This window comes from Streptomyces sp. NPDC046727 (genome assembly GCF_040645635.1).
Taxonomy (GTDB): domain Bacteria; phylum Actinomycetota; class Actinomycetes; order Streptomycetales; family Streptomycetaceae; genus Streptomyces.
The window spans coordinates 170,659-284,249 of the sequence record NZ_JBEYYR010000005.1 but is presented as its reverse complement, the minus strand read 5'-3'; the positions used below and the strand labels follow the sequence as shown (position 1 = coordinate 284,249).

Sequence of the window (113,591 nt, the reverse complement as noted above, 5' to 3'; positions counted from 1 at the left end):
CCGCTTTCATGAGCGAAGCCAGCAGGCGCGACTCGTACAGTCCCGGCATGTCGAATGACGATGCAGGGCACCCTGGGCCCGCCAACAGGCTGGTCACAGGCCCAGGCCCGGCCCGAAGGCCAGAGCCGGCCGAATACGGCGTGGGCCTAGAGGGTCAGTTGCCTGTGTACCGGGTGCCGTCGAAGTGGTACGGCAAGCTCACCTGGGCAGCGATCGACACTTCATGGGAGCCCACCGGCACCTTCAGCACGATCATGTTGAGCTGGCTCTGGGTCATGGCGGCCCAACGGATGCCCGTGGTGCCCGGCCATCCGCTGTAGGAGAGCTTGATGTACCGGCCAGGCCCCATGTCGATGGCTGTCTTGGTCACGTCCACACATGCCACCAGCGCCCCACCGTCGACGGTGCGCCAGACCGGACCGAGGTGCGTCGGCTGCGGGTCGCTGTTGAGGCTGATCGATGCGGGGTTGTCGAAGTCGGCACGCAGATGCGTCTTCGCTGACTTGAACGAGGCCCGTACGGTACGGATGTCCTTGCCCCACAACGCGTCGTCCGCCGCGGTACCGCTCTTGCCGGTGATGTAGTCGTCGTACCGGCGACAGACGGAAGACGGCGACGCGGCCAGCTTCGAGACATCGCCCGACACCACAGCCTGACCATCGTGGCCGGTGGCCGGCGCGGGCAGTGCGGAACGTGAAGGCGCCAATGCCAGGAAGGCTCTGCGCCAACCCTCACCCTTTTGCTGGTGGTAGAGCGACCAGTACAGGCGTGCCGAGTTCTCCGTGTCCCCGACTGACGCGCTCCGCGCCTCGTAAGCGCCGAGGATCCATCGGTCATCAGCAGGCCCGGCAGCCGCCCATGCGTGGACCCGTGACGAGACTTTGGGCGAGCCCGTCGGCTCCGGCTCGGTACCGGCGCCGTACTTCTTGTGGTTGTCCACAGCGGCGAGGCGCTGTTCCAACCATGGTCCCTCCGCGGTCTTCCGCCAGAATGCCGCGTCCCAGTTTTCAGTGTCCTCACGCTGGTTCACGCTCACGACGGCTCGGCGTACCTCGCTGGCGGTCATCGGTCGCGCCGCGCCGGCCTGACCGGAGGTGGTGGGCCCTGCCTGCGCCTTCGTGTCGGACTGCCCATCACAACCCACCGCGGTGATCAGTATCAGCGCGGCAACGGCAGTGGCAGAACGCTTCATCTTTCCCCCTGGAAACATATGGACCGGCACCTGATCATGCCTCAGTACCGGCGAAGGTGAGACCGCGTAGCACGTCAGGCACTTCCCGCCGCGGCACCGCCCGCTCGGCCTGCATCGCGGACGCCGGCGGCTGACCGAAGCGTGCGCGCCCGCGCACGCATCGGACCACGTCGCTGGCCAGCCGTTTTCCCACGTCTGTCGCTCCCATGCACCGAGCGCAGGATCGTCACCACAGAAGTTGTGCCAGAACCCGTTCTCGTGGACAGAGCCAGTGACGAGGGTGAGACGTGAAGGTGCGGCCCTCGAAGTGGTCCAGGCCCAGGCCGTGTTTGAGTTCGCGGTGGTCGTGCTCGATCCGCTCAAGGCCCCGCAGTACTGGGGGCCACCCCAGGGCTCCGTCGTTCTCGCGGTTGGTGCCGGAGCCGCGGGTATGGACCCGAGCCCAAGTCGGCGGTGGCGGCGGGCTTCTGACGGTCGGTGGGTACGCGTGCGGGGCACGGCTTCCGGAGATCACGGAGTGTCGAGTTCGCTGATCACCACTACGGAAGACCGTGCCTGCTGCGCCATCATCACCCGTCCCCGTCGGCTGGGCCAACTCGCGGGCTGCGATCCGGCCTGTCCCGACGAACTGCCCGACCTTCTGGCCCGGCTGTCCCACCTGCCCGACCCGCGCCGCCGCCGGGGCCGCCGTCACCCACTGCCGTATGTCCTGGCGGTCGCCGCCTGCGCGGTCCTGGCCGGAGCGGAGTCCCTCACCGCGATTGCCGAATGGGCTGCCGATGCCTCTGACCGGATGCTGTTCTGCTGCGGGGCCGCGCTGCGTGATCCGGACCGGCCCTGCCAGGCGCCCAGCGAGGCGACCGTGCGCCGGGTGCTGCAGCGCACTGACGGCGACGCGTTCGACGCGGCGATCGGCGGCTGGCTCATGGGCCGTGCCGCCGCCTCCCGCGCCGCCGACCAGGGCAGAAACCCGTCGGCCCGCCCGGTGCGGGCAGCGGTCGCGGTGGACGGCAAATCCCTGCGCGGAGCGATTCGTGCCGACGGCCGCTGCGTCCACCTGATCTCCGCTCTGCGGGACGACGGCATCGTGCTGGCCCAGCGTGAGGTTGACGCCAGGAGCAACGAGATCACCGCATTCCGGCCGCTGCTGGACCCGCTGGACCTGACCGGCGCGGTGGTGACCTTCGACGCGGTGCTGACTCAGACCGACCACGCGAAGTTCCTGGTCGAGGAGAAGGAAGCGCACTACATCGCCGTGCTCAAGGGCAACCATCCGAGCCTGCACGCGCTGGTGAAGGAGCTGCCATGGAGGGAGGTTCCGCTGCTGGACCGCACCCGGGCCACCGCGCACGGCCGTGCCGGGATCCGTCGGCTCAAGGCCGCCACCGTGCCGCGGCTGCCGTTCCCGCACGCCGACCAGGCACTGCAGATCGTCCGTCGGCGGCGCGCCCTACGCACCGGGAAGGTGTCGATCGAGCGCGTCTACGCGATCACGAGTTTGACGGTGCACCAAGCGAACGCTGCTGACCTGGCGGATGTGACGTTCGGGGAGGACGCCTCGCGGGTGCGGACCGGCGGCGCGCCGCGGGCGATGGCCTCCCTGCGGAATCTGGCTATCGGCGCGCTCCGCCTGGCCGGGTGGGACAACCTCGCCGAGGGCCTGCGCCATCACGGGCGGGACATGACCCGGCCGCCGGCCGCCCTCGGACTCACATGATCACTCCGCGCCGATCGCAAGAACGACAGAGCCCTGGGCCGCGGAGCGCTACTTCTTCGCGGCCCGAAGGAGCTGATCGACTGTGCGTTCAGTCAATTGGGTTTCTGTGGTCATTCCATATGGTTCTTGCTCTGAATCGCTCAGTCTTTCCTTTCCTTCTGAGTCTCGAAAAATGGAGACGTACAGGTAGGGGTTGGTGTCCCCCTTGGCTACATCGATTCCCCCTTTCGGAAACACCCACCAACCCGTGGCATATTCCGTGGAATGCGTCAGGTTCAGCATCTCGCTGCTATGGTAAATCTTGGAGTGGAAGCGATAGAAATCGTCTCCTTTCTGCGTGAGCCAGTCCGGGGCATCCTGAAGATGCTTCCCGGTTTCCGGGTCCCACGAGACTTCCTGCGAACTCGCATAGCTGTTTCCCAGCTTGCCTCGGTCGGCTCGGACGAAGGAGGTGGTCGCGTCGATCTCGACGCGACCGAGCCCGGATCGCAGCGGAACATCGATGACGAAGTCGTTCGAGAAGTCCATCCCCGGGTCAAGGCGATCGCCCGGTTCGGCGAAATTCCCGGTGCCCAACATGCGCGAGAAGCCATACTTTACGTGCCTGAATGTTCGGTCGTAATTCAACGTCTCCCACTTCCAATCGCTCTCCCCGATACCCTTTTCCGAGTATTGAGTCGGCCACCCTAGGACCGTCCACATGGTGCCGACGACATAGACCCTCACCGAACCGGTGTTGCGGAACTCCACATGTGCCGGAACGTGAAGCGCGGTACCGTCCGCACTTAGGGTGGATTCGCCGAACGAGACACTGAACGGGATTTTCACGGGAGTGGAGTATGGGAGGTACATCTGTGAATAGGTCAGGCTCACCAGCCCGATGACTCCGGACACCACGACGCTCAGTGCGATGCCCCTGGGATGCTGGATCGCCTGCCACACCTTCTGCCGTGTCAGAGTCCACAGGGCCCAGGCCACCCAAAGCACCAGGCCGATCCACAGCCAGAGGAACGGGGTGTAATCCCGGCCCTGGATCTGTGTGATCAGGAACATCAGATCCGTGACCAGCACGGTGCCGACGCCCGCCAGGACGACCGGGCCCGAGTATCGGATGGCCCTCTTGCCCCAGTAGTCGCACACGGCCAGCGCTGCGACCGCTTCAGCCAGCGCCGCGGCGATGAAGGCGACGCCCACGACGCGACCGCCGTACGCCAGGGCGTTGAACGCGTCCGTAGCACCCACACGAAAAAGGACCGCGGCCGAGACCAGGAGGCCCAGCGCCATCAAGGCGCCGGCGGCCCATCTTCGCCATGGGCAGTCGGGCCAGGAGGACTCGTCCGCCTCCCAGTAGACCCGGCCGGGGGCGTCGACATCCAGGTCGCCGGGAGGCAGGCCCGCCCGCCGGAGAAGGCGTCTCAGCCCGCGCGCCGACCAGACTCGTCCGATGGTCTCTCCTCGCACACGCACGGCCCGCAACCCCCGTGCGTCCGGGGCCTCCACGACGATGAGAGGGTGGGTGCTCACGAACTCAGGGTGACTGTGTCGGAACGACCGTCTCGGAAGCGACACACCTGAGTGGGACAACATCGCCGAGGCTTGCGTCATCCGGGGCGGGACATGCCCCGGCCGCTGGCCCGAGCTGCTGCATGGCCTGCATGTTGCCGTCCCGCAGCCGCAAAGCCATTGACTGAGCCTGCCCTTTTCCAACGGATTTCCTTGATCCGATAGGCGCGCCTCAGGGTTGCGAGACTCAAGACAAGGGACAATCGGCAATGAGGCAGGCCGAAGGAGCAACCAGCAGGAGATACCCGTCGTGATGACCGGTGACAGTTTCAGCAGCACCTTTTCCATCGAACTGGACAAGTCCCAAGTCGAGACGGTCCAGAGCGTGTCCGGGCTGCAACTGGAACAGGATGTAGTAGAGGTCCGGCAGGTGTCCCCGGCCGGGGAGCTGATCGTGCGCAAGCAGCCGGGTTCAAGAAAGAGCGGCGAGATCACGATCACCCGCGGCATGGACAAGAGCACCGCATTCACCGACTGGATCAAAGCGACGCTGGTCAACACCGGTCTCGACGGCGCCCGGCAGAATATCGCCATCGCTCTGAAGGACGCGAAGTAGCAGACGGTTCGGCGTTTCCACCTCAACAACGCCTGGGCGTCACGCTGGGAAGGCCCCTCATTGGGGGCTTCCGAGTCCGGGACCGCAACCGAGCAGGTAACGATCACCTACGAGGACATCACCGTCGAGTAGGCACGACTGACTCACCGTTCACGCCGCACGGGTCACGAACGAAGCCAAAGGCGCATCGGGTGGGTACAGCGCGGAACCCCTTGAGCGTTGATCGTTCGGTCGACTTGGTTGCGACGCTTGTAGGTCGCGTTGTCGAAGCCGACGGGACGGCCGCCCGCGCTACCACGGCATCCAAGGAACCGCGGACGGGGCCGCGCTTTGGCAGTGCCATTGCAGAGTGCTCAACGGGATTCTGCTTGGGCAGCGGGCCGGCTCGGCACGGATCGGATGAGGCCCTGGGCCGTTCGGGGGGACTGACCTGCAAGATCCACCTTGCCGGTGGGGGCGGGCGACGGCCGCTCGCCCTCATCATCACCCCGGCCAGTGTGGCCATGCTCCTCAGGCGATCCCCGTACTTGAGCAGCTCCGCGTTTCTCGACCAGGAAGCGGACGCGGGCGCCCACGCACTCGGGCCCGACCACCTCGGAGGAGACAAAGCCTATTCGTCCCGCCAGGGCCTACGGCCAGGGGACGGTCACCGTCGCCGCGATCCGGCTCTGGCTTCCCCCGCAGGGCGCAGCCAGATAGCTGGCGGATTCGCCACGGCTTACCGCATGATCGGACGGTTGGCGGAGGTGTACTCGTCCGCGACGTCGAAGACGCTGACACAGCCCGGGCATACCGCCCTACCGAACAGGTAGGAAATTCCGTCGGCGAGCGCCTCCCGTCCATCGCGGACAGCCGTCTCATGCATCCACCTACCGGTTCCGGTTGGTTCCTCGGCGGCCACCGGCCGGAGGTCCCGTCGCTCCACGTCACCCGAGTCCCAGTCCCGGATCGCGGAGTACCGCCCGTAGTCGCCGATGGCGATCGTGACCTCTACGCCACAGTGAGGACAGGTCACCGGATAGAAATCACCCTTGAAGTCACCCAGGACCGCCGCCCAGTGGTACTCCTCCTCGGCCGAAAGCAGGGCACGCAAGGACACGAGATAGTCAGCCGGTCGCGACCGCAGGTGCCGGTCCAGCACTCCCCGGAACTCCGCGATGATGCCGGCGCAGTCCGCCAGGAGATCGTCGCAGCCATAGTGCCCTGCTGCACGCTCGAGAATCTCCCCGCCAGGGCGCGCGCCTCCGCGCTGTGCGGCGCGAGGCGCACCAGGCGCGGCAACGCAGCGAAACTGGCCGGGGACACCAGGTCGTGCTCAAGGACGAGCCGCCATCCCAGCTCCTTCCACGCGTCTGCGTCGTCATCGCGCTCGACCCGCTCCAAGAGTTCCGGAACACGATCAGCCTCGAACCAGCAGTCACGCATCTGTGCCCAATCCACCACTCCGGCATTGAACCCTCCCGAGGTGGCTAGGGGCGAGTCAACATGCGCAGCTCAGGCATGACGGCTCCTCCGGGCGACCCCGTCGAACATGCCCTAGACCCAGTCAGAACCTGCTACCTGGCCATTGCGTGCCTCTGATGGCCGGTGTGCGTGATGCGCCGGGGGGCTTGGGGCCCGGGTTGCTTCTGCGGTAGCGATGGCCCGGGCCGGAGTGTCAGTGGCGGGACGTACGGTCCAGGCATGACTGATCAGTGGTGGGTGGACGTACGTCAGCGGGTTGAGGCGGCTGGTGCAGGGCCTGCGGGCAGCAAGGTCTTCGGAGCATGGGGGCACAAGTGGGTCGTGGAGGACCCGCTCACCCAGGGCGAGCTTGCCGAACTCGAGGCTCAGATCGGCGTGCGACTGCCGGAGGAGTACCGGAACTTCCTGCTTCACGTGGGCGCGGGCGGCGCGGGCCCCGCGTACGGCCTGTTCCCGGTTCGGCGCGTGCAGGGCCGTTGGCGATGGGAGGGCGACGGCGCGGACATGGCTGACCTGTCGAGGCTTGCCGAGCCGTTTCCTGACCAGGGTCCGGACCCGAAGTTGCTAGACGATGTTCTCGCTCAACGTCCCGAGGAAGAGGACTTCGATGACATCGAGGACTTCGACGACGCCATCGAGGCGTGGGACGAGCGGTGGGAGGCCGTCATGTTCGCCCCGGAGCGCACCGCCGGCGCGATCGTGATATCCCACCTGGGCTGCGCCCAAAGAGAGTGGCTGATCATCAGCGGCAGCCACCGCGGCACGATCTGGTCCGACTGCCGGGTGGACGACGTCGACCTCGCCCCGCTCCTCGACGACGACGGTGCACCGGTGAGGTTCGCCCGCTGGTACACCGACTGGTTGGAGAAGGCCGAGCGCACAGCCCTGTCGATACCGTAGGTCGCCCTCCTGTGCTGCTGAGGGTTGTAGTTGGCGAAGCGGTCGAGGTATGGGGTTGTGACCTCGCTTCCGTGATGGCTGCGGCTGGAGGAGGACGCGGGCTCTGAGCAAGGGGGGCGAGCGGGGCTCGGCCGTACATCTGCCGAGCATGCGCGGGGGCCTGAGGCCGAGGCGACAAGTTGTCGAAGTGGCGCTGTCCGTTGACCATGAAGTCGCAGCTTCGCGGATAGGCGTTGGCTCGGACGCTCGCACCGAGGACACCTGCCTGACGGGCGAGCGGCACCTTGCCGCGTCGACAGCCAAGTGGTCCTCGACGGCGATGAGCTGCCGCGAGTTGAGGCTCGTACCCGGCAGCAGAACCTCTTCAAGGTTCTCCACCCGCATATAGAGGGCTCCCCTTGGCAGAACAGCCCTGCACCCAAGGCGGTGCCAGTCCCGGGCGCTGCGGTCGACATGCGGCTCCCAGGGCCCGAGCGGCCGGTTGAGTCGCCCACCCTCGTGACCGGTGCGTGCAGCCGGACTCCTCCCGCCGTCTGCCTGACCCCTGATCGCCTTTCGCGCCCTGCCGAGCGGGAGCTAGTCTTCGGCGCAGCGAGTGACTCACGAGGAGCGAAGACATGGTCGGTCGTCCGAGCACGCGTTGACTTTTGAGGCCGTGAGCGGCCTGTCATCGCGTGCTGCCATTGATGCGCGGCACAGCGAGCCTTCCCTTCCCGCTGCCTGAAATGGTCGGTGCACCCGCCGTGCACCGGTCGGCAGGTCTCGTCTTCGGTCATCCGAGGGGTCCCTGTGCCGTCCTCCTCTTCCGCTGTATCCGATTCCGGTCGACCTGTTCCGTCAAGTCTGTGGCGGGACGGCGACTTCCGCAGTCTCTGGGTGGGCCAGACGGCCTCCCAACTGGGCGAACATGCAAGCCTGGTGGTTCTGCCGCTCTTCGCGGTCCTGACACTCAACGCAGGTGCCGGCCAGCTGGGCGCCCTGCGCGCGGTGGGGCAGGCGCCGATCCTGCTGCTGTCGCTCTTCGCCGGCGCGTGGGTGGACAGATGGCGGGCCCGCACGCTGATGGTGCTGACGGACGCCGGTCGAGCTCTGGTACTGGGCGCCGCCGCCGTGGCCGGCCTCCTCGGTGGGCTCGGCCTGCCCGCGCTGCTCGTGGTCGCCTTCGCCGTAGGAGCTTTGTCCGTGTTCTTCGACGTGGCATACCAGGCGTCGTTGGTACGACTGGTGAAGCGCGATCAGTTGATGCGGGGCAACAGCGCGCTCGAGAGCAGTCGGTCCGCTGCGCAGATCGGTGGTCCTGCCCTTGGCGGTACGTTGGTTTCTGTGCTGTCGGCGCCGATCGCTGCCGCCTTCAGCGCAGTGTTCTTCGCGCTGTCGTTCCTGTCGATACGGCGGATCGGTCGCCGTGAGTCGATCCCGGAAGGCTCGGAACCCCCTCTTCAGGTCTGCCGGCGGATCCATGAGGGCCTCCGCTTTGTCGCCGGCGACACCTCGCTGCGGACCGTGTGTCTCGCATCAGCCGCCTTCCAGTTCTTCTTCGCGGCTGTGATGACCGTCTATCTGCTGTTCCTGCCACGGGACCTGCATCTGTCGGGCACCGCCGTCGGGCTGGCACTCGCGGCGACGGGGCCGGGGGCGCTCCTGGGGTCGCTGCTGGCCGCCCGCCTACCGAGCCGCTTCGGATATGGCGCTGTGGTCGTGTCCGCGACTGCACTCGGCGACGGCGTGTTCCTCTTTGTGCCCGCGCTGCACGGCTCCTCCGCGGTGACGGTTCCCGCGCTCCTCACGGTCAACTTCGTCTTCGGGACCTTCAGCCAGCTGGTGAACGTCACGGTCATGGCCGTCCGGCAGATCGTGACTCCGGACGGCGTGCAAGGCCGCGTGGCCGCGACGATCAACTTTGTCGGCATGGGGCTGACCCCGCTCGGCTCGCTGCTCGGCGGCTTCCTCACGGAAGTGTGGGGAACGCGCACCAGCCTCCTGCTAACAGCCGCAGGCATGCTGCTGTCGCCTGCCCTGATGGCCCGGTCCCCACTCGCCCACCTGGGACGGACGCTTCCCATCCCGCCGCAGACTCCGGACCCGTCTACGTAGCGCGGAACCCGGCATGGCATGCGCATGGGCCATGACCGACTGGCCAATGAACGTGCCAGACACACTAGTGCGCAGAGCGGCACCGGGCTGTGACAGTGCCCGGGGTCACGTGCTGCGTCACGGCTGCGCCCCTGGTCAGGTGGGCTCCAGACCGGGAACCAAGATCGATTGTCAGTGGTGGGTGAGAACGTAGAAGCATCGAGTCGGAATGAGGGGGAGCTGTCATGTCCGGAAGCCAGAACTACATCAATCACGTCGCCCTTGTCCTGGATGCCAGTTCGTCCATGTCGCACCTGAGCCGCAAGGTCGTCGAAGTCGCCGACCAGCAGATCGCCTATCTTGCCCGCCGGTCGAGGGAGCTGGACCAGGAAACCCGCGTCACGGTGTATGTCTTCGCCGACAAGGTGGAGTGCGTCATCTACGACAAGGACGTGCTGCGGATGCCTTCGCTGAAGCAGCTGTATCGGGTCGGCGGGATGACGGCTCTGCTGGCGGCCGCACTGAAGTCGCAGCGGGAGCTGGCGCTGACCGCTCAACTGTACGGTGACCACAGCTTCCTGACGTTCGTGCTCACTGACGGGCAGGAGAACGCGAGTCATCGCTGCCCGGATGCCCCTTCCAAGGATCCTCGCGAACTGGTCGAGGCCGTGGCCGGGATGATCGAGACGCAGGAGGTCAACTGGACGCTGGCTGTCCTCGTGCCGGACCAGATGGGCAAGCGCGAGGCCATGCAGTGCGGTTTCCCGAAGGACAACATCGCCATCTGGGACGCCACGAGCACACAGGGTCTGGAGGAGGCCGGGCAGGTCATCCAGCAGGCCACCGAGAAGTTCATGGTGGGCCGCACCCAGGGCATCCGGGGATCGCGGGCGGTGTTCTCCACGGGTGCGGAGGCGGTCAACGAGGACACCATCAAGGCAGCCGGCCTCCCCCGGCGGATCCGTCGCAGTACCAGCTGATCCCGGTTTCTCGTGACGCGGCGATACGGGACTGGGTCATCGAAAGCGGGCACACGTACCGTACAGGTGGCGCGTTCTACCAGCTGAGCAAGTCGGAGAAGATCCAGGCGCGGAAGCAGATTGCGGTGCTGGAGAAGAAGACGGACCGGGTCTACACGGGGCCCGAGGCGCGAGCCCTGCTCGGGCTGCCGGACGTAGAAGTCCGCGTCAAGCCGGACCACAACGACGACTTCACGATCTTCGTGCAGAGCACCAGCGTGAACCGGAAGCTCGTGGCGAACACACGGCTGCTGCTCATGCTCTGACACCTTGGTGACGCCTCGGAAGCTCCGTCGGGCCCCAGAAGCTGCGTCGTTCCCACTACCCCATCAGCAACGGAGTCGGCGGCCGCGGGCGCGGGGTTGGAGCACTCGGAGCTGGAGCGGTTGGGCTCGGGGGCCGCGGCTTTCGCAGTGCTTGCCGACCAGTTGGCGAGGCTGGCCCGGGTGTGCGCCCGGGCCGAAGGCACCGCTGCTGGAGCGGACCGCTGAGCCGAGGCGTATGGCGGTGCTCACCGCGGTGAAGCGGCTCCTGGAGGTGGAGGCGATCGATGAGGCTCTGGACCTGTTCCAGGTTGGCTCGTGGCCACCGGGCGGATCCGTACGGCGAAGCGCAGGCCCCGGCTGCTGCAGGGCAGGCGTCATGGCCGCCACGGAACCGGGAGCCCCCGTCACTTGTCCGGGGGCGGTGCGGTGGCACCCAGAGTCCGCCGGGCCTCCAGCCATACGCTCTCGAACTCCTCGGCGGAGATCGTGCCGGCGCGCGGTGCGTCCTCCCATCCGGTGAGCCTTCCCTCGGCGACGAGGCCGTACCGCTGCTTGTATCGGCCCATCGTGGCGGCGTCCGCACGCTCCTGATATCGGAGAACCTCCTCCAGAGAGGCAGCGGTCACTGGGGTGCCGTCGTCGGCTCGCAAGTCCACTTGCCGAAGGACCCATCCCTCCTCATCACCTTCGAAGTACTGCCACAGGTCCAGGGCCTCGTCATACGTGCGGATCCACATCACCATGGCACCACGTTCGCGCAGACAACGGGCTGCGTTGGTGCGGCACGCGCGTGACTGTGCACGGATCACCCGTCGCCGGGCACCGGGCGATCTCACCCACACCATCCCCTCATGTCATCTCTGGCTCAACGCGTTAGACGCCCTGGAGACCGTGGGGCTCCCGGCCCCCCGGACCGCCCAACAAGCCGTCCCGCGCCTTCCGCCGCGTGGGTGACGGTGACCCGCTCCCCATGTCCGACAAGCGGCGTTGCCCGCTCATGGACGTCTGGCGCAGGCACCGCCAACTCCACGACGGCGGCCGCCTCCGGTCCGAGGAACCTCGGGCGCTGGAGGAGTGAACGGCTTCTACATACGAGTCCGCGGGCATAGCCGCGGACATGGAAGCGGCCCGCCCTTCAGGAGCACGTCAGAGCCGCGTCAGAATCGCGTCAGAGCGCTCTGCCACCATAAAACACGTGAACGGCACCGCGGGACACCGCAAGGGCCGTGAGCAGGGAGAGGTGCCCGGAGCGGCTTATCGGGGACCAGGGCGACAGCCCGAAGTCGGATCCCATGTGGGTCCACGCAGGTTCGAATCCTGCCCTCTCCGCAACACACCACACCAGCCCACCGGACACCAGACATTGTCCGGATCCGGGCTCTCTCCCGTTGCGCATCGAAGAGCCGACAGGCCGACTCAGGGACTTCGAGCGGACGGTCTCCCGCGCATCCGTAGGCGCCGTCCGGCGTCGAGCGGGGCTCAGTAGGCCGCTGGGTTGCCCTGGTGGGTGAAGGCGGCCCACAGGTGGATCTCGTGCAGGTCGGTGCGGGCGGCCTCGCGGTGCAGCGGGTCGCCCAGGCCGGGCGGGGGCTGGCGGTCCGGGTCGAGCATCCAGAGCTGGGCGGCGCGCAGCGCGTCGGCGGGAGCGAGGTCCTCGCCGGCCAGGAAGTGGTGGAAGACTGCCATCATCAACGCGGTCGCGCTGTCGTTGACGGCCCAGCGGGAACCGACCACGTCGGCCGCACCCCGGGCGACCAGGGCGGTGGAGAGGGTCAGTGCCTCGTCGTGGTCGCCCGTGCTCAGGTCGGTCTCGCAGGCGCTGAGCACGACCAGCGGGCCGCCCGGGCCGGGCGCCGCGGCGTGGTCCAGGATCCGGGCGACGGTCAGTTCGCCGTCGGCCAGCGACAGCGCCGATCGCGTAGGACTCGGGCCGGCCACGCCGTGGCAGGCCACGTGCACGACCGCCGCCTGCCGGCCACCGCCCGGCAGCACGGCCAGGAGGTCGTCGCGGCTGCCCGGCGCGTCCGGCACGCCCTCGGCCGCCACGAACTCGCCATAGCGCCGGGCGTCCGGGTAGCAGGCCGAGCGCAGCGCCTCCGTCTCGATCTCGGCCCACACCAGGCTGAGCTGTGGGTCGGTGACCAGCACCCGGTGCCCGGTGGCGGGCAGCCGGTCGCGGGCGGCGGCCCGCAGGAACTGCGCGCCGGACGGGGCGTAGCTGAACACCGCGTCCTGGCAGGCGTACCGGTATCCCCCCAGCGGGATGTGCTTGCGCGCCGCGTGCCAGGGGACGGCGCCGAGGGGCCCGCACGGGACCAGCACGACCCTCGGCGGCCGGCCGAGAGGTTCCAGGGAGTCGAGGACCGGCCCTACGGCAGCGGGCCAGGCCCAGTCGCACAGCTCGCTCAGCGCCGCCTGCCATTCCGTCTCGGCGGCCTCCCGCGACACGCGCGACGCGTCCGGGTCGGCCGCCTTACGGGAACGGTCGGCGGCTGCGGCGAGGTACCGCTCCAGCTGGTGACTGCCGGGTGAGAGCAGCAGCGGCAGGGCGAGTACGGCCGGTTGGGCGCCGCCCGGGCGCAGGATCAGCGCGCATCCTGGGATGTGCGGGCGAAAGCCCTCTCCGGGGACCAGGTAGACCAGCGCGTCGGCTCCCGAGGCGGCCAGGGCGGCGGTCAGTGTGGCGGCGTCGGGAGTGCCGAGCAACTCCCGTGCGCCGGTGCCGTTTCCCAACCCCAGTGCGGCGAGCGCCTTGCGTCGCAGGCTGCTCGGTAGCTCACCTCCGGGGGCCAGGGCCACCACGGCCGCTGTCCTCGACCGGAGCGGATCCCCCTCGACCGGATGCGCCTCGCCCGCGTCCCCGTCCACCGGGTCCCCCTCGCGCGGCCCCTGCTGGAGTGGGTGCTGCGGTGCCTGTGCCCGCCACCGCTCGGCCAGGTCGGAGTGACCCCGGTCCGCCAGCAGCCGGGGCACGCCGTGTGCGGCCGCGGCCGTCTGGAGCACCAGGGCCCGGCCCAGCTCCAGCGCCTCGACGGCCTCGGCGGGGCGGAGCTCCTCGGCGCATCGCAGGGCCAGCCACAGCACGTGGCCGGTCGTGGCCCGGGCCACCGACAGGGCGTGCTCGGCGCCGAGTTGAAGCAGGACATCGGCGGCCATCAGTTCCAGTGCCTCACGGCGCGTGTCCAGGCTCGCCTTCCAGTCCTCACTCGCGCGCCCGCCACCGGTCACCGCGCTCATCCAATAGGCCGTGGACAGCTCCGTCAGGACCTCCACGCTCAACGGCAGGCCCTGGCCTTCGGCGGCCAGGACGCGGACCCGGCTCAGCTCGGCGATGCACGGGTCCAGCAGGCTGAGGTCACTGCGGTGGGTGGTCGCGCGGAGCATGGCCTGGCCGAGGGCGAGCCGCAGCCGGGCTTCGTCCCAGGGCGACGTCCGCGACGTTTCGATCACTCGATGGACCTCGGCGACGGCGCGGTCGATGACCTCCCGACGAGGGTCGGCCCTGGCCAGTTCGGTCATCAGCTGGGCCCGCACCGTGGGGAAGAACGGTGCGTACAACGGCGGGACCGTGGCCGGATCGATCTCCACCGCCTCCCGCAGGTACCGGGCGGCGGCTCGGAGGTCGGCCTGGTCTCCGGTGCGGCCGGCACGTTCGCCGTGGGCCAGGCCCAGCGTACCGACGATGACGAAGCGTGCGCCCGCGTCGGGTGTGGGCGAGGCGTACCGGTCGCTGAGCGTCTGGATCAGGTCCTCTGTCGCGTGGGCCAGCGCGGCCTGGTCCCGGCTGCGGCGGGCCAGTTGGAATCCGGCCCAGAGGCTGAACAGCGCCTGGACTTCGTCGCGTTCGTCCGTGGCGGACAGCTCCTTGGCCATCGACTGGGCGGCAGCTCCGTCCTGGAGGCTGCCTCCGAGTGTGGCGGCGGTGCCGATGCGATAGGCGAGGAGAGCGGTCAGGAACCGCCGGGCGGTCGCGACATTCGCCCCGTCCGCAGGGAGGGCGTCGATCCACTCCCGGAGCCAAGCCGCGCTGCGCTCCACGCGCGCGATCTCGCCGTTCGACACCCATAGGTTGTCGATCGAGGTGGACAGGATCAGTTCCAGGCTCAGCTCTCGCCGCCAGACCGAACGCGCCGCGGGGTCGGGGTCCGGCCGGATCATGGCCGCGTCCACCTCGCCGAAGTCCAGCGTCTGGGGCATCCGGAGGTTTCCCGCCACCAGCAGGGCCGCGTGGAACTTGGCGACGCGGATCCGCTCGGGTGCGTCCGCCGGCAAGGCGAGCAGCGCCTCCCTCAGTGCCTGCGCGGCGCTGCGGAGGCGTTCGGCGAGCAGACGGGGATCGTGGCCGCCCGATCTGAGCGCGGTGAGCAGCTCGTACAGCGGCGCGAACCGCGGCTGGTCCAGGCCCAGATCCTCCAGTTCCCGGCCGGCGTCCGCCAGGGGGACACGGGGATCGTTCAGGGTGACGCACAGCCACTCCAGGAGGCGTGCGAAACGCACCGCGTCCTGGCGCGCCCAGTCCACCAGCCCCTGGACGGCGTCGGCCGGCGCCTCCTCCACGGGCCCTCCACCGACCGGCCCCGCCGCCTCCTCACCATCGTCGCCCTCCTGGGGCAGAGACGGCACTCCTTCCTCCCCGGGCGGGCCGGGGAGCGAGGAGAGCATGGTCGCGACCTGCTCCATGACGGCCAGCACACTCTCCCTCATCGTCAGGTCCCCGGCGACGATACGGGCGAGAACGTTCAGGGCCTCGGTCAGCTGCTCCCGTAGGGATTCGACCAGGGGCGTCGGCCATGAGCCGTCGCGTGCCTCCGCAGGAATGCCGGGCGGGATGAGCAGATCGGCCAGGCTGCTCCGAGCCTGCATGGCGAGCCGGTCGCTCAGCGGCCTGGCGCGGTCGGTCCACCGCAGATGGCTCAGGACGGCCTCCCGCTCCCGCGGATCGGCGTCCGGTCGGCCCTTGAGCCGCGCCCGCATCAGCAGCCCGAGCCAGGGCACGACAGCCGCCCGGGCCGGATCCTCCGCCGGTAACAGCCTCTCGACGGTGGCCAGATGCTCGGTCACCCACCGCGACGCGGCCAACTGCGGGTTCTTCTGCACGTGGGGCCACAGCTCATGTGCCTGGCGAACTGCGACGGCAGCCCAGGCCCGCAGCCCCGCGACGTCCGCCTCGCCGTGGTCTTGCTGCTTCTCCTCGGCCATGCGTCCCCCCGGCGACCGATGGTCCCTGCCCGCTCCCCGCAATGATCCGCGACCAGGCAGGGATGGTCGCGGATCGAGGACAGGTTAGTGGCTGGTGTCGGAAAGCGGTCAAGCGCCGTGCGGAAAGCGGACGTTGAAAGCCCGGAGCCGGTGCGGATCGGCCATACTCGCGAAGCCCCCGGGCCCCATGCTCGGGGCTGCGTCGGTCGGGCACGTTCGCGTAGGTGGCACAGCAGAGCACACGAAGGAGAGAACCTCGAAGGGGCGGCCCGCCCTCGGCCGCGGAGAAGTCTCAGCCCGGACGTCTCCTTGGTGCGGACGGCGAAGCGCGTACTGATCGGTGGTGTGCTTTGCGAGGGGAACGTACCGGCCGTCCGTGACCTGGGCATGCCTGCTCTTCCCCTGGCCCAGAACAGGCCGGAGTCCCGTCGACCGGGCCGGCCGGGCTCCAGGCACCACGTGATCTGCGATGCGACCGGCGGCCCGCTCGCCGTGAGCCACCCGGGGAAGCCGTAACGACATCGCCCAGCCCATGCCGTTGCTGATGGCCATCGCGCCGATCCGAGGCCGACGGGGCCGACCACGGCGGCGGCCGACTCAGATCCTGGCTGACCGCAGCTACGGCCACGACTGCTACCGCCGCCACCTGTGGGCGCGAGGCATCCAGCCCGTGATTGCCCGCCGGGGCACACAGCAGTGGCTCCCTCGTGACGGGGCGTACTCCTCTCCTGCGTGGCACGGATTGGCTCCAGTGGTCGGCCGGTCGGCTACCAGCGGGCGGTGATTCCGGTGAGGATGAGGTCGATGCCGGCGAGGAACTCATCTCGGTCGTCGTGCTCGCGCAGTTGGCCTGCGACGCTTCGGGTGAACGGGTACTGGTCGGGGTCGAGTTCTTCCCACCTGGTCGCCACGGCGTCCAGGAACTCGGCCCGGTCCGTGCCCGGCTGAACCGCTCTGGTGTGGGCGGCGTTCTGGCCCGCCACTCCGAGGATGTAGCTCATCAGCGCGGAGGCTGCGGTGAACTGAGCGGCTTCGGGCACGTGCAGCGCCTGGACGTGGCGTCCGATGTGTTCGAAGACCCGCAGCATCCGTGGCTGTCCGGGTGTGCGGGCGAGGTACGTGCCGACCCATGGGTGGGCGTCGATGGCGTCGAACACGCCGAGTGCCAGGGCGCGGATGGCTTGCTTCGGCGTCGTGTCGGTGTCGTCATCGGCGACGGTGGTGGTGACGACGGCGTCGATGGCGGCGGCGAGGAGTTCGGTCTTGCCCGTGACGTGCCAGTAGATCGCCCCCGGGCCGGTCGCGAGGCGCTCGGCCAGCGCGCGGAATGTGAGCCCACTCTCGCCCACCGTGTCGAGGAGTTCCACGGCGGCGTTGACTATGCGTTCCCGGGAGAGCGGTTCCTGCCGTCGTTCGGGGCGGCGCGACCTGGTTGCCATGCCTTGATTCTAAACACCTTGGAACACCGTTCCACCTTGACAATCCCTGGAACGCCGTTCCACCCTGGATCTCGAATCCGCTGGAACGGCGTTCCAGGCGTGCCGCCTGCAGGGTGTCCGCCGAGCGGTCCCCGATCAGGAAGGAAGCACCATGACCACTCCGGTCACGATCATCGGCGCGGGACTCGGCGGCCTGACACTCGCCCGCGTCCTCCACGTCCACGGCATCGCGGCGACGGTCTACGAAGCGGAGACGTCGCCGACTGCTCGCACCCAGGGCGGCCTGCTCGACATCCACGAGCACGACGGGCAACTCGCGCTCAAGGCGGCCGGGCTGTTCGAGGAGTTCCTCGCCATCATCCACAAGGGCGCCGAGGCGTCACGGGTGCTCGACAAGGACGGAAAGGTCCTGCTGGACGAGCCCGACGACGGTACCGGCGGTCGTCCGGAGGTGCCCCGCGCCGCCCTCCGGCAGATTCTGCTCGACTCGCTGCCCGCCGGCACGATCCGGTGGGGACGCAAGGTCACCGCGGCACGCGCCCTCGGCGACGGCCGGCACGAGGTGACGTTCGCGGACGGAGCGACCGTGACGGCCGACCTGCTGGTCGGCGCGGACGGGGCATGGTCGAGGGTCCGTCCACTTCTGTCCCCGGCCAAGCCCGAGTACGTCGGCACGTCCTTGATCGAGACCTATCTGTTCGACGCCGACACCCGTCACCCGGCCAGCTCCCGGGTCGTCGGTGACGGCTCGCTCTTCGCGCTCGCCCCCGGCAAGGGGATCGCCGCCCACCGCGAGCCGGACGGCGTCCTGCACACCTATGTGACGATCAGCAAGCCGCAGGAGTGGATAGAGTCCATCGACTTCACCGACGCGGGCATGGCCAGGGCTCGCGTCGCCGCGGAGTTCTACGGCTGGGCCCCGGAACTCACCGCCCTGATCACGGACGGCGAGACCGCCCCGGTCCCGCGCACGATCAACACCCTGCCGATCGAACACCGCTGGGACCGCGTGCCCGGCGTGACACTGCTCGGCGACGCCGCCCACCTGATGCCCCCGTCCGGCGAGGGAGCCAATCTCGCCATGTACGACGGCGCCGAACTCGGCAACGCCCTCGCCGCGCACCGGGACGACATCGAGGCCGCGCTCACCGCGTACGAGGAGGCCCTGTTCCCGCGCAGTGCCGCGGCTGCGGCCGTAGCCTCCCGTATCCACCAGATGTGTCTCGACGACAACGCCCCGCACAGCCTGGTCAACTTCTTCACCGGCCACGGGCAGGTCGGGTGAACCACAACCGCCCCGCGCCGGCGAGACCGGGTGCATCGACACTGTCCGGGCCCCGACGCCGTGATGACGGCCACTGCCCATGAGTGCCCTCCCGGGCGGGGGCCACCCTTCTCCCCCACTGCTTCCGCGCTCACATCGGAGTCCCGAGGCGCCAGTGCAGTGGGGCCTTCCGGATCAGGAGCTTGTGTCCTCCCCGCCGACGGCGTCAGGGAGGAGTGGGGCGGATGCCTGCCCCGCGATGACAGTGACGCCCATGATCTGCTCCAGCCGGTTCAGGAGTGCCGCGGACAACTCCCCACGCGCCTCGTCAGCCGCTTTGAGTGCGCCCTGCAGAACCTCGGCCTGATCGGCGTCCATCGGCTCCCTCCTGATCACCGCCGCTCGGGTCAGTCTCGTCAGGCGGCCAAGCGCCGACAGTACCCGGAGCTGATCGGGGCCGAACGGACCAGAGGGCGCGGAGGGGTAGCCGTAGCCGGTCTGCTGGATCCAGATGCCGTCATGCAGTGCGTGGTCAAGGGCGGACTGCGCGCTGTTGCGGGCGGTGGTCACCGCTTCGTCGAATGCGGTGATGTCCACCAGAAGCCCGAGTTCGAGATCCTGAACGGTCCGCGCCAAGAGATCACGCCAGGTGCGCGTCGTGGTGCGCATGAGGATGATCCGCGTCGTCTCCGCCTCCCTGCGCGCCCTGCCTTCTGTCTTGCCGGCCTCCCTTCGCGCGGCTGCCGACAAATGCAAGGGACCCCAGTAGGCGGCGGCAGCTGTGATGAGTGACCCGCCCAGCGCGCCCAGTAAGCCGTAGACCGTCTCGGACATGGCCTGGTTCTTCCCCTGGGAGGGATGCCGCTATGCAAAACGGACGCTTCTTGATTTGGCCCGGCCACTGGTAGAGGAGGTATGAGCGCGCGGTGGGGGACGCGGGGAACTGCACCTGCGTGAGGGGTGCGCCCCGGCCCCCTTCATCCGTTCGGAGGTCTTCGCGCGACGCGCACGAGTGGCTTCGGGTGCACGGACTCCGCGGCGCGGGGACGCTCAAAGTTACGGCTTCGGCTTCGGCTTCGGCTTCGGCTTCGGCTTCGGGACTGATGGTGAGGGGCGATGATCGTAACGGTGGTGTCGATGCCGGAGGCGACCAGCGAGCGTGCGGGCGTCACGGAGGCACGCCGCCGACTCGACGCCGCCCGGTTCCTCCTCGTCGATGTCGAACTGGCGCAGGAGGGCGCGGAGGAGACCGAGCCGGTGGCCCGGCTGCTCGGGCTGGGGGGCGAGGAGCTGGACTGGTTCGGCCGTACGGACGAGCCCGTCCGTGCCGACTTTCTCGGAGGTCTCCTCGGCCTTGTCGTGCCGGTGGTCCACGACGAGCGGATCGTCCACGTCCACGCGGTGGCGAGCGACCGCTTCCTGGTCACCGCGCACCGGTACCCGGCGGTCCTGGCGGCGCACCTCATGGGAGACCTACGGCGGGAGAAGCCCGACGACTCCGTGGCCGTCCTCTTTCTCATGCTCCAGGAGGCCCTGACGACCTTCCGACGGGCCGCGGTCGCGGCGCTGCTGGAGGTGGAGGAGCTGGAGGACGACATGTTCCAGCAGCGGCGCCCCGAACAGGTGTACCGGCTGGCGCAGCTGCGCCGCCGCTCGGCCCTGCTGCACCACTCGCTTCTCCCGTATGTCCAGGTGGTGGACGAGGTCATCACCCGCAGGCTGATGAGTCGCGACTTCCCGGAGGAGCGGCAACGGCTCGCCCGTGAGTTCCAGCACGCGGCCCGTACGGTGCTCACGACCATCGAGACCCTGCAGGACGCCTCACGTCGGGCGTTCGCCAGCTACTCATCCCTCGTCGCGGGTGAGCAGAACACGGTGATCAACCGGCTGGCCATCGTGTCGGTGATCTTCCTGCCCCTGTCGTTCCTGACCGGGTTCTTCGGCATGAACTTCACTTTCCTGACGGACAAGCTGGAGACCAGGGACGAATTCTGGCTGATCGCCGTGGGACTGCAGGTTGCCGTCCTGTGCAGCTCTCTCTACGCGCTGCACCGCACCCGCATCTGGCGCCGGCTACAGGACGAGGACTAGCCGGTAGGCGCCGGTGCCGTGGGTCTCCTTTCGTGGCGGGTCGGGCGGTGTCTGGATCGGTCGTGGGACTGGTGGGGGACGTAGGAGGGCCGTAGGAGCCGTTGCCCAGCCGCAACGGCATGGGTGACGTCGGCTCCGTCCGTGCCCGCAACCGGGTCCAGGCCCTGTACGTGCGGCGCCAGCGCCAGGCGGGGCAGCATCAGCGTCATGAACGACGGCGACGCCTCGGTGCCGGTGTCGTCCCCGATCCGGGCTATGCCGGTTTTCGTCTCAGGGAGCGGGCGCAGGACTGCGAGGTAGTGGTGGTTGACCGCCGCACGGACGGCTGTGCGTGCGGCAGGTCGGATTCGAGGCTGGCCGACACGATGGTCCGATCCAATGTGTGACCGCGAGCCATCTGACCCCTTGTCACAAGAGGGATGAGCCATGTCCGCCTACGGTCACGACTACCGCGCGCGTCATCGGCGCCGGGTCCGCTGGCATCACCGCGGTGAAGGTGCTCGCCGAGCCAGGCATCAGAGTCGGCTGCGCCGAGCTGTCCGGCAAGCTCGGCGGCAACTGGGTCTGGGGCAACAGCAACGGGTGTCGGCCGCGTGCAAGTCGCTACACATCGACACGCCCCTGGAGCGCATGGAATTCAGCGACATTCTCAATACCGTCGCAGTGCCCGACTTCGCACGGCGCGACCCGATTGCCGCGTACGTGCGATACATCGCATCCGGGGACCGCATCCGCTTTCGCACCGGTGTTAAGCATGTACAGCCCGGGACGCCCAGGGTCGGCGCGATCAGCACCGACCTGGTTGCCATCGAGGCCCGTAAGGCCCTGAAGAGCGCAGCGGCCGAGCCGGAGGACGACCCGGCCGACGAGCCGCTCGACCATGGCGACGGTGGTGGTCAGGGCGCCGCCGACGACGGCGCGAAGGTGACCTCCCTGCATACCGAGCGGCTGCCTGCCGACCTGCGGCCCGGGCTGCCGGACACGAGCAAGTACGACCGGCTGCTCAAGCCGGTTGCCACCACGACGAGTACGGCGGCGACGCCGAAGAAGAGCACCAGCGCATGAATCCCACCGCCACCGCCGAGCAGCACGCGGTCGAAGTCCCGGCCACCAGGAGACCGCTGCCCGGCGACCCGGAGGACGCCGCGATCGACGAACTCTGCCGGGGCCTCAGGTTGCCGGCCCTGCACGAGCCGTTCATCGAGGTGGCCACCATCGCCCGCCGCGAGCAAGTGACCTACGAGCAGTTCCTGCTGGACCTGTTGCAGCTCGAACGCGATGACCGGGAACTTCGCCGCCAGCAGCCTGATCAGGGCCGCACGGTTTCCCCGCCCCAAGCGGCTGGAGGACTTCCGGTTCGAGAAGAACCCCTACGCCTCACCCGAGATCATCGGCGAGCTGAAGAGCCCGGCCCGGTCCAGGAGGGCCGTCCTCCGGTCCTGATCGGCGACAGCGGCACGGGGCAAGAGCCACCTGCTGATCGGGATCGGCGCGGCCATCGCCGACCGGATCGCCTTCCGCTGCACACTGATCCGGACCGGCACCGACTCCTACCAGTTCCAGGCCACCGAGGAGGAACGCGGCACCAAGAACGCCCCGTGACTTTGTCCTCGAACGTCCGGTCCGATCAGTTCAGCAGGGCAGCCGTGAACGTCTCGCGGTGGTCCACCAGCCATGTCTGCATACGGTCCCAGCGTTCCCATCCACCACGCTCGGCCAACGCCTGGAGATAGACGGGATCACCGTCGGCCACGCGGCGGGCGACGAAGGCCCGGCAAACCTCCGTGGCCTGCTCGATGACGCCGGGCAACTCGACGCGGTCCCCCGCCGAGAGGCCGTAGCTGTCGGCAAGAATCCGCAGCCGTGCGGGTGCATCCAGCCCGGAGGGGTGGAGAGCGGCCGCGGATCCGGGATCCAGCATGGGCACCCAATAGCGGGCGGTCATGGCGATGTCCCAGAGGGGACGGCCCGGGGCCGCCAAGTCGAAATCGATCAGGGCAGCGGCACGACCGTCGCGGAAGACGACGTTGTCCGGGCACACATCGTTGTGGCACAACATCGTTCCCCCCTCCGGGTCGGCCAGGTCCCGGGGCCACTCGGCACGGGTGTCGACCGCGACGGCCGCGCTGGTGTCATGCAGACGCCGCAGCAGGCTCCCCACCGATTCGAGGGCAGAACTCGTCATCGCCCAGTCCGGGAACGGCGGCAGAGGCACGTCGCCGGGGATGAAGGTCAGCTGCTCGCGGCCATCCGCGGTGAGACCGACAGGAGCCGGCGCCGCGTCGAAGCCGTGCTCCTTCAGCGCAAGGAGATAGGTATGCAGAGCGCGCGCGTTGCGCGGCGCCGGGCGCTCAACCAACGCACCCCGGCGGAAGACCGCCCCCGCGTTCGCCATCCCGCCGACCAGCGCCTCGCCCTCAGCCGTCATGACGATCACGCTACCGCCAGATCAACTCCGCGCGAGGCGGTCCGCTAACAACGGCTGACATAATGAGCTGAGTTGTCGGTGGGTGATCAGGCAGCAGGCGAGTTTGAGGAACGTTTCGTGGGATGTCGGCCAGGCGTTCCCAGCGGATCCGTAGGCGCCGGAAGCCGTGCAGCCAGGCGAAGCTTCTTTCGATCACCCAGCGGTAGGTGCCCAGGCCGGTGCCATGTCGTGTCCCGCGGCGGGCGATGGCGGGCATGATGCCGCGTTTGCGGCCTGGTCGCGGTAGATGTCGTGGTCGTAGCCGCGGTCGGCGAAGAGCGAGTCGGGTCTGCGACGCGGACGGCCGATGCGGCCACGGACCGGCCGGATCGCGTCGAGCAGGGGCAGGAGCTGGGTGACGTCGTTGCGGTTGCCGCCGGTCAGCAGGACGGCAAGCGGGGCGCCGTGTCCAGTCCCGCAAGCGGCGCCAGCAGGTCATGCCCGAGCCGAACGCTCAACTCCCGCCCGAGACACGGCAACCAGCGGCGATCCACCTCATTGTGTCAGCCGTTGTCATTGAGGTGGGCATCTCCGAAAGCCCTGACGGTGCCGAATACATCACGACAGATTTCGCAGGGTGAGATACCAGTGCCCTACGCCCAGCAGCCGTTGACCGTGGCGGCCAGGCCGTCGAGGGCGTCCTTGGTGGCGGCCGGAGCGGCTGTGGAGCCGTTTTCTATGAAGGAGAAGACCTTCCAGCGGCCGTCCTTGGCCTTCGTCAGTCCGCTGAGGCCGAGGGCGCCGGTGAGGGTGCCGGTCTTGGCCTTGACCTTGCCGACGGCGCACTGGGAATGAGCGGTGTCGAAGCGGCCCCACTCGGGTCCGAGGGTGCTGCCCGCCTCACCTGCCACGGGCAGTCCGTCCACGAGGTATCTCAGGGTGGTGCTGTGGCGCGGGTCGGCGGCGACGTCGAGGATGTCGGCGAGGGTCCGCGCCGGGATGCGGTTGGCGCGGGAGAGGCCGCTGCCGTCGTGGATCACGAAGTGGTCCAGGGAGACGCCGTAGTGGGTGAGCACCGCGCGTACGGCCGCCGTGCCGCCCTCGAAGGTGGCCGGATGGCCGGAGGCGAGTGCGGTCATCCTCAGCAGTGTCTCGGCGACGTCGTTGTCACTCACCTTGAGCATGTGCTTCACGATGACGGACAGCGGGTCGGACCGGTGCCGGGCCACGGGAACGTCTCCGGTGCCGGCGGCGCCGCGGGTGACCTGTCCGGTGACGGTGACGCCCTGGTCCGTGAGTGACTGCGCGAAGGATCGTCCGGCGTCCAGGGCGGTGTCCGTGACCTTGTGGCCGTCCACCACCAGGGCCCGCACCGGGGCAACGGTGTCCGGGTAGTAGCCGGTGTTCCAGCCCGTGGCGAGCGTGGGCTTGGGGAAGAGGCTGTCGTCGACCCGGACCTTCACCGAGGTGAGACCCGCGTTGCGCAGCCCCGCGGCCGCCGTCTTGGCGAGCGCGGCGAGGTCGGCGGTGGTCAGTGTGCGGTCCCCTCCCCCGACCAGGGTGAGGGTGCCGCCACCGTAGACGACCTGCGTGGTGAACCGGTGGCCGGGGCCGAGGACCGTCAACGCGGCGGCGGCTGTGCCGAGTTTGGTGTTGGAGGCGGGCATCAGAGCGGTGGTCGCGTGATGACCCCAGACGGTTTTGCCGGACCCGGCGTCTATGACGACACCGCTGAGCGTGTTGCCCAGCCGAGTGTCCTGAGCGCGTCCGTTGAGGTTCTTCGCGATCTTCTGCTCGGCGGAATCGAGTGCGGCGACCTTGGCCACGGGCTTGTCCGCGGCGAACGCCGACGGGGCGGCCAGGATCGACCCGGCGACGGGGGCGGTCAGCGCGACGAGGGTCGCTCGGCGGAGCGACGGACTGGGAGTTCTGGTCTTGCGGTGCCGTCCACGCGCGTTGGCCACGGAGGGGGATCTGAGCATGCGAGAACCTCGGTGCGCTGTACGGGGACGGGATGTCTGCTGTGGATCTTGGAGACGAGACTAACGACGAGGTTTTAGCTCGGGATGGCTGTTCGGTAAAAAGATCACCAGGTGGCCTCGGGGGCCACAGCCGAGAGTGTCCTCGCTCCCCTGCCGGGAACGAGGACACTTTCGTTCGGGTGATTGCACGTCCACGAAGTCGCCGGCTGCCGTGACGGCCGGGTGGTGGAGGTGTCTGCGAAGCCTGCCAGTCCGGCGACGGCCGTGAGTACGGCAAAGGCAGCGCGCTTGCGCATGTACCTCCGCACGGTGCCACTCTGATCCCCCGGTTACATCGAAATGGCTCAGGCACAGTCGTCACAGACTGTCCGCAGTGTCCGGCGCGCCTGTCTGCTCAAACGTCACCCGGACGTCGGCGGCCGTGACGGTGTCCGGGGCGCGCGAGTTCGCCGGTCGCTGTGGCGGTACCGTATGCGGCAGTCGATCGCGCGTTCTACGATCGCCGACCAACAAGGGGGTTTCATGGAACAACGCCGCCCGCGCCATCTTCGTAGAGAGATCGCCAGGACGATCGGCTCGGCGGGTGTGCTGGCTCTCGCTCTGGGTGTGGGGACGTCACCGGCGACGGCCGCCGGGAAGACGTCCGACAGGCCTGCGGCCGCCTCGGCCGGCCAGCCCGACGCGAAGGCACCCTGGGCGCCTGAGAACGACGAACTGCCGCTGCACCACAAGCCCGTACACCCTGAGGCGCTCACGTCCGCCCGCACGGCCGGGTCCGGTCTCCAGCTCACCATGCCTGCGCCGACCGGGCCGAACAGCGTGGGCATGGTCGGTCTGCACCTCGTCGACTCGTCCCGTACGGATCCTTACGTGGGTGGCAAGCGCGAGCTGATGGTGTCGCTCTTCTACCCGGCCACCGCCACGTCCGGGCACTACCAGGCGCCGTGGATGCCGTCGATCTCCGGCGCCCACTTCCTCGGCACGCGCGGGCTGTCGCCGCAGCAGGTGACCCTGCCGAAGACCGCGGGCCATGTCCTCGCCCCGGTGAAGACCTCACTCGGCAAGCTGCCCGTCCTGCTGTACTCGACCGGGCTGCACTCGGACCGTGCGATGGGCACCGCGCTCGCCCAGGACCTCGCCAGCCGCGGCTACCTCGTCGTCATCGTGGACCACACCCACGACGCCAACGAGGTGCAGTTCCCCGCCAACCGGCTCGAGCTCAACAGGATGCCGTCGGGCGCCCACTCCTCCGACACGCTCAAGGTGCGTGCGGCCGACATCAAGTTCGTCATCAACGGGCTCGGCAAGATCGCCAGTGGCGGCAACCCGGACGCCGGCAAGGCGACGCTTCCCTCCGGGCTGTCGAAGTCGGTGGACACCTCCCGTATCGGGATGTTCGGCTGGTCGCTGGGCGGCGCGGCGGTGGACACCGCCATGCAGCTCGACAAGCGGATCAAAGCCGGTGCCAACCTGGACGGCCAGTTCTTCGGGACGGCGCCGAGCAAGGACCTGGACCGCCCCTTCATGCTCTTCAGCTCCGGCTACCACAACCGCAACAACGACTCGTCGTGGCGCACGCTGTGGTCGCATCTGAAGGGGTACAAGGTCGACATCAAGCTGAAGGGCTCGGCACACCTGTCGTTCAGCGACAACGAGTGGTTGGTGCCGCAGTGGGCGCGCCTGCTCGGGATCTCCCAGGACCAGATCCAGAAGCAGTACGGCACGATCGCCCCGGACCGGGCGGTGCAGGTCCAGCGCGTCTATCTCGCCGCCTTCTTCGACCAGGAGCTGCGTCACAAGCACAGCACCCTGCTCGACGGGCCTGCCGGCAAGTACCCGGAAATCTCTTTCGTCCCCTGACGGGACAGCTGACCGGACCCCCGAAGGGCCGGCCCGTTCGCGGGTCCGCCCTTCGGCCGTGGGGGTCCCGCATGTGTCGGCGCCGCGCAGAGTTCCGCTGTCACGTACGCCACACGGAACGAGTATGTGATGGTTTTGCGAGCGCCGGGGGCTAAGATGATTGTCTTGTCGAACATTTGGGCGCTCGGCGCCAGTTGAGGAAGGATCCGCTCCCCTGTCCTCCGCATCCCGGGCGCCGCGCCGGCACCGCACTCGCCGCCGCGCCGATATGCCGATGCTTGGCGGGGTGCGCCCGCCGATAGCCTCACTCGTCGTACTCCTGCTGGTGGTCGCCGCCCTGACCGTGATCGGCCTCGACGGCGTCCACACCACGGGCATCCCGCAGGCCGTGCTGAACGGCGAGCAGCAGATCGCCGCGGACACCGCGGTGTCGATGCGCACCGCGATCGAAGCCGAGGCGGGCACGGTACGGCGTAAGGCCCACGCGTACCCGGCGACGAGCACATCGACCCCCACGACCGCGCTCAAAGCGCTGACCTCTGCCAGGAAGGCGTTCCTCGGCCGTGCGCTGCTCGACGCGCGCACCGGCAAACTGCTGGCGACCGGCGGCAGGACCGTGCCACTGGCCGGGGTGGACGTCGCCAGGACGGCATCCGGGCACGGGGAGATCCCGCCCCGGCTGGTGACGTCGAGTGGCACGCGGGAAATGCTGTACTTCGCCAGGGTCACGCTGCCCGCGCAGCAGGACGACCCCGACCAGGACCAGTACCAGGCGCAGAGCGGGCCCGAGCGGCAGTGGCTGCTGGTGGTCTCCGAGGCGCTCCCCACCCTCGCGGCGTACGGCGACGGACGCACCGCGGAAGCGCTGGACGCGAGCGGCACGGTGCTCGCCACCGCAGTCCGTGGCAAGGCCTCGCCGGCCGCCGCCCACAGCGGTCTGTCCGCGGCGGCGACCCGCGCGGCGAACAGGTCGGGCAGTGACGCCGACGCCTCGGGAAGCCTGCTGGGCGCCGCCACCGGCAGCCGGCGCACCGTGGCCGGCTGGGCCCAGGTCGCCTCGACGACCGGTCCGGGCGTAACCGACGACCTCGGCCTGGTGGTGCTCACCTCCCGCACGGTGCCCGTCACGACCACCGCCGCCGACTACTCGCGTTTCGCGCTCGAGGCAGCCGGGGCCCTGGCCGTGGTCGCGCTGCTGCTCGGGCTGGCGCTGTACTTCTTCGTGCAGCAGCCACTGCTGCGGCTGTATCTGTCCGCCGGCCGCCTGGCCCGGGGCGCGACCGGGGGCAGGCCGACCGCGTTGGAGGAGTTGTCCAGGCCGGTTCCGGTGCACGGCTTCGGGGAGTTGGCCCGGATCGGGCGGGCACTGGACTCACTGCGCGGGCAACTGCTCGGCGAGAGCGGCCCCCAGGAGTTCCCGGCCCGGCGCGGGCCGGGCTACCGGGCGCTGGCCATGGTCTGCCTGGTGGTCGTGGCCTGCTGGGCGGTTCCGATGATCTTCATGCTGAACCGGGCGGACATCGCGACCGCGGTTCCGGCTCCGGTCCTCGCCGACCAGCAGGCGCGCACCGAGATCGCGACGCATCGGATCCGGCAGTCCCTCGACCAGTCGTACACCGACCTGAGCGACGCGGCCGCGAGTCTGGCGGGCAGGAGCCGGGACGCCCAGACCGAGGTGCTGCGGCAGTCGCTCGCGGACCACAAGCAGTACCGCTCGCTGTATCTCCTGGACCGCTCGGGGGGCATCACGCTGAGGGTGGGCGGCACACCGCTGCGGACCCTCGTCCACGTGCCCCGCGGCGGCGGGATCACCACCGTCAACACCTCGGGCCGGATCCCGGCGATCGCCGCCTACGCCCAGGTCCGGGCCGTCAAGGGCAAGGCCCCGGCGGCCGGGGTGGTGCTGTTCGGCGAGATCGACGTGAAGGCGCTCAACTCCATTCTGCCCAGGCCGAAGCTGGGCAGCGTCTGGGTGACGGACGGCCATGACAGGGTGCTGGCGGCGAGCGTGGGCTACCGCGCCTTCCAGTCGCTGCCCGACTCCGGCCTGACCCGTCTCGTCCGCACCACCCAGGGCGCCCCGGGCACCACGGGCACCGCCGCGTCGGCGGTGCACGGCACCTCCTCCGGACCATCGGTCGACGCCGCCGCGCCGCTCGCGCAGAGCGGCCCGACGGCCCACCTCGGCTGGCACGTGGTGACCGCGGAGCCCGCGGCTGCGCTCCAGATCCCCGCCGTGCAGGCCGAGCAGCGCACCATGCTCGCCGGCATCCTGGGCCTCGCCGTGGGCGCGGCCTGCCTGGGCTGGCTGCACGTCGTGGTGATCCGGCCGCTGCGCGCGGTGGCCGTGCTCGTCGAGCGGCTCGCGGGCGGTGACCGCCGCACCGTGCTGCATCCGGTCAACCACGACGAGATCGGCTCGGTCACCCGCGGCCTGGAGCTGGTGCGCCAGACCCTGGCGGAACACGACCGGGCGGCCAGGTCCGGCCACGCCGCCGGGCCGCCGCGGTCCCTGCGTGAGAACACCCTCCAGCGGTAGAAGGACGGAATCGGCGTGCTCTTCCTCTATGTCATCGTCCTGCTGTGCTGCGCCGGACTGTGGATCGCCGGAGCCCTGGAACAGCGGCGGCACTTCGACTCGCTGGAACAGATACCCACGCGGGTGCTGGTCAACGGCATCCGCGGCAAGAGTTCGATCACCCGGCTGTGCGCGGGCGCGCTGCGTGGTGGCGGCCTGGTCACGGTGGCCAAGACCACCGGCACCGCGGCCCGGTTCATCCATCCGGATGCCACCGAGGAGCCGATCTACCGCAAGTTCAACATCTCCAACATCGTCGAGCAGATCGGCATCGTACGGCGGGCGGCGACCTACCGGCCGGACGCGCTGGTGATCGAGTGCATGGCGGTGATGCCCGCGCTTCAGGAGATCAACCAGGAGAAGCTGATCCGTTCCACGATCGGCGTGCTCTGCAACGTCCGCGAGGACCATCTGGAGGAGATGGGGCCGACCCTTGACGACGTCGCCCGCTCGCTCTCCCGCTCGATGCCGGTGGGCGGGGTGTGCGTGACGGCGGAGAAGGACCGGCTGCACATCCTCCAGGAGGAGGCCGACAAGCGGAACTGCTGGCTGATCGCGGTAGATCCTGAGTCGGTGACCGACGCCGAACTACGCGGCTTCAGCTGGTTCACCTTCAAGGAGAACGTGGCGATCGCGCTCGCCGTCGCCGAGCTGCTCGGCATCGAGCGGCAGACCGCGATGCAGGGCATGTGGGACGCGCCGCCCGACCCGGGCGTGCTGTCCGTGGAGCGCTATATCACCCCCGAGGGCAAGCGGCTGCGGTTCGCCAACGTCTTCGCGGCCAACGATCCCGAGTCGACGCTGATGAACGTCAAGCAGCTGGAGGATCTGGGCGCGATCAAACGGCCGATCGGCGTGGTCATCAACTGCCGCCCGGACCGGGTGGAGCGCAACGGCCAGATGGGCACGATCGTCCCCGACCTCGCCGCCGAGACGGTGTTCCTGATCGGCCACCCGACCAGGAGCGCCGCCGATGCGATACCGGCCGGCTTCACCGGGCGGGTGGTGGATCTCGGCGGCGACCGCCGGGACCCCGAGGAGCTGACCGCGGCGATCCTCGCGGAACTCGGCCCGGACTCCTCGCTGGTGGCGATCGGCAACATCCACGGCCAGGGCGAGCTCTTCCTGGAATGCCTGGCCGAGCTGCCGCTGGACGACTCCGAGGACCCCTTCGACGCCGTTCCCCACGGCGACGGCCTGGACCAGGAGACCATGCAGATCGCCCTGCCCCGGCCGCGGGTCTCGGTGGCCCGGCCGCCCGAGCCGGAGCCGTACAGCTGGGTGGCACCGCTGGAGACACCGACGTACGCCTTCCGCATCCCGGATCAGCGCGAGCTCGCCCGCCGGGCCGCCGCCCGCCAGGGCCGGTCCGACGACCGGAGCACCGCGGACGACCAGCACCACTCCGACGACCAGTACCAGTTCACGAGGAACCCGTGATCCCCGCCAATCTCAACGCACAGACCGCCGCGCTCGGGATCGCCCTCGGGCTGATCTTCTCGCTCGTCTGCTATCTGACCACCAACCTCTCCCCCGGGGGGATGATCACCCCCGGCTGGATCGCCCTCACGCTCGTCACCGACGTGCGGATGGCCGGGCTGATGGTCGCTGTGGCGACGGGAACGTACTTCCTGACGAAGCTGGTGCAGCGCACGGTGATTCTCTACGGCAAGCGGCTGTTCGCCGCCGTCGTGCTGTGCGCGGTGCTGATGCAGACCACCGTGATGCTCGCCCTCAGCCACGAGTTTCCGCTGCTGTACACGTCACAGACCCTTGGCTTCATCGTCCCCGGACTGATCTCCTACCAGATGGCCCGCCAGCCGCTGGCGGCCACGGTCATATCGACCACCGCGGTGACCCTGGCCACGTACGTGGTGCTGGTCACCGGTCTGCTGATCGGGGCGCTGCCGACCGGCTGACCCGCTCACCATCCGCTCACCTCACAGTTCAAGGAGGATCGCTCATGCACTCCGCACACGACGGCAGGCGAAGCGGCCCGACTCGCCGCGCCGTGTTCCGGACGATCGCGGGCGTGGCGGCCGCCGGTGCCGCGGGCGGGTTCGCCTGGGACCGCTTCGGGCAGGGCAGCGACGACTCCGGCGGTACGGCCGCCGACCCGAGCGCCCGGGCCACCGGGCCCCACACCTTCGAGCGGCTGTCCGCCCCCGACCGCACCGTGGTCCGGGCCGGCGACGGCGGCACGCTCGCCACTTTCACCGACGGCGCCCGTACGGCCGTACTCACCGGGCCCAGCCGCACCTTCAGCGAGCCGCGCACCACCGAGGCCAAGGTGACCACGGACGCCTGGGTGCGGGTACTGCCGCACGCGTGGCAGCGGGGCACGGAGAAGTCCGCCTGGTTCAAGAGCTGGTTCAAGAAGGCGCTCGTCGACAGCAGCCCGGACGTCTTCGCCGTGGCGTTCCAGTACAGCAGCGCCGGGGCACCCGACAAGCGCAACGCCAAGGGCGTGCGCTACGCGGGCACCGCGCACTTCGGCCCGCGCAACTCCGCGGTCAAGAACCCGCTGGACTTCGCCTACTACGACGAGCAGTCCGACTTCTACGACTATCTGGGCATCGACTGGACCTTCCCCGACGGCACGCGCGCGCAGCCGGAACAGGCCCGGTACGGCGATGTCGACTGCTCCGGCTTCCAGCGTCTGGTGTGGGGCTACCGCATGGGCATCCCCATGCACAACACCAACACCAAGGGCCCCGGTCTGCCGCGCCGCGCCTTCGCCATCGCCGCCTACGGTCCCGGCCACATGGTGATCCCCCACACCGGCACGAAGCAGGCCACCGACCTGGACGTCCTGCAACCCGGCGATCTGGTCTTCTTCGCCATCATCAAGGACAAGCCGGACTTCATCGACCATGTCGGCATGTACATGGGCCTCGACGACCAGGGTCGGCACCGCTTCTACTCCAGCCGCTCCGCCGCCAACGGTCCCACGCTGGGCGACCTGTCGGGCCACGCGCTGCTGGACGGCACCGACTTCTACGCCCGCGGTTTCCGGGCGGCCCGCCGCCTGTGACTCCGCCGCGTGTGATGTCGCCGCGTGTGATGTCGCCGCGTGTGCACCGCCGCCTCACCTGACCTGCTGATCCGAGGACCACTGCCATGACCGCCATCCCCGCCGCCCAGCCCACCGGAGCGCAGCGAGGCCGTCCGGCGGCGAACAGCCGCTCCGACCGGCCGGAGGACGCCCCGCGCTGGGAGCGCCCGGCACTCGCCGCGGTGCTGGCCGTCGCCACGGGGCTGTACTCCTGGGGCATCGGGCACGCCGCGCTCCACCCCTTCTACGGTGCGGCGATACGCTCGATGGCCAGCAGCTGGCGGGCGTTCTTCTTCGGCGGGCTCGACGCCGCCGGCTCGATCAGCATCGACAAGCTGCCCGGCGCCTTCTGGCCCGACGCCGTCTCCGTCTGGCTCTTCGGCCCGCACACCTGGGCGGCCGCGCTTCCGCAGGTCGTCGAGGGCGTGCTCACCGTATGGCTGTTGCACCGGATCGTACGGGCCTGGGCCGGTCCGTTCGCCGCGCTGATCGCTGCGCTGGTGCTCACCCTCACGCCGGTCACCGTGGCGCTCAACCGGGCCACCATCCCGGACACCGCGCTCACTCTGCTCCTGGTGGCGGCCGCCGGAGCGCTTCAGAAGGCGGTGCGCACCGAGCGGCTGCTACCGATGATCACCTGCGGGATCTGGGTCGGACTCGCCTTCCAGGCGAAGATGCTTCAGGCGTGGCTGGTACTGCCGGTCTTCGCCGCGGTGTACCAACTCGTCGCTCCCGGAAAGCCGTTGCACCGGGCTGTGCGCGTCCTGGTGGGCGGGGCGGTCGCGCTGGCGGTCTCCTGCTCCTGGATGCTGATCGCCTCGGCGACACCGGCCGCCAACCGCCCGTACCTCGACGGAACGTCCGACAACGATCCGTTCGCCCTGGTCTTCGGCTACAACGGCCTGAGCCGCTTCGGCAGCGATCCCACCGCGTTCGGCGCCGTCGCCGGCACCGCCGCCAGCCGCACCACCGGCAACACCGGCTGGGACATGCTGATCAACCAAACGGTCGGCCCGCAGGTCGCCTGGTTCCTGCCGCTCGCCGTGCTCGCCGCGGTCCTGGGCGTCGCCCGGCGCGCCGGGCGACCGCGAACCGACCTGCCGCGCGCGGGATTTCTGCTGTGGGGTGGCTGGCTGGCCGTGCACGCCCTGGTGTTCAGCGTCTCCAACGGCAACCACGCCTACTACACGGCCGTCATCGCCCCGGCGCTCGCCGCGCTGGCCGGCGGCGGCCTCGCGCTGTTCCGCGCGGAGTACGAGGCGAAGTACGCGCCGGAGCGGGAGGCGGAGCGCAAGCCGGAGCCGGCGACGGAGCACGAGAGGGAGCGGAAGGCGGAGCGCGAGACGGAGCTGGAGACGACGTACGCGCTGAGGCTGCCGACGACGTACGCGCCGGAGCGGGACACGACGTACACGCCGGAGCGGAAGGCGGAGCACGAGACGGAGCCGGATGCGGAGCACGAGGCCGCCGGCCGGCGGCACCTGGTGCTGCCGGCGGCGATCGCGCTGACGGCGGCGTGGGCGCTGATGCTCGACTGGCCGACCCGGTTCGTTTCCTGGCTGCTGCCGGTCGCCGTGATGCTCGCGCTGTGCGGCGTGGTCGGACTGTGGAGCCGCGGACCGCGCACCTCCCCGCGGATGGTCCATGCCGCCCTCGCCGCCGGGATCGCGGCCACCCTGGTCGTACCGGCCGGCTGGGCCGTCTCCGGCCTCGAACCGCTCTACGCGGGCGCGACCACCTCGCCGATGACCGGTCCCGTCGGCAAGTCGTACAACGAGCATCCCCATCACGCTCCGCGCAGGATAGGACTCGACCGGCCCAGCGCCCGCGACACCGCCCTGCTCGACTACCTCACCAAACACCGCCGCGGCGAGAAGTACCTGCTCGCCACCCAGGCCGCCTACACCGCCGAGCCGCTGCTGCGCGCGAAGTCCGAGCCCATCCTCGTCATGGGCGGCTTCACCGGCAACACCCCCTTCCCGAGCGCCCGGCAGCTCAGCAGCCTGGTCGCCGCCCACCAGTTGCGCTATGCGCTGCTCACCACCCGGCGCCCCACCACTCCCGCAACCACCTGGGTGAAGTCCCACTGCACCCACGTCCGGCCCACCGCCTACGGCCTCCGCACCGACGGCAGCTTCGCCCTCTACGACTGCGCCGCCCGGAGGTGAGGCGACGGCCCACCTTCTGTGCACGGTCCCGTCGGCTCCAGCGTGTGAGGCATGACAGTGATGTGCCGAGCCTGCGGGAGTCCGATCGGGAGTGGTGGCGGCCGGTCGGCGTGCCCGTGCGGGAGCTGATATCCGTGCTTCGACGGCGACGAGGTCGACTTCACGGACGGACGGCGGGTGCCGGCCGACCTGGTGGTGTTCTGCACCAGCTACAAGATCACCTTCCCGTTCTCGACCGGAGTTTCTTGACCCGTCCCAGGACAACGAGATCCGTCTGCATCGCCACGTCTTCCACACCGAGGCGCCCGGCCTGCACTTCGTCGAGCTCGTGCAGCCTCTCGGCGCGACCGTGCCGATCGCGGAACGCCAGGCCCGGCTCATTTCCGATCATCTGCCGGGCCGCTACCGGCCGCCCGGGCATGCCGCTTTGGTCCTGGGGATCGTCGCGCACCGTATGGCGATCCAAGGCGCTACGTCGCCTCCGAACGCCGCACCATCCACGTCGACTTGGATGACTACATGCGTGATCTGCGCGTTGAGCGTCGCCCGTGGTGCCCGGCGTCACCCCGCGGGCGGCACCGCTGTCGACCGTCCGGTGGTCAGCGCAGCCGCACCCCGCGCCCGCGAGGACGGCTATCCTCAAGCCGATCAACCGTGTTCCATGAGCAGGAGGTTGAAGGTCCTGATGACAGTGTCGTCTCGTGACTCGATGCTGGAGCTGTTGTCGGCATACGGTCCGGATCCGGACCACGCGGAGGCGATGATGCTCTACGGCCGGCTGGTCGGAACGTGGAACATCAGCAACCGGTACCGGTTTGGGGATGGTCAGTGGCGGACAGCGGCGGGCGAGTGGCGTTTCGGCTGGGCACTGGGCGGGCGGGTGGTGCAGGATGTGCTCTTCTGCCCGGAGTTCCACGACCGGTACCCCGGCACCACCATCCGCATGTACGACGTCACGACCGGGCTGTGGCAGATCACGTGGATCTCACCGAAGCTTCCCTCGTACTTCTCCCAGGTCGGTCGGCCTGACGGTGCCGGCGGGATGATCCAGGAGGGCACCGACTCCCAGGGCACACGCTCGCGGTGGACGTTCACCGACGTCACGCCGACGTCGTTCCACTGGCAGGGGTTCAGCGCCGCCCCCGATGGGGAGTTCGAGTTGTTCCAGGAGATGCACGCGACTCGCCGATAGTGCGGCATCGGCCGCGCATGTGGCGTGGTCTCGGCAGGCTGCCCTGGTGGCAGAGCGAGTAAGCGTTCGTGAGATCGATGCCGACGAGGGGCTGCGCATGCCGCGGCCCATTCCCAGAGGCACCGGGTCGGTGGTGCCCTGGCGGTGGGCCGAGAGGGTGCTGATGTCCGCGAGGCGGGGCGAGTTGGGCCGTAGTGATGTGGGCGGCTGCGGTGTTGCTGTCCACGATCACCACCTGCCCTGAGGGGGTCCTGGGGCCGCTTCACCGGCCAACCTCCCGACATATTCGCGGATTTCAGCCTGAGCTGCCTGTACCGCGTGAAGGACCGTGGGCACCTCGGCCAAGCTTATTGGCCCTTGAGCGGTGGGGAGCGCCGCGTGCGAGGATGCTGCCGTGCTGGATGAGATCGACGCGGTGGACTGGGGTTCCATACCGGGCCATCCCGACTGGTACGAACCGGGACGTGCCGCCTGCGGTCTGAGTACCCTGGCCGAGGCAACGAACCTGGTACAGGCCGCGGAGTCCGGCTCGCGGCTTGCCGGCGGTGGAATTGTTCATGGTCACAGTGCCGCTGTCTTCCCAGCGGCTGTGGTTGCGACCCCGCTGCTTCTGGACATCGCGCAGCAGGGTCATCCTGCGGCGAGGGACACCGCGTTGGGACTGCTTGCTGAGGCTCTGTCGTGCTATCCGCATGCCGGGTACACGCGGGTGATGGCTCCTGACGGCACCGCGGTTCCCATCTGTTGTGCCATCGCCCACCATCTGCGGGCCCGCACCGATTTCCTCGTCGGGCTGGGCAAGAGGGCCAAGTCATTGCTGGCTGTCGCGGCCGAGCACTGGCGCTTCGAGATCCGCGAGTGTATCGCCGACAGCGGCGGCACAGCAGCCTTCGGCATCTTGGCCGGCTGTCTCCCCGACGGCGTGCATGCAGCGGAAATGCATCTTGCGGGTGCCATTACCGTGCTGAGCGAACTCACCCTCGAATACCCGCCCGTGGAGGACTCTCTCGAAGCATGCCTGCGGGTGTTCGCCCGGCATCCGGGCGAACTGCCACCAGGTGCCATGCTGCTTCCGGCGGAGTGCGGGGAGCGCGTGCACTGACCGGCTCCAGTGCTTCCAGGAAGTTCTGGTGCACGGACTGGCTGCCGTCAGCGACACAGCAAGACGCCTCCAGCAGATCAGGGCGCATCTGAGGGTGAGGAAGGCTTCGTGAATGTCGTCGCGGATCTCCCCGCGGATCCGCGGTCGGCGGGACCAGTGCGGGTGGGCGGACACACGTGACCCAGCGTGGGGTGCCCGGGCCGGAGCCGTGCTCTGTGCCGTAGCGGGCGATCAGCTGCTTCACGCCGAGGTCCCAGACCGGGCGGCGGTACTTGTCGTGGTCGTAGCCCTGGTCGTGCCACGACCACGTCTGGTCGGCAGCGGGGCCGGCCGCGCTCGCCCCGCACCGGCGGCATGGCCTGGAGCAGTGGGATCAGCAGGGTGACGTCGTTGCGGTTGCCGCCGGTGCGGGCGGCGGCGAGCGGGATGCCGGTGGCGTCGGTGATCAGGTGGTGCTTGCTGCCCGTCCCGACGTGATGCTTCACAGCCGCCGGACGCGCAGCACGCCGGTCAGCATCGGGAGAGTGAACTCGCCGTGGGCGGTCTCCGGTCTGCTGGCGAGGAAGGCGCGGATCCGGCTCAGCGTCACTTGTTGTTCCTGTTCTGGCATGACCAGCAGCCCCGCGCGCGGGCCTGCTCTGGCGGCGGGCGGGCACGCCAGTCTTGGGAAGGTGCATGTCGGCTGTCTTGGCTTGCCAGCCGGCGGGCGAGTCGCGCGGGCCGATGGCGGCGCTCCCGCTGACCCGCGCGAGCCCGGCAACCCACTCGGCCTGGTCGTCCATGAGGTTCCACAGGCCGGCCAGGATGCCGCTGGGCGCGAGGATCCCGGCGGTCTCGGGCACCGCGACGGCCATGGCGAACCAATGCATGGCGTTGCCGGCCAGCATGGCATCGACAGAAGCGTCCGGCAACGGTATCGCCTCGGCACTGCCCGACAGGGCACGGACATCCGGCAGTGAGCGGCGCAGCTCAGTCAGCATCCCCGGGTCGGGCTCGACTGCGACGACTTCGGCACCCAGTGCGACCAGCGTGGCGGTCAACTTGCCGGTTCCGGCGCCGAGGGCGAGCACGCGCGGACCGGACGCGGGTTCAAGCGCCCAGCGCACCGCGGCTTGCGCGTAGTCCGGACGGTGTTCGGCGTACGCGTCCGCCACCGCGCCGAACGACGAGGCCTGGAGTAGCCGTTCATCCTGATCCACACGGTGACGCTGAAGGGTGTTGCAGGCCGCCGGCTACCCCGCCTCGCCACTTTCGCGACGGCTACCCGATAGCGCTACGAACCTCGCGCTGTCGACGGGCCGTCGGCCACTCACGTGTGGAGGCGGGGAGCCGTCGTACCAGGTGCCGTCGTGGGGCGCGTGAATCCCCCGACAGGGCGTATTTTCGCTGGCCATACGGAGTAGCGCAGCGGTCGGAGGGTTGCGCCCTCCATACAGAGTGGAGGGATGGAAGAAGACGCTGCGGCGAGGCCGGTGAGGTCTCGCAGGAGGCGACGATTCGAGGCCGTGCACACGTGGTCTGCCACGGTTGCCGCTGTCGTCGCGCTGGCCATTTCTTTGTACAACTTCTTCGAGTTGCAGCGGTCACCAAACGTCGATGTGACACTTCCTCATCTGATTCGTCTTGAAAAGGTGGGCCACGGCGTGCGGTTGTATGTGCAGCCGACACTGGCCACCAGATTCAAGAGCGAGAAGGTCGAAGTGATCCGCGACGCGCGTCTACGGCTCATCCCTACCGGCTCCCTCACCTCTTCGAAGAAGCCTAATTTCTATTGGAGAAAGAGCGTCGAGTGGAAGTACGACCCCACCACGGGCACCGTCAATAACACCTGGAGTAGCGATCCCGCACCGATTATCGTCAGCCAGGACAAACCTCAACAGCCGTCATTCGAGTTCCGGGCCCAGAATTGGATGTACCAGGCAGGCCAGTACGATGGCTCCCTTGAGCTGCGTCGATCAGCGGATCGCGTTCCCTTGACCAAAAAGTTCTGCCTCATCATTTCCGAGCCAGCCGTCAATGAACTACAAAATCCACAGCCACCGAACCTGACGATTCGCTTCTTCCGCAACGACCTGCCCAATTTCGCCTCCTCCCCATCTCCGGACTGCTACCGAAGGGACACCGACACGGAGGACTGAAGCCTGGTACCACCAACGGCGCTTGTGTTGATCACTGGGCGACTTCATGGACTGTGTACCCGCCACTCATAACGTCGATTCGAACTTCGGTGTTGGCGTTTGCGCCGCCAGTGTGACCCGGTCGAGAGCCCCGCGGGTGACGACGATGTCGTGCCGAGTGATGGCCATGGCATGGAAGACACCGGCTCCCCTTCCCGGGGAGCGCCCTTGGACTTCTCTTTTGAATCGGCGTGAGGACCACAGGAAGACGCCTGCGAGGTGGAGTCCGGCCAGGTAGACGGTGGCGGTCTGCTCGTTGCGGGCGGCGATGCCACGCCATTGCCTGAGGCGGTTGATGCACCGTTCGACGGTGTTGCGCTGCTTGTAGGCCTCGCGGTTGAGTGCCGGGGTCCGCCGCCCTGGCTGCCGCGGCGCTTGCGGCTCGCGCTGCGAACAGGGCGATAGGAATGACTGATTCGCAGCCTGTCCGCCTCACCTGAGTTCCAGTCAGGATGGCACAAGTTCCGACGATCGCAGCCAGTCGGTAGCGCGCGATCGAACCTCAACCGAGAGCGAGAAGATCCACTGACGTAGGGGAGGAACAATGCGCCTGTTATCCCGGAGAGCAGTGCGAGAGCTATTGGGACGCAGAAAGCTGTGGCATCTTGGCGCTGTACTGGGCGGTGTCATGCTCACAGTCGCAACGTTGGATACAGCTGCGGCACGGGAGGTCCTGCAGGCTGACAGCACCAAGGCGAGCTTCATCGCGCAGGCCAGGGCAGCGCACCTGAGCAGCGCCGAGGCCAACGCGCTCCAGGCGAAGGTAGACCGCTTCATGGGGAGGGTCAATGGGACGCAGGTGGCGCCCAACCTGATCAACCTGGTTGGCGGCGGGACCGTGTACGTGGCAGTGCCCGGCGAACCCCACTTCCGCGACCTGACACCCGGAGACAACACGACTACCGCTGATCCCTGCGCCGAGCCAGCAGATTATGGCTACTTCTGCGCATACGAGGGCACGTACTACACCGGCAGCTCAATTCCCATGTACGCGTGCCACTCCTACAACGTCCCATTCATTGGGCCTGGTTCGTGGGACAACAATCAGTCAACCGGTACCAGGGCCAGGATGTACACCGGGAGAGACGGCGGCGGCAGCCTGAGCTACACAACCCAGCCCGCGCACAGCTGGGACGCCGTCGGCAACTGGACGCCGGTGGGTTCGGTGGTCAATTGCTAGTCCGCTCGGCAAAAGCACTCGCTTCAGTTCCCTTCGGATCACCTGATCTTTGGTCTGCTGTGCCGTTGACGGATGCCCAGTGGGCGCGAATCGAGCCGTTGCTGCCGGACCGGACTCCTCGGCGGGGTGGCCGGTGGCGTGATCACCGAGAAGTGATCGACGCGATCGTCTGGAAGTTCCAGACGCGGGTCTTCACCGCCCTGCTCGCCCAGGCCGACGCCGAGGAGGACCTGGAACGGGTCGTCGGGGTGGACTCCACCGTCGTGCGCGCGCACCAGCACGTGGCCGGGGCCCCGCAAAAAAAGGGGCCCCGGCAAGCGAGCCCGATGACCATGCCTCGGACGTTCCCTCGGCGGTCTGACCACCAAGGTTCATCTCGCGGCCGATGGCCGATACCGGCCGATAGCCTTCGTGCTCACACCGGGACAGGCCGGCGACGCACCCGCCTTCCAATCCGTCATGGCGGCCCTTCGAGTGCCCCGGCCCCGTGGACGGCCCAGGACTCGCCTCTTCAAGCCCTGGCGGGCAGGGCGTATTCGTTCCCGCGCCATCCGCAGTCACATACGGCGGCGAGGCATCCGGGCCGTCATCCCAACCCCCGCAGACCAGCGCGCGAACCGCAGGCGCCGCGGCAGCCAGGGCGGCCGACCTCCGGCACTCGACCGCGAGGCATACAAGCAGCGCAACACCGTCGAACGGTGCATCAACCGCCTCAAGCAATGGCGCGGCATCGCCGCCCGCTACGAGCAGACCGCCACCGTCTGCCTGGCAGGACTCCACCTCGCAGGCATCTTCCTGTGGTCCTCACGCTGATCCAAAACAGAAGCCCCAGTGGGTCCAGCTGGTGGAGACCCACGTGATGGCACAGGGCTTCGACGTCGGCGCCGAGCCGGTCGAAGCGCCGGAAAGCCGACGTACAGACCGGGCAACTGCGTTCAGGCGGAGCCGCGTTCATGTGCGGTGCATGAGCGTCATCGGAGTTGCCGATGCTCATCAACCCATGCGGCTCAGACGACGGGCAGGCCGCGTTCGCCCCAGCCGCCGTTCAGGCGTGGACGAGTGCCAGTGCCTCGTGCAGGTTGTGCTCGGCGATGGCTGCCATGGTCGCCCGGTCGGGGAAGTCCCCGTCGAGCAGCCGCAGTGGGCCCGCCGTCAGCGAGAGCCGCTGTGCCAGCAGGTAGAGCGCGAGCCGGTCCTCGTCCAGTCCGTCCGCCTCCAGCGCCCCGTAGGCGTCGTGGAAGCGGATCCGTAGAAAGACGTGCTCCCACTCGGCGTCGAAGTACATCGAGCCCTCGATGTCGATCACCACGGGATGCCCGTCCGTGTCCACCCGCACATGGTCGGGACCCAGTTCGCCGTGCACGACCGCGTACTGGGTGCGGGGCCGCACCGCCGCCGCCAGATGCAGCAGCCGCTCCTGAAGCCGGTCGCGGGCGCCCGCGATCCGCGGGTCGCGCGACGCCGCCTCGGCGAGGTCGCGCAGCGCACGGTCCAGGACGACCCCCTCGCACGACGTCCCGCGCGAGGAGCCTCCCGCGTCGACCACGGCCACCTTGCCGTACGCAGGCGCCCGGTGACGTCGCATCGCCTCCAGTGCCGCCCCGAGCCGCTCCATGACCGCGGCCGCCGCGCGCGGGTCCCGGGCGAGCAGCGCCTCCAGGCTCTCGCCCGAAAGGTCCTCGACGATCGCCAGGCCGGCCGGACAGTGGGCGCCGTCGCGGTCGAGGAGACGGATCGCCGGGACGCGGACGCCGAGCGCGTCCAACCGCGCGTGCGCTGCCTCGAACAGGTCGAGCCCGAGAGCGGGAGAGAACGGATCGGTGAGGTCGTCGTCGCCCTCGGCCGCCGGCCAGTAGTTCTCGGTGTCGTCCCACAGGTAGGCGATCGCGGTTGTTGCGTCGCCCATCACCAGGCGGTACACGCCCTTCTTGCTGCCGCCGGCGACCCGCTCGATGCCCTCCAGCCTCCGGCCACCGCCCAAAGCGGCCCGTGCCGCACCCGCCAGCTGCTCCCGCGTCACCGCACCGGGCGCCACCTTGACCACCGTCTTTCTGCGCCAGATCGACCCGCGCACCCTACGGGAGCAGTGGCGCGCAGAGCGACCGGTTTACCTCCGGAGGGGATGGTGTCCGTCCCGGTCCACCGTGGGGTCCGGAATTTCCTGGCGTGCCGTAAGTGACTTCGGACAACGTGAGGGCGTACCTGCTTGAAGGCGGAGGCGGACGGGTCTGGAGCGCGCTGGGTCACGCGGAGGCGCCGGCGGACAGGTGCGCGCGTCGGCCTCGGTGTCCTGGATGGAGCGGCGGCCAAGGTGGTCGGATGCGCCGGTGTCTGCCGAGGCGTCACGCCGGCTGGTCGGAGTCGCAGGCAGATGAGTGGGGCTGCGGAGGCCGGCCCGGTCCGGGGCGCCGGTGAACAGCCCGCCGAACGGTCCGTCACAGCGCCTTCGCGGTCTGCCGCGCAGCCGGTCTGTCCGGCGGCACCCTGCCTGGGGGGCCTTTCCGTGGGGGAGTTCATGAGCTCCCCCACGGGGACATGGGCTGTGGCTTCAGTAGCCGATGGTGAAGCGACGCTGGAGGAAGCGGGGCAGTTCCGCCTCGTCGATCAGGGCGACGGCCGCGTCCTCCACCGAGATGCGGCTGCGCCCCTCGGCGTCCAGGACCGGCTGGTCACCGCCGATCCTGAAGCGACCGGTGCGCTCGCCGGGGGCGATCTCCTCCGCGGGGCTGAAGTAGGTCCACAGCCGGTTCGAGGCCCGCAGGACCTGGAGGGCGTCCCGGTGACCGCGTACCGCCGCAGCGTATTCCCGGGGCAGTCCGAGCTGGTCCAGGGCAGCGTGCAGCAGCTCATCGGAGTCGGCGCGCACCACTCCCGGTGCGATCTCGAGGCTGCCGGCGCCACCGATCACGATGAGCCGGGTCCGCGGGTGGCTCTCCAGAGCCTTCAGCAGAGCTCGCGCCGCTGTCCCGTAGACAGTCGGGTCGGCGATCGAGCGCCGCACGGTCTCAGCGAAGTCCTGGGCGGCGTTGCCCGGCTGGTACCCGCTGATCAGAACGTCGAGGCCGGGCAGTATGCCTGCGATGCTCTTCTCGTCCAGGACGTCGACACTCGCCCACGTGATGTTGTCCCGGCGCTCCTCACGCTGCGCCTGCTTGGCGTCACGACTGAACGCCCTGACCTGGTGACCGCGTTCGAGGGCCTCGGTGACGACCCGGCTGCCGATGGTCCCCGTGGCTCCGATGACTCCGATGTGCATGGTTCTCCCCTGTGCATGCAGACGTGGGACGCCCTTGAATGTAACGCCGTGCAGAAACTATACGCCGTGAAGTCTAGATACGCGGTGAAGTAAATAAACGCTGTAGAGTGTCTGCTGTGACAGTCACGGGCAGCAGGGGACGACGCGAGCGGCTACGGGCCGAGACCACGGCCGAAATCAAGAAGGTGGCGCTGGCGTTGATGGCCTCGAGCGGGCCGGACGCCATCACCCTACGGGCCATCGCCCGCGAGATGGGCATGACCGCCAACGCCATCTACGGCTACTTCGCGACCCGGGACGACCTGGTCACCACGCTGATCAACGACGTGTACACCGCCTTGGCCGACGCCGTGGACACTGCCTGGGAAGCCGCGCCCGCCGCGGATCCCGCCGTCCGGATCGAGGCTTGGGCCAACGCCTTCCGGGCCTGGGCCCTGGTCAACCCCCAGGGGTTCCGCCTCATCTACGGCGACCCAGTCCCCGGCTACCAGTCCCCCGAGGGAGGCCCCGCCCCGGATGCCGCACGCCGCGTCTGCACCGGGCTCACCGCCCTCGCGGCAGCCGCCTGGCCCTACGCCCGGCACCTCTACCAGGACAGCACGTTCGACTGGCCCGACTTCGACCCCGGTCTCCTCGACAAGGTGCGTCCCGCCTTCCCCGACTTGCCGCCCGCAGCCGTCGCCCTCGCTCTGCGCATCTGGGGACATCTGCACGGACTGGTGTCGCTGGAGGTCTACGGCCACATGCACGCCCAGACCACCAGCCCGGAGAAGCTCTTCCGGGAGGAACTCGCCCAGCTCATGCAGACGCTGGGCATCCCGCGTCGGCGCTGACGGGTTGGTGCGTGACAGCGGACGGGCATGCTCGTGTCGTAAGGAGCATGGTCGATCGGGCGGTGTCGGCGCATCCACTGTTCCCGGGCCTGTGGATCGTCTGGTGGCCACGCTGATTCATCTGCGGCACGACCTGCCGCACGCGGTCTCGGCAGTGCTGTTCGGTGTCGATCGCTCGACCGTCACGCGCCCTGACGGGGAAGTTCGTGCGCTGCCGGCCGAGCGGGGGCGTGCTGATCCCGATCGCCCATGCCGGCCACTTCGGACGGGGACGGCGTGTTTGCCGATGCCGAAGCCGAGGTGTCGAACCGGGTCTGGACGCCGCCAAGGTCCAGGTTCGTAGGCCGGGGCGGAGGCGTGACGCGACCGACGCCCGCGCGACGGGCGTCACCGGCTGCTTCGACCACTTCGATCGTCAGACGTACGGGCGAGCCTGTTTCCCGCTGCTGAGAACCCGTGTCCTCAACCAAGAGACGCGTGGTCCGGTGCCCCTGGCCCCTGGTTCGCCGGAGACACCCGTGTCGCCCCTGCCGGCGCCTGCAGGAGCACGCCTGCGGGCAGTTCTCCTGGACCCGGCTCTCGGCCAGCTGCATCGGGGAACCCCCTGGTGCCCGGCCCGAAGCGCGGCGGCGGTTGGGCGGCTCGACATCTCTGAGGAACGGAGTACTGCTGTGCCCTTGACAGTCGAAACGGTGGAAGCCGAACTGGAGGCAGCGAACCAGGAAGGCGACCCGGCCGCCGACGCACTCGTGTCCGACCTCATCGACAACCGGGAGGTGGACGGCGTCAACGGCCTGTTCCGCACGATCGGAACGCTCAAGCCAGGCATGGACTTCTCGAACCTGCCCGAGCGGCTGACGCGGTTCCTGCACGAGGCCGCGCCCGAGCTGCCGGGCTGGAGCGATGCGGACGTCAAGGCCGCCGAAGGCTTCTTCGACCACCACCACGGCGTGGCCTCCATGCTCCAGGGCACCGTCGGACTGATCGGCACCTACCTCTCCCCCACCGGCGCCTTCACCCTCCGCTCCACCGGCCGCCTCGGCGGCGTCGACGGTCCGGGACGACGACTGTCGCAGTCCTCCCGCCTGTTCATCGACATGGGCAACAGGAACGCCCTGCGCGACGGGACCCTCGCGGCGAACGTCACCAAGGTGCGCCTGGTCCACGCCTCCGTCCGGCAGCTGCACAAGAAGAGCGGGCAGCGGGACTACGCCAAGTGGGGAGAGCCGGTCTCGCAGAAGTACACCAGGACGTCGACCTGGTCCGGTGGCTGCTGTGTGGAGGCGGCTCGCCTTGGGTCCGGCAGGCCGGTGGCCACTGGCTCGGCCGGGGCGATGACGACCGCCACACCCGTGGTCCGGCCGTCGGGGCGCGTGGGTCACAGGCTGGTGAGGAGGTCGTCGAGCGGGGCCGGTACGCGTTCGGGGTCGAGTGCTTCGACGAGGAGGCGGCCGTAACGGATCTTGCGGCCCTTCTTCGTTCCGAGGAAGCGTCGCAACTGCTGCCGGCGGGACCGGCCGTGGTGTGCGGGCTGGTGCTGGAAGGTGCGCCAGGCGCGCAGGTCCCCTTCGGCCTGGATGATCTCTTCCACTGCCGGCGCGCCCAGTGCACGGATGAGTTCGTCTTCCAGGTCTGTGACGCAGACAAAGAAGCTGCGGTGCGGCGTGTGCGTTTGGTGCAGGCTGCGGTCGTAGAAGCGCTGTTCCCCTTCGTCGCACAGTCCGGTCAGGTGCAGGTCGAGCCCGGGCGGGCCGAGGACGGCGGCGTAGCGACCGATGCTCATGGCTCCGCCCACCGGCATGACGCACACTCCTTCTGCGGCGAGGTCGCGGTCGTGCCGTGCGGCCAGTGCCTCGACGGCCGCGAGGTCGCTCGGCCCTTCCAGCAGCACCGCTGTCCGTACGCGCAGCCGCACGGCAAGGTCTTGCGCCGGTTCGCCCGGGCCGCCGTTCGCCCAGGCGGTGACTGCTTCTCGGAATGCCCCCATGTCTGCCATGGAGGGAGTGTGCCTCTTCGCCGGCGGCGTGGCGAGGACGCCGGAGGAACCCTGCATGCGCTCCTTCGGGCGTCGATGAGTGGCGCCGCCGGAGGCTCCCCCGTCACACAGCCTCCGGCGACACCGGCACGGACACCGTCTGGAGCATCGTTCGTCCTCTGACGCCGTCCTGCTCTGCGAGTCTGGTGCGGGCACCTGGCGCAGAGGAACTGTATTAGCCTGCGGCTTAATGGTTGCGACGCTCAATTTCCGGCTTGAGGTCGCCGACCTGTCGGCAACCTCCTTCGCTTGCAGTCCGCTCACCGAGACGGTCCTGAGCCTGCGGACGTGGGTCAATCCCCCGGCGAAATATCCCTGGCACCAGCCGTGGCTTCAGCGCATGCGCCCGCAGGTCGCGGCGCTGGACAGTGAACTCCTGCATGCCCTGATCGCGCCGCCCGGGTACTCTCCGGATTTCCTCACCCCTCGGCCCACCCGTCCGTGGATGGGGTTCGGTGAGGGGCTGGACATCCTTCACGCGACTTCACCGGACGTCGTCCGCCACGACATCGAGGCCGCCTACCACGGCGCCGGCCACCCGCTGCCCGCCGTGCTGCAGGATGTCCGTACCAGGCCCGGCGAACTCCTCCAGCGCATCTGCACGGCCCTCCGACAGTACTGGGAGACATGCCTGGAGCCGGCCTGGTGGCCCAGGGCTCGTACCGTTCTGGCCGCCGACATCGTCCACCGGGCACGGATGCTGGCGGAGCGCGGGGCCGACGGTCTCTTCGCTGATCTGGACACCCGGGTGAGCTGGCACGACGGGATCCTCACCCTTCGCGACCAGAACCTGCCGCCGGACTTCTATTCTCCGGGCGCGGTGGACGTCGCGGGGCGCGGACTCGTCCTGGCTCCCTCGCTGTTCGCCCGGGGAGCGTTCTCCGACATCGTCCCCGACGGTCCGCCCTGCATCACGTATCCGGCACGCGGGCTCGGGGTCGTCGCCGAGCGCACGACGGACGGGGGCTCGCCGGCTCTGCGCAAGCTGCTGGGCGCCGCCCGGGCACAGCTGCTCGCCCTGCTCGGCGAGCCGGCCACGACCTCGGATCTCGCGCACCGGCTCGGTGTCACCCCCAGCGCCGTCAGCCAGCATCTTTCGGTGCTCCTGGCAGCCGGGCTGGTGACGCGGTCACGGCACGGGCGGAACGTCCTCTACGAGCGCACACTCCTGGGCAGTCAACTGTGCCGACGTGACACGTGAGTGCGTCGGCGTGCCGGCGGCCGGTGATCGACTGAATCATTCCGCCCACCACGGCTGCGTTCCCTGTACGGCGATGAACTCGTGGAAGTCCATGTTGCCGATCTCCAGGTTGCACGCCATCGATCCGACCTCGCGGCAGGGAAGGACCGTGGACCGACCCGGGGTGTCGTACAGGTCGACGACGGTCAGCGGCCGGCCGGGCTCGGTGAACGTCCGGGCGTCGGCGAGCGCGACCAGTGTGGTGTGCTCCCCAGGCGGGACCAGCACGGGGACCTGACCCGGCCGCAGGCCCTCGAAGGCGCGGTCGTCGACGACCAGCGCCTCGAGCGGGTAGTGCTCGATGTCGATCTCGTCCGGGTCCAGGTCCGCGCCGACCCAGCCGTCCTCGTCGGCCCCGCCGAGGTCGTCCAGCAGGGCTCGCCAGCCCTCCTCGTCGTCGAAGCAGGTGCGTACGAGCAGAGCGGCGGCGGTGGCGGGCAGCGGTGGGAAGGAGCGGTGCGGTACGGCCGTCGTCGGCGTGGGGAAGGCCGGCCGGCCGCCGTCCCCTTGGTACATGCCGTACCGGTCCATGGCGCGGACCAGGTCGTCGAAGGCGAGCGTGCCGTCCAGCACGGCGGCCAGGACCTCGCCGAGCCGGGCCGGCGCAACCCTGACACCTCGCCCGGGCAACGCCGCCAGGTCCACCAGCAGGGGGCCGTCGCCGTAGGCCGCGGGGAGGTCCGCCAGGACGGCGACCGGTGGGCGGAGGCCGGTGGGCGGGAGGAGGGCGGGGACGTTGCCGCCGTGCAGGTGGTCCCATCGGCGGTCTTCGGCCGGGCGGAGCCGTACCCCGCCGGGCTGGAGGACGAGCACGTCGTCTTCCCGGCGGGCGTCGATCCGGTCGAGCAGTCCGCCCCACCGGGCCGCGCCGTCCTCGTAGCAGGTGGAGATCAGCAGTACGTCGCCCGGCGCGGGCTCGGGAAACCGGGGAGGGGGCATGGCTCTCCTTGGAAGGGGCGGCGCGGGCGGCGGGCAGGACAATACTGGGCGGGCGAAGGCGCCGCCATTCGGATCCATGTAGCGGAGATCGTTTTCTCAACGCAGGCAACGGGCGTGCAGCGTACGGACATTGGATGTCACGACTTGGCCAAGCCCTTCCTGCACGTTGGTCGCATGTTCACCGTCCCTCCCTGATGCGCCCCGCCGTCCTGCCGGGCCGGCCGTCACGTCCGAACGAGCGTGCACCGCTCAAGAAGGGTCCGTCATGGCTGAGTTGACACGTCGTAGACTTCTGGGTTCGGCGGCGGGTGCGCTGGGTGGCGCCGCGGCCCTCTCCCTCCTCCCGCCGAGCGTCCAGAAGGCCGTGGCCGCCGGGCCGCCCGCGCAGGGCTCGCTGCGCGACATCGAGCACGTCGTGATGCTGATGCAGGAGAACCGGTCCTTCGACCACTACTTCGGCACCCTGTCCGGTGTCCGGGGCTTCGACGATCCGAACTCCCTGCGGCTCGACACCGGGCGCAGCGTCTTCCACCAGCCCGACGCCGTCAACCCCAGGGGCTACCTGCTGCCCTTCCACCTCGACACCCACACCACGAGCGCCCAGGCCATCCCGTCCACCAGCCACGCCTGGTCCGTGCAGCACCAGTCCTGGAACGGCGGCAAGATGGACCAGTGGCTGCCCGCGCACCGCAAGGCCGACGGCGTCAACGGCCCCTATGTGACGGGGTGATGTGGATGACCGGCACGATCGACCCCGGTGGCACCCGGGGCGGCCCGGTCATCAACAACACCGCGCCCACCCCGTACCGCTGGACGACGTACGCCGAACGGCTCCAGGCCGCCGGCGTCAGCTGGAAGGTGTACCAGCAGGACGACGACTACGGCTGCAACACGCTGGAGCGGTTCGCCGCGTTCAAGAACGCCCAGCCCGGCTCCGACCTGTACGAGCGCGGCGTACGGCCCCAGCCCGAGGGCACCTTCGAGGACGACGCCCATAACGACCGGCTTCCGGCGGTGAGCTGGATCACGCCGACGAGTCACCAGTCGGAGCACCCCGACTACCTCCCGGCGGCCGGCGCCGACTTCGTGGCCTCGAAGATCGAGGCGATCGCGTCGAACCCGAGGGTGTGGCCCAAGACCGCGTTCATCCTCAACTACGACGAGAACGACGGCCTGTTCGATCACGTGCCGCCGCCCACCGCGCCCGCGGGCACGCCCGACGAGTACATCAAGGGCCTGCCGATCGGTGGCGGCTTCCGTGTCCCGGCGATCATCATCTCGCCCTGGACGGTGGGTGGCTGGGCCGAACCGAACATCAGCGACTGGCGGCGCGCCACGTTCGGTGACTTCACCAGCGCCTTCCGCTTCCGTGACGCCCGCCCTCGGCCGCCGCGGCTGCCCGAGGACACCGCCGAGCAGTTGGAGAGGGCGAAGGAGGAGGTGGCGACACTGCCGAGGCCGGCCCTGCCGGGGGCGGAGCAGACCTTCCCTCGGCAGGAGAGGGGGCGCCGGCCGCACGTGTGACACCGGACGACACCATGCGGAGCCCTGTGCCGTCCGTCGTGGACGGGTACTGGTGCTCATGCCCGTAGCAGGGATCCGCACCGTCCGTTCCACACGGTGATCTCGAATCGGGCGAAGCCGCACGGCCAGTCGTAGTCCAGTGCGTCCAGCGAGGTCGCGGTGCCACAGCAGGGGACCTGGACCGCGAGAGTGGTGAATCCCTCCTCGTGGGCAGTCGACGACGGTGAGGGCGTCGTGCCAGGTGATTGTCCCAGACCAGGGCGACAGATCCTGCGGCTGGAGGCGGGCGCCGGACGGCGGGCCGGGGGGCCATGGCGCCGACAGGGTGACGGGGGCGTGCTGTTCCGGCTCTGATCGGTGGGGAGCGCTTAGCGTGAACCGTGCAGTCCGCCCGTATCGTCTCGCTGCGTGCGGAACCGCGGGCTGCCCCGTGCGGCCGTCCTTCCACTCCCCCGCCTGTCGTACCGCCCACCGAGGGAACCGAACCATGCGGACAGACACCCACCCGCGCGCGGAGCGGTCCGAGGTGCAGCCCCTGAAGGTCTGGCGAGGTGCGCTGTCGCTGCCGGACTGCCGCGGCGTCGTCGAGGCGATGGCGCGGTCGGCGACCGTCGCGGGGCCGGTGTTGCGGCGCAGCTGTGACATGGTCGATGCGCGTGTGCGCAGCTGCGCGGAGCACCAGGCCGGGCCTGACGAGGTGCGCCCTGTCCTCGCCGCCATGCGCGCGGTCGCGGGCCAGGCCGTCGGGGGCACGGGATGGCCGCGGATGGCGCTGGACGGTCCCAAGTTGTGCAGCTACTCCGCGCGGGGCTTCTTCCGGGCCCACCGGGACCGCTCCGAGGATCCGCTGGATCCTGCGGTGGTGCGCAACCGGCGTCTGTCTCTCGTGTGCCTCCTGAACGACGTGGCGCCGCGCGACGGCTTGCCGTCCTTCGACGGCGGAGCGCTCGTCGTCTACCTTCCACGGCCCGACGGATCCGTGTCGCCGCACACCGTGCGGCTAGACGCGGGAAGCATCGTCACCTTCCGCTCGGACCTGCTGCACGAGGTGCGCCCTGTCCGAGCGGGCGTGCGGTATTCCGCCGTGGGCTGGCTCTACGACCTGGACGACACCGACGAGGAGGACGGACGATGCCCCATCTCCACAGTGAGCTGAACGACCGTCTGGAACTGCGCGTGACCAGTGATCTGATGGTCGAGTTCCGGCCCGAGCTTGCCACGTTCCTCAGACAGCTCGGTCTCGGTCACCTGCTCGAAGAGGTGCTGGACCCGCTCGCGGCAACGTCCCGGACCAGGTCCGTGGTGGCGTTCGAGGAACGCCCCTGGCCGCCCTCCGGTATCGGCGCGCGGATCGTGCGCGCCCTGGCGGTGGCGGTGCGGGGTACGGACGGGCAGGCCCTGTACACCCCGGCGTTACTGTCCGCGCGGCACGCCACCAATATCGGGCTGGCCGCTGCCGTGACCAAAGTCGTCTTCGAGGACCTGGCCGACGACGGCGTGGAGTGGGTGTCGCTCTTCGTCAACGTGGGGTCGGCGGTCGTGTCCGGTGAGCTGAGCCGTGTGGGGTTCGTACCGCGCCAGGCCCGGGTGATGACCGGGGAGGCCGAGTTCACGGCGTACACGGCGAATCCGTCCGCCGCGCTGGAGGCGCTCGGACTGGACGGCGTGCGCCTCGGTGACGTGCTCGCTCTCCACCTGGACCCGGGGCACGTCTCCCGGCTCACCGCCTTCCATCTCGCGCTCACGGCGGGGATCGCGGCCCACTGGGCCGGCGACACGCGCTGGGCCGATCTGTTCCCGGGCTTCGACGAGTTGCTGACCACGCTGCCGCCCGGCGGCATCACCGGCACGCCCGGGCCCGCCGCCCAGGCCGAGCCGATTGCCGTGACCGACTAGCGGTGCCCCGCCGTGACGAGGACGCTCGACATCGTCATCCGGTCCTTCCACCGCGACAGGCGCTGGCTGGCGCTCGCCCTGCGCTCCATCGCCGTCTTCGCCTCGGGACACCGGCGGGTCGTGGTGGTCGTCCCGCGATCGAGCCTGGGCCGTATGGACCGGGAGGAGATCGAGTCGGACCGTGTCCGGCTGCGCGTCTGCCGTGACTACGCCGACGACTACCTCGGGCAGCAGATCACCAAGCTGCACGCGGATCTCTACACGGACGCGGAGGTGATTCTGCACCTCGACTCCGACCAGGTGTTCGTCGCACCGTGCGATCTCACGGCGCGGCTGTTCGACCACGGACGACCCCGCATGGCCTTCGACTCCCGCAGTACCCGGCCGGCGACGGACGGCTGGCGGCAGTGCCCCGCCGCCTTCCTGGGCGAGCCCGTCGAGCCCGACGTGACATCGCCACCGCCGGTCGTGGTCCCGCGCGACGTGTACGCCGCCGTGCGGGGCTGGTGCCGTCACGCGCACGGGATGCCGATCGACCGCTACGCCCTGACCGCCGGCGTCGGTCTGTTCTGCGAGTTCGCGCTGCTGCGCGGTTTCGCCCTCACCCGGGAGAGGGAGCGGTACGCGTGGGTCGACACCGCCCACGGCTTTCTGCTGCCGGAGTGCCAGAACTTCTGGAGCAGGGCCCAGACGCCTGCCTCGGTGGCCGGCACGCTGCCCCCGGAACTGGCGTCCGCCTGTCCCACGGGCCCGCGCAAGGGCCTTGAAGTGCCGTGAACTCCTGCGCTCCCGTCTCCGTGGTCATGTCCGCCTTCCAGGAGGGCGACTCGGTCGCGCAGACGGTCGCCTCGGTGCAGGGCGCGGCCGTCCGGCCACGGGAGATCGTCCTCGTCGACGACGGGAGCACGGACGGCAGCTGTGACCGCGACTGGCCGCCAGGGGTGCGCGTCCTGCACCAGGACCACGTCGGCATCGCCGCCGCCCGAAACCTCGGAGCGCGCTCGGCGCGGCAGCCGGTCGTCGTCTTCCTCGACGCCCACTGCGCCGTGGACGACCAGTGGCTGGCACCGCTCGTCGCGGTACTCGACCGCGAGCCGGACGCACTGGTCGGCCCCGCCGTACGCGACCACGCGGACCCGCGCTTCGTCGGCTGCGGGGCGGAGATCGTCGACCCGCTGCTGGCCTACCGGTGGCGGCCCGTGACCGGCACCGGGGGCGAGGTCGGCCTGGTCCCCGGCGGGTGCCTCGCCGTCGTACGCGACCGGTTCCTGGCGCAGGGAGGCTTCGCGCCCTTCACCGGACACGGCCTCGAAGACGTGGAACTGGCCCTGCGCTGGTGGCGCCTGGGTCGGCCACTGCTCGGCGCCGCGAAATCCGTTGTCCTCCACCGCTTCCGGAGCCTTGCCCCGTACCCGGCGGACCACCAGGCGTGGCTCCAGAACGTCCTGCGCACCGCGCTGCTCCACCTGCCGAGCCCCTATCTGCGGGCCAGCGTCATGGCCTGCTCCCGCCTCCCGTCCTTCCCTACCGCCATCGCCACCGTGCTCGCCGAGCCATGGGTGCCCGAGCACAGCAGGCTCCTCGACATCGAAGCCCGCACGGTCACCGCCTATGTGGACCGCTGGGCGCCGCGCGCGTTCGGGCGGACGGACGGGTGACAGGCCGTCAGTATGACCGCGGGGGACCGCCGACGCCGTGACGCGCGCAGCGCTGCGCCCGGACACACGGTGAGGCGGACGCGGGCGCGTGCGGGTGCCCGTGGCGGCTCAGACCTGCCGTCCGAGGAATGCCAGCAGCCGTACATGCGCTGCCGCACCCTCCGGCGCCGTGGTCTCCGGCCCGAACATGCCGGGCCGGCGGAACGCGTCCAGGCCCGTGTGCCGCATGTGCGCGAGCAGGTCCTCGCACAGTCGCTGATCGACGAGGTCCGTGCGGCCGGCGGCTGTCGCCAGGTCCACCCCGTGGACGAGTACCTCGGTGAGGTGGATCAGAGCGGCCATCGGCCCGGGAACGGCGCCGAACCCGAGCCGTACCGTCACCTTCGCAAGATCCGCGTCGGTGAGGGCCGCGTGATGCCAGGCCGCGCGGTCGGTCTCGGCAGCCTCCGTATATGCGTGGACCGGGTCGGTGCCGAGCCAGTCGTCGTGGTGCTCGCCGCCGGGGTCGGTGCCGGTCAGCTCGGCGGCGAAGATCCGCATGCCGCCGACGACGTGATTGAGCGTGGTGCGCGCGTCCCACCCCGGGCAGGGGGTGGCGGCGGACCACGCGTCGCCGTCGATCGCCTCCACGACAGCGGCCGTCATGGCGAGCGCCTGATCGATGCGCCTGATGACCGTGGGGCGCCGGGCCATCGCCCGGTCCAGCCAGTCGTAGATCCGCGCGAACGCGAGGCGCTGGGCGCCGGATTGGCAGTGTGCGTCGGCGCCCTCTTCCCCGGTGAACGTCATGAAGGTCTTCTCGCACGTCAGGTGGGAGTACAGCTTCTCCGGCTGTCCCTCGAAGAAGCCGTCGTGCTCGCCGGAGCAGACCAGCACCGGGCAGGAGATCCGCTCAGCGATGCCGTCGCGCAGGTGGTAGTCGAGGTAGGAGGCGGCGAACGCGCGCGGGGTGTCGACACCCATGGCGTACATGCCATGTTCCATGGCCCACTTGATGGCGGGGTCGGCGGCCATGGCGGCCTCCACCATCGCGTCCATGCCGGGGTCGTGCGGGAGCCGGAGTCGCCGCTCGGCCTCCTGCGGGGGCACCGGGACGGCGGCGGTGCTGATGTCGCCGAGGTCGTAGACGCCGTCGAGCGCGATGACGGCTGCGATCCTGCGGTCGAACGCGGCGGCGCGGGGCGCGAGGTAGCCGCCCATGCTGACGCCGAGGAGGGCGATCCGGTCCGGGTCGACCCCCGGGAGCTTCACGGCGTGGTCGAGCACCGGTGTGACGACGTTCTCCCAGTCCGGCCGGAACGTCAGCCCTTGGCGGTGGCGAGTGCCGGGCTGGCCGGGGCCGTCGAAGGCCAGGACCGTGTACCCGCGTTCGACCGCCGCCACCGCACCGAAGAAGTGCATCTCCTCGGCGGTGCCGTCGAAGCCGTTGAACATGACCACGGTCGGGCGCGGCGCGTCGGAGTCGTCGGGGCGGTAGAGGTACCCGGGCAGGGTCGTGCCCTCGTAGGGGATCTCGACCGGTTCGACGGCGGGGGTGAACAGTGCGGCGGCCTCGCGGAAGCAGCGGACGGAGGCGTCGTAGGCGCGACGGATGCGCGGGTCGGCGCTGTCGCCGTGCAGGAAGAACTCGGCGCACCGGTAGTAGTTCGAGGCGCGCAGGAACCCGTCGCGGGCGCTGGTGCGGTGGCCGCCCGCCAGGGAGGTGCGCGCCTGGCCGGCGATCCGGTCGGCGGTGGCCAGCCAGTGGTCGTGCCAGCTGTCGTAGTCGCCGGGGGTGATGCGCCGGGCGGTGACGGCGACCTCGCCGAAGTCGGCGCCGCCGTAGGCGATGTGACCGAGCGTCCGCAGGGTCTCGTACCAGAAGGAGGGGTGGCCGGGAAAGAAGACCGGTTCCATCGGAGAACTCCTAACGCAGTAGATGACTGCTTTAGTGAGACCGTAGACCTGGCCACCACTCAAACGCAACTGTCAGCTGCGTTAAGCTGGTTGTCGTGAACGAGAACCCCCAACCGCCCACACCGCCGGTCCGGCCCGCCACCCGCCGCCCGGGCGGACGCAGTGCGCGGGTTCGCGGCGCCGTCCACCAGGCCGTCACGGACCTGCTCGCCGAACGCGGCTACGGCACCTTCGCGGTGGCCGAGGTCGCCGCCCGGGCCGGGGTCGCCGACAGCAGCATCTACCGCCGCTGGGGCAGTCTGGAGTCCCTGCTGATGGACGTGGTCGTCAGCCGTCTCACCGAGCACTCGCCCATGCCCGACACCGGCAGCCTCGCCGGAGACCTGCGCGCCTTCGCCGCCAAGGCCGCCGCCGACGTCTCCGGGGCGGACGGCTTGGCACTGCTGCGAACCGTCGTCACGGTGCTGACCGCCGGTCCGTCCGGCGAGGCGGCCCGCGACCGGTTCCTCGGCGCCCGCTCCGAACAGCTCCAGGGAATGCTCGACCGGGCCCGCGCACGCGGCGAGGAGGCTCCCGACGTGCTGGACGTGCTGGACGTCGTCCTGGCGCCGATGTACATCCGGGTGCTGTTCGGCGTCGGACCGCTGACACCGGACTATGTCGACGGCCTGATCGATCGCCTGCTCGCACGCTGACCGCGGCAACCGCTCATGCCTGGTGCGTCCGCGACGGGCCAGGTGTCCGGCCTTCCTCACCGGCAGGCGGCGGCGTTCACGTGGCCGAGCACCTTCCGGTTCGCCGCTGAGCCGCTTCGGGCCGGTCCGCACAGTCGGTCCCCGCGCACGACATCTTCCGCGGACACGCTCGCGTACTCACTCTCGACGAAGAGGTGCCGGCCGGTGCCGAGCAGGGCCCGGCGGTGTTCTCCGCGTGCTTCTGTCAGATGCACTCCGCATGAGAGGTGCCGGTGATGGAGAAGTCGGTGGACGTGGTGGTCGTCGGGGCCGGAGTGGCGGGCCTGGTGGCCGCCCGCGACCTGGTTCAGGGCGGGACGGACGTACGGGTGCTGGAGGCGCGCGACCGGGTCGGTGGCCGCCTGCTGAACGACGAACTGCCCGGCGGTGCCCCCATCGAGGTGGGCGGGCAGTGGGTCGGCCCGGGGCAGGCTCACGTGATGGCGCTGGTCAGGGAACTCGGCCTGCGTACCTATCCCACCCACGTCGACGGCGAGCACATCGCCGAGGTCGGCTCGTCCCGCTCCCGGTACACGGGCCGTATCCCCAAGTTCAACCCGCTGGTGCTGGCGGACATCGGGCAGGCCCAGTACCGCCTGGACCGGATCGCACGCCAGGTCGCAGCGGCCGATCCGTGGCGGGCGCCGCACGCCGAGGAGCTGGACCGTCAGACGTTCGACACCTGGCTGCGCAAGACCGCCCGAACCGCGGGCGGCCGTGCCTTCTTCCGGCTGGTGACCGAGGCGGTGTTCTCCGCCGAGCCGGAGGACATGTCCGCGCTCTGGGCCGCCTTCTACGTCGGCAGCGCGGGCGGCCTCGACCCGCTGATCAACGTCACCGGCGGAGCGCAGCAGGACCGAGTGGTCGGCGGGACGCAGCGCATCGCGCTGGAGCTGGCCGAGGAACTCGGTGACCGGGTCGTCCTGGACGCGCCGGTGACCGGCATCGACCGGCAGTCCTCCGGCGTCCGGGTCGTCACGTCCAGCGGTCTGACGGTGCGCGCCCGCCGGGCCGTGGTCGCGGTGCCACCCCCGCTCGCCGCACGCATCCGCTTCACCCCGGGTCTTCCGGGCGACCGCGACCAGCTCGTCCAGCGGATGCCGATGGGCAGGGTCATCAAGGTCAACGTCGCCTACGACGAGCCGTTCTGGCGCCACGCGGGCCTGAGCGGCCAGGCGAACAGCACCTACCGTCCCCTGGGCACCGTGCTCGACAACACACCGTTCGGCGGCTCTCCCGGCGTGCTCGTCGGCTTCCTCGAAGGCAGGCACGCTGATGCCGGCTCGCGCATGCACGCCGATGAGCGGCGCGCCCAGGTGATCCACGACCTCGTCGGCTACTTCGGCCCGCGGGCCGGACACCCCATCGCCTACATCGAACGCGACTGGGCGGAGGAGGAGTACAGCCGCGGGTGCTACGGAGCGTTCACCGCGCCGGGCACCCTCACCCGCTTCGGTCCGGCCCTGCGCAAGCCGGTCGGTCCGCTGCACTGGGCAGGCACCGAGACCGCGACCCGGTGGGTCGGCTACATCGACGGAGCCGCCGAATCCGGGCACCGCGTCGCGGACGAGATCCTCGCCAGGCTGACCTGATCCCCGCCCTGTGAGGGAGGCATCACCGATCAGAAGACCAACCGACGTGCTCCTGGAGTTGACCGACTCCGTGGCGGCCGTGGCCGGCCAGTTGACTCATGACCGCAACCGAGATCAGCGGCTCCGCCCGGCCTCGCGCGCTCGTATCCCGGATCACGGCAGGAACGTCACCTCCGGAAAGGCGCGGGACGGGCCGTCGAGCAGGTGTCCGTGCCGGTGCCTGAGGTGCTGGTCGAAGAACGCGAGCGGGTACGCCTGCTGGATGCGTACCGCCCGGTCCGGGTCGAGAGTGCCGATCCAGCCGCGCAGTTCCTCGTCGCTCATCCCCACCGCCTTGGCCAGTTGCGGGACCAGCACCTGGTTGTCGCCGTAGGAGGAGTGGACGGCGCCCTCGGCCTGGATGTCGAGCCGCCAGCCGCGCAGGTGTGTCCAGAACTCGGCGACGCTGGGCTCCTTGGCCCGGGTGAACTCGGCGGTCAGCATCATGAACGGCCGGTCGAGGTCACTGGTGATGGCAGGCAGCATCGGGCCGTCCAGGCTCAGTCCGGCCCGAACGCGCGGATCGTCGAGCATGACGCGGGCGGTCGCCGTCCCGCCCTTCGACCAGCCGAACATGCCGATGCGCCGCGGATCGATCGCGCCGGCCAGGCCCTGGGGCAGCGGCCGGCCGTCGGCGTCGGGACTGCGCCCGGCGGCAAGGTCTTCGACGCAGTCGAGGACGAAGCGGATGTCGGTGGCGAAGTCCGCCGGTCCCATCGCGTGCTGCGGGTCCCTGAGCGGGGCGAGGACCCGGCCGTCGGGGAACTCGGTGAAAGCGTCGTGCGTGTGGTCCACCGTCACCACCGCATAGCCGTGGCTGGCGAGTTCCTGCACCATGACGGTGTGGTCGGCACGGTGGCTGTGCGCGCCGTGCGAGAACACCACGACGGGCAGCCCCCGGCCGCCGCGCCGCGCGGGGGCGCCGTGGTGGCCGGCGGTGAGCGGCGCCTGTGCCGCGTCGGCGGCGAACCCCGCGGAGGTGAGCAGTTCCCGCAGCGTGCCGGCGGACATCCACGGCACCGGCGGGTACCGCTCGACGTCCCGCGCGGGGTACCAAAGGCTCGCCATCAGTTCCCGGTGGTGTCCCGGGCCCGCCACGGGGTCCGGGCGGGCGGTGTCGACAAGGTGCAGCGCCACCGTGCCCACCGGGTCCGGCCCGGTCGGCGCGGGCAGGGTGAGCTGCGCCGGGGTCGGCGTGCCCGAGGCTGCCCGGGCCCGCCCGGTGAGGCCGAGCGGTAGGGCCGCGCCGGCCGCCAGGGCGGCTCCCAGCAGGCGACGGCGCGTCATGGTGTCTCGGCTGGTGAACGGTGTGGTGTTCACGGCCCCTCCCTGAGTCTCCTGGACGGAAGCCGGGCTCGGCTGCCTGATCGTCAGCCGCGCCCGGGCTCGCGCATCGGTGTGCTGTATTACGACCCGTGCGCCTGGGCAGAACGCTGTCATCCGGCGCGGCGGGGCCACATCCGTCCGCCGATGCAATCCACCGCCCCTGTCAGCCCACGGGTGTACGTCCGCAGACGGGCGTCGGCCACCGCGCACCCCGGCAATCGTTGAACGGCTCGTCGCAGCGGGCCGGTGGCAGCCCGGCGAGCCGGACATTGTCATCGTCACGGACACCGGATACGACGTCACCCGCCTGGCCTGGGTGCGGCAAGGCCGGCACGAAGAACAAGCGCCCGGCGCCCCGCTATGACGTGGGCGAAACCGTCCGCCGCGAGAAGACCCTCATCGCCCTGAACCGGTTGACGGGCTAAACGGCACCGGCACCGGTCCGGATAATGACGGCATGGAATTTGCCGTCTTCATGACCTTGCCCGGACTGGTCATCCTCCTGACCGTCGTGGCCTTCGCAGACCAGCTGCTTCTCCGTGCCGGACGGGCCGGACTGCTGCCATGGCGGAACAGCGTCCGGCAGGGCCAGATATCGGCGACCGGATTCGAGCAGCTCCACGCGAGCATTTCGCCCGGGAAGCAGAACGAACTCAAGGAGCGGCAGTCGGCACTGGTGATGCGGGACGACGAGGAAGACAGCGCGCCGCCGAACCGGACGAGGATAGACCTGGAGAGAGGGACCGCGGTCGTCCGGATGCCGCAGGCCGATCAGTAGCAGGCCACCCATCACCGTCAGACCGCATGACCTTGTTCTCTGAGCGGTTCCGGGATCCGCGCAGCACCGAGTACGACTTCATGCCGCGACGTCTGGTCTGCCCCAACAGGCCCGGTCCCGGCCGACCGCCCGGCTCGCGGAACCGGCACCCCGCCACCCGCTACGACCTGGGCGAAACAGTCAGACGCTCCGAGATCACGGCCGAACGCGACCAGCTCGGACGCTCAACACCGCTTCAGAAGGGAACGGCCAGCCCGGCTTCTCGCAATCGAAGCAGCGCTGTGCCCATACACTCGGCGACGGAGGCTCCGTCTGCCCTCATCCCGCCGTCCAATGGCCCACCAGAAGCGGCAAATGTCCATGCCGGCCGCCCCTCACGCAAACGCTCCGCGTCGACTCTGATCATGGCACCGACACCCTGCTCACCGAGCCATTCCAGGACGAGCAGCGTCACGTCCTCGACGCCGCTGTCCAGGTCCGCCTCGGGCCGCCGCCCCATTCCCTTGGCCATAGCCACAACCCTACTCAGCGTCCGGTCGGGCCTCGGCACACGCTTTCAAGGCGACTCAGACCTTGGAGAACAAGCTGGACTCCTCCGCCGGCCATGGGCACCAGACCGTGTGCTGCTCATCCACTCGTCCGGGTGGATTCGTGCCCAGGAGGTACGCAGGACGCGACCGGACAGGTGACTCTTCCGGAGTGGACATGCGGGATCCAGACAGCACCGACACTGGCGACGAACCTCTGGATCTGACCGATGAGGGGCTGGTCAGAGACCCTTTCACCTCCTATGCACGTATCCGCGAACGCGAGCAGATGGTGCGCGGGCGCGTGCCCGGCGTCGACCCGATGTGGGTCGCCACCCGCCACGACGACATCCGTACCGTCATGAGCGATTCCCACTTCACCATCGACGCCACGGCCGTCCCCGGCGCACCGGTGGCACACCGTACCGAGCAGACCTGGCAGGCCCGCGGCATGTACCAGGGCTACGAGAAGTATGTGCGCGCCGGGATCTTCGACGCGGACGGCCCCCACCACCGCCGCCTGCGCGGCCCGGTCAGCGCCGCGTTCTCCCCGCGCCGCGTGGCCGCGCTGCGCCCCAGGATCGAGGCCATCGCCACCCAGCTGCTCGACCGTCTGCCGGACCATGCCGAAGACGGCGTGGTCGACCTCGTCGAGCACTTCGCCAGGCCACTGCCCATCACCGTCATCTGCGAACTCATCGCCGTCCCCGAGGCCGACCGCGACCGCTGGCGGGCCCGCAGCGCCACACTGGTCGCCGGCGTCTGCGGTGACGAACTCGGAGACGCGCTCGCAGGCATGGTCGACGACGCGATCGCCCTCGTCGACCACCACACCACCCACCCCGGAAACGACCTCATCTCCGACCTGCTCGCCCCCGACCACCAGGCCCGGCTGAGCGCAGACGAGCTTGTCACTCTCATCGCGAACCTTGTCGTCGCCGGGCATATCACCACCGTCAACCTCATCGCCAACGGCACCGAAGCCCTTCTCGCCCACCCCGGCCAACTCGCCCTGCTGCGCGAGGACCCCACCCTCATGCCGCACGCCGTCGACGAACTCATGCGCTACTGCGGCCCCGTCGTGCGCGCGCTGCCCCGCTACGCCCTCCGCGACACCACCCTCGGCAGCACCCCGGTGAAGGCCGGGGAAGCCGTTCTCCCGATCGTGTCCGCGGCCAACCGTGACCCGGCCGCCTTCACCGACCCCGACCGCCTCGACATCAGCCGCACCCGCCACAGCCGGGAACAACACCTCGGCTTCGGACACGGCGCCCACCGCTGCCTCGGCGCACACCTCGCTCGCGAGGAGACCGCCATCGCCCTGACCGCACTGGTCAACCGTGTTCCCGACCTGCGGCTCGCCACCGATCCACAGCACCTGCAGCGCGGCACCAATCCTGTCAACTGGCACCTGAAGGCCCTCCCCGTGCGTTTGTAGCTCCGGGACGGGTTCGAGCGGGAGAATAGCTCCGTGGCTCATGTTCCGATCGCTGGTCATCTGCTCCGCGCCAGGGATCTCGCGGACGCCCGCTACTCCGAGGCACTCACGGTGGCCGACATGGCCGCGGCCGCCGCGCTGTCGCCGGTCCACTTCAGCCGCCGCTTCAAGGCCGCGTTCGACGAGTCACCGCACCAGTACCTGCTGACCCGTCGCCTGGAGCGGGCCGCCACCCTGCTGCCGGCCACCGACTGGACGGTGGCCGAGATCGGGGTCGCCGTCGGCGTGCGGAGCATCGCTTCGTTCACGACGAGTTTCCGCAGGATGTACGGGATGCCCCCGCAGGCGTACCGGGCGGCGCACCCGCCGGCCGCACGGCATGTGCGCATCCCCCGCTGTGTGGCGATGGCCTACGGGCGGACGTGGCGATGGAGGCCTGGAGCTTCCGTTGGCTGTGCGTCGGGCCGCCCGGCGGGGTCGGTCCGGCGCTGGTGCTGATGCCCGTACCGGGGCCGCCGATGCTGGACAAGGCGAGTAGTGCCTGGCTGTCGGATCTGGTGGCCAAGGGTGCGGGCGGCACGCTGTTCCTGGAGACCGACGACTGCCAGGCCGCGTACGACGAACTGTCCGCCCGTGGCGTCATGTTCAACGACCCACCGACGGCGCAGCCCTACGGGATCGACACGTCGCGGCAATCCCTTCCGCCCACGTAGCAACGCAGTCCCTCTGACGGCGTTCGACGGCCAGGCCGGCGTGGGCAAGTCGGACCCGACCCTCCGGAACGGACAGCGGTACGCGGTCATCACGGAACAGCGGTCTCAGGGCTTCCGGACTCGGCCCGCATATGGCCCCTGCGTTTGCCAGTCGCCGTGGCCGGCAGGAAAATATTGATGTCAGCGTGGGCCTGCCGCTGGAAAAGGGGCCGGTGGGTGCCATCGCTTCTCCTGCTGTTGCCGCACCAGTGCAGACGTGCCCTCTTTCTGCGGTGGCCGCATATCCATCCCGATCTTCTCGGGAGAGCCTGTGACAAAGCTGCGACTGGCCACGTTCAACGTCGAGAACCTCTTCGCGCGCTGGCGGTTCAAGGACGGCATCGACCCGGCGACCGCCAACTCACGGGGATGGATCGTCGACCAGACCCAATTCGAGGAACTGGGGATGGATGACAAAGCCATCACGGGGGCGGCGGTACGGGAGCTGGGTGCTGACCTGCTGTGCCTGCAAGAGGTGGAGAACGTCGATACGCTCAAGCATTTCCGTGCTCAGGCGCTGGGCGGGCGCACCCAGTACCCGTATGTCGCCGGAGTGGACGGTAACGATCCGCGGCTGATCGATGTCGCGGTGCTGTCGAAGTGGCCGATCACGCGTATCCGCTCGTACCAGCATCTGATGGATCCCGTGAGCCCGACGGCACCGCTGTTCTCCCGTGACTGTCTTGAGGTCGATATCGAGGTCGAGGTGGGACAGGGGCGGAAGACTCCTGTGACGCTGTTCGTCAATCATTTCAAGTCCATGCTCGGCGGACGTGCGGAGACCCGGGAGAAGCGGGAACGGCAGGCCGCGAAGGTGATGGACATCGTCACCGACCGCTTCGGGCACGCGTCGCCGGGTGACCGTCCATTCGTGGTCCTGGGCGATCTGAACGACTATCTGGACCCGGGCGGCGGCGGAGATTCGGGGATCGAGCAGGTCGTCAACTGGGACCAGGTCGAGAACGTAGTGGCCCGCCTACCCGAAGACGACCAGTGGACGCACTACTGGGACGACGGCGACGAATACCGGCAGCTGGACTACCTCCTGCCGTCGACCTCGCTCGCCCAGGCGGCCCCGCACGCGCTGCCGGAGATCTTCCGCAAAGGAGTCCCGCTGCGTGCCGTCAAATACACCGGTCCCCGGTTCCCCGGCGTGGGGCAGGACAAGCCGAAGGCATCGGACCACTGCCCCGTCGTCTTCGAGCTGGAAGTGCAGTAGGCAGTGACATGAGAATCCGCGAACCCGCGATCAAGTGACCGACGATTCATCACCGCTCCTCTTCAACAGGAGGTTTCCCATGAGCAGGGCCCGCCGCGTCAATTGCATCATCCCCCCGCACCTTCTCGACAAGCTCCTGGAAAACGACGACACAGAAGTACGCAAGGCCGCCCTGGACACCCTGCTGACGACGACGCGGCTGCGGGGTGAGCGCTCGGTGAGGGCGTCCTTCACCGGCGCGGCCGCCCCCGGCAATGGCCGGCGGACGGTCTTCGACTGCCGGCAGGGCAGGTTCCTGCCCTTCGCCGTTCTGGCCCGGACCGAGGAAGGGCCAGAGGCCTCGGACAAGTCCGTCAACCGGGCGTTCGACGGACTCGGCACGACGCGGGACTTCTACCAGAAGGTGTTCCAGCGCAATTCGCTCGACGGCATGGGAATGCGTCTGGACGGATACGTCCACTTCGACTCGAACTACAACAACGCGTTCTGGGACGGACGGCAGATGGTCTTCGGTGACGGAGACGGAAGGATGTTCACCGACTTCACCGGATCCCTCGACGTGATCGGCCACGAACTGACCCACGGAGTCACCGAGTTCACCGCGGGTCTCGCCTACCACCACCAGGCCGGGGCGCTGAACGAGTCGATCTCGGATGTCTTCGGGTCGCTGGTCAAGCAGTGGTCGCTGAACCAGTCCGCCGAGACAGCGGACTGGCTGCTCGGGGCCGAGGTGTTCACCCCGGGAATCGACGCCGACGCGCTGCGGTCCCTGAAGGCTCCGGGCCAGGCGTACGACAACGCCATGTTCGGCAAGGACCCCCAGCCCGACCACATGAGCAAATTCGTCAACCTGCCCAACACCGAGAGAGGCGACTACGGCGGGGTGCACATCAACTCCGGTATCCCGAACAAGGCGTTCTACCTGACGGCGGTGCGCATAGGCGGATTCGCGTGGGAGGCGCCCGGACTCATCTGGTACGAGTCGCTCAAGGCATCCAGCGCCGAGACCAAGTTCCAGGATTTCGCGGACACCACCTACCAGAAGGCCGAGGAACTCTACGGGACTGACAGCGCGCAGCAGCTGGCCGTGCTGGCGGCGTGGCAGGACGTGGGGATCCAGATCAGCGGGGTCCCGTCCGGACTCGCCCGGGCGCGCAGTCTCGCGGCCGGCCGGAGCGGTGGTGCGGGCCGGGACGACGGCCTGGCGGCCCTGAGCCAGCAGGTCGGTGCGCTGGCCTCCCAGGTCAAGGAGCTGGCCCAGGACGTGACCGCGCTGAAGGCGCCCAGGTGACCACGGGCGGTTGACGCGCGGCCGCCCGGCTACGGGGCTCGTCCTCAGGTCAGGCGATCGTCACGGCAAGCAGGGGCGGCCGCTCGGCCGGCCGGGAGGTTCTGCACGATGAAGGTCACTCTGGCCAGGCACGGCGGGCTGGCGGCGGCGATCCGTCTGAGCCTTCCGCCCGACGTGGTGGACACCGATGCCCTGCCCGAGAACGACGCGGCGGAACTGGCCCGGCTGGTGGCGGCGGCCCTCCCGGCAGCCGTCCCTGGCGGGGCCGGGCCGGACCGGCCCGACCCCGCCAGGGACGCGATGAGCTACACGATCACCGTGGAGGACGACGGCCGCTCGACCGTTCTCACCCAGTCGGACACCGCCATGTCCCCGGAGTTCGCGGCCCTGCTCAGCTGGCTGGAGCAACACCTCGGGCAGCAGTGACACACGCTCCACGGACGCGGACCCCGAGCACTTCGTGGCCTCCGCACGCGTCGGCGCGCCCTGTCATCTGTGTCCCTCTGCCGCGTCCGGGGACGGCGTACGTCCCTCGGGGGCCGAGGCGGTCCAGCTGCTCAGCAGGGTGAGTGCCTGGGCGGTTTCGGAGCCTGGCTCGACGTTGTAGACGCACAGGGTCTGCTCGGTGTCACCCGGTACCTGGAACGACTCGTACGCGAAGTGCAGGTCCCCTACGAGGGGGTGGTGGTAGTGCTTGCTGCCGTGGGTGCGGCGCAGCACGCGGTGGTCGTTCCACCAGGTGGAGAACTCCGGTGACTTCAGGGTGAGTTCTCCGACGAGGTCGGCGAGCCGGCGGTCGTGGGGGTGACGGCCGGCTTCGAGGCGGAGGATGGCGACGGTCTCGGCTGCGATCCGCTCCCAGTCGCCGACCCGTTCCCGGGCCGCAGGGTCCAGCAGGTAGTAGCGGGCCAGGTTGCGGTGGAGTGCGGGCAGGGCGTCGAAGTCGGTCAGGACCTCGCGGGCGAGCCGGTTGGAGGCCAGGACGTCGGTGCGCCGGCCGAGGATGAAGGCGGGCACGTGGTCAAGGGTCTGGAGCATCAGATGGAGGCCCGCACGGACCCGCTGCGGGCCGGCCGGGGCGCGGCGCGGCGTCGCGGGGCGGGCCAGCAGGTCGGTGAGGTGCTCGCGTTCGGAGGCGTCGAGCCGGAGGGCCCGGGCCAGGGCTTCGACGACCTCGGGTGAGGGGTTGCGCGCGCGGCCCTGTTCGAGCCGGGTGTAGTACTCGGTGCTGACGCCGGCCAGTCGGGCGGCCTCGTCACGGCGCAGGCCGGCCACGCGGCGGGCCCGGCCGTCGGCGGGCAGCCCCGCTTGGTCAGGGGTGATCCGGGAGCGGCGTGTGCGCAGGAAATCGGCGAGGTCGCGACTGCGGTCTTCCATGCGTCCAGTGTGTCCGGCGGAGACGGCGTACGCACCGGTCCTGGGTGGTCCTGCCAGTACCTGCCTTGCCGGTACCGGCCTCGTCAGGGCGCCTTCCGGCGCCCCGCGGGGGTCGTGCGGATGGTGTTGTGGTGAAGGAGCCGACGGCGACACGGCCGGCGGCCCTCATCTCATCCGCATCGAAAGGTGTTCCCATGACCACGCACTCCTCTGTCCGTCCCCTGGCCGGCCGCGTCGCGGTCGTCACCGGAGCCTCCAGCGGCATCGGTGAGGCGTCCGCCGAGAAGCTGGCCGCCCTGGGGGCCCACGTCGTCGTGCTCGCCCGGCGCGCGGAGCGGCTGGGCGACCTGGTCGCCCGCGTCGAGAAGAACGGCGGACAGGCCCTGGCGATCGCCGTGGACGTGACCGACAAGGCGGCCGTCCAGGCCGCCGCCGACCGGGTCGCGGCCGAGCTGGGCGGCGCCGACCTGGTGTTCAACAACGCCGGCGTCATGCTGCCCGCCCCGATCGAGGAGCTGGCCACCGACCAGTGGCAGCAGCAGATCGATCTGAACATCACCGGGCTGATGAACGTCATCGGCGCGTTCACCCCGCAGCTGGTCGAGGCCGCCGCGGAGCGCGGCGTGGCCGACCTGGTCAACACCTCGTCGATCGGGGCGCAGAACATCTTCCCGACCTTCGCCGTCTACACGGCCACCAAGGCGTACGTCACCCACCTCTCCCGTCACCTGCGGGTCGAACTGGGCCCGAAGAACGTACGCGTGGCGGCGATCGAGCCGGGCATCGTCGGCACCGAGCTGCAGAGCCACGTCACCGACGAGGGCGCCCGGGCGTGGCTGGCCGGGGCCAGGGAGACCATGGAATGGCTCACGCCGCAGGACGTCGCCGAGACCATCGGCTTCCTGGCCACGCTGCCGCCGCGCGTGAACCTTCAGCAGGTCACGATCATGCCCACCGGCCAGCCCAGCTGATCTGCGTACGACGGAAGCCTCGCTCCGAGGTCAGCGGGACCTCCTCGAAGCGAGGCTGACGAGGACGCCCCTCGGGACAGCCCGGGCCGCTCAGGGCGGTGTCACCTTCTTGGCCCGTCGGCGCCGAAAACACTCACTCATCTGCGTGCTGCGGGACAGCCGTAGGCGACGGCGCTCCGAAACCCTTGCGGGACGGTGGTGAGCGGGAACAGTCGTTCTGCGCCGCATGTTCTGAACGGTCCGGCAACGACTCTCATACGCCACGGAAGGGGGAACCGGTGAAGAGGGGATGCGCCGAAGGGGAATCGGGTGGTTCGAGAACGACACGTGGCGGTCCGTGGGCCGCGTTCCCCCGCCGCCTCGGCGATGAGCTGCGCAAGGAGAACAGGACTGTCGCATCAGAGATAATCCACGAGATCAGGTCCCAGATCCCCGAGTTCTCGCGGCCGCTCTCCGGGCAGTTCGGGGCGGCCATCCAGCAGGGTGTGGAAGCGGCTCTTGAGGAGTTCGCCGACCGGGTCGTCTCGGCGCGCGGCTCCCTGGACGCCGCCCGCGTCCCGGTCTACCGCGCGCTGGGCCGTGGGGAGTTGGTCGAGGGCCGCAGCCTGGACGCGCTGCAGGCCGCCTACCGGCTCGGCGCGCGCGTGGCATGGCGCCGCTACGCGCGCGTGGCCCGCCGCCTGGCCCTGAGCACCGAGGCGGTGGCGCTGCTCGCGGAGGCCGTCTTCACACACATCGACGAGATCGCCGCGGCTTCCGTCCAGGCCTACGCCGACGCCCAGGCCGATGCCGCGGGCACCACGGGCCGCCGTCGGCACCACCTGCTGCTCCTCCTGACCACCGGCAGCCCCGTCCCCGACCCCGAAGCGGTCCGCCGCGCCGCCGTCGATGCCGACTGGCCGCTGCCCGACACGGTGGCCGCGGCCGCGCTCGGGCCGCTGTCCGGCTCCCGTACCGGTGGTGGGGAGCGCACCGCGGCGGGCGGGTCCCTCGCCCTCGGTGCACGGGGGCGTCACCGCCTTCCCGAACCGGTGCTCGCCGACCTTGAGGGCTCCTCACCGTGCCTGGTGATCCCCAGCCCGCATCTGCTCCTCGCCGACCCCCGCCTGCAGCGGCTGCTCCGTGACACCGCCGGCGTGGTGGGCCCCGCCGTCCCTCCCGTCCAGGCCGCCGACTCCCTGCGCTGGGCCCGGATCCTGCGCGACGCGGGTGCCGCGGGCGCCGCCGCCCTGACCGACCCGCCACTGGGCCGGCTGCTCCTGCTGGCCGACCCCGCTCTGGTACGCCTGATGGCAAGCCGGCACCTCAAACCCCTCGCCTCCCTCACCTCCAAACAACGCGCCCGCGTCGCCTCCACCCTGTTGGCCTGCCTCCAGACCCGGCACGGCACCGCCCCGGAGATCGCCGCCCGCCTCGGCATCCACCCTCAGACCGCCCGCCAGCGCCTCCACCAGGTCAACCACCTGTTCGGCGACCTCCTGGCCGACCCCGACGCCCGCTTCGAGGCGGAGGCCGCCCTCCGGGCTGCCCTCACCGACCGCGAGAGCGACCCGCGGACCAGCTGAGGGCACACCCCGGCGGCCTTCGCCGGCCCCCGATCACGCCTGCGGGGCGGCGGCCTCCAGGTCGGCGATGCTGCCCGACATGATCGTCCGTACGTGCTCGGTGATGTGCTCGGCCAGCCAGTCCCACCAGGCCACCGCCAGCAGCCGGGCGATGTCCTCGTCGTTGTAGCGGGTGCGGATGAGGCGGGCCGGGTTGCCGCCGACGATGCCGTAATCGGGTACGTCGGCGGTGACCACCGCGCCGGTGCCGATGATCGCGCCGTGACCGATCCGTACGCCGGGCATGATCGTCGTGCCGTGGCCGAACCAGACGTCGTTGCCGACGACGGTGTCCCCACGGTTCGGCAGGCCGGTGAGCAGGTCGAAGTGCTCGGACCAGGAACCGCCCATGGTGGGGAAGGGGAAGGTCGACGGGCCGTCCATGCGGTGGTTGGCGCCGTTCATGATGAACCGCACGCCCGTGCCCAGCGCGCAGAACTTGCCGATGACGAGCTTCTCCGGGCCGTAGTGGTAGAGCACGTTGCGCTGCTCGAACGCGGTCGCGTCGTCCGGGTCGTCGTAGTACGAGTATTCCCCGACCTCGATCAGCGGGGACGTCACCAGCGGTTTGAGCAGCACCACCCGCGGCTGCTCGGGCATGGGGTGGAGGACCGTCGGGTCGGCAGGGACAGGGATAGAGCGTGAATCCTTCAGCGGTTACGGGTCAGACCCGTTCGTGATCGCTGTACCGGGCGGTCCAGGACACAGGATTTCTCGCGCCCACGAACGCCCGCCGGCTGCGCCACCGGCATTCCGTCCCTCACGACGGCATGCGATCGACTGCCAGAACCCCTTCGCCCCGGGCCTCGTCCCCTGTCCGTACCCTCGTCGGCGGACGGTGCTGTTGATGTTCGAGAGGCGACAGGGCATGAGTAAGTTCGGGGCCGCGGCGGGGACCGTGCCTGGCCAGACGGTGAGCGGGAAGCGGGTGCAGGGTCGGGCTCGCAGGGCGGCCAACTCGGCGAAGTGGGCCGTGGCGGTCCCGGTGCTGCTGCTGTTCGGAGCCGGGGTGGCGCAGTGGGTGACGCTGCTCGGGGTGGTGGTCGTGCTGGCCGTCGTCGCGGTCGCGACGTTGCTGGTCGGCGGAGTGTGGCATCGGGCCGGGGCGGCCACGCTGGTGGCGGTGGCCGGCTTCGCGCTGACGCTGTTCGCCGGGCCGGCGGTGTACGAGGGGTACATGCGGACCGTGGGCGAGCCGGTGGACGCGGTGGTGATGGACGTGGTCGACCTGCATCGCAAGCACGGCGCCGACATGGTGTGCACGGTCCGCGAACTCGGTGGCGAGAAGCGCACGTTCGAGGTCTCCCAGATGCAGAACTGCTTCGGGCAGACCGAGAAGGGCGACCGGATCGTGGTCCGCGAGGACCCGCTGGGGCTGCTCGATCCGTGGCTGCCGTACGGGGCGGAGGACCGGAACACCAGTGAGATCACCATGGCCACGACGGTAGGACTGACGTTGGTGGTCGGGGCGTCCGTCTTGTACGGGGGGCAGCGGCGACGCGACGGTTAGGGCGCGCGCTGCCGCTCAGGTCAACGGTCGGGCTCCAGGAACTGTTCGATGCCGGCCTGGCGGGCCCAGTCCCCCGTGGTGCACCAGGACGTGCCGACGGGCCAGATCAGATCCGCCCCCATGTACCGGGCGAAGTCACGCAGTTCCTCTCCCGGGTTGCCGGGAAGCAGGATGGCCTTGCGGAGCACGCCGGGCAGATGGCGGGTGTACTGGCCGAGCTGTCCCGTCGCGTACCGCACGTCGTCGGTCGGGTTCTTGCCGGCCTTGGCCTCGATGAGCAGGCGCAGTTGTGCGACCCAGGTGTCGGTGAGCAGTGGGGCGCACTGGGCTGAGTGGCGGATTCCGATGCGATGCACCGCGTAGCCCTGGCTCAGCAGGTAGCGCTCGAATGACTTCGAGAGGCGGGTCTCGGGCCGCTCGTTGCCCAGAGGGGTGTCGAGGACGTCGCGGCACAGGAGGTCTGCTCGTTCCACTCTGCGGACATCGACCCTGCGGGGATCTCCTGGAGGGAGCAGCCGGCCGGGGTGGTGGGTGAGGTGGTCGATGGTGCGCAGCCGGTAGAGCGGGTAGCGCACCGTCTCACCGTGCCGGCCGGGGGCCGTGCGCTCCTCGGCGATGCCGTCGAGCACGAAGGAATCGACGAACCGCCACAGGCCCTGGGCACCAGTGCGGGGCGCCTGCAGCACCTGCAGGCGACGTCCGACGGCCCATGCCGTTTCGATCGTTTTGTTGCCCTGCTTGCCCTCCCATGAGCCTGTGCCGAAGCCGAAGGCACCGGAGTAGTAGAAAAAGCCGTCGTCCCGCCAGCCGTCGCCGAAATGGTCGCCGGCGCTGAAGAGGAAGACATGGGTGCTCCTTCTGAGCGGGACGATCCCTCCCTGACTGGAGCCGCCGTAGGACGCGCGCAGCATCCGGCGTGTAGTGAAGTCTCCCTGGGTGAGGACCCACCGGTCCGACTGTGTGACTGCCAATTCCCCTGCTGCTCCCCGTCTTGTTCGCGTGCCGACGCAGTCACGCTAGTCGCCGCCTGTGACAGCCGGAGCCACCGCGTTCCGGCGTCCGGTCCGGCCGTGGCGCCACGGCTCGCCGGACCGGCCCGTGCGAGGGGTGCACGGGCCGGTCAAGCAGCTGTGCCGGGCCGTTCGCCTACGGGTCTATGGACTTGATGGGTGTGCGCTGCTCATCGGCCGCCGGTCCGAGACTGTTCGCGTCACGGAGCCAGATCCAGGCATAGATCTCCTCCTTGCCCACCTCTGTGTCCAGTGCGTCGGCCTGTGCGGTGAACCGTTTGCGCCGGAATACCGATGGGCCCGACGCGTGGAATGTCTCCACCGGTGCGTACGCGGTGATCTGGTCGTCGTCAGAGGTGTCCTCCTCCCAGATCTTCACTGAGTCGTTGAAGAACAGGCCGATCTCGAACGGCTCGAAGTGGACCGTGTAGGTGATGAGGAATTCCCAGGAGCCGTCGGAACGCGGGAATGCGCTCTCAACGATTCGATCATTTGCGATCCGTGCCATCTTGATCACCTTCTCATATCGGTGTTTCTTGGGTTACCGGCCTGGTGAAGCCGTGTGTCAATTTCACCCGCACCGGGACCCCCGGTCATGCCCCTGATCTTCGGGACTTGACAGCCCAGCCCGGGAGCGGCCGGAGCACGGCCGGAAGGGCGGTGGTGGCAGTTGTCCCGCGGCTATGCGAGATCACGGTTCGGTGCCGACCGGGCTCACCGCCGTACCCCGTCGGCCCCGCCAGGCGTTGACCCGCGCATGCACGACGAACCCGGCTCGACCAGCACCGCCCGTCTGCTGGGCGCCTACTGGCTGGACTCCCCGTACTGGCATCGCCAGCAGCCCTGCTGCTGCTTCACGTCACCCCCGCGACGGCGGGCGCGCGGCGCGCTGGTCGCCCGCGCCGTCCTGACCGTGGCCGCCTACGTCCTCGTCCTGGCCGCTCTCGTCCTCGTCGTCGCCGGCTGACCGCCCCGAGCGGGGAGTGGCCGCCCATGCCTCCGAGCGGTCTCTGGGGCCTTCGCGTGGCCGGCGAGGCCGGGACGGCCGTGGTCGCTCAGCCGATGGCGACGACGCGTGCCCAGGGTGGCGGGGTGTCCGGGACGTAGTCCGGATCGTCCTCGTTCGCGGCGGAGCCCGGACGCGGGAAGAGACCGACGACGGTACGGCAGGGCGGCTGCGCGGAGGGCCACGGCGTCTGGCCGTCCGTGAGGGCGACGATCACGTCCGGGCGTGGCCGGGAGCGCAGCGCCCGGGCGAAACCCGAGCGCAGGTCCGTTCCCCCGCCGCCGATCAGTTCGATGCTTTCGGCACGGCAGAGCGGGACGGCGATCCCGGCCGCCGCGTCGCAGGAGATCACCGAGACCAGGTCGCGCCGCCCGCCCACGGCCCGCGAGATCGCCGCCACCTCCAGCAGCGCGCTGCCCAGCTCGGCGTCGCTCACCGACCCGGAGGTGTCGATCACGACGCAGACCCGGGGCGGTGTACGGCGCAGGCTCGGCAGCAGCACTCCGGGAAGGCCGGCGGAGCGCCGGGACGGGCGCCGGTAGCTGTGATTCTCGCCCACGCCCGGTGCGGCCGCCGCGGAGCGCAGCGCCGCTCCCAGCAGCTGCCGCCATGGCTGCGGTGGGTGGAACGCCTCGTCCGCCCAGCGGCGCCATCCCTCGGGCGCTTCGCCGGGCCGGCCCTTGATGGCCTCGGCGACCCGGAAGCGGACCGCGTCGCGCTGCTGTCTGCTCAGGCCGTGTGCGCCGTCCGCTCCCAGCTCCCACGGCCGGGCCTGCCCGTCGGCGCCGCTGCCGCAGTCCAGCCAGGCCAGGTCCGCGGTCGGTCCGGTCATGGACGCCGTCCGCAGGTACTCCTCCATCAGCAGTCCGTCGGGCAGCCGCAGCAGCGACGGGAGCACCGCTCCGGCGGGCCGGGGCAGGCCGTCACCGTAGATGTCGTCGTTGATCTCGAAGTCGGCGGCGATGTTGCGCCGCAGCCGCTCGCCCGGCCCGTACTCGCCGTTCTCGCGGGCGTACCGCTCGCTGCGTCCGTGATGGTCCCGGATGAGGTGGGAGACCTCGTGCACCCAGACACCGGCGAGGTCCTCCATCGAGGTGCGCGCCACGAAGCCTGGCGAGACGTAGCAGCGCCAGTGCGCGTCCACCGCCATCGTGGGCACCGACCGGTCCTCCACCACGTGCAGCGCGAAGAGCGCGCTGGCCAGGTAGGGGCGCACCTTGACCGCGTGCAGCCGGGCGGCCAGCAGCTTGTCCATGTCCAGCACCAGCCCCGGCCGGTCTTCCGGCCCGGCGAAGCCGGTCGGCGGCCCCGGCACGGTGGCCCGCACCGGGCGCGGCGGCGGAGGCGGGGACAGGGGGCGCGGCAGCGGGCGCGAGTGCTTGGCGGTCCCGGTCATCGGCGCGCCCTCGTCGCTCGGCCCGCGCCCGCGGTGGCCCGCTCCACGGACTGATCCGCCTGCCGGGCGAGACCGATCACCCCGGCCAGCCGCTCCACCGCCTGCGGTACCTCCCAGTCGTCGCGCCGCACCGAGGCGAGCGCTGTCGCCGGGCCGACCAGCAGGTCCGGGGCGCCGGTTTCCAGGGCCCTGACCAGGACGGCCCAGCCGGCCTCCCAGCGCTGCCGCGACGGGCGTGCGCCGACGGCGGCCACCACCGCCTCCAGCGCCGCCTGCCGCAGGTCGCCCCGCTCCGGCAGCTCGGCGCAGGAGGGCTCGGCCAGCAGCGTCTCCGGATCCGGCAGGTCCATCCGGTCCAGATGAGCGAGCAGCTCCAGACCCGGCCCGTCCCCCACCGCGCCCCGCACCAGCAACGCCAGCACCTCCCGGGAGACACCGGCCGCCGTGCCGAACGCCAGCAGGGTCAGTGCCGCCTCCCAGCTGCGGGGCGAGGGCCAGGCGCCACCGCGGCGGGTCTCGGTGCTCGGCAGCCGGTGGATCAGCGTCGGCCGGGCCTCCAGGAAGCCGCAGACCGCGCGCCGCGCGTGGGCCACCGCCTCCGGCAGCCGCTCGGGCACGAGCCGGGGCAGCTGGGCCCGGGGCCAGACCCCGCCCAGGCCGCGCACCACCACCTCCCGGTCGTGGACCCAGTGCAGATGCACGAACCGGTTGGCCAGGGGCGGGCTCAGCTCCCAGCCGTCGGCCGCCGACGCGCGCGGGTTGGCCGCGGCCACGATCCGTACGCCCCGCGGAAGTTGCAGCGCACCGACCTTCCGCTCCAGGACGACCCGGAGCAGCGCGGCCTGGACGGCCGGGGTGGCGGTGGACAGTTCGTCCAGGAAGAGCAGTCCCCGCCCGGCGCGGACGAGTTCCACGGCCCACTGCGGCGGCGCCATCGGCACCCCCTGCACCGCCGGGTCGTCGCCCACGATGGGCAGTCCGGAGAAGTCGGACGGCTCATGGACGCTGGCGATCACGGTCGTCAGCGGCAGGTCGAGGGTGGCGGCGAGCTGGGTCAGGGCCGCGGTCTTGCCGATGCCCGGCTCACCCCAGAGCAGCACGGGCAGGTCTGCCGCGACGGCCAGGGTGAGGGCTTCGAGCTGCTCGTCGGGGCGCGGCTCGGTGGTGGTCGTCCGCAGGAGGGTCAGAAGGTCGTCGGCGAGGGCGAGCTGGGTGCCGGTTCCGGGAGGGGATACGGGGGTGGGTGCGGGGGTGTCGGCGGCCGGGGCGGGCAGGAGGGTGCTGGGGGTCATGGGCATCACCTGGGGATGAGGAGGTACGGGGTACGGGAGGGCCCGTAGCGGATGGTCGTAGGGCGCGCGGCACGCAATGCGCCGCGGGAAGGTGGGAGTTGGGTGCGGGCCGACGGGCCCGAGGGTCAGCGGTGCAGGCCGGTGCGGGGCCGGGCCCGGCTGCTCTGCTTGCGGTGCATCGCGGCCGGGACGCGGCGGTCGAGCCGGGGGCGGTGGCTCGCCTCCGTGCGCCCGCTGCCTGAGGAGTTGCGGGCTTCTGCCGCTTCGGCGGCGGGGTGTACGGGGATCAGGCCCGCGCGGAAGAGTCCATGGTCGATGCGGCGGGCCGCGGCCGATTCCAGTGCCTCCCGCAGCGGCCCGTCGCGCAGGAGTGCACCGGGGCCGAGCAGTCCCTCGACCACGGCCAGCGCCCCGGCGGTGTCGCCGTGGCAGAGCCGCTCCCGGACCGCGGGCAGCGCCTGCGGCGTACGGTGCGCCCGGTCGATCGCCCGCAGGCAGGGCAGTGCCGGTCCGCCGAGCGCCACCAGCAGCTCCTCGCGGCGCAGTTCGACGGGGTCGTGGTCGACCGCCGTCAGCACTCCGTCGCGCAGCGCGATCCGGTGGATCTCGCCCCGGCATTCCACCCGGTGCGGATCACCGGGCTCGGGAGCGGGGTGGCCGGCCGCCGGTGCCGTGGCGAACTCGGCCAGGGCCGCGGCGACGAGGGGATGCAGCCGGTCGGCCGCGACCAGTCCGGCGCGCAGCAGTTCCAGGTCCGGAGGGATACGGGCCGCCGCCTCGGGCAGTACCGGAAGCGCGGCGACCTCCTGCGGTGGCAGTGCCTGCCGCAGTGGCCGCAGCGTCGGGGCGTGGCTGTCGTCGGGGGCGACGAGTTCGAGCACGGCGCGGCTGCGCGCGCCGAACCGCACGGTGAACGCCCCGCGCGGGCGCCCCTCGTCCCGCAGCAGCAACTCGGCCTCGGCGGCCCAGCTTCCCACCGCCCACGCGGCATCGTGGGCGGTGGACCGGTTCGCAAGGCCCAGCGGGGCTGAGCAGTCAAAGGCGCCGGAGCGTGCGGACGGCGCCGTGGCCGGTATCCCGCCGGCCCCGCACCGCCGTACCAGTTCGCCGCTGCGTTCCGCGTCCCACAGGTGCCGGTGCAGGTCGAGGCGGAAACGCCGGTCGGGGTGCGGGTGCGGATGGTGCCCGGTGGCGCTGTCGCCGGTTCCTTCCCACAGGGCCAGGGACATCCGCTGGCCGGCGTCGGCCCAGGCCGGTGGTGTCCGCACCACCAGCTGAAGCGGTGTGCCGCTCGAACTGGGGTACTGCGCCAGGGAGATGGTGAGGCCGGGCCTGAGCCGCCCGTCCGGGACGATCCGGGGCATGTGCCAGCGCAGCAGGTCCGGCGCCAGTCGGCGCAGGTCTGCACGAAGGTGGTTGAGGACATCGGTGCCGTGGCGGTCGCGCACGGCGCGCAGACCGAAATCGACGTCGACCCGGGCGGCGGCGCAGGCCCCGGCCCAGTCACCGACCGCACGCCGTGCGGTCGCCGTTTCGATCATGGACGGTGGCACGGCGTACTCGCGGACGCGCTGCCACATCAACAGGCGGGACGGAATCTCGTTCACGAGGTGATGTGCCATCAGCACTCACCTTGCGCGGACGATTCCCCCAATCCGTACGAGGAGAAGTTCTTCATCCCCGGCATGGTAACCACACCGCCGGCGATCTGTCTCCTGCTTATTGATCATCCCGGCGGGGACCCTGCCTCAAGAGCACGTCGTCGTAGGCGTAGCTGGTGCTGAGTAGGAGACGGTGCGCAGCCACGTCCTCACAGTCGGCGCGGGCGGTGACGTGCAGCAGCTTCGGAGCCGTCGCGCTGCTGCCGGTCCGCACTCGGCCCGGACGGTGGTGTACCAGTTGCCGTACCAGCCCAGCGTGCCCTTCGCCCGGCCTGCGTCCAGCGGTCAGCGCCCGGTCGGCTGGCTACGTCACCGCGGTCAGCGTCGCGTAGACCACGACGTTGCTCAGGTAGCCGGTGCTCCTGGTGTAGCCGCCACCGCAGGTGATCAACCGGAGTTCGGGCCGGCCGGAACCGCCGTAGACCTTCTTGCTGGGGAACTTCTTCCTGTCGTAAAGCTCGACGGCGCGGACGGCGAACACCGCTGTCCGCCGGTCCGCCCGGCTGACCTCGATGGTGGCGCCCTTGGTCAGGGTGCCGAGGTCGTAGAAGACACCGGGGTCGCCGGTGGGTGTGTCCACATGCCCCGTGGCGACGGCGGTTCCTGCCGAGCCAGGAGCCGTGCCGTCGCCGTACCAGCCGACGAAGCCGGGTTGGCCCGGTGGTGGTGTCCGTAACGCCCCTGCCGCATCGAGGCCCACACGTGTTATCGGGGCATTCACGCCGATGGCGGCGATCCGGAGCCGGACCGGCTCGGCGCGGGGCAGTGGATGGACTGCGGGGCCGGTGGGGTCCGCGGAAGTGGAGAAGGCCTGGGCCGCCGATGGCTGCGGCGGCTTCTTGCCCTGGAACCCGCTGATCAGCAGCACCACACCTGCCGTCATGGCGCAGGCCAGAAGGAGCAGTACAGGAATGAACAGTTCTCTGGAAGCGCTGATGGGGTGTCTGGATGCCATCGCGACTGAGCCTTTGCTTCACGGCGGGTGCGTTGTGACGGGTGGGGTGGGCCTCGCGGTGGGCGGGCATCGCGGCCGCCGGATCCATTCCGTCTCGCGGCCGGATACGCCGCAGTGGACGGGGCCGGCCGGCAGAGTCGGACGGTCAGGTTCGGTTGGCGTTCGGGCGGCGGCGCATCCAGACCACGCCTCCCGCGGCGGCCGTGACGAGCAGTCCACCACCCAGGGCGAGCCGCGTGCCCGTGTCTTCGGCCGGTCCGAAGCCGGCACTGACTGAACCACTCGGAGGAGGTCCGGTGACCTGGTACGTTTCCGTGACCATGGTCAGTGGCGGACACTTCAGTGTGACCGTGTCGCTGCCCGGCTTGGTTCCCTCCGGGATCTGGAACTGGCCCGTGAGTACGCCCTCCTCATCGCCTTGGAAGAGGTGGAACTCTCCTGCCACCTCCGAGAAACCCTTGCCGTAGTCCGCGTCTGGGTCGCAGGCACTCGTACTGACCGTGACCGTGGAACCCGGGTAGGCATTCCACGGGTCGATACGGACTTCCGAGTCATCAGCGGCGGCCGCGGCCGGGATCTGCATCCCGAGGGCACCGAGAGCCAGGCCGATACCTGCGGCCATGTGTGTGTAGCGCATTCCGAATCCTCCAGTGGAACAGCGTCCGGCCTGTGCGCGGCGCGTCTCCTGTGTTCCACTCCCGAGGCAACCGACAGACCGTCAGTTCCGCAACCTGACGCATCGCCATATGTGTCACCCAGTCAGGTGCCGTGGCATTCCTTCTTGATCGCTTGCGCAGGTCAGCGACGCGAGGAACACCCATAACGATCACCCGCCACCCCGTCGCCATAACGGTGAAAGTCGACCGGGCGCATGTCGCGCGGGGGGGGGCGCTTCGCCACGGAACGAAGGCTCACCAGGAGACTGTCGTCTGCCCCGACCAGGGAACTTCTGCGGCGAGCCACGTCCCGAGGTCGGCGAGCACGCCCAGCGACTCCGGGCGTGTGGCGGCGAACCAGGCCAGGCCTGCCGTCAGTACGGCGAGCGCGAGACGTGCGGAGTTGACGGGGTTGGACCATCCGCGTGGGGTGGTGTGGACCGTCGACGTTCTGCGTCCTCCGAAACCGCGGCTGACAGTTCGTTCACGACCGGTGCTCCGGGGAGACATCGACACGCTCGCGGGTGCGAGGGCCGCCGCGCCGGCGCATGCGGCGGGGGCCCAGCCGTGCAGGGCCTCGGGGTGGCTCAGTCCGTAGAAGCACGCGCCGGCGGCGAGGCCCACGGCCGCCAGCACGTCCAGCCGACTGACCGTAGCCGGGAAGCGCCGTCCTCGGCGGGCCGCTGCCCTGAAGACGACTCCCAGCAGTGTCGCGGTGAGCGCCGTGTACGCCCCCTGCTTCCAGTCCTCAGGTGGCGAGTCGGCCCTATGTGCTTCTCCCAGGGCGACGGCAGCGATCGCGGCGCACAGGGGAAGACCCGCGATGATCAGGACCCGTACGATCATGACCAGGTCGGACACCAGGCGCCCGACGGCGGTGGCCACAGCGACGGCGAGCAGGGCGACCAGCTCCGCGAGAGCCGTCACCGAAGCCGTGATCCGGAAGCGTGGTTCCAGGCTCGGGTCCAGGAACAGCTTCGAGTAGATCCCCAGGCCGCTTCGCTTACGCCCCACGCGCGCCGCATGAAGTCGGAGGGAGCCGGGGAGGCCGTGCGCTGCCGCGAGGGACGACAAGGGGTCGGACGGGCGCCAGCCCTTGCCCTTGCCGGCTTCGACGTGGGCAAGACGGTCGATGAGGTCACGGCGCCGGCTGACGGGCAGGGAGCCGTCGTGGATGGAGGCCACCATGGCGTCCATCCACCGGGGGTCGTTGCCGAAGTCGTAGAGGGGAGGAGTGGCCAGCAGCAGCGTCATGCGCATCTCGGGGAGGAGTCCGGCTTCCCTGAGGAGCGAGACCACTTCCTGTGGATAGTCGCCCGAGGCCAGGAACTGCGCCGCCTCCAGGCGTACTTGAGGGGTGGCCCGGCGGTCACGCGCGAGTGTGCCGGCGATCGCCGCTGTGCGCCCATCGGGCAGCAGCCTGCGGATGATGGCCAGCCGTTCCTTCGGCGGCACGCGGGAGTCCTCGGCGGCGCTGAGCAGCAGATCCTGCTCCCTCCATACCTCTTGCACACGCCAAGCGGCCTTGACCCGCAGCGTCATGGGCAATCCCGGTGCGGTTGCCAACGCTCTGAGTGCGTCCCGTGAGTGGTCCGACGGTCGCATGGGGTAGGAGTACTTGTCGCCGAGAGCCTGCAGAGCCTTTTGGGCGTCCGCGCCTGGGGGTGGGTTTCTCACCATGTCGGTGAGGGCTTCCGCGCCCCGCGCGTCGGACAACCCGTCGAGGTACTGGGCGACGGCGATGCGCTCGTCGTAGGGACACTGCCGGTCGAAGGCGCGGGCCACGAGTTCTTCAGGTATCGGCTGCGATCCGAGGCGGGCGGCGGCGGCCACCGCCTTCAGCAGGCGGTCGGTGTCGGTTCGGGGGTCGCGGATGGCGCGGCGTACGAGATCGGCGCCCCGCTCGTCTCCGCGTCGGGCCAGTTCCTCGGCCGCCTCCATGGCCGGCTCGGGATAGGTCGTGGCCATGGTGTGCAGGGCTTCGATCCCGCGGGGGTCGCCGAGGTCGGCGAGTGTCTGCGCGGCGGCGATCCGCTTCGGTGGTCTCTCTCCCGACGACCTGGCCCGGTCGTACAGGATGTCGCCGCCTCGGTGGTCCCCCATACGGGCCAGGGAGGCCGCGGCATCGAGATCGCCCCTGGATGCCACTCGGTACAGCGTCTCGGCGGCGCTCTTTCGCACCGCGTCGTCCAGGCGTGCGCCATCGGCGACGACGGTGGCGATGAACTTCGCCCCGTCGGTCATGGGGGCGATCTGTTTAAGCACCCGTGACAGCTGCGGCTGATGCTGGGCGTTCCATGCCTCGACGAGGAAGCGGGTCAGTGAGTCCGCGCCCGGCGTCGTGACGCCGATCCAGGCTCCGCCCCAGGCCACCGCCGGGAGCGGGACTCCGAAGACGCGCTGGAACTCCGCTTTGCTGCGTCGGGCGTCGGCGGCGATGGCCTGGGCCGTGAGGAACTCACCGAAGGTCAGGTGGACGAAGGCGAAGCCGGAGTCGTCTTCGACCAGCAGTCCGCTGGTGCGCAGGAGTTCGGGAATCAGGCCTCTCATCAGCTTGTCCCACTCCTGCTCCGATGTACGCGTCGGGCGCAGGCCGTCGGAGGTCCACCGGGTGAGCAGGTCGACGGCGCTGCTGCGGTCACCGTCATGCCGGGCGAGAGCGAGTTTCCGCAGCAGCTCGGGGAATCGACTGGGGAGGTACCCCACGGCCTTCTCGACGTCGGGGCTGTGACGGCTGTCCTTGAGGGTGGCGTTGATCTGCTGTTTGAGTCCGGAGCCGCGGCGCGCCGGTGCTCGGTCGTGCACGTGCTGCACGAAGGCCCGGTAAGCGGCGGCGCGGCCTTCAGGCAGTGCCGCGTCGCGGTTCAGGGAGTACAGCTGACACAGCATGGAGGCCATGAGCGGGTTGCGGGCGGGGTCGGTCATCCCGGCGGCGCGGAGTTCCGCGATGAAGCGCTCTGCCGAGGGCCCCCAGTCGTCGACGCCGAGGGCTGTGAACCACTTCTCGGCGAATCCGACGAGGTCGCCTGGTTCCAACGGCATGAGCTCGAAGCGTCGGCCCCAACTGGTGAGCAGCTCGCTGTCGGGCAGCGGGCGCGTGGCCACCAGGCACACGTAGACACGGCGTTGTGGGTCGTTCTCACGCATGGTCCGTATCCGCCGCAGGACGTCCTTCCGGCGCTCCGGGTCAGTGATCTCGTCCAGGCCGTCAACCATGATCAACCAGCGTGCCCCCGGCGCCGGCGGACGCGCGAACCAGGCGACGGGCCACGGTTCCGCGGGATTCCACTCTTCCGCCAGCTCGATCCCCAGTCCGGACGCGAGGGCGACGGCGAGCCCGTCGCTCTCCCGGTCGAGGTCCAGCGCATGCACACGCACCGGTACGAGCGCGGCCCAGTCCTTCTGCTCCCAGCGTCCGGCCAGTTCACGTACGGCGGCCCGCAGCAGACTCGACTTGCCCGAGCCCGGAGCCCCCACCAGCACGACGTCCTCATCGAGCCCGAAGAGCACTTCGGCCGGCAACCGCACCTGATCGGGTACGGACGTGTCCGACGGCGCACCGGCCTGGACAGGTTTCTTGTCACGCACCACGGCGCTTGCCTGTCGGCGCACGAACACGCTCGACAGGGGAATGGCGGCATCGACGTCCTTGAGCACCGGATACGGCTGCTTGTCGGCGGCCTTCGCCGCCAGCGTCAGGTACTTGCGCAGCAGCGGGCGAGGAAAGCTCCATCCTCCGGCCGCGATCTGGTCATCGGTGAGTGAACTGAGCCAGTCGCCGCGCAGGTTCTGGTTGCCCTCCGCCTGCGGACAGCGGCTGAGGATCTCCGAGACCGGGATCATGTGGGCGCTGCCCGCGTGGTCCGACGTACACAGCATGCCGCACACCGCCCCGGTACGGCGGTTGATCACGCCGCTGCCGCTGAATCCACCCCCTACCGGCGTGCCCCATGCGCGGGGCAGCTCGGGGGCTCCCGGCCGGGTGCTGCGCAGATCCGCCCCTTCGTAGCGGGAAGTCGTGGACTGACCGGCCGAGAACGAAGAGTCAGCCGGGTGGCCGTACGCCCACAGCGCGTCACCGATCGCCAACGCGTCGGACATGAGCACCGGTCTGACGCGGTCGGCCCCTTCGCCCACGATGCGCAACACCACCAGATCGAGACCGCTCTCCCGGTCCCGCACATAGCTCTTGGGCACCGGCTCCAGCGTCAGCCGCAGGTTCAGGGACACCACCTGGGCGTCCAGCCGGTCGGGCAGTGAATCGGCGCTCCTGGCCACCACATGAGCGCACGTCACCACCAAACCCGGCGCCACGACGAACCCTGTGCCCGCAAGGCGTCCACGGATGGCGACCGTCGCGGACTTGAGCAGGCCCTCCCAGTTGTCCGCGGCGAGCGTCATGGTGCGGTCCGCTCCTCCCACTCCAACTCGACCGTGAAGGCCGACGAAGCGCGCGCCTTGCCCACGACCGCCACGACGGAGCCTGATTCCAGGGCGAATTCGCACCCGAACTGCACGCGCATGCGTGTCGCCCGGGACTCGCGCAGCCTGCCGACCACGGCCCGGGCCACCCCCATCAGCCCGTCCAGCGCATCCTCCAGACGCTGACGGCCTCCCCCGATCTCGTGCTCCGTCCCGGGACGGCCGCCCACCTCGTGTACGGCCACATAGACCGTGAGACCGTCCACTTCCATGGGCACCATCCGCTCCGATACCGGAACGGGCCGCGTTTCCTCCATGAAATCGCTCACGTCATCCCCCCAGCAGTCCGTGTGCGTACCGGTCAGCACACGCACGGTAGCGGCAAACACGACCGCATCGAGCCAAGTTGGCCCAACACACCCAGGCTCACGTCGTGAGGAACTGCGCTCACTCTGCTGACCGCCCCGTCACTCCCAGATCCGTACGCATCGCGGAGCGCATCCGGGACAGGTCTCGCCAGCCCTGCGTGATCCTGTCCCGTACGGTCTCGATGTCGTCGCCCTCGCGTGCGTTTTCGTGGGTGAGGCGGGCGAGGGTGCCGTAGACCGAGCCCAGGCCGCTGTCGACCCGCTTCACCTCGGCCAGGACCACGTCCGGCACGGTCATCTGGGCTTCGGCGTATTGGCGGCGGTAGTCCACACGGGCCGTCTCGACCGCGGCGAGCGACTCCTGAGGGGCGTACCCGATGCGCAGTACGTGCGCGTGGTCGTTCAGGGTCGCGAGGTAGTGGCGGGCGGCGGCGTTGAACTCCGTGTACACCGCCTTCCGGGCCTCCCGGTGCGACTCGGCCTGCTGGGCGGCGAATTCGGCGCGGCGGGCGCGTTCGAGGCGTTCCCACTCCTCGCGGCGGGACGCGTCCCCACGGCGCTGGGTCAGCCACGCCGACCCCAGCGTGCCGCCCACGCCCACAACCGCAGCCAGCAGGCCCGCCACAGCCGAGTCCATCCCGCCTCCCCCGCGCCGACCATCGCATCCGCACCGCCTCTCAGTGTCCCTGACCGGGGAAGCCCGGTCAGGGACCATGGCGGGGTGCCTGGGTGCCGAACGCGAGCCCCGCGGGGGGCTCAACGGCTGTCGAGAACAGATGCCCGCCGATACCACCCGGTCCAGCACCGGAAGGCGCCCGGGACGGCGCCGGCGGCGAGGTGCGCGGACCGGCGACAGCAGGGCCGTGCGCCCCCGCAGATCGTCAGGAAAAGGATCAACAGGCACTCGTCCGACCTTGCCCTGACTGGCCGTCGGCACACCGATCCCAGCTGGAAAGGGGTGGCCGGCGAAGACGTTTTGCCGACCCGGGCGCTCGTCGACGTTCTCGCCAATGCCCGCCGCGAGGACGGCACACCGCTGGTCAGTTCCGCCGGCTTCGACACCCCCGTCGCACTGCTCGTGCAGCACCTGCGCGACGGTCAACGAAGCGGCGCGTTCCGCCCGTTCGATGCCGAGGGCATGGCCACCGCCATCCGGGCGTCGATCGATGCCGCCGCGAACCGGCTCGCCGCCGGGGACGACTTCGACGCGCGCGCCTACGGACACGAGCTGTCCACGATCTTCACCCTCGCGACCAGGAACGAGGGGACGCCGTGACCACCCACGCGGCTCCGCGACGGGGCGGCGTCCTGATACCCCTGCTGCTCGACCTCGCCCTGCCGGTGGCCCTCTACTACGGGCTGCGCGCCGCGGGCATCGACCAGTGGTGGTCCTTGCTGTGGTCCGCCGCGGTGCCCGCGACCGTCGTCGTGCGGTTGGTCCGGACCCGCAACCTCGACTTCTTCGCCCTGCTGATCCTCAGCGTGATCGCCCTCGGGCTGGCGCTGTCCGCGCTCACCGGCGATCCGCGCGCGCTCCTGATCCGGGAGGCCTGGACCGGGATGCTCGGCGGCCTGATCGGGGTGTGGCTGCTGGCCTCGGTCGCCTACGGCCGCCCCGCGCTGATGGTGATCTTCCGCTCGTTCGTGCTCGCCAAGGCGGGCCCTGACGGGCTGAGCGCCTGGGAGGGGCGCCGGCACCAGGATGCCGCCTTCCGCCGTGGCCTGCGCGTCCTCACTGCCGTCTGGGGCGTCGCGAGTCTGCTCAACGCGCTCCTCCAACTGGCCTTCGCCTACCTGCTGCCCGTCGACGCGGCCCCTGCGGCCATGCAGGTGTGCTGGCCGTCGATCGCCGCTCCGTTGCTCTTCTTCCACCTCGCCTACACCAAGCGCCACGGCCTTCGGGCGTGACCGGAACGGACCGACCATGACGAGCACGCCCACCGACCGCTTACTGCTCTTCGCCGAGCCCAACCTCGACCTGCAGACCCGAGCCGCACTCGGCGCGAGCGCCTACCGCGTCGCCGAGGTCGGTGAGGTCCTGGCAGCCGTCGACCGGATCAACCGGGCCGGACTGTCCGGCTGCACCCACCACGACGAGTTCCTCGCCCTCGGCCGTCGTACGACAGCCGCCGCCGATGACGCCCTTCGCTCCGGCCGGATGGTCAGCGCGCGCGACACGTACCTGCGGGCCGCCAAATACCTGTCCTTGGCACTGTTCTCCGTACTCGCCGGCGAGCGGCCGGCCGATGAACCGGCGGTCTTCGCGCAGATGCGGGCCTGCTGGCACCGCGCTGGCGAACTGTTCGACCCGCCTGTGCAGCGGCTCCGCATCCCGTACGGTGATGTGGGACTGCCCGCCTACCTGCTCACCCCCGGCGGCAAGGCCAAGCGCCGCCCCACCGTCATCCTTCTCAACGGCAGTGACTCCCAGAGTGTCGATCTGTACGCGTTCGGCGCGTGCGCGGCGGTCGAACGCGGCTGGAACGCCCTGATCCTGGAGGGTCCCGGTCAGGGCAGCCTGCTGTTCGAGCGCGAGATCCCGTTCCGCCCCGACTGGGAACAGGTCGTACGTCCGGTCGTCGACCACCTGCTCGGCGATCCGCTGGTCGACCCCGACCGCATCGCCCTGATCGGCTGGAGCATGTCCGGCATCCTCGCGATGCGCGCCGCCGCGTTCGAACCCCGGCTCGCGGCCGTGGTCGCCGACCCCGGTGCCGTCGACAACTGGCTGGCCTGGCCCAGAATTTGGCGCGACCTCGCAGACAACCCGGACCAGGAAGCCGTCAACCGGCACTGGGGAGAGGACGTCGTCCCCGAACTCGGCCAGGCCGCCCCACTGCTCGCCAAGCGCGCCGAGATCTTCGGACGCCAGTTCCTCCACGACGCTCGAGCCGGCCACGCACCCCACGACTTCTGGACACTGGCCCGGACCATCCAACGGTTCCGCTGTGACGACGTGGCACACCTGGTCACCTGCCCGGCACTGGTTATCGGCTACCAGGACGAGAACCTGATCCCCGGCCAGCACCAGCAGTTCTTCGACCTGCTGGACACTCCCAAGCAGCACATCGTACTGACGGCCGACCAAGGTGCCGGGGACCACTGCGCCCCCATGGCACCCCAGCAGCGAAACCAGATTGTGCTCGACTGGCTGGAGCGCACGCTTGCCTGACTCCTCGTCCGTGTCCGTGCCTTCCCCGACCTACCGGGGACGGCACGGACACGGACACGGACGCGCGGCGCCGAGCTGGAGCTCCCTGCCCTTGCGGCGCCAGGCGGAGAGGATCACCCGATGCCTGCCTGGGGTCCAGCCAAGGTGCCTGCAAAACCCACATTGGAACGATCTTGAAGGGCCTCAGTCACCGCAGGGGCCACAGCCCGGGCAGCTGGAACGAGTAGCGGCTCAGCATCTCCCTACTGGCGGTTCGGTCTGGCCTCACCAACAGGGGGCGATGGTTGCCCGGACCGCGCACCTCACAGGTGAAACGGCGGCAGCCCCGGCCTGACTGCGGCCGGGCACACGGTGGAGAAATGGTTGGGCGGGTACGCCGCTGCGGGCACTGCTGTCCTCAGCCATGGCTTTACGTCTTTCGGGACTACCCGAGCGGCGGCTTCTTCGTTCGAGAGGTCGTCGGTCCGAGCCTGCCTTGTCCGGGCGGTGAGGGGGCCCGCGACACAAATCTCTTCGATCTTTCGTGACTCTTCCGGCCCAACTGCTCAGCGAAGGCGGTCACGCCTTGCGCTCGCACAAGGCCGGAGGAATCTGGAGTGCCCCCCGGCCGACCACACGACATCCAGCTCGAACTCCTCACCGGCCCCCTCCAAGGGGTCTACGACCCCTCCGGGCATGGCGCCGCCCTCTTCGCGTTCTTCGCGTTCTTCGCCGGCATGGCAGAGTCAGAGCGCGAGTGCATCCGGGAGAAGTCCCTCGAAGGCCAGGCATCCGCCCGCGAGCGCGGCCGACACGGCGGACGCCCCGAGGTCGTCGACGACGACATGGCCGACTACGCCCGAACCCTGCGGGCCAACGGCGTGCCGTACCGCAGATCGCCCAGAAGCCGGTCATCACCTCGGGCAAGAACAAGGGCCGGCGGCCCTCGGTCGCCACCGTCTACCGCATCCTCGCCGACACCGAAGAGGCCGAAGGCACCACCTGACAGGGCTTCAGGATCGTCTCATTGCCCCTTTGCCCCGTATCTCGGCGATACCCCTCGACAGGCCGTTCAGCTGACAGCCGGGCGGCGACCGGCCCAGGGGTGTGCGAGTTCGAGGGTGCGAGACACCTGGAGCAGCAGGTCTTCCCGCCAGGGTGCTGCCACGATCTGGACGCCGACGGGCAGGCCGGTCGCCTCGTCGTGGTGGACGGGGAGGGAGATCGCCGGCTGGCCCGTCACGTTGAACACCGACGTGAACACCCCCATCGGGTAACTGTTCCGCAGCGCCCTCAGGGGATCGTCCTCGATGCCTGCCCGCCAGGCACCGACGAGCGGCGGGAGGCAGGCCATCGTCGGCGTGACGAGGAGGTCGAAGCCGGCGAGGAAGCCTTCGACGATGCGCCGCGACAACTGCTGGGTCTTCCTCAGCCCTTCCGCGTACGCCCACGAGTCGATCGCTCGTGCCGCCTCACGCAGGGCGCGGTTGTGCGGCTCGACACGGTCCGGCTCCGCGAGCGCAATTCCGGCACCGCCGACGTTCCACAAGATCGTGAACGCCGCGACCAGCTCGTCGGTCGACGGCAGTGGAAGGGGGGTGTCGACAATGTGCTGACCGGCCGATTCGAGTGTGCGGAGAGTGACGTCGACGGCCGCGATACACGCCGGGTGCACGCGGATCCCATCGATCGGGGAGTCGGTGAGCGCACCGATCCGCAGCCCGGTCGGCATGTCCGTGTTCGCCGCTGCGGCGAAGGGGGTGCGCGGTGTCGGAGGCGACCACCACGCGGCCGGGTCGTGCCGCGCCAGCACATCGAGGGCCGCCGCGGTGTCCGCCACCGAGCGGGTGAGCACGCCGCTGGTGCCGAGCCCCTCCACCTCCACGACGGCGTTGGTGACCAGGCCGCGGGTGGGTTTGAGACCGACGAGGCCGTTGCACGACGCCGGGATCCGTATCGATCCGCCGCCGTCCTCGGCGTGGGCGATGGGTGCCATCCCGGCGGCGACGGCAGCGCCCGCTCCGCTCGACGACCCGCCGGGCGTACGGTCCGGGTTCCACGGGTTGCGCGAGACGCCCAGGGCCTCGCTCTCGGTGAAGGGCAGGCTGCCGAACTCGGAGGTGGTGGTCTTGCCGAGCAGGACGAAACCCGCGTCCACGAACCGTCGTACGACCGGGTCCGATGCCTCGGCCGGTGCCTGCCCGGCGCCGGCGGACCCATGGGTGGTGGGCCAACCAGCTACGTCGACAAGGTCCTTGACCGGCAGCGGGACGCCGTGGAACGGCGGAAGGTCCTCGGCCGACCCGGCCCGCGCCACAGCGTCGGCCGCGGCGGACGCGGCTTTGCGGACGTCGTCGTCGGCCCGGTGGCAGAAGGCGTTCAGCCGGGGGTCGAGCTCATCCATCCGCTCGAGAAAGCAGTCGGCCACCTCGACCGGACTCACCTCCTTCCGGCGAATGGCCGCGGCGAGTTCGACGGCCGGCGTGAACGGGTCGATCGGCGAGCGCATCACAGGCGGTCCTTCCGGTACGGGACGTGCGGGAGCCGTCAGTGTCGTCGCGCCTCCGACGTCGCGTCTTGTACGAATGTCGCGTAGCTTGGCGCCATGCGATCCGCCGAGCAGGCCCACGCCGCCGCGTCGGTGTGGGACATCGCGACTCCGTCACGGCCCGTCCGGCTGCCGGGAGTCAGCATGGCCGGATTCCGCGCCCGTACGACCGACCTCGTCGACCTGGGCGTCGTCCCGTACCCGGCCGTCACGGTGGCCGTCGACCTCGGCGACGGGCCGCTCGCCGTCGACGACGTCAGCGGCCGGCGGCAGAGCGGCAGCGTCGTCGTGGGCCTCGCGTCCGGCGGGGTGCGAGGGCGCGGCCGGGACATCGAGTGCCTCCAGGTGCGGTTGTCGCCGCCGGTCGCGCACGCGGTGCTGGGCACCTGTGCGGAGCCGGGCGCCACGGTGCTCTCCCTCGACGATCTCTGGGGCCGCGACGCCGCACGCACCCAGGAGCGACTGCGTGCCGCCGGCTCATGGGAGGACCGGTTCGCGATGGCGGAGGCCGCGCTCGTCCGACGGCACGAGGCGGGCCGAGCGGTCGAGCCTGAGGTCGCCTTCGTGTGGGGGCGGATCGTGACGAACCTGGGAGGGGTACGGGTCGAGCGGCTGGCAGCAGAGGTCGGCTGGAGCCGTAAGCGTCTGTGGTCCCGGTTCCGGGCCCAGATCGGCCTCACTCCCAAGCGCGCCGCTCAGCTCGTCCGTTTCGACCACGCGGCGCACCGTCTGGCCGCTGGTCACAGCGCCGCACGGGTGGCGGCGGAGATCGGCTACGCCGACCAGTCCCATCTCCATCGGGATGTCATGGCCTTTGCCGGTGTGACGCCCACGGCCGTCGCGGTGGCGCCGTGGCTCGCGGTCGACGACGTCGCGTGGGCCGCCCCCGAGTACCTGTCCGCGTCCTGACCATTGCCTGCTTGACCCATGGTCCGCGCCGGCAGACGCGGGACCGGTGACGGATCACGGGGGAACATTTCTACAAGCCGGCCGGCAATGGGTCTTGTGACACTGCGCATATGTCCAAGAACCGAGATGACTCCCCACTGCCGCGCCTTCAGTGGCCGCGGTACGGCATTGACGCTCCCGCGTTCCCGGCGGTACTCGGTGCCGTCGGCACGGCCTGCTGCCTGGCCGCCGGCCGCCGGCGGCGGCCGGGCCGGAACGCGATGGCGACCGCCGGGGCGGTAATGCTCGCCAACACCGGCGTCTACCTGCACACCACCCTGAGCGGCAAGCTGCGCATCTGGAGGCGGCAGCTCGACCAGGCCGGCCTGAAGGGCGACGAACAGTTGCTGGACCTGGGCTGCGGTCGCGGCGCGGTATTGATCGAGGCGGCCAAACGGCTGCCGACGGGGCGCGCCGTCGGCGTGGACCTGTGGTCCGCACAGGACCAGAACGGGAACCGGCCCGAGACCACGCTCGCCAACGCCGCCGCGGCCGGGGTCGCCGACCGCGTGGACGTCCATACGGCCGACATGACCGCGTTGCCGTTTGCGGACGGCTCCTTCGACGTCGTGACGAGCGCGCTGGCCATCCACAACATCCCGTCGTTCGAGGGGCGATACCGCGCGGTGGACGAGGCCATGCGGGTGCTGCGCCCGGGCGGGCAGTTGCTCGTCGCCGACTTCTGGCCCATGGCAAGGAAGTACGCCGCGCACCTCGGCCAGGGCACGCTGCGCGGACTCGGCCCCGGGTACTGGTACGGCGGCCCGTGGCTCGGCGTCACACTGCTGCGTGCCGTCAAGGAGCGCTGATACCTCTTCAGGTCAGGTCCGCTCCCCCGGTCGTCTCCGCCCGCAGTTTCACCGCGCGTTCTCGGGGGTCGTAGCCGGGGCCGACGCCCTCGGCCAGGACGACGTCCCCCTCGATGTGGTCGGTCCGCAGCCGCAGGATCTCCTGGTACGCCGGGGACGCGTACCAGGCGCGGGCCCGGGTCAGGTCGGGGAACTCGATCAGCACCATGCTGCCCGGCCAGTTCCCCTCCACCACCTCGTCGGGTGGTCCGTGGACAAGGAAGCGACCGTGGAACGGGTCGAGGGTGGACTGGATGCGTTCCAAGTACTCGAAGATGTCGGGGTGTTCTCGGCGGTCGCGTAGGTGCGCGAATCCGTATGCGGGCATGTCCGGATTCCTTCGGTCGGTTCCGGTACGACACCTCGAACGTAACCGGGCATGCCGCATGCCGCGATGACCTCCGGGGTAAGCGCCGCGCGGACTGCTCCGGTCCGCGCGACGGGGGCGCGGCCGGGGGCTCAGGCCGCGTCGGCGGGTGCGGGCAGGAAGATCTGGTCCAGGTGGTGGGCGAGGATCTCGGCGGCCGACTGTGCGCTGCGCTGGCCGACGAGGACACTGGTGCCCAGGCCCGCGGACATGGCCAGCAGGCCGGCCGCCGCCGCGCGGGGGTCCACGCCGGGCCGCAACTGCCCTTGCTCCGCCGCCTGCTGGAGGAGTCCGGCGACGGTGTCCTCGGCGCTGTCGGGGTCCTTGATGAACGGCTGGGCGGCCAGTGCGTCGTCGGTCACGGCCAGGACCGCGTAGGAGGTGTAGAGGTGGTGGAAGGTGCGGCTCTCCTCGTCGACGGGCAGGGCCGCCCCGAGCAGCGCCTCGATCACCGCGCGTGCTCCCGGATGTGCCCCGGCGGCCCGTACCCGGGCGGTGACCCGCTGCCCGAACCGCTCGGCCAGATGCCGGAGTCCGAACAGGAGCAGTTTCTCCTTGGACTCGAAGTAGTACTGCACCAGCCGGAGTGACACGCCCGCCTCCGCCGCCACGTCGCGCATGCCCACCGCGTGCAGCCCGAGTCGTCCGGCGGCCCGGACGAGCGCCTCCGCGATCTCGGTCCGCCGCTCTGCATGATCCACACGCTTGGGCATCGTCCGGCTCTCCGCTCCTCGCTGGCACTGCTCGACCCCGGCCATTTTGATGATACATCCGTATCATCATCGTGGTACGGTCGTATCACAAAGATCGACTACCCGGGAGGTGGCCGTGTCTCCGTCCGCAACAGCCCGTCCTCAGGCCGACGTCGGCCGCTACGTCAGCGACGCCCTGCGCGAGCGCTACTTCGCCGCCTGCGACGCGCTCTACGCGCTGGGCGCGCCCGCGTCCTGGGAGCAGGACGTGGAGACGTCCTTCGCGACCACGCACGTCTACCGCTACGACCCCGACGACCCGGCCGCGCGCGACCGCACGCCCGTCGTCCTCGTGCACGGCGCGGGCAGCTGCTCCGCCATGTGGTACCCGAACACCCCCGACCTGAGCGGCGAGCGGACCGTCTACGCGCTCGACACCCCGGGCGATCCCGGCCGCAGCGTGCAGCGCGCCCCGATCCACCAGCCCGAACGGGCCGCGCAGTGGCTCGACGAGGCCCTCGCCGGGCTCGGGCTCGACCGGGTCCACCTCGTCGGCAGCTCCTACGGCGGCTGGCTCGCCCTGAACCAGGCGCACCTGCGGCCGGAGCGCCTCGCCTCGGTCACGCTGCTCGACCCGGGCGGCCTGGAGAAGGTGGGGCTGCGCTTCTTCGTCTGGATCTTCACGAGTCTGTTCGCCACCTTCGCCCCCAAGGCGCTGCGGCCCCGGCTCGCCGCCTGGCTGGAGCAGCCGGTGCTCGTCGTACCGGAGCTGCGCACCATGATCAGGGCCGGGGTCCGTGCCTACCGCATACGCCGCCCCGCTCCCCTGCCCCTGTCCGAGGCCGAACTGGCGGGCATCCGCACGCCGTTGTACCTGCTGATGGGCAAGCGCAGCCTGCTGGTGCACCCGCAGCGGCAGCTGGAGCGCATCCCGCGGCTGATCCCGGGCGCCCGGGCCGAGATCCTCGCCAACACCGGCCACGGCCCCCAGATCGACCACGCCGAGCGGTCCAACCGCCTGATGCTGGACTTCATGGACGCGGTGGAGGCCCGGCGTGGTGTGCCCCGACGGGCGGGGTGAGGCCGTGTCCCGGGGATCAGGTCATCAGTCCTCCTCCGCGACACGCCCCTCGCCCACCATGAATCGCCAGACGAGGGCGTGGCCCAGGACGATCAGGGCAATCAGCATGAGTGCCTCGGCCTGGATGGGGCGCAGCCCGACGTGGCCTGCGAGGTCGGGGGACACGCCGACGACCGCGATCAGGCTGTAGAGCATGGTGGCGCCGGCCTGCTGCCAGGCGACGTAATTGTCGCCGCGGGTGCGGGCCAGCAGCCGCAGGGTGCACACGCAGCCGACCACCGCGAGGGCGGTGAAGGCCGCCCGCCAGATCTGTGGCTGCTCGGTGCCGCCGACCTGGGCGAACAGGCCCATCAGGGCGGGCAGCAGGAAGGACACGTAGACCCCGCCGACGACGCGGCGCTGGGCGGGGTTGCACGTCCAGTCGGCATGACTCTGAACGACGTTCCACCACAGGCCGACCAAGGTGAAGCAGGTCGCGGAGAAGAGGGCGTAGAAGGTGGTGATCTCCATGGGCGACGAGGGTCGCAGCGTTCACGGCCCTCACACGCGCCCCACGCCCTGCGCCCGCCCAGCCCCGCCGATACGGACTAGCGGCGCGGGGTGACCGGCCGTGCCGGCGCCCCGCGCCCGGGCCGCTCGGTTCACCCCTGCAGGGTGCGTGCCAGTGCGGCGAGCCCGTCGGTGTAGATGCCGTGGAAGAGGTCCTCGGCGTCGCGGTCGCTGATGCCGGCCGGGGTGAACGTTCCTGACCATTCCACCCGGCAGGTACCGGGGGCTGCGGGCACGTCGTGCACGGTGAGGGTGGAGCGGTAGCCGGTGACCGGGAACGGGGCCTGCTCTATGGCGTAGGAGTAGCTGCGGGCGGCGTGGTCGAAGGACTGCAGGCGTTCGACCACGGTGCCGCCGTCCTCGGTGGTCAGCCGGCGTACGCGGCCGCCCTCGGACAGTTCGCTGCCGGGGATGTAGGGGAGCCAGTCGGGCAGTGAGCCGAAGCCGCCGATCAGCTCCCAGACCGCGTCGGCGGAGCGGGGCAGGTCGATGGTGGCGGTGGTGGTTGCCATAGTGCTGTTCCTCGGATCGGGGCGGGGTCAGACGGTCGGGGTGGGGGCGTCGGAGGCGATGAGGTTCTCCTGGCGCAGGGCCGCCCAGAACGCGGCGGGCACGCGCTCGGCGAGCGCGGCGACGTCCTCGGCGATGCGGCTGGGCCGGGTGGCGCCGGGCACGACGGCCGCCGTGGCGGGATGGGCCAGGGCGAACTGGAGGGCGGCGGCCTTGATGCTCACCTGGTGCGCGGCGGCCAGGGCCTTGATCCGCTCGACCTTGGCGACGACGTGGTCCGGTGCCTTCTGGTACTCGAAGTGCTGCCCGCCGGCGAGGATGCCCGAGCTGTAGGGGCCGCCGACGACCATGTCGACGCCGCGCGCGGCGGCGGCCGGGAGCAGGCGCTGCAGCGACCGGTCGTGATCGAGGAGCGTGTAGCGGCCGGCGAGGAGGAACGCGTCGGGGCGGGGCTCGTCCAGGTCGAGGGTCAGCTCGATGGGCTCCACCCGGTTCACGCCGAGCCCCCAGGCCTTGATCACTCCTTCGTCGCGCAGCCGCTGCAGGACGCGGAAGGCACCGGTGCGGGCGCTTTCGTAGACGGCGAGCCAGTTGTCGCCGTGGAAGTCCTGGGCGACATCGTGCACCCACACGATGTCGAGGCGGTCGGTCTTCAGCCGCCGCAGGCTGTCCTCGATGGAGCGCAGTGTCGCGTCAGCGGTGTAGGCGTCGATCATCTTGTTCGGGCGGCCGTGCTCGAACAGTCCGCCCTTCTCGCCCAGGTCGCGGGCGGCGGGGTCCTCCGTCTCGTCGAGGATGACGCGGCCGACCTTGGTGCTGAGCACGTAGGCGTCGCGCGGCCGGCCGGCCAGGACCTCGCCGAGGCGGATCTCGGACAGGCCCGCGCCGTAGAAGGGAGCGGTGTCGAAGTAGCGGATGCCCGCGTCCCAGGCGGCCTCGACGGTGGCGGCGGCCTCCTCGTCGGGGATCGCGCGGAACATGTTGCCCAGCGGTGCGGTGCCGAAGCCCAGGCGGCCCGGCAGCAGGGACGTGATGCCCATGGGAAGAAGATCCTTCTGTGATACGTGATGCGGAGTTCGAGCGAGTTCGTCCGGCTCCGCGGCTCTTGCTCCACCGAGGCTAGGATCGACGTATCAGACTGTCCAAGACTTACTTGGACATAGTTGAGTCCCGGAGCGTCTTACCATGCTTGACCTGCGACAACTGCGCTATTTCGTGGCTGTGGCCGAGGAGGAGCACGTCGGCCGGGCCGCCGAGCGCCTGCACATCTCCCAGTCGCCATTGAGCCGGCAGATCGCCCAACTGGAGAAGAACCTCGGCCTGACCCTGTTCGAGCGCACCCAGCAGCGCATCCGTCTCACCTCCGACGGCCGGATCTTCCTGACCGAGGCCCAGGCCCTGCTGCGCCACGCCGGCCGGCTGGAGAACCTCGGCCGGCGCCTGGGCCGCGGCGAGGAAGGCGGCCTGTGCGTGGGCTACGTCGGCGACGCCATGCACACCGGTGTACTGCCCCGCGCGCTGCGTGCCCTGCACGACGAACGGCCCGGGATCCACGTCGCCCTGTACGACCTGCCCGCGGCGCAGCAGTTCGAGGGCCTGCGCCAGCGCAGCCTGGACATCGCGCTCGTCCCGCAGGCGCCCCCGGAAGACGATGCGGACCTGCTCGGGGCCTTGCTGCTTCAGGATCCGCTGCTGCTGGCCCTGCCGTCCGGGCACCCCTTGGCCGGGCGGGAGCGGATCCGGCCGGGCGATCTGGACGGGCAGGCGTGGATCGCCGTGGAGGACAGCCGGGTCCCGGACTGGCGTGACGCCTTCGTCGCCGCTTGCGCGGCGGCCGGTTTCACCCCCGACATCCGCCTCGAAGCACCCGGGCCGCTCACCGCGCTCGGCCTGGTCGCCTCCGGTCTGGGCTGTGCGCTGGTGCAGGAGAGCATGACCCGAGCGACCGTGCCCGGTGCCACCGTCCACGAACTGCCCTGGCTCGACGCCTCGGTACGACTGTGGGCCGCCTGGCACCGCACCGACCTGCGCCCGATCGTCGCGTCCTTCCGCACACTCGTGCTGTCCTCGTCGCGAGGCGGTGTTGGGTGATACGAGGGCCACCGGGCCGACTTCTTGTGCCATCTGCCAGTACGGCGGCCGGACAGGGCGAGAGGAGACTCTCTGCCACGGCCGCGGCCCGGAGAACCCCTGCGCCAGGAGGGCCGGCGTGGCCATGTACAGGACCACATGCAGAAGGGGGCGGCACATGAGCGTGCAGCAGTACGACGAGATCGGCGAGGCCTTCGAGGGATTCAAGTCCCTGCCGCTGATACGTTACGGGGAGGTGCCGAGCTTCCTGGGAATGGTCGGGGACGTCAGCGGTAAGTCGGTACTCGACGTGGCATGCGGCACCGGCTTCTACAGCAGGGAGTTCAAGCGGCGCGGCGCCACGGACGTCTTCGGTGTCGACATCTCCGTCGAGATGATCGCCGCCGCGCAGGAGATGGAACTGCGCGAGCCGCTGGGCGCGCGCTACGCGGTCGGTGACGTGGCCGAACTGCAGCCTCTCGACCCGCGCTTCGACATCGCGGTGGCGGTGCAGTGCCTCAACTACGCCGAGGACTTGGCGGGGATGGAGCGGATGTGCCGCAACATCCACCGGAACCTGGTGCCGGGTGGAGAGTTCTTCGTGTTCTGCCAGAAGCCCGACTACCGGTTCGACTGTGCGTCTCTGGACAAGTACGGGTTCCTCTGCGAACCGACCGGTGAGGAAGCCGAGACGGGTCCGCGGGTGCGGGTCACCGCTCTCCTCGAACCGCAGCCGATCAGCATCGTCTCCACGGTCCCGCGCCGCGAGGTGTACGAGGAGTGTCTGCGGGCGGCCGGGTTCAGTGACGTGAAGTGGGTTCCGCTGCAGGTGTCCGAAGCGGGCATCCGCGAGTTCGGCGAGGACTTCTGGGCGGACCTGCTCGCACACCCGCCGCTGGAGATGCTCCGCTGCCGTGCCTGACCGGCCGGCGGACTGAAGGCGATCACGTGACGTGAACACCCTCGCCACCAGCTGGATCCCGCACTGGTGGCGAGGGTGTTGACGGTGATCGGGTAGATGGCGGGGTACGGTCGCGGCGACAGCCCCTCCCCCGCTCAGGCAAGCGACAGGAAGAGCTTCTCCAGTCGGGCGCGCATCTGGTCCCGGTCTTCGTCGGAGGCCATCTCGGGGTCGGTGAGGCAGCGCTGCAGGCCGGTGGCGATGACCGCGAAGCCTGCCTTGTCCAGGGCACGAGAAGCGGCGGCGAGCTGAGTGACCACTTCCTCGCAGTCCCGGCCCTCCTCGATCATCTTGATCACGCCGGCGATCTGGCCCTGTGCCCGGCGCAGCCGGTTCACCACCGCCTTCAGCTCCTCCGCAGCCATACCCAGTTCCACGACCCACTCCTCCCGTATACCCCTCTGGGTATCTTAACCGGGGCTTGCACGTCGCAGGCCGCATGGACGCGGCGCCAGGCGACCGCCGTCGCCCCCTCTCATATCAGCCACGACAAGCGCTGATCCAGTCGACATCGACACCCTTTCCCTCCCTTCCACACCACCCCGAATACCCCCCGGGGTACCCGTGCTACGGTTGCCATATACCCCCGGGGGTAATTTCAGGAAGGGAGTGCACGATGTTCTTCATCGACACCATCGCGCTGGAGGGGCTGGGAAACCGCAGCTACCTGGCCGGTGGCAGGCGTACGGCCGTGGCGGTGGACCCGCCCCGGGACATCGACCGGGTTCTGCTGGCTGCCGCCCGGCGCGGGGTGCGGATCTCGCACGTGGTGGAGACGCACCTGCACAACGACTACGTCACCGGCGGCCTGGAGCTGGCCCGGATCACGGGCGCCGCCTATCTGGTGCCGGCCGGGGCGCGGGTGGCGTTCAGCCGTGTGCCGGTGGCCGACGGCGATGTCACGGAGATCGACGCAGGACTCGCACTGCGGGCGCTCGGCACCCCTGGGCACACGCCGCATCACACTTCGTACGTGCTGGAGGAGAGCGGCCTGCCGGTGGCCGCGTTCACCGGCGGTTCCCTGCTGATCGGTACCGTAGGCCGACCGGATCTGGTGGAGCCCAGGCTGACCGAGCAGCTGGCGCGTGCCCAGCACGCGTCGGCGCACCGCCTGGCGCGGGAGCTGCCGGACAACACGTCCGTGCTGCCCACGCACGGCTTCGGCAGTTTCTGCTCCTCGGCGCAGGCCGAGGGCGACGCCACCACGATCGGCACGGAGAAAGCCGTGAACGCGGCGCTCACCACCACGGACGTGGACTCCTTCGTCGCCCGTCTGCTGGCCGGGCTCGACGACGTTCCCGCCTACTACGCGCACATGGGACCGGCCAATGCCGCCGGGCCCGCCCCGGTGGACCTGACCCCGCCGGCCGTCGCGGACGCCGAGGAGATCGCCGCCCGGCTGGCGGCCGGTGAGTGGGTGGTCGATCTGCGCGGCCGTGTCGCGTTCGCCGAGGGTCATGTCGCCGGCTCGTTCAACTTCGAGGCGGACGGCAAGCTCGCCACCTACCTGGCCTGGATGCTCCCGTGGGGCAAGCCGGTCACGCTGCTGGCCGAGTCCCCGGAGCAACTTGCCGCCGCCCAGCGTGAGTTGGTCCGGGTCGGTATCGACCGTCCCGCGGCCTCCGCCACCGGCACTCCGGACCAGTGGGTGCCGGACGGAGGCAGGCCGGTCTCGTTCCCGCGCTCGACGTTCGCCGGGCTGGCCATGCGCGGCACGGACGGCATCGTCGTCCTCGACGTGCGGCGGGACTCGGAGCGGGCCACCGGACACATCGATGGTTCCGTTCACGTCCCGATCCACGAACTGCACAGGCGGCTGGCGGAAGTGCCCGCGGGCACGGTGTGGGTGCACTGCGCCGGCGGCATGCGCGCCGGCATCGCCGCTTCCCTGCTCCATGCGGCCGGCCGGAACGTCGTGGCCGTGGACGACGCGTTCGACTCCGCCGCCGCGGCCGGGCTGCGTGTCATCACCCGCTGAGCCGGACGTCCCCCGATTCTTCGAGTTCTTGAGAGGTTGTTCGATGTCCCTCTTCCGGCACCCGGTGGTCGACGAACGCGGGAACAGCGGCTCTATAGCATGACCGGTCTGCTTCTCGCGCTGGTCGCCGGCGCCGTCGTCGGTCTGGCCCTGGGCGGTCTCGGCGGTGGTGGCAGTGTCCTGGCGGTACCTGCCCTGATCTACCTGCTCGGCTTCACCCCGGCGGAGGCGACCACGGCGAGCCTGGTCATCGTCGCGCTCACCTCGGTCACCGCCCTGACCGGGCACGCCCGGGACGGCAACGTGGCCTGGCGTACCGGCCTGTTGTTCGCCGCCGCGGGCATCGTGCCCGCGATGCTCGCAGGGGCAGCCGCCGACCACCTGCCGCAGCCCGTACTCACCGCGGCCTTCGCCGTCATCGCCGGGCTGGCGGCCCTGCGCATGCTGCGCCCCGCGCCCACGGAACCGTCCGGCCCCCTTGTCCGCCCAGGGAAGGCCGGAGCCGCCGGAGCCGGACTGGGCGCGGTGACCGGGTTCCTCGGTGTGGGCGGCGGCTTTCTCGCCGTACCCGCCCTGGTGGGTGTCCTCGGCCTGGCCATGCGTACCGCCATGGGCACCAGCCTGCTGGTCATCTCGCTCAACTCACTGGCCGCGCTCATCGCACGCGCCGGCACCGGGACGCACCTGGACTGGTCGGTGATCTCGCCCTTCACCGGGGCGGCGATCCTGGGAGCCTGGGACGGCAGGCGGCTGGCGAAGAAGACCGAAGGCGAAACGCTCCAGCGGGTCTTCGCCTGCGTCCTGCTCGCCGTGGCCGCCTGCATGCTCGTGGACGCACTCGTATGAGCGTGTCGAGCCGACAGGGCCAGAGCACACCCACAGTCAGGCCGAAGAGCCAGGGAACACCCACGGTCAGACCGACGGGAGATCAGCCCCCGCGGCCCGGCCGCACGGCCGCTGCCTGCCCTCGCCCGACACGACCACCCGTTCCGGCGGTCCACAGCCGCCGGAGATCCGCCCCTCCGTCCGGCGCGGTCGTTCAGAACGCGCCGGTTCGCGGCATCCATCAGATGAGTTCACGACCACTCGCGGCCCTACCGTGGGGACGCACAGCCTTCACGCCCCGGGCGCCGCCGACACACAAGGAAGACATCCGTCATGACCACACCCACCGCTCTCGACCCCGGCCAGGCCCGCTCCCGTCTGCACGAGCTGACCGTCATCGACGTGCGCACCCCTGGCGAGTACGCCGGCGGCCACGTGCCCGGCGCCCTCAACATCCCGCTCGACCAGCTCGACCGGGCCCTGCCGGACATCCGCACCGCCGCCGAGCACGGCGACATCCTCGTCGTCTGCGCCTCCGGCGCCCGCTCGGAGAACGCCTGCCGCATCCTCGCCGAGAACGGCATCACCGCCGCCACCCTCGCCGGAGGCACCGGCGCCTGGACGACCCAGGGCCATGACCTGCGCCGGCCCGAGGGAGCCGGGAGGACCACCTGGAGCATGGAACGCCAGGTCCGGCTCACCGCCGGTGCGATCGTCCTGCTGGGTCTCCTGCTCGGGCTGGTCGTCCACCCGGCCTTCCAACTGCTGTCCGCCGGTATCGCCGGCGGCCTGGTCTTCTCCGCCCTGACCAACACCTGCGGAATGGCGACCCTGCTCGCCAAACTGCCCCACAACCGGCCCCGCCAGGCCGACCTGGACACCACCCTCGCCCGGCTGCGCGGCAGCCGGCACGGGGAACGCCGGTAACGCGGCCTACCTGACAGCTTCCCCAGAGACGACCTGTCACGGGATGCGCTCGGTCCCGTACAGTCCGTGGTGCCCGCACTCCGTGACGATCCGACGCGCCGGCCGACCAGGAGAAGAAGCATGGACAGCGAATCCCGTCCCGGCTCCCTTACGCACGTTCCCGGGACGGGGCGGCCGATTCCCGAAGCCGGACCAGAGCTCGTGGAACGCTGGCGTTCGCAGGGCGGCGAACTGGTCGACCTGCTGTCCCAGGTTCGGGAGCTCTTCGGTGGGGTCGCCGCGTTCCGCCTCGGGCCGGCGCCCACCGTTCTCGTCACCGATCCGCAGGCGGTCCAACACGTACTCGCCAGGCATCCGCAGCGGTACGTCAAGCGCTCCCACCGCGCCCGCCTCCTGGTCGGGGACGGCGTCCTCGCCGCCACGGGAGAGGCGTGGAAGCGACAACGCCGCTTGCTCCAGTCCCAGTTCACCGGAACCGGGATGCGTCGCTACGAGCAGCGGATCACCGCGGCTGCCCGGACCACCGCGAAGCAGTGGCACGAGTACGCCCGGACCGGGCAGACCCTCGATGTCGGTGGCGAGATGCGCCGCTTCGCCCTGGACGCCATCTGGCGGTCTCTCACCGGGCACGCCCTCGACGACGGCACCGAGCGCGAACTGGCCGCCGTGGCAGCCGTGGCCGCCGCACTGCCGACTCTGCCCGCGGATGTCACCGACGCTCCGGACGCCGTCGCCGCCGATCTCGCCCGGATCGACGCGGTCGCCCGGCACGCCATCGAGGCCGCCCGCTGCGGGACGGCCGGGCCCGACGGCCCGGGCCTGCTGCACGTCCTCGTCGATGCCGCCACCGAGCGTCCCGAGTACACCGACCGGCTGATCCGCGATGAGCTGGTCACGCTGCTCGTGGCCGGGCACGAGACCACCGCCACCACCCTGACCTGGCTCTACCTGCTGCTCGACCAGTACCCCACCGCCCGCGAACAAGCACTCGCCGCCGGCGCCGAAGGCTCGGCGCAACGCCGCCAGGCCATCCAGGCCCTGGTCCACGAGACGCTCCGGCTCTATCCGTCCGCCTGGATCCTGCCCCGCCACGCCACCGAGGACGACACCATCGCCGGCTACCGAGTCGAGGCGGGCACCGACATCCTGGTCTGCCCCTACCTCACCCATCGCGAACCCGAACTGTGGCCGGACCCGGACCACTTCGACCCCCGGCGCTTCCTCACCCCGGACGGCCGGCCCACCCACCCCGGCGCGTACTTCCCCTTCGGCATCGGTCCCCGCGCCTGCCTCGGTCTGCAGTTCGCGCTCCGCGAGTCGACCACCCTGCTCGAACACCTGCTGCCGGCCCACACCGTGTCCTTCGACTCCACCCCCACGAAGGCGGCGTACGGCATCACCGTCCGCCCCGACGGCCCCACCCCCGCGACCCTGGACCGACCGCGTACCTGAAGTGGCTCAGCGTTTGCCGATCGGTTGGATCAGGATCAGATCAGCCTGCATTCGGTCCCGTCAGCGCGCACCTGAGAGCGTCACGACACCGTCGCGCACTCCAACGCAATCGAGAGTCTCCCTCACCTGTCCGTCCGCAGGCTGGACAGAGTGGAGCCGTGAGCTGCGGCGAGGCAGGCTTGGTGTATGCAGTCGCTCTTGGGCTCACCCCCTCGGCCAGGAGCAGGCGGCCGTAGCCGGGCCCTCTTCACCCTGGTGCACGGTGTGCCCTTCCTGCTGGCGCTGGCCGTGCTGGTCATCGAGCTCACTCCTGCGCACTTCATCTACACCGGCCCCCTTCTGACAGCGGTCCCGGCGCTGGCAGCGGTGACGATGGGACCCAAGGGCACCACTGCGGCGGCGGCCCTCGCCCTTGCCATCAGCGTGACCACCGCGACCTACAACCAGGCGTGGGGCACCTTGCAGGTCTACACCAATTTTCTGGCTCTGTCTCTCGTCTCCGTGGCCGGCCTCATCACAAGCCGTGCCGTGCAGGCGCGTCGACAGAGAGAGCTCGACCAGGTCCGCCGGATCGCCGTGGCGGCTCAGGAGGTCGTGCTCCGATCCATACCCGCGCGCCTGGGCCCCGTGTCGGCGGGCAGCCTGTGCCTGGCGGCTGAGGAGGGGACACGGGTGGGCGGTGATCTGTACGAAGCGGTGCAGACGCGGTACGGCGTCCGGCTGATCGTGGGGGACGTCCGGGGCAAGGGACTGTCCGCGATCCGAGCCGTCGCGGTGACGTTGGGTGCGTTCCGGGAAGCCGTGCACTACGAGGACGAGCTCGTCGAGGTCATGAATCGCTGCGCCGCCGCTCTGCAACGGGAAGTCGCCGTGCCGGGTGCCTACGAGCCGGAAGTTCTCCTGGAAGGATTCACCACGGCGCTCATCGCCCAGGTGTCGGACGAACACGTGGTGCAGTTGATCAACCGTGGCCATCCGCCGCCGCTGCTGCTCCACCAGGGCAGAGCCAAGCCACTGATGCCCTCCTCGCCCTTGCCGCCGCTCGGCCTCGAAGACCTCACTTCCGACCTCCAGGACAAACCCGAGAGCTATCCGTACACCACCGGGGACCGTTTGTTGATGTACACGGACGGAGTGATCGAGGCCCGCAATCGCGACGGTGACTTCTTCGCTCTACCGGAAGCCATGGAAGAAATACGCGCCGACACCACCCCGTCACAATTCCTGGAGCAGCTGCACCAGGCGTTGGTCCGCCACACCGAGGGCGACTTGACGGACGATGTGGCGATGATCGTCGCTGACCGGCACGCCGAACAAGAACCACCGTTCCGACGGTCGGACACGGAGTAGCCGAGGACTGACTCTCAGGCCCGGAAAGCAGCACCACCATGTCTTCTTCTGACCGCCCACCGATCCCATCAACGGCGACGACCCGGCCAACATCGTCAACCGCACCCGCACCCGCACCGGCGCGGGTGCCCAGCTGGAGGGGTCCACGGCGCTGCGCGAGGCGATGTTCGGTGACTTCTCCGGCGCGGCCAAACGCAGGACGACGGCCGGTGTGCCGAGTACCGGCAGCCCCTACGCCGACCGCTTCTGGAACGGATTCGTGAGCGCTGTCCGCGAGGCGATCATGAACCACGAACTCGGCCTCGGCTCCCTCCAGTAAAGGTCTCTCCCTCGGCCTTCTGCACCGGCGCTCTCGCGCAGGGGAAGACTTGGCCCGTCGGCACCACACGACACGACGCCCACTTCCCGGGCACGCGGGTGAGGAGAAGATCGTGAGGATCGTCATTACGGGCGCGTCCGGCTTCCTGGGACACCGGCTGACCGACGCACTGCTGCGGACCCGGACGTTCGCCAGGGCACCGATCGACCACCTGGTGCTCGCCGACCGCGTCATGCCGAGCGGCTCGCCGGCGGTGGCCGATCCGCTGGTGTCCGTCGTTCACGGTGACCTGCTCGACCGTCTCGACGAGGTGTTCGCGCGGCCGGTCGATGTGGTGTTCCATCTCGCCGCTGCGGTGTCGGCCGCATGCGAAGCCGACCTGGACCTGGGCATGCGCGCCAACGTGGACACCACCCGCGCCCTGCTCGACGCGGCCCGGGCCCAGTCGGCCGACGGCGGGCCGACCGCGCGGGTGGTGTTCTCCAGCAGCCTCGCCGTCTACGGCCATGAGCCCGGCGTGACCCCGGTGCCGGTGGTCAGCGAGTCGACGCTGCCCACGCCACGGTCGAGTTACGGAACGCAGAAGCTGATCTGCGAGCACCTGCTCACGGACTACACCCGCCGCGGCTTCCTCGACGGACGCGTCGCCCGGCTGATGACCGTCGCGGTGCGCCCGGGCCGGCCGAACGCCGCCGCATCCGGCTTCCTGTCCGGCATCATCCGCGAACCGCTCGCAGGGCTCCCGGCGACCTGCCCGGTCCACCCCGACCTGCACGTGGCCCTGGCCTCACCACGCCGCACCGTCCAGGGACTTCTCCGCCTCGCGCAGGCCGAGCGCGGCACCGGACCCGAACGCCTGGCAGACCTGCTGCCGGTCAATCTTCCCGCGCTGACAGTCTCGGTCGCCGACATGCTCGCGACTTTGCGGGAGGTGGCCGGCGACGCCGCAGCGGATCTGGTGACCATTTCACCCGACCCCGCCATCGAGGCCATCGTGGCCTCATGGCCCGCCGCGTTCGACAACGCACGCGCCACCGCACTCGGCCTGGAGCCCGATCCCGACTTCCTGTCGATCGTGCAGGAGTACCTCGCCGAGACCCTTCGGTGCTGAACCGAGCAGGACCTCCCTGGTCCGCGGCGATCCCGGGGGACCGTTCGCTCTGGATCCTGCCCCTACCAACCGCCGGGCGCCTTGCCCGGTCACGCGCGAGCGTCAGGCCTGGACGCGACACGCGGTGATCACTCGGATGGCGGATACAGCGGACGGGTGCCAAGTGATGGGGTTAGCAGGCAAGTTGATGACCTACTCGCAAGGGCTGCCTCGTACATGTGTCATGCCGGCACCGGGTCGCTGAACCGCCCTCGGCTCCTCGTCAGTAGCGTGCTTCTGGCTCTCTGCCTCGCCCTGTCGGGCTGTACGGCCCCCACTCCCCCGCGCCGCCTCGCCCCGGACGACGTCATCAAGGCCGCCACCCAGCGTCTGACCGACACCTGCCTGATCCGCCAGGGCCTCACACCACCTCGTCCCGGGCAGAAGCCGTCGGACACCGAGCAACAGCGGGTCGCCGCCGCGCTCTTCGGAGCGGGACAGGCCGAGCTGTCCCTGGCCCTACCCACGGGGTACGTCGTACGGGCGCACACCGACGGCTGTCTGGCCGCGGCTCAGCAGCGCCTCTACGGGGACCAACGCCGCTGGTTCCGCGTATCCGTGACCGTCGACAACCTCCGGCCCGAGGCCACCCGCACCCACCGGAGCCTGGCTGAAGTCCGCGCCCGGCATCGCGCCGACATCACCGACTGGCAGCGACTACGCGCGCACGCGCTCACCCAAGCCACAACCGTCCTCGATCAACACCCTTCTCAAGACAAGTGATGGGAGACCCACCAACCATGAAGCGACTCACCACGCTCCTCACCGCGGCCCTGATGTCGGCCGGCGCCATCTTCGCCACTTCGGGCGCGGCACAGGCAGCGCCCTGTCGTACCGGATACTTCTGCGTCTGGACGGAGGCGAACTTCGACGGTCTGAAGATCGAGCACAGCGGTGACGACCACTGGTGGGAGGGCGACATGTCCAACCTGGACTCCTCGTGGGCGAATCACGGCGTCTCCGGCCCCGGAGTCCCCGATCACGTCAAGGTGTACGACGGCCGTGAGCTGACGGGCAGTGTCACCCTCTGTCTGGCACCCGGCCAGGAAGTCGCCTACAACGCCGCCGCGAACGACCGGGGCAGCTCCCACACCTGGAGCACGGGCTGCTGAGCCGCGATACGGGGCCTGCTCACCGCTCCGGATGCGAGACGGCGTCGGGCCGGAGAAAGCGTTCGATGATCAGGCGCAGGGTGGGGAGCTGACCAGCCGGGTCGAACGACGGGTCGGTGGCGGCGCTGGTGTAGAGCGCGGCGATGAGAGCCATGATCCATGCCGCGGTGCTGTCCAGGTCCAGAGCGGCGTCGACGTGGCCTGCCGCGGCGGAGTTCCGCAACAGGGTGGTGACCGTGGACCGCTCCTCTTCGTTGTCACGGCTCAGCAGCGCGTCCAGCTCGGGATCGCGGTAGGCCTGGATCATCGCTTCCATGACGAGGGCGGGGACCAACGGCTCCACGGCAGGAGAGGCGAGGAGGTCCACGGTGTCGAGGAGGGCGGTCCACGGGTCGTCCGCGGCGCGGGCGGCGGCGAGACGCTCGGCCTTGGTGGCGCGTTCGTGCTCGTCCCCCTCGAAGACGGCGTGGAAGATCGCGCGCTTGTTGGGGAAGTAGTGGAACAGGTTGCCCGCGCTCACGCCGGCGGCCTTGCAGATCTCCGCCGTGGTGGTGCGTTCGAAGCCTTTGGCGGCGAAGAGTCCGGCTGCGGCGTTGACGATGTGCCGACGCCGCGCCCGGTGCCTCGCCGGATCAACTGTCCTCACGGAACCTCCTTCTGACCGACCTTCGGATTCTCGTGCAAATAATAGATCGAGCGCTCGGTCTATTATTGCGGGACAGGGGGAAGTATGGGCATGGACATGACAAGAGGGCCGAGGCGGAGTCGCGGGGCAGTCGACTCACGGTGCTCGGTACGCCGGCCTGGAGCACCGTGCGCGTCTACGTCGTTTTCGTGCTGGCAGGGGCGGGCGTCGGCTGGGTGGTGACGCTCCTGGCCGACTGGCTGGTGTCGCTGCCTTCAGCGCCGTTGAAGGGACCGATCGAGTTCGTCGCGTCCCTCCCCGCGTCGGCGCCGGTCGCCGCGGGTGCGGTGGCCGGACTGCTCCTCGGCCTCGTCGCCCAGCACGAGCAGTTGACGATTCGCCTGGCGGACGATCGCGTGGTGCTGGTCCGCAAGGGGCGCGAGCAGGAATTCTCGTACGACGCCATCGCCGCGGTGTTCCTCGACGGCAAGCAGCTCGTCCTGCTCGGCCACGAGGGGGGCGAGCTCGCCCGACAGGCGTGCGATCTGGACGTACGGCGCGTGGCCGCCGCCTTCGCCGAGCACGGCTGTGCCTGGCTGGACGCCGATCCGCACAAGAACGAGTTCCGCCGCTGGGTCCCTGACACTCCCGGACTCCCGGAGGGGGCGAACGCCATCCTCAAGGCCCGACAGGAGTCATTGGACGCGAAGGGCCCCGACAACGACGATGTCCAGGAACTCCGTGAGGAACTGGCCCGTCTCGGCGTCGTGGTGAGGGACGAGCAGCGGCGTCAGTACTGGAGGACGTTCGGGGAGGCGGGCACGGCCGTGGAATGAAACCGGGGCATCGAGGTCGGCTCGGCTTGTGGGCGACGGTGCGCGATGCGGAGGGCCCACTGACACCGTCGGCCCCTCAGCATCGTCGGCAGCCGAGGCGCCGTAGGCGTGGCAGGCAGGCGCGCATGTGCTGCGGAGTCGTGCGCGCCACGACCAGCAGCACGCCCCACGCCTCCCACCTGCAACAGCCCGGGAGGCCCCACCGCACGGTCCGCGGGAACGGCGTTGGCGGGGCCTCCCATGCGGTGCAGGGCCGTTTGGATCATCCGGGCGGCACGGGGTCTGGTGCGCACATCTGCGGACCAGACCCCCTCGGGTCGGCCAAGAGGGAGCCACACTTCACAGCCGGGCTGATCCAGACGACGGCCCCGGTGCTGCGCCGCGGAAGTTCCGCCGATGAGTTTCCGGCTGTTGTGCGGTCTACCCGTCGACGAAGGGAGCGCACCATGCGCAAGATCATCGTTTGCACGTTCCTGACGCTGGACGGCGTCATGCAGGCGCCGGGCGGTCCGGACGAGGACACTCAGAGCGGCTTCGAGCACGGCGGCTGGCAGAAGCCGGTGGCCGACGACGAGGTCGGCACGGCCATCGCCGGTTGGTACGAGTTCGCCGACGCGATGCTGCTCGGCCGCAAGACGTATGAGATCTTCGCGTCGTACTGGCCGACCGCCGATCCCGGCAACCCGTTCACCAGTCGGATGAACAGCATGCACAAGTACGTGGCGTCTCGGACCCTGACATCCGTCGAGTGGCAGAACTCCACGCTGCTGGAGGGCGACATCGTCGATGCCGTACGCAGGCTGAAAGCGTCCGACGGCGGCAACATCAACGTCGTGGGCAGTGGCGACCTCGCCCAGACCCTCATGCGGCACGGCCTCGTCGACGAGTACCGGCTGACCATCCATCCGGTGATCATCGGCACCGGCAAGCGGCTGTTCGCCGACGGAGCGGTCCCCACTGCGCTGGAGCCGGTCAGCGTCTCGACGACGAAGGGCGGCACCGTCGTCGGCGTTTACCGGCCGAACGGGAAGCCCAGCTATGACAGCTATTAGGCGGCTTCGTTTGGATCAGCGGGCAGACCACAGGAAGATGCCCGCCACGTGGAGTCCGGCCAGGTAGATGGTCGCGGTCTTCTCGTAGCGGGCGGCGAGGTCGCGCCACCGCTTGAAGCGGCTGATGCATCGCTCGACGGTGTTGCGCTGCTTGTACGTCTCGTGGTCAAAACCATCGCGAGGTGATCGACGCGATCGCCTTCAGCGGCACACTCCGACGGGTGTGGCGATGCGGGGGGTTGCTGCACTGCCGCGTGGGTGAGGAATTCGGTCGCGCTCGCGTGGGGCGAGCCGCTAGTTTCCGCCTGAGGCTGTGAGGTACGACACGCGACCGCGAGGGGAGCCGGGCATGGAGACCGAGGGCGCGCGGACCGACCGTCTGGGCTTGCTGCTCGACCAGTTCGACCACGCCAGAGAGACGGCACAGGCGCGTCTCGCGGGGCTCAGCGACGAGGAGTACCTGTGGGAGCCGGTGCCCGGTTGCTGGTCGATCCGGCGCCGAGGCGAGGCGACGACGCCCAGGGCTTTCGGCCCGGGCGAGTGGGTGCTCGACCTGGGCGCCCCGGACATCCCCGCCAGCGAGTACGCCGAGGTTGCCCGGCAGGCCGCCGATGGCATGACCGTCACCAAGATCGCTGAGGACTGGAGTGTGAGCGTCGAGAGGGTCGAGCAGATCCTCGCTCACACCGGTGAGCCGGAGCCCGACGAGTCGCCGGTCACGACCATCGCGTGGCGGCTCGGGCATCTGCACTTCCACTTCGCGGGCGGATGGGAGTGGACCTTCGGTGAACGGCGGCAGGAGCCGAAGCTGCTGGTCGACTTCACACCCTCCGCCGCCTTGGCAGTTGAGCGGTTCTGGTCGCTCATCGACCGCTGGCGCGACAGTCTCGCCGCCCTCACCGAGGAGCAGCTCGACACGGTCGGCTTCTCCCAGTACCCGTACAGCAACGACGCCGAGTACCCCTTCGTCTCCGTGCTGGCCGGGGCCAACCTCGAATTCATCCACCACATGGCCGAGATCGCGCTGCTCCGCGACCTGTGGCGGACGCGGTTCACCGCTCCCTGAACTTGCCGGTTGCGGTGACATGGGGTGCCCCGGCTGAAGCGGAGAGGCTGGATCGATGACGCGCACCCGGTCACTGCGCTGACGTGGTCGGGATGCCGCAGGTGTGTCTCGTCCCTCGGCGTGAGCGGCTGACTCTCGGCGAGCGCAGATGAGCGCGTGCGAGGAACACGTCGTCGAGGTCCGGGTTGTGCACGGAGAAGTCGGCGGCTCGGACCGGCGGTGTCGAGCCGGTCGATCAGGCCGTGCAGCGCGTCCAAGCCGCCGTCGCCCGCCACCCGCAGGGCGCGGTCTTCGTCGTCGCGGGCCGCGCCGGAGAAGGTAGAGGTCCGCACACCGCCCGGCTGCGCGCGTTCCTGGACCTACGGCCGGCCCTCGTCGCCGCGATGCCGTCGACACATTTCGCCCGCCGGCCGGCAGCACCGATCGCTACGAGCGGGACCGTTTCCTGGGATGGAGGAAGGACGCTCTCCTCAAGCGGTCTCGGTCGGCGTCTGCTCCCCCGGTGCGTCGAGCTTGAACCTGCGGCGGACGTCCGGGCGGTCGAGCAGTTTGGGCGGGTATCCCGGGCCTGGCCGAGGGGTGACATCCTCCCAGGAGAGCGGCTCCTTGCAGTGCGAGCAGACGACCTCGGCGCGGGTGTCGTGACCGCACGGCTCATGGCGGGCGGTGACCGGCGCACCCGCCTCCTCGGCGAGCCAGCGGTCACCCCAGGCAGTGATGGCCAGGATGACGGGGAAGAAGTCGCGGCCCGATTCCGTGAGCAGGTACTCGTGCCTCACCGGCTGGGTCTCGTAGACGCGCTTCTCCAGCAGACCCGCGTCGACCAGGCGGCGCAGACGGTCGGCCAGGGTGTTGCGGGCGATGCCGAGTTCCTGCTGGAAGTCGTCGAACCTGCGGATGCCGTAGAACGCCTCCCGCAGCACCAGGGGGGTCCACCGGTCTCCGAGCAGTTCCATGCTCCTGGCGACCGAGCAGGGCCAGTTCGCGAACGTCGTGCGCCTCATGACCCGATGATACGGGTCTCTTCTTGAAACTCAGCAGGAAAATGCCCTTCCGGAATCTTGCGGAGTCAGTCCTGATACGCAACTATGCAGGTCATCAGCGAGGAGGAGGCACGCGCCGTGGAATGGACGGGACAGGTCTACGCGGACGCCCCTACGGTGTCCGTGAGCACGTACATCGACGCGCCGGTGGAAGATGTGTGGGCGCTGGTCAGCGACATCCACCTGATGCCGCGGCTGAGTTCCGAGCTTCAGGAGGTCGAGTGGCTCGACGGAGCGACCGCCCCGCAGCCCGGCAGCCGCTTCGTCGGGCGCAGCACCCATCCCGAGCTGGGCGACTGGGAGACGATCAGTACCGTCGTGGACTGCGCGGCCCCGCGGTGCTTCAGCTGGGCGGTGGGCGATCCCGGCCGTCCCTCCAGCGTGTGGCGCTTCACGCTGGTCCGGCAGGATTCGGGAACCGTGCTGGAGCAGTGGGCCCAGATGGGGCCGGCTCCGTCCGGGCTGACCTTCGCCATCGACGCCATGCCCGAGAAGGAACAGAAGATCGTGTTCGTCCGGCTCCGCGAGTTCGAGGCCGGGATGAAGGCCAACCTCGCCGCCCTCAAAGATCTCGCGGAACAGGAGAAGTGATGCGCACCGCGACCACCATCGAGGCCTCGGGCGGCGGCGCCTGGCGCGAGACCGTCGACTTCGTCCTCGAAGCCGAGAAACTGGGCCTGGACATCTGCTGGGTGGCCGAGGCATGGGGCAGCGACGCGCCCTCGCCGCTGGGGTATCTGGCCGCACGCACCGACCGGATGCTCTTGGGTTCCGGCGTCATGCAGCTCGCCACCCGCTCCCCCGTGACCATCGCGCAGACCGCGATGACCCTCGCCCAGATGTCCGAGGGCCGCTTCCTGCTCGGGCTCGGTGCGTCCGGCCCCCAGGTCATCGAGGGCCTGCACGGCATCCCGTTCGCCCGTCCTCTGACCCGGATGCGCGAGACGGTCGAGATCATCCGCAGCGCCTTCACCGGGGAGAAGATCGCCTATCAGGGCCGCCGGTTCACCATCCCGCTGCCCGACGGCGAAGGCCGGCCCATGCGCCTCAGCCTCGCGGCGGTGCCCGTTCCGGTGTATCTCGCCACGCTCTCCCCGAAGATGCTGGAACTCACCGGCGAGATCGCCGACGGCTGGCTCGGCACGAGCTTCGTCCCCGAGGGTGCCGGCGCCTACTTCACGCACCTCGACAAGGGGCTCGCCCGCGCGGGCCGCACCCGAGCACAGCTCGACGTCTGCCAGGGGGCGGAGATCAACGTCGTCGGCGACGAGGAAGACCTCGCCGACATCATCAGCAGCCGCAAGAGGGAACTCGCCTTCTCCCTCGGCGGCATGGGCTCCGGCTCCACCAACTTCTACAACAACGCCTACAGCCGCCAGGGTTGGGCCGACATCGCCGCCGAGGTACGTGAACGCTGGCAGGCCGGCGACCGTGACGGCGCGACCGCGCTGGTGACTGACGACATGGTCCTGGCCACCACCCTGATCGGCACCGAGGACATGGTCCGCGAGCGGCTCAAGGTCTGGCAGGAGACGGGCGTGGACACCGTGCGCCTGTATCCGGCCGGAGACACGCTGAAGGCCCGCATCGACAATCTCGGCCACGGCATCGATCTCATCCGCTCGATCGCACCGCGCTGAGTGTTGGACGGTGAAGAGACATCTCATTTCTTGACTGCTAAGCGTTGTCCCGTGTTGTCAGGGGTCGGTTGGTCAGCTCTCCTCGCCCTGTCAGCCGGCGAAGGTGGATTGTGAAGGCGAGTGACACCGAACATGGCGTGGTGAACGCCGTCGCCTTTCAGGCGGCAGTCGCGGAGGGTCTTCCATGTCTTCGTGCGGGCGAAGATGTGTTCGACGCGGGCACGGACCTTGCGATGGGAACTGTTGTGCTCCTCCTTCCAGCCCGGGAGTTCGCCGCGTTCACGACGGTGCAGAATCACCAAGCCAGAGTCCGGTAGCCGCCGTCCGCGATCACCGTGGCCTTACCCACGGCGGCCTTCACTCCCGTTCGATCGTGCGAAGGAGTCCGAACCGCCGCCCTGGGCGCATTCCGGCGCCCGTCGGCGCACGTCCGTGGGGCCTGGGCGGGCTGGGCAGGCCGGGTTGTGTCAGGTGGTGAAGGTCTGGTGGCCGAGGACGCGGAGGAATTCCAGGCGTTCGGCGGCGTCGGTGCCGGGCTGGGGCCGGTAGAGGAAGAGGCGGTTGCCGGTGCTGGGGCTCAGGACGACGTCGCATTGCAGGTCGAGGCGGCCAACGTGCGGGTGGAGAAGGGTCTTGCGGGCGGAGCGGACGGTGGCGACCTCCCCCAGTTCCCAGATGGCGGAGAACTCCTCGCTGCGCTCGAGCAGGTCGTTGACGAGTTGCTCGGCTGCCGGGTGGGGGCCGTGGCGGAAGACGGCCGCGCGCAGGTCGGCGACGATGACGCGGCCGAGTGATGCGTGGTCCTCCTGCGGGTACAGACCGCGGCCACTTGGGTGGGTGAACCAG

General features: G+C 70.0%; 97 protein-coding genes, 1 tRNA gene and 12 pseudogenes (1 of these 110 running past the window's edge). 68 read left to right on the top strand and 42 right to left on the bottom strand.

The features are described 5' to 3' along the window. Nucleotides 1-154 precede the first annotated feature (154 nt). On the bottom strand, nt 155-1,192 hold the full coding sequence (locus ABZ937_RS08710) for a hypothetical protein (protein WP_361687625.1): 1,038 nt from the start codon (nt 1,190-1,192) through the stop codon (nt 155-157). Nucleotides 1,193-1,709: 517 nt separating this feature from the next. On the opposite strand from ABZ937_RS08710, the gene ABZ937_RS08705 reads away from it, so the two are divergent. After that, the gene (locus ABZ937_RS08705) at nt 1,710-2,909 is read left to right on the top strand and encodes an ISAs1 family transposase (RefSeq protein ID WP_361687622.1); all 1,200 of its coding nucleotides are present in this window, start codon (nt 1,710-1,712) and stop codon (nt 2,907-2,909) included. Between the two features lie 48 nt (nt 2,910-2,957). On the opposite strand, the gene ABZ937_RS08700 is transcribed toward ABZ937_RS08705, so the two are convergent. Further along, the gene (locus ABZ937_RS08700) at nt 2,958-4,433 is read right to left on the bottom strand and encodes a hypothetical protein (RefSeq protein ID WP_361687619.1); all 1,476 of its coding nucleotides are present in this window, start codon (nt 4,431-4,433) and stop codon (nt 2,958-2,960) included. Between the two features lie 289 nt (nt 4,434-4,722). Here ABZ937_RS08700 and ABZ937_RS08695 point away from each other — a divergent pair. Beyond that, a pseudogene (locus ABZ937_RS08695) lies at nt 4,723-5,160 on the top strand (phage tail protein). Between the two features lie 275 nt (nt 5,161-5,435). Further along, nucleotides 5,436-5,651, top strand: a pseudogene (locus tag ABZ937_RS08690) (IS5/IS1182 family transposase); the annotation flags it as partial. A gap of 95 nt (nt 5,652-5,746) precedes the next feature. Here ABZ937_RS08690 and ABZ937_RS08685 read toward each other — a convergent pair. Next, nucleotides 5,747-6,121: a hypothetical protein gene (locus ABZ937_RS08685; RefSeq protein ID WP_361687780.1), complete on the bottom strand. Its 375-nt coding sequence runs from the start codon at nt 6,119-6,121 to the stop codon at nt 5,747-5,749. Between the two features lie 590 nt (nt 6,122-6,711). Here ABZ937_RS08685 and ABZ937_RS08680 point away from each other — a divergent pair. From ABZ937_RS08680 to ABZ937_RS08670, 3 genes and pseudogenes are all read left to right on the top strand, one after another. Further along, nucleotides 6,712-7,392, top strand: coding sequence for an SMI1/KNR4 family protein (locus ABZ937_RS08680; RefSeq protein WP_361687616.1), 681 nt, complete (start codon nt 6,712-6,714; stop codon nt 7,390-7,392). Between the two features lie 789 nt (nt 7,393-8,181). Beyond that, nucleotides 8,182-9,486 carry an MFS transporter gene (locus tag ABZ937_RS08675; RefSeq protein ID WP_361687613.1) on the top strand — a complete coding sequence of 435 codons (1,305 nt, stop codon included), beginning with the start codon at nt 8,182-8,184 and terminating at the stop codon, nt 9,484-9,486. Between the two features lie 224 nt (nt 9,487-9,710). Further along, nucleotides 9,711-10,750, top strand: a pseudogene (locus ABZ937_RS08670) (vWA domain-containing protein). Between the two features lie 404 nt (nt 10,751-11,154). Here the strand turns inward: ABZ937_RS08670 and ABZ937_RS08665 are convergent. Beyond that, nucleotides 11,155-11,493, bottom strand: coding sequence for a hypothetical protein (locus tag ABZ937_RS08665; RefSeq protein ID WP_361687610.1), 339 nt, complete (start codon nt 11,491-11,493; stop codon nt 11,155-11,157). Nucleotides 11,494-11,984: 491 nt separating this feature from the next. On the opposite strand from ABZ937_RS08665, the gene ABZ937_RS08660 reads away from it, so the two are divergent. Further along, nucleotides 11,985-12,079 (top strand) — tRNA-Arg (locus tag ABZ937_RS08660). Nucleotides 12,080-12,229: 150 nt separating this feature from the next. Here the strand turns inward: ABZ937_RS08660 and ABZ937_RS08655 are convergent. Further along, a complete protein-coding gene (locus ABZ937_RS08655; RefSeq protein WP_361687607.1) occupies nt 12,230-15,949 on the bottom strand; it encodes a CHAT domain-containing protein in 3,720 nt (1,239 codons plus the stop codon). Nucleotides 15,950-16,384: 435 nt separating this feature from the next. On the opposite strand from ABZ937_RS08655, the pseudogene ABZ937_RS08650 reads away from it, so the two are divergent. Continuing rightward, nucleotides 16,385-16,637: pseudogene (locus ABZ937_RS08650) on the top strand (transposase); the annotation flags it as partial. A 79-nt stretch (nt 16,638-16,716) separates the two neighbouring features. On the opposite strand, the gene ABZ937_RS08645 reads toward ABZ937_RS08650, so the two are convergent. Continuing rightward, nucleotides 16,717-17,388 (bottom strand): TetR family transcriptional regulator, encoded by a 672-nt coding sequence (locus ABZ937_RS08645; RefSeq protein WP_361687604.1) that lies wholly within the window; start codon nt 17,386-17,388, stop codon nt 16,717-16,719. Between the two features lie 151 nt (nt 17,389-17,539). On the opposite strand from ABZ937_RS08645, the gene ABZ937_RS08640 reads away from it, so the two are divergent. Beyond that, complete coding sequence (locus ABZ937_RS08640; RefSeq protein WP_361687601.1) at nt 17,540-18,673, top strand: NAD(P)/FAD-dependent oxidoreductase; 1,134 nt, start codon at nt 17,540-17,542, stop codon at nt 18,671-18,673. Nucleotides 18,674-18,847: 174 nt separating this feature from the next. Here ABZ937_RS08640 and ABZ937_RS08635 read toward each other — a convergent pair whose 3' ends face one another. Further along, a complete protein-coding gene (locus tag ABZ937_RS08635; protein WP_361687598.1) occupies nt 18,848-19,486 on the bottom strand; it encodes a hypothetical protein in 639 nt (212 codons plus the stop codon). A 282-nt stretch (nt 19,487-19,768) separates the two neighbouring features. Between ABZ937_RS08635 and ABZ937_RS08630 the strand changes: the two genes are divergently transcribed. The 3 genes from ABZ937_RS08630 to ABZ937_RS08620 all read left to right on the top strand — a co-directional run bounded on the left by ABZ937_RS08630 (nt 19,769) and on the right by ABZ937_RS08620 (nt 22,186). After that, the gene (locus ABZ937_RS08630; protein ID WP_361687595.1) at nt 19,769-20,743 is read left to right on the top strand and encodes a CorA family divalent cation transporter; all 975 of its coding nucleotides are present in this window, start codon (nt 19,769-19,771) and stop codon (nt 20,741-20,743) included. A gap of 426 nt (nt 20,744-21,169) precedes the next feature. Continuing rightward, on the top strand, nt 21,170-21,808 hold the full coding sequence (locus ABZ937_RS08625; RefSeq protein WP_361687592.1) for a hypothetical protein: 639 nt from the start codon (nt 21,170-21,172) through the stop codon (nt 21,806-21,808). A gap of 213 nt (nt 21,809-22,021) precedes the next feature. Continuing rightward, nucleotides 22,022-22,186, top strand: a complete 165-nt coding sequence (locus ABZ937_RS08620; protein ID WP_361687589.1) for a hypothetical protein — start codon at nt 22,022-22,024, stop codon at nt 22,184-22,186. 184 nt (nt 22,187-22,370) lie between these two features. Here the strand turns inward: ABZ937_RS08620 and ABZ937_RS08615 are convergent, their stop codons facing one another. From ABZ937_RS08615 to dacB, 3 genes and pseudogenes are all read right to left on the bottom strand, one after another. Then, nucleotides 22,371-23,171, bottom strand: a complete 801-nt coding sequence (locus tag ABZ937_RS08615) for a phosphotransferase (RefSeq protein WP_361687586.1) — start codon at nt 23,169-23,171, stop codon at nt 22,371-22,373. Nucleotides 23,172-23,192: 21 nt separating this feature from the next. Continuing rightward, nucleotides 23,193-23,609, bottom strand: a pseudogene (locus tag ABZ937_RS08610) (IS5 family transposase); the annotation flags it as partial. Nucleotides 23,610-23,803: 194 nt separating this feature from the next. Further along, nucleotides 23,804-25,132 (bottom strand): D-alanyl-D-alanine carboxypeptidase/D-alanyl-D-alanine-endopeptidase, encoded by a 1,329-nt coding sequence (gene dacB, locus ABZ937_RS08605; protein WP_361687583.1) that lies wholly within the window; start codon nt 25,130-25,132, stop codon nt 23,804-23,806. Between the two features lie 522 nt (nt 25,133-25,654). On the opposite strand from dacB, the gene ABZ937_RS08600 reads away from it, so the two are divergent. The 9 genes and pseudogenes from ABZ937_RS08600 (at nt 25,655) to ABZ937_RS08560 (ending at nt 37,087) form a co-directional block, all read left to right on the top strand. Beyond that, the gene (locus ABZ937_RS08600) at nt 25,655-26,992 is read left to right on the top strand and encodes a hydrolase (RefSeq protein WP_361687580.1); all 1,338 of its coding nucleotides are present in this window, start codon (nt 25,655-25,657) and stop codon (nt 26,990-26,992) included. Between the two features lie 286 nt (nt 26,993-27,278). Beyond that, a complete protein-coding gene (locus tag ABZ937_RS08595) occupies nt 27,279-29,531 on the top strand; it encodes a HAMP domain-containing protein (protein WP_361687576.1) in 2,253 nt (750 codons plus the stop codon). 15 nt (nt 29,532-29,546) lie between these two features. Further along, complete coding sequence (gene pgsB, locus ABZ937_RS08590) at nt 29,547-31,010, top strand: poly-gamma-glutamate synthase PgsB (protein ID WP_361687573.1); 1,464 nt, start codon at nt 29,547-29,549, stop codon at nt 31,008-31,010. Next, entirely contained in the window at nt 31,007-31,489 is a 483-nt protein-coding gene (locus tag ABZ937_RS08585; RefSeq protein WP_361687570.1) for a poly-gamma-glutamate biosynthesis protein PgsC/CapC, read from the top strand. The genes pgsB and ABZ937_RS08585 overlap by 4 nt, the downstream gene beginning before the upstream one ends. Before the next feature lie 44 nt (nt 31,490-31,533). Then, the gene (locus ABZ937_RS08580) at nt 31,534-32,604 is read left to right on the top strand and encodes an NlpC/P60 family protein (protein WP_361687567.1); all 1,071 of its coding nucleotides are present in this window, start codon (nt 31,534-31,536) and stop codon (nt 32,602-32,604) included. Nucleotides 32,605-32,690: 86 nt separating this feature from the next. Further along, nucleotides 32,691-34,793 carry a glycosyltransferase family 39 protein gene (locus ABZ937_RS08575; protein WP_361687564.1) on the top strand — a complete coding sequence of 701 codons (2,103 nt, stop codon included), beginning with the start codon at nt 32,691-32,693 and terminating at the stop codon, nt 34,791-34,793. 328 nt (nt 34,794-35,121) lie between these two features. After that, nucleotides 35,122-35,985, top strand: coding sequence for a hypothetical protein (locus tag ABZ937_RS08570; RefSeq protein ID WP_361687561.1), 864 nt, complete (start codon nt 35,122-35,124; stop codon nt 35,983-35,985). Between the two features lie 46 nt (nt 35,986-36,031). Further along, a pseudogene (locus ABZ937_RS08565) lies at nt 36,032-36,160 on the top strand (IS630 family transposase); the annotation flags it as partial. A gap of 219 nt (nt 36,161-36,379) precedes the next feature. Then, on the top strand, nt 36,380-37,087 hold the full coding sequence (locus tag ABZ937_RS08560) for a hypothetical protein (RefSeq protein ID WP_361687558.1): 708 nt from the start codon (nt 36,380-36,382) through the stop codon (nt 37,085-37,087). Nucleotides 37,088-37,147: 60 nt separating this feature from the next. On the opposite strand, the pseudogene ABZ937_RS08555 reads toward ABZ937_RS08560, so the two are convergent. Together ABZ937_RS08555 and ABZ937_RS08550 are read right to left on the bottom strand one after the other, a co-directional pair. After that, nucleotides 37,148-37,551, bottom strand: a pseudogene (locus tag ABZ937_RS08555) (transposase); the annotation flags it as partial. Nucleotides 37,552-37,944: 393 nt separating this feature from the next. Beyond that, nucleotides 37,945-38,157 (bottom strand): annotated as a pseudogene (locus ABZ937_RS08550) (class I SAM-dependent methyltransferase); the annotation flags it as partial. Between the two features lie 435 nt (nt 38,158-38,592). On the opposite strand from ABZ937_RS08550, the gene ABZ937_RS08545 reads away from it, so the two are divergent. The 3 genes and pseudogenes from ABZ937_RS08545 (at nt 38,593) to ABZ937_RS08535 (ending at nt 41,257) form a co-directional block, all read left to right on the top strand. Next, nucleotides 38,593-39,225, top strand: coding sequence for a hypothetical protein (locus ABZ937_RS08545; protein WP_361687555.1), 633 nt, complete (start codon nt 38,593-38,595; stop codon nt 39,223-39,225). A 667-nt stretch (nt 39,226-39,892) separates the two neighbouring features. Beyond that, on the top strand, nt 39,893-40,444 hold the full coding sequence (locus ABZ937_RS08540) for a hypothetical protein (protein WP_361687552.1): 552 nt from the start codon (nt 39,893-39,895) through the stop codon (nt 40,442-40,444). A 59-nt stretch (nt 40,445-40,503) separates the two neighbouring features. Then, nucleotides 40,504-41,257, top strand: a pseudogene (locus ABZ937_RS08535) (IS5 family transposase). 232 nt (nt 41,258-41,489) lie between these two features. Here the strand turns inward: ABZ937_RS08535 and ABZ937_RS08530 are convergent. Together ABZ937_RS08530 and ABZ937_RS08525 are read right to left on the bottom strand one after the other, a co-directional pair. Beyond that, on the bottom strand, nt 41,490-42,464 hold the full coding sequence (locus ABZ937_RS08530) for a phosphotransferase (RefSeq protein WP_361687549.1): 975 nt from the start codon (nt 42,462-42,464) through the stop codon (nt 41,490-41,492). Between the two features lie 528 nt (nt 42,465-42,992). Beyond that, nucleotides 42,993-43,700: an NAD(P)H-binding protein gene (locus ABZ937_RS08525; RefSeq protein WP_361687546.1), complete on the bottom strand. Its 708-nt coding sequence runs from the start codon at nt 43,698-43,700 to the stop codon at nt 42,993-42,995. Between the two features lie 116 nt (nt 43,701-43,816). Between ABZ937_RS08525 and ABZ937_RS08520 the strand changes: the two genes are divergently transcribed. From ABZ937_RS08520 to ABZ937_RS08510, 3 genes and pseudogenes are all read left to right on the top strand, one after another. Continuing rightward, a complete protein-coding gene (locus ABZ937_RS08520) occupies nt 43,817-44,533 on the top strand; it encodes a TetR/AcrR family transcriptional regulator (RefSeq protein ID WP_361687543.1) in 717 nt (238 codons plus the stop codon). 91 nt (nt 44,534-44,624) lie between these two features. Then, a pseudogene (locus tag ABZ937_RS08515) lies at nt 44,625-44,880 on the top strand (transposase family protein); the annotation flags it as partial. A gap of 330 nt (nt 44,881-45,210) precedes the next feature. After that, nucleotides 45,211-45,990, top strand: a complete 780-nt coding sequence (locus tag ABZ937_RS08510; protein ID WP_361687778.1) for a hypothetical protein — start codon at nt 45,211-45,213, stop codon at nt 45,988-45,990. Here ABZ937_RS08510 and ABZ937_RS08505 read toward each other — a convergent pair. Beyond that, on the bottom strand, nt 45,912-46,529 hold the full coding sequence (locus tag ABZ937_RS08505) for a TOPRIM nucleotidyl transferase/hydrolase domain-containing protein (protein WP_361687540.1): 618 nt from the start codon (nt 46,527-46,529) through the stop codon (nt 45,912-45,914). The genes ABZ937_RS08510 and ABZ937_RS08505 overlap by 79 nt on opposite strands. 379 nt (nt 46,530-46,908) lie before the next feature. Between ABZ937_RS08505 and ABZ937_RS08500 the strand changes: the two genes are divergently transcribed. Further along, nucleotides 46,909-47,769 carry a helix-turn-helix domain-containing protein gene (locus ABZ937_RS08500; RefSeq protein ID WP_361687537.1) on the top strand — a complete coding sequence of 287 codons (861 nt, stop codon included), beginning with the start codon at nt 46,909-46,911 and terminating at the stop codon, nt 47,767-47,769. Nucleotides 47,770-47,805: 36 nt separating this feature from the next. Here the strand turns inward: ABZ937_RS08500 and ABZ937_RS08495 are convergent, their stop codons facing one another. Continuing rightward, nucleotides 47,806-48,747: a hypothetical protein gene (locus ABZ937_RS08495; RefSeq protein WP_361687534.1), complete on the bottom strand. Its 942-nt coding sequence runs from the start codon at nt 48,745-48,747 to the stop codon at nt 47,806-47,808. A 265-nt stretch (nt 48,748-49,012) separates the two neighbouring features. Here ABZ937_RS08495 and ABZ937_RS08490 point away from each other — a divergent pair. The 5 genes and pseudogenes from ABZ937_RS08490 to ABZ937_RS08470 all read left to right on the top strand — a co-directional run bounded on the left by ABZ937_RS08490 (nt 49,013) and on the right by ABZ937_RS08470 (nt 53,825). Further along, nucleotides 49,013-50,271 (top strand): annotated as a pseudogene (locus ABZ937_RS08490) (alkaline phosphatase family protein). A 487-nt stretch (nt 50,272-50,758) separates the two neighbouring features. After that, nucleotides 50,759-51,427: a 2OG-Fe(II) oxygenase gene (locus tag ABZ937_RS08485; protein ID WP_361687531.1), complete on the top strand. Its 669-nt coding sequence runs from the start codon at nt 50,759-50,761 to the stop codon at nt 51,425-51,427. Continuing rightward, nucleotides 51,403-52,167 (top strand): hypothetical protein, encoded by a 765-nt coding sequence (locus ABZ937_RS08480; protein WP_361687528.1) that lies wholly within the window; start codon nt 51,403-51,405, stop codon nt 52,165-52,167. Before ABZ937_RS08485 ends, ABZ937_RS08480 begins: the two co-directional genes overlap by 25 nt. A 12-nt stretch (nt 52,168-52,179) precedes the next feature. Then, nucleotides 52,180-52,944 (top strand): hypothetical protein, encoded by a 765-nt coding sequence (locus tag ABZ937_RS08475; RefSeq protein WP_361687525.1) that lies wholly within the window; start codon nt 52,180-52,182, stop codon nt 52,942-52,944. After that, nucleotides 52,941-53,825 carry a glycosyltransferase gene (locus tag ABZ937_RS08470; RefSeq protein WP_361687522.1) on the top strand — a complete coding sequence of 295 codons (885 nt, stop codon included), beginning with the start codon at nt 52,941-52,943 and terminating at the stop codon, nt 53,823-53,825. The genes ABZ937_RS08475 and ABZ937_RS08470 overlap by 4 nt, the downstream gene beginning before the upstream one ends. A gap of 108 nt (nt 53,826-53,933) precedes the next feature. On the opposite strand, the gene ABZ937_RS08465 is transcribed toward ABZ937_RS08470, so the two are convergent. Further along, the gene (locus tag ABZ937_RS08465) at nt 53,934-55,721 is read right to left on the bottom strand and encodes a TIGR03086 family metal-binding protein (RefSeq protein WP_361687519.1); all 1,788 of its coding nucleotides are present in this window, start codon (nt 55,719-55,721) and stop codon (nt 53,934-53,936) included. 95 nt (nt 55,722-55,816) lie between these two features. Between ABZ937_RS08465 and ABZ937_RS08460 the strand changes: the two genes are divergently transcribed. Further along, the gene (locus ABZ937_RS08460; RefSeq protein WP_361687516.1) at nt 55,817-56,416 is read left to right on the top strand and encodes a TetR/AcrR family transcriptional regulator; all 600 of its coding nucleotides are present in this window, start codon (nt 55,817-55,819) and stop codon (nt 56,414-56,416) included. A 275-nt stretch (nt 56,417-56,691) separates the two neighbouring features. After that, nucleotides 56,692-58,047 (top strand): FAD-dependent oxidoreductase, encoded by a 1,356-nt coding sequence (locus ABZ937_RS08455; RefSeq protein WP_361687513.1) that lies wholly within the window; start codon nt 56,692-56,694, stop codon nt 58,045-58,047. A 153-nt stretch (nt 58,048-58,200) separates the two neighbouring features. On the opposite strand, the gene ABZ937_RS08450 is transcribed toward ABZ937_RS08455, so the two are convergent. Beyond that, the gene (locus tag ABZ937_RS08450) at nt 58,201-59,406 is read right to left on the bottom strand and encodes an acetylhydrolase (protein ID WP_361687510.1); all 1,206 of its coding nucleotides are present in this window, start codon (nt 59,404-59,406) and stop codon (nt 58,201-58,203) included. Between the two features lie 463 nt (nt 59,407-59,869). Between ABZ937_RS08450 and ABZ937_RS08445 the strand changes: the two genes are divergently transcribed. Beyond that, a complete protein-coding gene (locus ABZ937_RS08445; RefSeq protein WP_361687507.1) occupies nt 59,870-60,190 on the top strand; it encodes a DUF6191 domain-containing protein in 321 nt (106 codons plus the stop codon). A 235-nt stretch (nt 60,191-60,425) separates the two neighbouring features. On the opposite strand, the gene ABZ937_RS08440 is transcribed toward ABZ937_RS08445, so the two are convergent. Next, entirely contained in the window at nt 60,426-60,701 is a 276-nt protein-coding gene (locus ABZ937_RS08440; protein WP_361687504.1) for a hypothetical protein, read from the bottom strand. Nucleotides 60,702-61,021: 320 nt separating this feature from the next. Between ABZ937_RS08440 and ABZ937_RS08435 the strand changes: the two genes are divergently transcribed. The 6 genes from ABZ937_RS08435 to ABZ937_RS08410 all read left to right on the top strand — a co-directional run bounded on the left by ABZ937_RS08435 (nt 61,022) and on the right by ABZ937_RS08410 (nt 65,843). Next, complete coding sequence (locus tag ABZ937_RS08435; protein ID WP_361687501.1) at nt 61,022-62,155, top strand: cytochrome P450; 1,134 nt, start codon at nt 61,022-61,024, stop codon at nt 62,153-62,155. 33 nt (nt 62,156-62,188) lie between these two features. Then, a complete protein-coding gene (locus ABZ937_RS08430; protein ID WP_361687498.1) occupies nt 62,189-62,653 on the top strand; it encodes an AraC family transcriptional regulator in 465 nt (154 codons plus the stop codon). After that, nucleotides 62,653-62,868 (top strand): hypothetical protein, encoded by a 216-nt coding sequence (locus ABZ937_RS08425; RefSeq protein WP_361687495.1) that lies wholly within the window; start codon nt 62,653-62,655, stop codon nt 62,866-62,868. Before ABZ937_RS08430 ends, ABZ937_RS08425 begins: the two co-directional genes overlap by 1 nt. Before the next feature lie 310 nt (nt 62,869-63,178). Beyond that, nucleotides 63,179-64,126, top strand: a complete 948-nt coding sequence (locus ABZ937_RS08420; RefSeq protein ID WP_361687492.1) for an endonuclease/exonuclease/phosphatase family protein — start codon at nt 63,179-63,181, stop codon at nt 64,124-64,126. A 79-nt stretch (nt 64,127-64,205) separates the two neighbouring features. After that, a complete protein-coding gene (locus ABZ937_RS08415) occupies nt 64,206-65,417 on the top strand; it encodes a M4 family metallopeptidase (RefSeq protein ID WP_361687489.1) in 1,212 nt (403 codons plus the stop codon). 108 nt (nt 65,418-65,525) lie between these two features. After that, the gene (locus ABZ937_RS08410) at nt 65,526-65,843 is read left to right on the top strand and encodes a protealysin inhibitor emfourin (RefSeq protein WP_361687487.1); all 318 of its coding nucleotides are present in this window, start codon (nt 65,526-65,528) and stop codon (nt 65,841-65,843) included. 63 nt (nt 65,844-65,906) lie between these two features. Here ABZ937_RS08410 and ABZ937_RS08405 read toward each other — a convergent pair whose 3' ends face one another. Beyond that, the gene (locus tag ABZ937_RS08405; protein WP_361687484.1) at nt 65,907-66,794 is read right to left on the bottom strand and encodes a helix-turn-helix transcriptional regulator; all 888 of its coding nucleotides are present in this window, start codon (nt 66,792-66,794) and stop codon (nt 65,907-65,909) included. 194 nt (nt 66,795-66,988) lie between these two features. Here ABZ937_RS08405 and ABZ937_RS08400 point away from each other — a divergent pair, with 194 nt between their 5' ends. Together ABZ937_RS08400 and ABZ937_RS08395 are read left to right on the top strand one after the other, a co-directional pair. Beyond that, complete coding sequence (locus ABZ937_RS08400; protein WP_361687481.1) at nt 66,989-67,765, top strand: SDR family oxidoreductase; 777 nt, start codon at nt 66,989-66,991, stop codon at nt 67,763-67,765. 485 nt (nt 67,766-68,250) lie between these two features. Next, complete coding sequence (locus ABZ937_RS08395; protein ID WP_361687478.1) at nt 68,251-69,330, top strand: helix-turn-helix domain-containing protein; 1,080 nt, start codon at nt 68,251-68,253, stop codon at nt 69,328-69,330. A gap of 33 nt (nt 69,331-69,363) precedes the next feature. Here the strand turns inward: ABZ937_RS08395 and ABZ937_RS08390 are convergent, their stop codons facing one another. Continuing rightward, nucleotides 69,364-70,005 carry a CatB-related O-acetyltransferase gene (locus ABZ937_RS08390; protein WP_361687766.1) on the bottom strand — a complete coding sequence of 214 codons (642 nt, stop codon included), beginning with the start codon at nt 70,003-70,005 and terminating at the stop codon, nt 69,364-69,366. Between the two features lie 232 nt (nt 70,006-70,237). Here ABZ937_RS08390 and ABZ937_RS08385 point away from each other — a divergent pair, with 232 nt between their 5' ends. Then, on the top strand, nt 70,238-70,879 hold the full coding sequence (locus tag ABZ937_RS08385; protein WP_361687475.1) for a hypothetical protein: 642 nt from the start codon (nt 70,238-70,240) through the stop codon (nt 70,877-70,879). Between the two features lie 20 nt (nt 70,880-70,899). Here the strand turns inward: ABZ937_RS08385 and ABZ937_RS08380 are convergent, their stop codons facing one another. Then, nucleotides 70,900-71,850: a hypothetical protein gene (locus tag ABZ937_RS08380; RefSeq protein ID WP_361687472.1), complete on the bottom strand. Its 951-nt coding sequence runs from the start codon at nt 71,848-71,850 to the stop codon at nt 70,900-70,902. A gap of 175 nt (nt 71,851-72,025) precedes the next feature. After that, nucleotides 72,026-72,397, bottom strand: a complete 372-nt coding sequence (locus ABZ937_RS08375) for a hypothetical protein (RefSeq protein ID WP_361687469.1) — start codon at nt 72,395-72,397, stop codon at nt 72,026-72,028. 249 nt (nt 72,398-72,646) lie between these two features. Here ABZ937_RS08375 and ABZ937_RS08370 point away from each other — a divergent pair, with 249 nt between their 5' ends. Next, nucleotides 72,647-72,856, top strand: a complete 210-nt coding sequence (locus ABZ937_RS08370; protein ID WP_361687466.1) for a hypothetical protein — start codon at nt 72,647-72,649, stop codon at nt 72,854-72,856. 88 nt (nt 72,857-72,944) lie between these two features. On the opposite strand, the gene ABZ937_RS08365 is transcribed toward ABZ937_RS08370, so the two are convergent. The 8 genes from ABZ937_RS08365 to ABZ937_RS08330 all read right to left on the bottom strand — a co-directional run bounded on the left by ABZ937_RS08365 (nt 72,945) and on the right by ABZ937_RS08330 (nt 84,282). Then, nucleotides 72,945-74,150: a VWA-like domain-containing protein gene (locus tag ABZ937_RS08365; RefSeq protein WP_361687763.1), complete on the bottom strand. Its 1,206-nt coding sequence runs from the start codon at nt 74,148-74,150 to the stop codon at nt 72,945-72,947. Nucleotides 74,151-74,287: 137 nt separating this feature from the next. Continuing rightward, nucleotides 74,288-75,583: a MoxR family ATPase gene (locus tag ABZ937_RS08360; RefSeq protein ID WP_361687463.1), complete on the bottom strand. Its 1,296-nt coding sequence runs from the start codon at nt 75,581-75,583 to the stop codon at nt 74,288-74,290. Nucleotides 75,584-75,708: 125 nt separating this feature from the next. Beyond that, entirely contained in the window at nt 75,709-77,205 is a 1,497-nt protein-coding gene (locus tag ABZ937_RS08355) for a hypothetical protein (RefSeq protein WP_361687460.1), read from the bottom strand. A gap of 343 nt (nt 77,206-77,548) precedes the next feature. After that, a complete protein-coding gene (locus tag ABZ937_RS08350; protein WP_361687457.1) occupies nt 77,549-78,127 on the bottom strand; it encodes a class F sortase in 579 nt (192 codons plus the stop codon). 217 nt (nt 78,128-78,344) lie between these two features. Further along, nucleotides 78,345-78,836 carry a sortase gene (locus ABZ937_RS08345; protein WP_361687454.1) on the bottom strand — a complete coding sequence of 164 codons (492 nt, stop codon included), beginning with the start codon at nt 78,834-78,836 and terminating at the stop codon, nt 78,345-78,347. 274 nt (nt 78,837-79,110) lie between these two features. Beyond that, entirely contained in the window at nt 79,111-83,256 is a 4,146-nt protein-coding gene (locus ABZ937_RS08340; RefSeq protein ID WP_361687451.1) for a trypsin-like peptidase domain-containing protein, read from the bottom strand. After that, nucleotides 83,253-83,645, bottom strand: a complete 393-nt coding sequence (locus tag ABZ937_RS08335) for a CU044_2847 family protein (protein ID WP_361687448.1) — start codon at nt 83,643-83,645, stop codon at nt 83,253-83,255. The genes ABZ937_RS08340 and ABZ937_RS08335 overlap by 4 nt, the downstream gene beginning before the upstream one ends. A gap of 79 nt (nt 83,646-83,724) precedes the next feature. Beyond that, nucleotides 83,725-84,282: a hypothetical protein gene (locus ABZ937_RS08330; protein ID WP_361687445.1), complete on the bottom strand. Its 558-nt coding sequence runs from the start codon at nt 84,280-84,282 to the stop codon at nt 83,725-83,727. Nucleotides 84,283-84,603: 321 nt separating this feature from the next. Here ABZ937_RS08330 and ABZ937_RS08325 point away from each other — a divergent pair, with 321 nt between their 5' ends. From ABZ937_RS08325 to ABZ937_RS08315, 3 genes are read left to right on the top strand one after another with little or no spacing between them, the layout of a single operon-like run. Next, on the top strand, nt 84,604-84,921 hold the full coding sequence (locus ABZ937_RS08325) for a hypothetical protein (protein WP_361687442.1): 318 nt from the start codon (nt 84,604-84,606) through the stop codon (nt 84,919-84,921). Beyond that, the gene (locus ABZ937_RS08320; protein WP_361687440.1) at nt 84,918-85,553 is read left to right on the top strand and encodes a VC0807 family protein; all 636 of its coding nucleotides are present in this window, start codon (nt 84,918-84,920) and stop codon (nt 85,551-85,553) included. Before ABZ937_RS08325 ends, ABZ937_RS08320 begins: the two co-directional genes overlap by 4 nt. 16 nt (nt 85,554-85,569) lie before the next feature. Then, complete coding sequence (locus ABZ937_RS08315) at nt 85,570-86,817, top strand: alpha/beta fold hydrolase (protein ID WP_361687437.1); 1,248 nt, start codon at nt 85,570-85,572, stop codon at nt 86,815-86,817. Between the two features lie 1,051 nt (nt 86,818-87,868). Here the strand turns inward: ABZ937_RS08315 and ABZ937_RS08310 are convergent. Further along, nucleotides 87,869-89,305 carry an amidase gene (locus tag ABZ937_RS08310; protein WP_361687434.1) on the bottom strand — a complete coding sequence of 479 codons (1,437 nt, stop codon included), beginning with the start codon at nt 89,303-89,305 and terminating at the stop codon, nt 87,869-87,871. A gap of 96 nt (nt 89,306-89,401) precedes the next feature. Here ABZ937_RS08310 and ABZ937_RS08305 point away from each other — a divergent pair, with 96 nt between their 5' ends. Both ABZ937_RS08305 and ABZ937_RS08300 read left to right on the top strand, forming a co-directional pair. After that, nucleotides 89,402-90,253 (top strand): helix-turn-helix domain-containing protein, encoded by an 852-nt coding sequence (locus ABZ937_RS08305; protein ID WP_361687431.1) that lies wholly within the window; start codon nt 89,402-89,404, stop codon nt 90,251-90,253. A 110-nt stretch (nt 90,254-90,363) separates the two neighbouring features. Beyond that, on the top strand, nt 90,364-91,101 hold the full coding sequence (locus ABZ937_RS08300; RefSeq protein WP_361687428.1) for a class I SAM-dependent methyltransferase: 738 nt from the start codon (nt 90,364-90,366) through the stop codon (nt 91,099-91,101). A 7-nt stretch (nt 91,102-91,108) separates the two neighbouring features. Here the strand turns inward: ABZ937_RS08300 and ABZ937_RS08295 are convergent, their stop codons facing one another. Both ABZ937_RS08295 and ABZ937_RS08290 read right to left on the bottom strand, forming a co-directional pair. Then, nucleotides 91,109-91,468, bottom strand: a complete 360-nt coding sequence (locus ABZ937_RS08295) for a DUF1330 domain-containing protein (protein WP_361687425.1) — start codon at nt 91,466-91,468, stop codon at nt 91,109-91,111. Between the two features lie 131 nt (nt 91,469-91,599). Further along, nucleotides 91,600-92,220, bottom strand: coding sequence for a TetR/AcrR family transcriptional regulator (locus tag ABZ937_RS08290; protein ID WP_361687422.1), 621 nt, complete (start codon nt 92,218-92,220; stop codon nt 91,600-91,602). Between the two features lie 109 nt (nt 92,221-92,329). Between ABZ937_RS08290 and ABZ937_RS08285 the strand changes: the two genes are divergently transcribed. After that, nucleotides 92,330-93,280 (top strand): alpha/beta fold hydrolase, encoded by a 951-nt coding sequence (locus tag ABZ937_RS08285; protein ID WP_361687419.1) that lies wholly within the window; start codon nt 92,330-92,332, stop codon nt 93,278-93,280. A 24-nt stretch (nt 93,281-93,304) separates the two neighbouring features. On the opposite strand, the gene ABZ937_RS08280 is transcribed toward ABZ937_RS08285, so the two are convergent. From ABZ937_RS08280 to ABZ937_RS08270, 3 genes are all read right to left on the bottom strand, one after another. After that, a complete protein-coding gene (locus ABZ937_RS08280; protein ID WP_361687416.1) occupies nt 93,305-93,790 on the bottom strand; it encodes a hypothetical protein in 486 nt (161 codons plus the stop codon). 131 nt (nt 93,791-93,921) lie between these two features. Continuing rightward, nucleotides 93,922-94,341, bottom strand: a complete 420-nt coding sequence (locus ABZ937_RS08275; protein WP_361687413.1) for an SRPBCC family protein — start codon at nt 94,339-94,341, stop codon at nt 93,922-93,924. A 27-nt stretch (nt 94,342-94,368) separates the two neighbouring features. Continuing rightward, nucleotides 94,369-95,379, bottom strand: coding sequence for an aldo/keto reductase (locus ABZ937_RS08270; protein WP_361687410.1), 1,011 nt, complete (start codon nt 95,377-95,379; stop codon nt 94,369-94,371). 145 nt (nt 95,380-95,524) lie between these two features. Between ABZ937_RS08270 and ABZ937_RS08265 the strand changes: the two genes are divergently transcribed. Together ABZ937_RS08265 and ABZ937_RS08260 are read left to right on the top strand one after the other, a co-directional pair. Next, on the top strand, nt 95,525-96,430 hold the full coding sequence (locus tag ABZ937_RS08265) for a LysR substrate-binding domain-containing protein (protein WP_361687407.1): 906 nt from the start codon (nt 95,525-95,527) through the stop codon (nt 96,428-96,430). 157 nt (nt 96,431-96,587) lie between these two features. Then, nucleotides 96,588-97,331, top strand: a complete 744-nt coding sequence (locus tag ABZ937_RS08260) for a class I SAM-dependent methyltransferase (RefSeq protein WP_361687404.1) — start codon at nt 96,588-96,590, stop codon at nt 97,329-97,331. Nucleotides 97,332-97,465: 134 nt separating this feature from the next. Here the strand turns inward: ABZ937_RS08260 and ABZ937_RS08255 are convergent, their stop codons facing one another. Then, on the bottom strand, nt 97,466-97,747 hold the full coding sequence (locus ABZ937_RS08255) for a metal-sensitive transcriptional regulator (RefSeq protein ID WP_361687401.1): 282 nt from the start codon (nt 97,745-97,747) through the stop codon (nt 97,466-97,468). Between the two features lie 239 nt (nt 97,748-97,986). Between ABZ937_RS08255 and ABZ937_RS08250 the strand changes: the two genes are divergently transcribed. The 9 genes from ABZ937_RS08250 to ABZ937_RS08210 all read left to right on the top strand — a co-directional run bounded on the left by ABZ937_RS08250 (nt 97,987) and on the right by ABZ937_RS08210 (nt 106,483). Then, on the top strand, nt 97,987-99,348 hold the full coding sequence (locus ABZ937_RS08250; protein ID WP_361687398.1) for an MBL fold metallo-hydrolase: 1,362 nt from the start codon (nt 97,987-97,989) through the stop codon (nt 99,346-99,348). Nucleotides 99,349-99,447: 99 nt separating this feature from the next. Further along, nucleotides 99,448-100,194, top strand: a complete 747-nt coding sequence (locus tag ABZ937_RS08245) for a sulfite exporter TauE/SafE family protein (protein ID WP_361687395.1) — start codon at nt 99,448-99,450, stop codon at nt 100,192-100,194. 312 nt (nt 100,195-100,506) lie between these two features. Next, complete coding sequence (locus ABZ937_RS08240; RefSeq protein ID WP_361687392.1) at nt 100,507-101,100, top strand: rhodanese-like domain-containing protein; 594 nt, start codon at nt 100,507-100,509, stop codon at nt 101,098-101,100. A 120-nt stretch (nt 101,101-101,220) separates the two neighbouring features. Further along, nucleotides 101,221-102,552, top strand: a complete 1,332-nt coding sequence (locus ABZ937_RS08235) for a cytochrome P450 (RefSeq protein ID WP_361687389.1) — start codon at nt 101,221-101,223, stop codon at nt 102,550-102,552. Nucleotides 102,553-102,816: 264 nt separating this feature from the next. Continuing rightward, nucleotides 102,817-103,902, top strand: coding sequence for a PP2C family protein-serine/threonine phosphatase (locus ABZ937_RS08230; protein ID WP_361687386.1), 1,086 nt, complete (start codon nt 102,817-102,819; stop codon nt 103,900-103,902). A 67-nt stretch (nt 103,903-103,969) separates the two neighbouring features. Next, nucleotides 103,970-104,221, top strand: coding sequence for a poly-gamma-glutamate hydrolase family protein (locus tag ABZ937_RS08225; protein WP_361687760.1), 252 nt, complete (start codon nt 103,970-103,972; stop codon nt 104,219-104,221). Nucleotides 104,222-104,333: 112 nt separating this feature from the next. Further along, a complete protein-coding gene (denD, locus tag ABZ937_RS08220) occupies nt 104,334-105,332 on the top strand; it encodes a D-erythronate dehydrogenase (RefSeq protein WP_361687383.1) in 999 nt (332 codons plus the stop codon). A gap of 276 nt (nt 105,333-105,608) precedes the next feature. Beyond that, nucleotides 105,609-106,094 (top strand): hypothetical protein, encoded by a 486-nt coding sequence (locus ABZ937_RS08215; RefSeq protein ID WP_361687756.1) that lies wholly within the window; start codon nt 105,609-105,611, stop codon nt 106,092-106,094. A 17-nt stretch (nt 106,095-106,111) separates the two neighbouring features. Further along, nucleotides 106,112-106,483, top strand: a complete 372-nt coding sequence (locus ABZ937_RS08210) for a peptidase inhibitor family I36 protein (RefSeq protein ID WP_361687380.1) — start codon at nt 106,112-106,114, stop codon at nt 106,481-106,483. Nucleotides 106,484-106,502: 19 nt separating this feature from the next. On the opposite strand, the gene ABZ937_RS08205 is transcribed toward ABZ937_RS08210, so the two are convergent. Beyond that, the gene (locus ABZ937_RS08205) at nt 106,503-107,129 is read right to left on the bottom strand and encodes a helix-turn-helix domain-containing protein (protein ID WP_361687377.1); all 627 of its coding nucleotides are present in this window, start codon (nt 107,127-107,129) and stop codon (nt 106,503-106,505) included. A gap of 167 nt (nt 107,130-107,296) precedes the next feature. Between ABZ937_RS08205 and ABZ937_RS08200 the strand changes: the two genes are divergently transcribed. The 3 genes from ABZ937_RS08200 to ABZ937_RS08190 all read left to right on the top strand — a co-directional run bounded on the left by ABZ937_RS08200 (nt 107,297) and on the right by ABZ937_RS08190 (nt 110,062). Beyond that, nucleotides 107,297-107,944 (top strand): hypothetical protein, encoded by a 648-nt coding sequence (locus ABZ937_RS08200; protein ID WP_361687374.1) that lies wholly within the window; start codon nt 107,297-107,299, stop codon nt 107,942-107,944. A 446-nt stretch (nt 107,945-108,390) separates the two neighbouring features. Continuing rightward, complete coding sequence (locus ABZ937_RS08195) at nt 108,391-108,996, top strand: dihydrofolate reductase family protein (protein WP_361687371.1); 606 nt, start codon at nt 108,391-108,393, stop codon at nt 108,994-108,996. A gap of 349 nt (nt 108,997-109,345) precedes the next feature. Continuing rightward, a complete protein-coding gene (locus ABZ937_RS08190; protein ID WP_361687368.1) occupies nt 109,346-110,062 on the top strand; it encodes a DinB family protein in 717 nt (238 codons plus the stop codon). 470 nt (nt 110,063-110,532) lie between these two features. Here ABZ937_RS08190 and ABZ937_RS08185 read toward each other — a convergent pair whose 3' ends face one another. Beyond that, nucleotides 110,533-111,066, bottom strand: a complete 534-nt coding sequence (locus ABZ937_RS08185) for a helix-turn-helix domain-containing protein (protein WP_361687365.1) — start codon at nt 111,064-111,066, stop codon at nt 110,533-110,535. Between the two features lie 84 nt (nt 111,067-111,150). On the opposite strand from ABZ937_RS08185, the gene ABZ937_RS08180 reads away from it, so the two are divergent. Together ABZ937_RS08180 and ABZ937_RS08175 are read left to right on the top strand one after the other, a co-directional pair. Beyond that, nucleotides 111,151-111,696 (top strand): SRPBCC family protein, encoded by a 546-nt coding sequence (locus tag ABZ937_RS08180; protein WP_361687363.1) that lies wholly within the window; start codon nt 111,151-111,153, stop codon nt 111,694-111,696. After that, complete coding sequence (locus ABZ937_RS08175; RefSeq protein WP_361687360.1) at nt 111,696-112,745, top strand: LLM class flavin-dependent oxidoreductase; 1,050 nt, start codon at nt 111,696-111,698, stop codon at nt 112,743-112,745. The genes ABZ937_RS08180 and ABZ937_RS08175 overlap by 1 nt, the downstream gene beginning before the upstream one ends. A gap of 107 nt (nt 112,746-112,852) precedes the next feature. On the opposite strand, the pseudogene ABZ937_RS08170 reads toward ABZ937_RS08175, so the two are convergent. Continuing rightward, nucleotides 112,853-113,118 (bottom strand): annotated as a pseudogene (locus ABZ937_RS08170) (transposase); the annotation flags it as partial. Nucleotides 113,119-113,212: 94 nt separating this feature from the next. Then, on the bottom strand, nt 113,213-113,591 hold the 3' portion of the coding sequence (locus ABZ937_RS08165; RefSeq protein WP_361687357.1) for a helix-turn-helix transcriptional regulator. It continues 464 nt past the right edge of the window; the window shows 379 of its 843 coding nt (coding positions 465-843); its start codon lies off the right edge, out of view — the gene reads right to left on this strand; the stop codon is at nt 113,213-113,215.

Bases quoted from the DNA above. Each gene is read 5' to 3' on its own strand.
- ABZ937_RS08710 (WP_361687625.1), bottom strand. From the start codon at position 1,192: ATGAAGCGTTCTGCCACTGCCGTTGCCGCGCTGATACTGATCACCGCG.
- ABZ937_RS08680 (WP_361687616.1), top strand. From the start codon at position 6,712: ATGACTGATCAGTGGTGGGTGGACGTACGTCAGCGGGTTGAGGCGGCT.
- ABZ937_RS08665 (WP_361687610.1), bottom strand. From the start codon at position 11,493: ATGGTGATGTGGATCCGCACGTATGACGAGGCCCTGGACCTGTGGCAG.
- ABZ937_RS08655 (WP_361687607.1), bottom strand. From the start codon at position 15,949: ATGGCCGAGGAGAAGCAGCAAGACCACGGCGAGGCGGACGTCGCGGGG.
- ABZ937_RS08645 (WP_361687604.1), bottom strand. From the start codon at position 17,388: ATGGCAACCAGGTCGCGCCGCCCCGAACGACGGCAGGAACCGCTCTCC.
- ABZ937_RS08640 (WP_361687601.1), top strand. From the start codon at position 17,540: ATGACCACTCCGGTCACGATCATCGGCGCGGGACTCGGCGGCCTGACA.
- ABZ937_RS08635 (WP_361687598.1), bottom strand. From the start codon at position 19,486: ATGTCCGAGACGGTCTACGGCTTACTGGGCGCGCTGGGCGGGTCACTC.
- ABZ937_RS08630 (WP_361687595.1), top strand. From the start codon at position 19,769: ATGATCGTAACGGTGGTGTCGATGCCGGAGGCGACCAGCGAGCGTGCG.
- ABZ937_RS08625 (WP_361687592.1), top strand. From the start codon at position 21,170: ATGTCCGCCTACGGTCACGACTACCGCGCGCGTCATCGGCGCCGGGTC.
- ABZ937_RS08620 (WP_361687589.1), top strand. From the start codon at position 22,022: ATGACCGGGAACTTCGCCGCCAGCAGCCTGATCAGGGCCGCACGGTTT.
- ABZ937_RS08615 (WP_361687586.1), bottom strand. From the start codon at position 23,171: ATGACGGCTGAGGGCGAGGCGCTGGTCGGCGGGATGGCGAACGCGGGG.
- dacB (WP_361687583.1), bottom strand. From the start codon at position 25,132: ATGCTCAGATCCCCCTCCGTGGCCAACGCGCGTGGACGGCACCGCAAG.
- ABZ937_RS08600 (WP_361687580.1), top strand. From the start codon at position 25,655: ATGGAACAACGCCGCCCGCGCCATCTTCGTAGAGAGATCGCCAGGACG.
- ABZ937_RS08580 (WP_361687567.1), top strand. From the start codon at position 31,534: ATGCACTCCGCACACGACGGCAGGCGAAGCGGCCCGACTCGCCGCGCC.
- ABZ937_RS08575 (WP_361687564.1), top strand. From the start codon at position 32,691: ATGACCGCCATCCCCGCCGCCCAGCCCACCGGAGCGCAGCGAGGCCGT.
- ABZ937_RS08540 (WP_361687552.1), top strand. From the start codon at position 39,893: ATGCTCACAGTCGCAACGTTGGATACAGCTGCGGCACGGGAGGTCCTG.
- ABZ937_RS08525 (WP_361687546.1), bottom strand. From the start codon at position 43,700: ATGCACATCGGAGTCATCGGAGCCACGGGGACCATCGGCAGCCGGGTC.
- ABZ937_RS08505 (WP_361687540.1), bottom strand. From the start codon at position 46,529: ATGGCAGACATGGGGGCATTCCGAGAAGCAGTCACCGCCTGGGCGAAC.
- ABZ937_RS08500 (WP_361687537.1), top strand. From the start codon at position 46,909: ATGCGCCCGCAGGTCGCGGCGCTGGACAGTGAACTCCTGCATGCCCTG.
- ABZ937_RS08495 (WP_361687534.1), bottom strand. From the start codon at position 48,747: ATGCCCCCTCCCCGGTTTCCCGAGCCCGCGCCGGGCGACGTACTGCTG.
- ABZ937_RS08485 (WP_361687531.1), top strand. From the start codon at position 50,759: ATGCGGACAGACACCCACCCGCGCGCGGAGCGGTCCGAGGTGCAGCCC.
- ABZ937_RS08480 (WP_361687528.1), top strand. From the start codon at position 51,403: ATGCCCCATCTCCACAGTGAGCTGAACGACCGTCTGGAACTGCGCGTG.
- ABZ937_RS08465 (WP_361687519.1), bottom strand. From the start codon at position 55,721: ATGGAACCGGTCTTCTTTCCCGGCCACCCCTCCTTCTGGTACGAGACC.
- ABZ937_RS08455 (WP_361687513.1), top strand. From the start codon at position 56,692: ATGGAGAAGTCGGTGGACGTGGTGGTCGTCGGGGCCGGAGTGGCGGGC.
- ABZ937_RS08445 (WP_361687507.1), top strand. From the start codon at position 59,870: ATGGAATTTGCCGTCTTCATGACCTTGCCCGGACTGGTCATCCTCCTG.
- ABZ937_RS08440 (WP_361687504.1), bottom strand. From the start codon at position 60,701: ATGGCCAAGGGAATGGGGCGGCGGCCCGAGGCGGACCTGGACAGCGGC.
- ABZ937_RS08425 (WP_361687495.1), top strand. From the start codon at position 62,653: ATGCCCGTACCGGGGCCGCCGATGCTGGACAAGGCGAGTAGTGCCTGG.
- ABZ937_RS08415 (WP_361687489.1), top strand. From the start codon at position 64,206: ATGAGCAGGGCCCGCCGCGTCAATTGCATCATCCCCCCGCACCTTCTC.
- ABZ937_RS08410 (WP_361687487.1), top strand. From the start codon at position 65,526: ATGAAGGTCACTCTGGCCAGGCACGGCGGGCTGGCGGCGGCGATCCGT.
- ABZ937_RS08405 (WP_361687484.1), bottom strand. From the start codon at position 66,794: ATGGAAGACCGCAGTCGCGACCTCGCCGATTTCCTGCGCACACGCCGC.
- ABZ937_RS08400 (WP_361687481.1), top strand. From the start codon at position 66,989: ATGACCACGCACTCCTCTGTCCGTCCCCTGGCCGGCCGCGTCGCGGTC.
- ABZ937_RS08385 (WP_361687475.1), top strand. From the start codon at position 70,238: ATGAGTAAGTTCGGGGCCGCGGCGGGGACCGTGCCTGGCCAGACGGTG.
- ABZ937_RS08375 (WP_361687469.1), bottom strand. From the start codon at position 72,397: ATGGCACGGATCGCAAATGATCGAATCGTTGAGAGCGCATTCCCGCGT.
- ABZ937_RS08370 (WP_361687466.1), top strand. From the start codon at position 72,647: ATGCACGACGAACCCGGCTCGACCAGCACCGCCCGTCTGCTGGGCGCC.
- ABZ937_RS08365 (WP_361687763.1), bottom strand. From the start codon at position 74,150: ATGGACAAGCTGCTGGCCGCCCGGCTGCACGCGGTCAAGGTGCGCCCC.
- ABZ937_RS08360 (WP_361687463.1), bottom strand. From the start codon at position 75,583: ATGACCCCCAGCACCCTCCTGCCCGCCCCGGCCGCCGACACCCCCGCA.
- ABZ937_RS08355 (WP_361687460.1), bottom strand. From the start codon at position 77,205: ATGGCACATCACCTCGTGAACGAGATTCCGTCCCGCCTGTTGATGTGG.
- ABZ937_RS08350 (WP_361687457.1), bottom strand. From the start codon at position 78,127: ATGACGGCAGGTGTGGTGCTGCTGATCAGCGGGTTCCAGGGCAAGAAG.
- ABZ937_RS08345 (WP_361687454.1), bottom strand. From the start codon at position 78,836: ATGCGCTACACACACATGGCCGCAGGTATCGGCCTGGCTCTCGGTGCC.
- ABZ937_RS08340 (WP_361687451.1), bottom strand. From the start codon at position 83,256: ATGACGCTCGCCGCGGACAACTGGGAGGGCCTGCTCAAGTCCGCGACG.
- ABZ937_RS08330 (WP_361687445.1), bottom strand. From the start codon at position 84,282: ATGGACTCGGCTGTGGCGGGCCTGCTGGCTGCGGTTGTGGGCGTGGGC.
- ABZ937_RS08315 (WP_361687437.1), top strand. From the start codon at position 85,570: ATGACGAGCACGCCCACCGACCGCTTACTGCTCTTCGCCGAGCCCAAC.
- ABZ937_RS08310 (WP_361687434.1), bottom strand. From the start codon at position 89,305: ATGCGCTCGCCGATCGACCCGTTCACGCCGGCCGTCGAACTCGCCGCG.
- ABZ937_RS08305 (WP_361687431.1), top strand. From the start codon at position 89,402: ATGCGATCCGCCGAGCAGGCCCACGCCGCCGCGTCGGTGTGGGACATC.
- ABZ937_RS08300 (WP_361687428.1), top strand. From the start codon at position 90,364: ATGTCCAAGAACCGAGATGACTCCCCACTGCCGCGCCTTCAGTGGCCG.
- ABZ937_RS08295 (WP_361687425.1), bottom strand. From the start codon at position 91,468: ATGCCCGCATACGGATTCGCGCACCTACGCGACCGCCGAGAACACCCC.
- ABZ937_RS08290 (WP_361687422.1), bottom strand. From the start codon at position 92,220: ATGCCCAAGCGTGTGGATCATGCAGAGCGGCGGACCGAGATCGCGGAG.
- ABZ937_RS08280 (WP_361687416.1), bottom strand. From the start codon at position 93,790: ATGGAGATCACCACCTTCTACGCCCTCTTCTCCGCGACCTGCTTCACC.
- ABZ937_RS08275 (WP_361687413.1), bottom strand. From the start codon at position 94,341: ATGGCAACCACCACCGCCACCATCGACCTGCCCCGCTCCGCCGACGCG.
- ABZ937_RS08270 (WP_361687410.1), bottom strand. From the start codon at position 95,379: ATGGGCATCACGTCCCTGCTGCCGGGCCGCCTGGGCTTCGGCACCGCA.
- ABZ937_RS08265 (WP_361687407.1), top strand. From the start codon at position 95,525: ATGCTTGACCTGCGACAACTGCGCTATTTCGTGGCTGTGGCCGAGGAG.
- ABZ937_RS08260 (WP_361687404.1), top strand. From the start codon at position 96,588: ATGAGCGTGCAGCAGTACGACGAGATCGGCGAGGCCTTCGAGGGATTC.
- ABZ937_RS08250 (WP_361687398.1), top strand. From the start codon at position 97,987: ATGTTCTTCATCGACACCATCGCGCTGGAGGGGCTGGGAAACCGCAGC.
- ABZ937_RS08245 (WP_361687395.1), top strand. From the start codon at position 99,448: ATGACCGGTCTGCTTCTCGCGCTGGTCGCCGGCGCCGTCGTCGGTCTG.
- ABZ937_RS08240 (WP_361687392.1), top strand. From the start codon at position 100,507: ATGACCACACCCACCGCTCTCGACCCCGGCCAGGCCCGCTCCCGTCTG.
- ABZ937_RS08235 (WP_361687389.1), top strand. From the start codon at position 101,221: ATGGACAGCGAATCCCGTCCCGGCTCCCTTACGCACGTTCCCGGGACG.
- ABZ937_RS08210 (WP_361687380.1), top strand. From the start codon at position 106,112: ATGAAGCGACTCACCACGCTCCTCACCGCGGCCCTGATGTCGGCCGGC.
- ABZ937_RS08195 (WP_361687371.1), top strand. From the start codon at position 108,391: ATGCGCAAGATCATCGTTTGCACGTTCCTGACGCTGGACGGCGTCATG.
- ABZ937_RS08190 (WP_361687368.1), top strand. From the start codon at position 109,346: ATGGAGACCGAGGGCGCGCGGACCGACCGTCTGGGCTTGCTGCTCGAC.
- ABZ937_RS08185 (WP_361687365.1), bottom strand. From the start codon at position 111,066: ATGAGGCGCACGACGTTCGCGAACTGGCCCTGCTCGGTCGCCAGGAGC.
- ABZ937_RS08180 (WP_361687363.1), top strand. From the start codon at position 111,151: ATGCAGGTCATCAGCGAGGAGGAGGCACGCGCCGTGGAATGGACGGGA.
- ABZ937_RS08175 (WP_361687360.1), top strand. From the start codon at position 111,696: ATGCGCACCGCGACCACCATCGAGGCCTCGGGCGGCGGCGCCTGGCGC.